At 45.2% G+C, this 115,343-nt stretch carries 115 protein-coding genes, 3 tRNA genes, 1 riboswitch and 1 other annotated feature (2 of these 120 running past the window's edge); of the genes, 21 read left to right on the top strand and 97 right to left on the bottom strand.

The window, feature by feature from the left end; genetic code table 11:
* Positions 1 to 81: the 5' portion of a YolD-like family protein gene (locus tag ACESLK_RS05415; protein WP_372663256.1), read on the bottom strand. Its footprint begins 243 nt before the window's first position; only the first 81 of its 324 coding nucleotides appear in the window; it begins with the start codon at positions 79 to 81; the stop codon falls past the left edge of the window.
* Positions 78 to 272 (bottom strand): hypothetical protein, encoded by a 195-nt coding sequence (locus ACESLK_RS05410; protein WP_372663254.1) that lies wholly within the window; start codon positions 270 to 272, stop codon positions 78 to 80. The genes ACESLK_RS05415 and ACESLK_RS05410 overlap by 4 nt, the downstream gene beginning before the upstream one ends.
* Before the next feature lie 127 nt (positions 273 to 399).
* Between ACESLK_RS05410 and ACESLK_RS05405 the strand changes: the two genes are divergently transcribed.
* On the top strand, positions 400 to 1,335 hold the full coding sequence (locus ACESLK_RS05405) for an ATP-dependent DNA ligase (RefSeq protein ID WP_372663252.1): 936 nt from the start codon (positions 400 to 402) through the stop codon (positions 1,333 to 1,335).
* Between the two features lie 48 nt (positions 1,336 to 1,383).
* On the opposite strand, the gene ACESLK_RS05400 is transcribed toward ACESLK_RS05405, so the two are convergent.
* On the bottom strand, positions 1,384 to 1,644 hold the full coding sequence (locus tag ACESLK_RS05400; protein ID WP_372663250.1) for a hypothetical protein: 261 nt from the start codon (positions 1,642 to 1,644) through the stop codon (positions 1,384 to 1,386).
* A 256-nt stretch (positions 1,645 to 1,900) separates the two neighbouring features.
* Between ACESLK_RS05400 and ACESLK_RS05395 the strand changes: the two genes are divergently transcribed.
* Positions 1,901 to 2,116: a hypothetical protein gene (locus ACESLK_RS05395; RefSeq protein ID WP_372663248.1), complete on the top strand. Its 216-nt coding sequence runs from the start codon at positions 1,901 to 1,903 to the stop codon at positions 2,114 to 2,116.
* A gap of 66 nt (positions 2,117 to 2,182) precedes the next feature.
* On the opposite strand, the gene ACESLK_RS05390 is transcribed toward ACESLK_RS05395, so the two are convergent.
* Positions 2,183 to 3,031: a glycoside hydrolase domain-containing protein gene (locus ACESLK_RS05390; protein ID WP_372663246.1), complete on the bottom strand. Its 849-nt coding sequence runs from the start codon at positions 3,029 to 3,031 to the stop codon at positions 2,183 to 2,185.
* Positions 3,032 to 3,548: 517 nt separating this feature from the next.
* Between ACESLK_RS05390 and ACESLK_RS05385 the strand changes: the two genes are divergently transcribed.
* The 4 genes from ACESLK_RS05385 (at position 3,549) to ACESLK_RS05370 (ending at position 5,802) form a co-directional block, all read left to right on the top strand.
* Complete coding sequence (locus ACESLK_RS05385; protein WP_372663244.1) at positions 3,549 to 3,689, top strand: hypothetical protein; 141 nt, start codon at positions 3,549 to 3,551, stop codon at positions 3,687 to 3,689.
* A gap of 170 nt (positions 3,690 to 3,859) precedes the next feature.
* A riboswitch (cyclic di-GMP riboswitch) is annotated at positions 3,860 to 3,950 on the top strand.
* 74 nt (positions 3,951 to 4,024) lie between these two features.
* On the top strand, positions 4,025 to 4,486 hold the full coding sequence (locus ACESLK_RS05380) for a chemotaxis protein CheX (RefSeq protein ID WP_372663242.1): 462 nt from the start codon (positions 4,025 to 4,027) through the stop codon (positions 4,484 to 4,486).
* Between the two features lie 343 nt (positions 4,487 to 4,829).
* On the top strand, positions 4,830 to 5,180 hold the full coding sequence (locus ACESLK_RS05375) for a hypothetical protein (RefSeq protein ID WP_372663241.1): 351 nt from the start codon (positions 4,830 to 4,832) through the stop codon (positions 5,178 to 5,180).
* A 208-nt stretch (positions 5,181 to 5,388) separates the two neighbouring features.
* Positions 5,389 to 5,802, top strand: a complete 414-nt coding sequence (locus ACESLK_RS05370) for a hypothetical protein (RefSeq protein WP_372663239.1) — start codon at positions 5,389 to 5,391, stop codon at positions 5,800 to 5,802.
* A 140-nt stretch (positions 5,803 to 5,942) separates the two neighbouring features.
* On the opposite strand, the gene ACESLK_RS05365 is transcribed toward ACESLK_RS05370, so the two are convergent.
* Positions 5,943 to 6,116, bottom strand: coding sequence for a hypothetical protein (locus ACESLK_RS05365; RefSeq protein WP_372663237.1), 174 nt, complete (start codon positions 6,114 to 6,116; stop codon positions 5,943 to 5,945).
* A gap of 42 nt (positions 6,117 to 6,158) precedes the next feature.
* On the opposite strand from ACESLK_RS05365, the gene ACESLK_RS05360 reads away from it, so the two are divergent.
* Both ACESLK_RS05360 and ACESLK_RS05355 read left to right on the top strand, forming a co-directional pair.
* Positions 6,159 to 7,031: a chemotaxis protein gene (locus tag ACESLK_RS05360; RefSeq protein WP_372663235.1), complete on the top strand. Its 873-nt coding sequence runs from the start codon at positions 6,159 to 6,161 to the stop codon at positions 7,029 to 7,031.
* 802 nt (positions 7,032 to 7,833) lie between these two features.
* Positions 7,834 to 7,989 carry a hypothetical protein gene (locus ACESLK_RS05355; protein ID WP_372663233.1) on the top strand — a complete coding sequence of 52 codons (156 nt, stop codon included), beginning with the start codon at positions 7,834 to 7,836 and terminating at the stop codon, positions 7,987 to 7,989.
* A 51-nt stretch (positions 7,990 to 8,040) separates the two neighbouring features.
* On the opposite strand, the gene ACESLK_RS05350 is transcribed toward ACESLK_RS05355, so the two are convergent.
* On the bottom strand, positions 8,041 to 8,592 hold the full coding sequence (locus tag ACESLK_RS05350; RefSeq protein WP_372663231.1) for a hypothetical protein: 552 nt from the start codon (positions 8,590 to 8,592) through the stop codon (positions 8,041 to 8,043).
* Positions 8,593 to 8,838: 246 nt separating this feature from the next.
* Between ACESLK_RS05350 and ACESLK_RS05345 the strand changes: the two genes are divergently transcribed.
* Positions 8,839 to 9,045 (top strand): hypothetical protein, encoded by a 207-nt coding sequence (locus ACESLK_RS05345; RefSeq protein ID WP_372663229.1) that lies wholly within the window; start codon positions 8,839 to 8,841, stop codon positions 9,043 to 9,045.
* A 74-nt stretch (positions 9,046 to 9,119) separates the two neighbouring features.
* Here the strand turns inward: ACESLK_RS05345 and ACESLK_RS05340 are convergent, their stop codons facing one another.
* Positions 9,120 to 9,293, bottom strand: coding sequence for a hypothetical protein (locus tag ACESLK_RS05340; protein WP_372663227.1), 174 nt, complete (start codon positions 9,291 to 9,293; stop codon positions 9,120 to 9,122).
* 170 nt (positions 9,294 to 9,463) lie between these two features.
* On the opposite strand from ACESLK_RS05340, the gene ACESLK_RS05335 reads away from it, so the two are divergent.
* Positions 9,464 to 9,760, top strand: a complete 297-nt coding sequence (locus ACESLK_RS05335) for a hypothetical protein (protein ID WP_372663225.1) — start codon at positions 9,464 to 9,466, stop codon at positions 9,758 to 9,760.
* A 28-nt stretch (positions 9,761 to 9,788) separates the two neighbouring features.
* Positions 9,789 to 9,938, top strand: coding sequence for a hypothetical protein (locus tag ACESLK_RS05330; protein ID WP_372663223.1), 150 nt, complete (start codon positions 9,789 to 9,791; stop codon positions 9,936 to 9,938).
* A gap of 244 nt (positions 9,939 to 10,182) precedes the next feature.
* Here ACESLK_RS05330 and ACESLK_RS05325 read toward each other — a convergent pair whose 3' ends face one another.
* The 6 genes from ACESLK_RS05325 to ACESLK_RS05300 all read right to left on the bottom strand — a co-directional run bounded on the left by ACESLK_RS05325 (position 10,183) and on the right by ACESLK_RS05300 (position 17,872).
* The gene (locus ACESLK_RS05325) at positions 10,183 to 11,802 is read right to left on the bottom strand and encodes a glycoside hydrolase family 5 protein (protein ID WP_372663221.1); all 1,620 of its coding nucleotides are present in this window, start codon (positions 11,800 to 11,802) and stop codon (positions 10,183 to 10,185) included.
* A 17-nt stretch (positions 11,803 to 11,819) separates the two neighbouring features.
* Positions 11,820 to 12,677 (bottom strand): carbohydrate ABC transporter permease, encoded by an 858-nt coding sequence (locus ACESLK_RS05320; RefSeq protein ID WP_372663219.1) that lies wholly within the window; start codon positions 12,675 to 12,677, stop codon positions 11,820 to 11,822.
* Complete coding sequence (locus ACESLK_RS05315; protein WP_372663321.1) at positions 12,674 to 13,555, bottom strand: carbohydrate ABC transporter permease; 882 nt, start codon at positions 13,553 to 13,555, stop codon at positions 12,674 to 12,676. The genes ACESLK_RS05320 and ACESLK_RS05315 overlap by 4 nt, the downstream gene beginning before the upstream one ends.
* Before the next feature lie 41 nt (positions 13,556 to 13,596).
* Positions 13,597 to 14,916, bottom strand: a complete 1,320-nt coding sequence (locus tag ACESLK_RS05310) for an ABC transporter substrate-binding protein (protein WP_372663217.1) — start codon at positions 14,914 to 14,916, stop codon at positions 13,597 to 13,599.
* A gap of 108 nt (positions 14,917 to 15,024) precedes the next feature.
* On the bottom strand, positions 15,025 to 16,107 hold the full coding sequence (locus tag ACESLK_RS05305; protein ID WP_372663215.1) for a response regulator transcription factor: 1,083 nt from the start codon (positions 16,105 to 16,107) through the stop codon (positions 15,025 to 15,027).
* Positions 16,100 to 17,872 carry a sensor histidine kinase gene (locus ACESLK_RS05300; protein ID WP_372663213.1) on the bottom strand — a complete coding sequence of 591 codons (1,773 nt, stop codon included), beginning with the start codon at positions 17,870 to 17,872 and terminating at the stop codon, positions 16,100 to 16,102. The genes ACESLK_RS05305 and ACESLK_RS05300 overlap by 8 nt, the downstream gene beginning before the upstream one ends.
* Before the next feature lie 226 nt (positions 17,873 to 18,098).
* Here ACESLK_RS05300 and ACESLK_RS05295 point away from each other — a divergent pair, with 226 nt between their 5' ends.
* From ACESLK_RS05295 to ACESLK_RS05285, 3 genes are all read left to right on the top strand, one after another.
* Positions 18,099 to 18,194 (top strand): sporulation protein YjcZ, encoded by a 96-nt coding sequence (locus ACESLK_RS05295; RefSeq protein WP_372663211.1) that lies wholly within the window; start codon positions 18,099 to 18,101, stop codon positions 18,192 to 18,194.
* Positions 18,195 to 18,386: 192 nt separating this feature from the next.
* Positions 18,387 to 18,491, top strand: a complete 105-nt coding sequence (locus ACESLK_RS05290) for a sporulation protein YjcZ (RefSeq protein ID WP_372663209.1) — start codon at positions 18,387 to 18,389, stop codon at positions 18,489 to 18,491.
* 177 nt (positions 18,492 to 18,668) lie between these two features.
* Positions 18,669 to 19,562 carry an S-layer homology domain-containing protein gene (locus ACESLK_RS05285; protein WP_372663207.1) on the top strand — a complete coding sequence of 298 codons (894 nt, stop codon included), beginning with the start codon at positions 18,669 to 18,671 and terminating at the stop codon, positions 19,560 to 19,562.
* Between the two features lie 31 nt (positions 19,563 to 19,593).
* Here the strand turns inward: ACESLK_RS05285 and ACESLK_RS05280 are convergent, their stop codons facing one another.
* Positions 19,594 to 20,397: an SPL family radical SAM protein gene (locus ACESLK_RS05280; RefSeq protein WP_372663205.1), complete on the bottom strand. Its 804-nt coding sequence runs from the start codon at positions 20,395 to 20,397 to the stop codon at positions 19,594 to 19,596.
* The gene (locus ACESLK_RS05275; protein ID WP_372663203.1) at positions 20,394 to 21,098 is read right to left on the bottom strand and encodes a uracil-DNA glycosylase; all 705 of its coding nucleotides are present in this window, start codon (positions 21,096 to 21,098) and stop codon (positions 20,394 to 20,396) included. The genes ACESLK_RS05280 and ACESLK_RS05275 overlap by 4 nt, the downstream gene beginning before the upstream one ends.
* 189 nt (positions 21,099 to 21,287) lie before the next feature.
* Here ACESLK_RS05275 and ACESLK_RS05270 point away from each other — a divergent pair, with 189 nt between their 5' ends.
* A complete protein-coding gene (locus tag ACESLK_RS05270) occupies positions 21,288 to 21,374 on the top strand; it encodes a putative holin-like toxin (protein WP_372663319.1) in 87 nt (28 codons plus the stop codon).
* 612 nt (positions 21,375 to 21,986) lie between these two features.
* On the opposite strand, the gene ACESLK_RS05265 is transcribed toward ACESLK_RS05270, so the two are convergent.
* Together ACESLK_RS05265 and ACESLK_RS05260 are read right to left on the bottom strand one after the other, a co-directional pair.
* A tRNA-Leu gene (locus ACESLK_RS05265) sits at positions 21,987 to 22,075 on the bottom strand.
* A 145-nt stretch (positions 22,076 to 22,220) separates the two neighbouring features.
* Positions 22,221 to 22,604 carry a YhjD family protein gene (locus ACESLK_RS05260; protein WP_372663201.1) on the bottom strand — a complete coding sequence of 128 codons (384 nt, stop codon included), beginning with the start codon at positions 22,602 to 22,604 and terminating at the stop codon, positions 22,221 to 22,223.
* Positions 22,605 to 22,731: 127 nt separating this feature from the next.
* On the opposite strand from ACESLK_RS05260, the gene ku reads away from it, so the two are divergent.
* A complete protein-coding gene (gene ku, locus ACESLK_RS05255; RefSeq protein WP_372663199.1) occupies positions 22,732 to 23,583 on the top strand; it encodes a non-homologous end joining protein Ku in 852 nt (283 codons plus the stop codon).
* 191 nt (positions 23,584 to 23,774) lie between these two features.
* Entirely contained in the window at positions 23,775 to 24,146 is a 372-nt protein-coding gene (locus ACESLK_RS05250) for a 4-fold beta flower protein (protein ID WP_372663197.1), read from the top strand.
* Positions 24,147 to 24,270: 124 nt separating this feature from the next.
* Here the strand turns inward: ACESLK_RS05250 and ACESLK_RS05245 are convergent.
* The 10 genes from ACESLK_RS05245 to ACESLK_RS05200 all read right to left on the bottom strand — a co-directional run bounded on the left by ACESLK_RS05245 (position 24,271) and on the right by ACESLK_RS05200 (position 32,605).
* Positions 24,271 to 24,347: transfer RNA gene (locus ACESLK_RS05245), tRNA-Ile, on the bottom strand.
* A 23-nt stretch (positions 24,348 to 24,370) separates the two neighbouring features.
* A tRNA-Met gene (locus ACESLK_RS05240) sits at positions 24,371 to 24,447 on the bottom strand.
* A 73-nt stretch (positions 24,448 to 24,520) separates the two neighbouring features.
* Positions 24,521 to 24,676 carry a YycC family protein gene (locus tag ACESLK_RS05235; RefSeq protein ID WP_372663195.1) on the bottom strand — a complete coding sequence of 52 codons (156 nt, stop codon included), beginning with the start codon at positions 24,674 to 24,676 and terminating at the stop codon, positions 24,521 to 24,523.
* A 74-nt stretch (positions 24,677 to 24,750) separates the two neighbouring features.
* Complete coding sequence (locus ACESLK_RS05230; protein ID WP_372663193.1) at positions 24,751 to 24,915, bottom strand: hypothetical protein; 165 nt, start codon at positions 24,913 to 24,915, stop codon at positions 24,751 to 24,753.
* Positions 24,916 to 25,035: 120 nt separating this feature from the next.
* Positions 25,036 to 25,308 carry a hypothetical protein gene (locus ACESLK_RS05225; protein ID WP_372663191.1) on the bottom strand — a complete coding sequence of 91 codons (273 nt, stop codon included), beginning with the start codon at positions 25,306 to 25,308 and terminating at the stop codon, positions 25,036 to 25,038.
* 147 nt (positions 25,309 to 25,455) lie between these two features.
* Complete coding sequence (locus tag ACESLK_RS05220; RefSeq protein WP_372663189.1) at positions 25,456 to 27,030, bottom strand: ABC transporter substrate-binding protein; 1,575 nt, start codon at positions 27,028 to 27,030, stop codon at positions 25,456 to 25,458.
* Positions 27,027 to 27,917, bottom strand: a complete 891-nt coding sequence (locus ACESLK_RS05215; protein ID WP_372663187.1) for an ATP-binding cassette domain-containing protein — start codon at positions 27,915 to 27,917, stop codon at positions 27,027 to 27,029. The genes ACESLK_RS05220 and ACESLK_RS05215 overlap by 4 nt, the downstream gene beginning before the upstream one ends.
* A gap of 4 nt (positions 27,918 to 27,921) precedes the next feature.
* Positions 27,922 to 30,780, bottom strand: a complete 2,859-nt coding sequence (locus tag ACESLK_RS05210; RefSeq protein WP_372663185.1) for an ABC transporter permease — start codon at positions 30,778 to 30,780, stop codon at positions 27,922 to 27,924.
* Between the two features lie 3 nt (positions 30,781 to 30,783).
* A complete protein-coding gene (locus ACESLK_RS05205) occupies positions 30,784 to 31,869 on the bottom strand; it encodes an efflux RND transporter periplasmic adaptor subunit (RefSeq protein WP_372663183.1) in 1,086 nt (361 codons plus the stop codon).
* Entirely contained in the window at positions 31,829 to 32,605 is a 777-nt protein-coding gene (locus tag ACESLK_RS05200; RefSeq protein WP_372663182.1) for an ABC transporter ATP-binding protein, read from the bottom strand. The genes ACESLK_RS05205 and ACESLK_RS05200 overlap by 41 nt, the downstream gene beginning before the upstream one ends.
* 233 nt (positions 32,606 to 32,838) lie before the next feature.
* On the opposite strand from ACESLK_RS05200, the gene ACESLK_RS05195 reads away from it, so the two are divergent.
* On the top strand, positions 32,839 to 34,485 hold the full coding sequence (locus ACESLK_RS05195) for a glutamine--tRNA ligase/YqeY domain fusion protein (protein ID WP_372663180.1): 1,647 nt from the start codon (positions 32,839 to 32,841) through the stop codon (positions 34,483 to 34,485).
* Positions 34,486 to 34,494: 9 nt separating this feature from the next.
* Here ACESLK_RS05195 and ACESLK_RS05190 read toward each other — a convergent pair whose 3' ends face one another.
* Together ACESLK_RS05190 and ACESLK_RS05185 are read right to left on the bottom strand one after the other, a co-directional pair.
* The gene (locus ACESLK_RS05190; protein WP_372663178.1) at positions 34,495 to 34,803 is read right to left on the bottom strand and encodes a hypothetical protein; all 309 of its coding nucleotides are present in this window, start codon (positions 34,801 to 34,803) and stop codon (positions 34,495 to 34,497) included.
* Between the two features lie 200 nt (positions 34,804 to 35,003).
* Positions 35,004 to 35,237, bottom strand: coding sequence for a hypothetical protein (locus ACESLK_RS05185; RefSeq protein WP_372663176.1), 234 nt, complete (start codon positions 35,235 to 35,237; stop codon positions 35,004 to 35,006).
* Here ACESLK_RS05185 and nagZ point away from each other — a divergent pair.
* Complete coding sequence (gene nagZ, locus ACESLK_RS05180; RefSeq protein ID WP_372663174.1) at positions 35,236 to 36,306, top strand: beta-N-acetylhexosaminidase; 1,071 nt, start codon at positions 35,236 to 35,238, stop codon at positions 36,304 to 36,306. The two genes, ACESLK_RS05185 and nagZ, sit on opposite strands and share 2 nt — an antisense overlap.
* Positions 36,307 to 36,795: 489 nt before the next feature.
* On the opposite strand, the gene ACESLK_RS05175 is transcribed toward nagZ, so the two are convergent.
* From ACESLK_RS05175 to lspA, 52 genes are all read right to left on the bottom strand, one after another.
* The gene (locus tag ACESLK_RS05175) at positions 36,796 to 39,039 is read right to left on the bottom strand and encodes an NHL repeat-containing protein (RefSeq protein WP_372663173.1); all 2,244 of its coding nucleotides are present in this window, start codon (positions 39,037 to 39,039) and stop codon (positions 36,796 to 36,798) included.
* Positions 39,040 to 39,091: 52 nt separating this feature from the next.
* Positions 39,092 to 40,357, bottom strand: a complete 1,266-nt coding sequence (locus ACESLK_RS05170) for a Gfo/Idh/MocA family protein (protein WP_372663171.1) — start codon at positions 40,355 to 40,357, stop codon at positions 39,092 to 39,094.
* Positions 40,358 to 40,371: 14 nt separating this feature from the next.
* Positions 40,372 to 41,481: a hypothetical protein gene (locus ACESLK_RS05165; RefSeq protein ID WP_372663169.1), complete on the bottom strand. Its 1,110-nt coding sequence runs from the start codon at positions 41,479 to 41,481 to the stop codon at positions 40,372 to 40,374.
* Positions 41,478 to 42,260 carry a creatininase family protein gene (locus tag ACESLK_RS05160; protein ID WP_372663167.1) on the bottom strand — a complete coding sequence of 261 codons (783 nt, stop codon included), beginning with the start codon at positions 42,258 to 42,260 and terminating at the stop codon, positions 41,478 to 41,480. The genes ACESLK_RS05165 and ACESLK_RS05160 overlap by 4 nt, the downstream gene beginning before the upstream one ends.
* The gene (locus tag ACESLK_RS05155) at positions 42,257 to 43,009 is read right to left on the bottom strand and encodes an SDR family NAD(P)-dependent oxidoreductase (protein WP_372663165.1); all 753 of its coding nucleotides are present in this window, start codon (positions 43,007 to 43,009) and stop codon (positions 42,257 to 42,259) included. The genes ACESLK_RS05160 and ACESLK_RS05155 overlap by 4 nt, the downstream gene beginning before the upstream one ends.
* 26 nt (positions 43,010 to 43,035) lie before the next feature.
* Entirely contained in the window at positions 43,036 to 45,327 is a 2,292-nt protein-coding gene (locus ACESLK_RS05150; RefSeq protein WP_372663163.1) for an FAD-dependent oxidoreductase, read from the bottom strand.
* 28 nt (positions 45,328 to 45,355) lie between these two features.
* A complete protein-coding gene (locus ACESLK_RS05145; RefSeq protein WP_372663161.1) occupies positions 45,356 to 46,897 on the bottom strand; it encodes an extracellular solute-binding protein in 1,542 nt (513 codons plus the stop codon).
* Between the two features lie 29 nt (positions 46,898 to 46,926).
* Positions 46,927 to 47,793: a carbohydrate ABC transporter permease gene (locus tag ACESLK_RS05140; RefSeq protein WP_372663159.1), complete on the bottom strand. Its 867-nt coding sequence runs from the start codon at positions 47,791 to 47,793 to the stop codon at positions 46,927 to 46,929.
* Complete coding sequence (locus ACESLK_RS05135) at positions 47,787 to 48,734, bottom strand: ABC transporter permease (RefSeq protein ID WP_372663157.1); 948 nt, start codon at positions 48,732 to 48,734, stop codon at positions 47,787 to 47,789. Before ACESLK_RS05135 ends, ACESLK_RS05140 begins: the two co-directional genes overlap by 7 nt.
* A 498-nt stretch (positions 48,735 to 49,232) precedes the next feature.
* Positions 49,233 to 50,963: a cache domain-containing sensor histidine kinase gene (locus ACESLK_RS05130; RefSeq protein ID WP_372663155.1), complete on the bottom strand. Its 1,731-nt coding sequence runs from the start codon at positions 50,961 to 50,963 to the stop codon at positions 49,233 to 49,235.
* A 22-nt stretch (positions 50,964 to 50,985) separates the two neighbouring features.
* Positions 50,986 to 51,708 carry a response regulator transcription factor gene (locus ACESLK_RS05125; RefSeq protein ID WP_372663153.1) on the bottom strand — a complete coding sequence of 241 codons (723 nt, stop codon included), beginning with the start codon at positions 51,706 to 51,708 and terminating at the stop codon, positions 50,986 to 50,988.
* A 206-nt stretch (positions 51,709 to 51,914) separates the two neighbouring features.
* Positions 51,915 to 52,913 (bottom strand): Rpn family recombination-promoting nuclease/putative transposase, encoded by a 999-nt coding sequence (locus ACESLK_RS05120; RefSeq protein ID WP_372663151.1) that lies wholly within the window; start codon positions 52,911 to 52,913, stop codon positions 51,915 to 51,917.
* Positions 52,914 to 52,989: 76 nt separating this feature from the next.
* Complete coding sequence (locus tag ACESLK_RS05115; RefSeq protein ID WP_372663149.1) at positions 52,990 to 54,108, bottom strand: ABC transporter permease; 1,119 nt, start codon at positions 54,106 to 54,108, stop codon at positions 52,990 to 52,992.
* Between the two features lies 1 nt (position 54,109).
* The gene (locus ACESLK_RS05110) at positions 54,110 to 55,039 is read right to left on the bottom strand and encodes an ABC transporter ATP-binding protein (RefSeq protein ID WP_372663147.1); all 930 of its coding nucleotides are present in this window, start codon (positions 55,037 to 55,039) and stop codon (positions 54,110 to 54,112) included.
* 184 nt (positions 55,040 to 55,223) lie between these two features.
* Entirely contained in the window at positions 55,224 to 55,868 is a 645-nt protein-coding gene (locus ACESLK_RS05105; protein WP_372663145.1) for a hypothetical protein, read from the bottom strand.
* Positions 55,840 to 56,082: a hypothetical protein gene (locus ACESLK_RS05100; RefSeq protein ID WP_372663143.1), complete on the bottom strand. Its 243-nt coding sequence runs from the start codon at positions 56,080 to 56,082 to the stop codon at positions 55,840 to 55,842. Before ACESLK_RS05100 ends, ACESLK_RS05105 begins: the two co-directional genes overlap by 29 nt.
* 213 nt (positions 56,083 to 56,295) lie before the next feature.
* Positions 56,296 to 57,462, bottom strand: coding sequence for a nucleotide sugar dehydrogenase (locus ACESLK_RS05095; RefSeq protein ID WP_372663317.1), 1,167 nt, complete (start codon positions 57,460 to 57,462; stop codon positions 56,296 to 56,298).
* Positions 57,463 to 57,467: 5 nt separating this feature from the next.
* Positions 57,468 to 57,872 carry a hypothetical protein gene (locus ACESLK_RS05090; RefSeq protein WP_372663141.1) on the bottom strand — a complete coding sequence of 135 codons (405 nt, stop codon included), beginning with the start codon at positions 57,870 to 57,872 and terminating at the stop codon, positions 57,468 to 57,470.
* Positions 57,873 to 57,964: 92 nt separating this feature from the next.
* Entirely contained in the window at positions 57,965 to 58,969 is a 1,005-nt protein-coding gene (locus ACESLK_RS05085) for a stalk domain-containing protein (RefSeq protein ID WP_372663139.1), read from the bottom strand.
* Positions 58,970 to 58,990: 21 nt separating this feature from the next.
* Entirely contained in the window at positions 58,991 to 59,731 is a 741-nt protein-coding gene (locus ACESLK_RS05080; protein ID WP_372663137.1) for a hypothetical protein, read from the bottom strand.
* Entirely contained in the window at positions 59,691 to 60,341 is a 651-nt protein-coding gene (locus tag ACESLK_RS05075) for a hypothetical protein (RefSeq protein WP_372663135.1), read from the bottom strand. The genes ACESLK_RS05080 and ACESLK_RS05075 overlap by 41 nt, the downstream gene beginning before the upstream one ends.
* 100 nt (positions 60,342 to 60,441) lie before the next feature.
* A complete protein-coding gene (locus tag ACESLK_RS05070) occupies positions 60,442 to 60,945 on the bottom strand; it encodes a VanZ family protein (RefSeq protein ID WP_372663133.1) in 504 nt (167 codons plus the stop codon).
* A 291-nt stretch (positions 60,946 to 61,236) separates the two neighbouring features.
* On the bottom strand, positions 61,237 to 62,217 hold the full coding sequence (locus tag ACESLK_RS05065) for a GDP-mannose 4,6-dehydratase (protein WP_372663131.1): 981 nt from the start codon (positions 62,215 to 62,217) through the stop codon (positions 61,237 to 61,239).
* A gap of 205 nt (positions 62,218 to 62,422) precedes the next feature.
* Positions 62,423 to 63,883: a lipopolysaccharide biosynthesis protein gene (locus ACESLK_RS05060; protein WP_372663129.1), complete on the bottom strand. Its 1,461-nt coding sequence runs from the start codon at positions 63,881 to 63,883 to the stop codon at positions 62,423 to 62,425.
* Positions 63,876 to 65,003 (bottom strand): CapA family protein, encoded by a 1,128-nt coding sequence (locus ACESLK_RS05055; protein ID WP_372663127.1) that lies wholly within the window; start codon positions 65,001 to 65,003, stop codon positions 63,876 to 63,878. The genes ACESLK_RS05060 and ACESLK_RS05055 overlap by 8 nt, the downstream gene beginning before the upstream one ends.
* A 169-nt stretch (positions 65,004 to 65,172) precedes the next feature.
* Positions 65,173 to 66,003, bottom strand: coding sequence for an ATP-grasp fold amidoligase family protein (locus tag ACESLK_RS05050; RefSeq protein ID WP_372663125.1), 831 nt, complete (start codon positions 66,001 to 66,003; stop codon positions 65,173 to 65,175).
* An 80-nt stretch (positions 66,004 to 66,083) separates the two neighbouring features.
* The gene (locus ACESLK_RS05045) at positions 66,084 to 67,070 is read right to left on the bottom strand and encodes an O-antigen ligase family protein (RefSeq protein WP_372663123.1); all 987 of its coding nucleotides are present in this window, start codon (positions 67,068 to 67,070) and stop codon (positions 66,084 to 66,086) included.
* Between the two features lie 208 nt (positions 67,071 to 67,278).
* Positions 67,279 to 68,400, bottom strand: a complete 1,122-nt coding sequence (locus ACESLK_RS05040; RefSeq protein WP_372663121.1) for a glycosyltransferase family 4 protein — start codon at positions 68,398 to 68,400, stop codon at positions 67,279 to 67,281.
* A gap of 159 nt (positions 68,401 to 68,559) precedes the next feature.
* Positions 68,560 to 69,522 (bottom strand): glycosyltransferase, encoded by a 963-nt coding sequence (locus ACESLK_RS05035; protein ID WP_372663315.1) that lies wholly within the window; start codon positions 69,520 to 69,522, stop codon positions 68,560 to 68,562.
* A gap of 56 nt (positions 69,523 to 69,578) precedes the next feature.
* Positions 69,579 to 70,124 carry an acyltransferase gene (locus ACESLK_RS05030; RefSeq protein ID WP_372663119.1) on the bottom strand — a complete coding sequence of 182 codons (546 nt, stop codon included), beginning with the start codon at positions 70,122 to 70,124 and terminating at the stop codon, positions 69,579 to 69,581.
* Between the two features lie 20 nt (positions 70,125 to 70,144).
* Positions 70,145 to 71,275, bottom strand: coding sequence for a glycosyltransferase family 4 protein (locus tag ACESLK_RS05025; protein ID WP_372663117.1), 1,131 nt, complete (start codon positions 71,273 to 71,275; stop codon positions 70,145 to 70,147).
* A gap of 157 nt (positions 71,276 to 71,432) precedes the next feature.
* Entirely contained in the window at positions 71,433 to 72,563 is a 1,131-nt protein-coding gene (wecB, locus tag ACESLK_RS05020) for a non-hydrolyzing UDP-N-acetylglucosamine 2-epimerase (protein WP_372663116.1), read from the bottom strand.
* A gap of 5 nt (positions 72,564 to 72,568) precedes the next feature.
* Positions 72,569 to 73,678 (bottom strand): capsular polysaccharide biosynthesis protein CapF, encoded by a 1,110-nt coding sequence (locus ACESLK_RS05015; protein ID WP_372663114.1) that lies wholly within the window; start codon positions 73,676 to 73,678, stop codon positions 72,569 to 72,571.
* Positions 73,678 to 74,697 carry a polysaccharide biosynthesis protein gene (locus tag ACESLK_RS05010; protein ID WP_372663113.1) on the bottom strand — a complete coding sequence of 340 codons (1,020 nt, stop codon included), beginning with the start codon at positions 74,695 to 74,697 and terminating at the stop codon, positions 73,678 to 73,680. The genes ACESLK_RS05015 and ACESLK_RS05010 overlap by 1 nt, the downstream gene beginning before the upstream one ends.
* Before the next feature lie 18 nt (positions 74,698 to 74,715).
* On the bottom strand, positions 74,716 to 75,912 hold the full coding sequence (locus ACESLK_RS05005; protein ID WP_372663111.1) for a glycosyltransferase family 4 protein: 1,197 nt from the start codon (positions 75,910 to 75,912) through the stop codon (positions 74,716 to 74,718).
* Positions 75,913 to 75,958: 46 nt separating this feature from the next.
* Entirely contained in the window at positions 75,959 to 76,690 is a 732-nt protein-coding gene (locus tag ACESLK_RS05000) for a GNAT family N-acetyltransferase (RefSeq protein WP_372663109.1), read from the bottom strand.
* 15 nt (positions 76,691 to 76,705) lie between these two features.
* Entirely contained in the window at positions 76,706 to 77,323 is a 618-nt protein-coding gene (locus tag ACESLK_RS04995; protein WP_372663107.1) for a sugar transferase, read from the bottom strand.
* Between the two features lie 4 nt (positions 77,324 to 77,327).
* Positions 77,328 to 78,578: a DegT/DnrJ/EryC1/StrS family aminotransferase gene (locus ACESLK_RS04990; protein ID WP_372663105.1), complete on the bottom strand. Its 1,251-nt coding sequence runs from the start codon at positions 78,576 to 78,578 to the stop codon at positions 77,328 to 77,330.
* A 43-nt stretch (positions 78,579 to 78,621) separates the two neighbouring features.
* The gene (gene tuaD, locus ACESLK_RS04985) at positions 78,622 to 79,938 is read right to left on the bottom strand and encodes a UDP-glucose 6-dehydrogenase TuaD (protein WP_372663103.1); all 1,317 of its coding nucleotides are present in this window, start codon (positions 79,936 to 79,938) and stop codon (positions 78,622 to 78,624) included.
* 76 nt (positions 79,939 to 80,014) lie between these two features.
* Positions 80,015 to 81,856: a polysaccharide biosynthesis protein gene (locus tag ACESLK_RS04980; protein ID WP_372663101.1), complete on the bottom strand. Its 1,842-nt coding sequence runs from the start codon at positions 81,854 to 81,856 to the stop codon at positions 80,015 to 80,017.
* A 20-nt stretch (positions 81,857 to 81,876) separates the two neighbouring features.
* Entirely contained in the window at positions 81,877 to 82,572 is a 696-nt protein-coding gene (locus ACESLK_RS04975) for a CpsD/CapB family tyrosine-protein kinase (RefSeq protein WP_372663099.1), read from the bottom strand.
* On the bottom strand, positions 82,553 to 83,311 hold the full coding sequence (locus tag ACESLK_RS04970) for a YveK family protein (RefSeq protein ID WP_372663097.1): 759 nt from the start codon (positions 83,309 to 83,311) through the stop codon (positions 82,553 to 82,555). The genes ACESLK_RS04975 and ACESLK_RS04970 overlap by 20 nt, the downstream gene beginning before the upstream one ends.
* Before the next feature lie 102 nt (positions 83,312 to 83,413).
* Positions 83,414 to 85,561 carry an S-layer homology domain-containing protein gene (locus ACESLK_RS04965; protein ID WP_372663095.1) on the bottom strand — a complete coding sequence of 716 codons (2,148 nt, stop codon included), beginning with the start codon at positions 85,559 to 85,561 and terminating at the stop codon, positions 83,414 to 83,416.
* A gap of 259 nt (positions 85,562 to 85,820) precedes the next feature.
* The gene (pyrE, locus tag ACESLK_RS04960; RefSeq protein WP_372663093.1) at positions 85,821 to 86,468 is read right to left on the bottom strand and encodes an orotate phosphoribosyltransferase; all 648 of its coding nucleotides are present in this window, start codon (positions 86,466 to 86,468) and stop codon (positions 85,821 to 85,823) included.
* On the bottom strand, positions 86,465 to 87,205 hold the full coding sequence (gene pyrF, locus ACESLK_RS04955) for an orotidine-5'-phosphate decarboxylase (RefSeq protein ID WP_372663092.1): 741 nt from the start codon (positions 87,203 to 87,205) through the stop codon (positions 86,465 to 86,467). Before pyrF ends, pyrE begins: the two co-directional genes overlap by 4 nt.
* A gap of 91 nt (positions 87,206 to 87,296) precedes the next feature.
* A complete protein-coding gene (gene carB / locus ACESLK_RS04950) occupies positions 87,297 to 90,515 on the bottom strand; it encodes a carbamoyl-phosphate synthase large subunit (RefSeq protein WP_372663090.1) in 3,219 nt (1,072 codons plus the stop codon).
* Positions 90,502 to 91,650 (bottom strand): glutamine-hydrolyzing carbamoyl-phosphate synthase small subunit, encoded by a 1,149-nt coding sequence (gene carA, locus ACESLK_RS04945; RefSeq protein WP_372663088.1) that lies wholly within the window; start codon positions 91,648 to 91,650, stop codon positions 90,502 to 90,504. Before carA ends, carB begins: the two co-directional genes overlap by 14 nt.
* Positions 91,651 to 91,662: 12 nt before the next feature.
* Positions 91,663 to 92,967 (bottom strand): dihydroorotase, encoded by a 1,305-nt coding sequence (locus tag ACESLK_RS04940; RefSeq protein WP_372663313.1) that lies wholly within the window; start codon positions 92,965 to 92,967, stop codon positions 91,663 to 91,665.
* Positions 92,968 to 93,016: 49 nt separating this feature from the next.
* Positions 93,017 to 93,577, bottom strand: a complete 561-nt coding sequence (gene pyrR, locus ACESLK_RS04935; protein ID WP_372663086.1) for a bifunctional pyr operon transcriptional regulator/uracil phosphoribosyltransferase PyrR — start codon at positions 93,575 to 93,577, stop codon at positions 93,017 to 93,019.
* 634 nt (positions 93,578 to 94,211) lie between these two features.
* Entirely contained in the window at positions 94,212 to 95,465 is a 1,254-nt protein-coding gene (locus tag ACESLK_RS04930; protein ID WP_372663084.1) for an LL-diaminopimelate aminotransferase, read from the bottom strand.
* A gap of 112 nt (positions 95,466 to 95,577) precedes the next feature.
* Positions 95,578 to 96,570, bottom strand: coding sequence for an RluA family pseudouridine synthase (locus tag ACESLK_RS04925; RefSeq protein ID WP_372663311.1), 993 nt, complete (start codon positions 96,568 to 96,570; stop codon positions 95,578 to 95,580).
* On the bottom strand, positions 96,536 to 97,066 hold the full coding sequence (lspA, locus tag ACESLK_RS04920) for a signal peptidase II (protein ID WP_372663082.1): 531 nt from the start codon (positions 97,064 to 97,066) through the stop codon (positions 96,536 to 96,538). Before lspA ends, ACESLK_RS04925 begins: the two co-directional genes overlap by 35 nt.
* A 184-nt stretch (positions 97,067 to 97,250) precedes the next feature.
* On the opposite strand from lspA, the gene ACESLK_RS04915 reads away from it, so the two are divergent.
* Positions 97,251 to 97,976, top strand: a complete 726-nt coding sequence (locus ACESLK_RS04915) for a TraR/DksA C4-type zinc finger protein (protein WP_372663080.1) — start codon at positions 97,251 to 97,253, stop codon at positions 97,974 to 97,976.
* Positions 97,977 to 98,058: 82 nt separating this feature from the next.
* Here the strand turns inward: ACESLK_RS04915 and ACESLK_RS04910 are convergent, their stop codons facing one another.
* The 9 genes from ACESLK_RS04910 to ACESLK_RS04870 form a co-directional block, all read right to left on the bottom strand.
* The gene (locus ACESLK_RS04910) at positions 98,059 to 98,322 is read right to left on the bottom strand and encodes a DUF5665 domain-containing protein (protein WP_372663309.1); all 264 of its coding nucleotides are present in this window, start codon (positions 98,320 to 98,322) and stop codon (positions 98,059 to 98,061) included.
* Between the two features lie 277 nt (positions 98,323 to 98,599).
* Positions 98,600 to 101,692: an isoleucine--tRNA ligase gene (ileS, locus tag ACESLK_RS04905; protein WP_372663078.1), complete on the bottom strand. Its 3,093-nt coding sequence runs from the start codon at positions 101,690 to 101,692 to the stop codon at positions 98,600 to 98,602.
* 49 nt (positions 101,693 to 101,741) lie between these two features.
* Positions 101,742 to 102,042: a binding site (T-box leader), on the bottom strand.
* A gap of 132 nt (positions 102,043 to 102,174) precedes the next feature.
* Positions 102,175 to 102,660, bottom strand: a complete 486-nt coding sequence (locus ACESLK_RS04900; protein WP_372663076.1) for a DivIVA domain-containing protein — start codon at positions 102,658 to 102,660, stop codon at positions 102,175 to 102,177.
* A gap of 83 nt (positions 102,661 to 102,743) precedes the next feature.
* Positions 102,744 to 103,529 (bottom strand): YlmH family RNA-binding protein, encoded by a 786-nt coding sequence (locus ACESLK_RS04895; RefSeq protein WP_372663075.1) that lies wholly within the window; start codon positions 103,527 to 103,529, stop codon positions 102,744 to 102,746.
* 14 nt (positions 103,530 to 103,543) lie between these two features.
* Entirely contained in the window at positions 103,544 to 103,813 is a 270-nt protein-coding gene (locus ACESLK_RS04890) for a YggT family protein (protein ID WP_372663073.1), read from the bottom strand.
* Between the two features lie 7 nt (positions 103,814 to 103,820).
* Complete coding sequence (locus ACESLK_RS04885) at positions 103,821 to 104,273, bottom strand: cell division protein SepF (RefSeq protein ID WP_372663071.1); 453 nt, start codon at positions 104,271 to 104,273, stop codon at positions 103,821 to 103,823.
* A gap of 2 nt (positions 104,274 to 104,275) precedes the next feature.
* Positions 104,276 to 104,974 carry a YggS family pyridoxal phosphate-dependent enzyme gene (locus ACESLK_RS04880; RefSeq protein WP_372663069.1) on the bottom strand — a complete coding sequence of 233 codons (699 nt, stop codon included), beginning with the start codon at positions 104,972 to 104,974 and terminating at the stop codon, positions 104,276 to 104,278.
* A gap of 7 nt (positions 104,975 to 104,981) precedes the next feature.
* A complete protein-coding gene (pgeF, locus tag ACESLK_RS04875; RefSeq protein WP_372663067.1) occupies positions 104,982 to 105,812 on the bottom strand; it encodes a peptidoglycan editing factor PgeF in 831 nt (276 codons plus the stop codon).
* 70 nt (positions 105,813 to 105,882) lie between these two features.
* A complete protein-coding gene (locus tag ACESLK_RS04870) occupies positions 105,883 to 106,158 on the bottom strand; it encodes a YlmC/YmxH family sporulation protein (protein ID WP_372663065.1) in 276 nt (91 codons plus the stop codon).
* Positions 106,159 to 106,662: 504 nt separating this feature from the next.
* Here ACESLK_RS04870 and ACESLK_RS04865 point away from each other — a divergent pair.
* A complete protein-coding gene (locus ACESLK_RS04865; RefSeq protein ID WP_372663064.1) occupies positions 106,663 to 107,589 on the top strand; it encodes a transposase in 927 nt (308 codons plus the stop codon).
* Between the two features lie 462 nt (positions 107,590 to 108,051).
* On the opposite strand, the gene sigG is transcribed toward ACESLK_RS04865, so the two are convergent.
* The 7 genes from sigG to murA all read right to left on the bottom strand — a co-directional run.
* The gene (gene sigG, locus ACESLK_RS04860; RefSeq protein ID WP_372663062.1) at positions 108,052 to 108,834 is read right to left on the bottom strand and encodes an RNA polymerase sporulation sigma factor SigG; all 783 of its coding nucleotides are present in this window, start codon (positions 108,832 to 108,834) and stop codon (positions 108,052 to 108,054) included.
* A 124-nt stretch (positions 108,835 to 108,958) separates the two neighbouring features.
* Positions 108,959 to 109,681 (bottom strand): RNA polymerase sporulation sigma factor SigE, encoded by a 723-nt coding sequence (sigE, locus tag ACESLK_RS04855; protein ID WP_372663060.1) that lies wholly within the window; start codon positions 109,679 to 109,681, stop codon positions 108,959 to 108,961.
* Between the two features lie 16 nt (positions 109,682 to 109,697).
* On the bottom strand, positions 109,698 to 110,660 hold the full coding sequence (gene spoIIGA / locus ACESLK_RS04850) for a sigma-E processing peptidase SpoIIGA (RefSeq protein WP_372663058.1): 963 nt from the start codon (positions 110,658 to 110,660) through the stop codon (positions 109,698 to 109,700).
* A gap of 231 nt (positions 110,661 to 110,891) precedes the next feature.
* Positions 110,892 to 112,025 carry a cell division protein FtsZ gene (ftsZ, locus tag ACESLK_RS04845; protein WP_372663056.1) on the bottom strand — a complete coding sequence of 378 codons (1,134 nt, stop codon included), beginning with the start codon at positions 112,023 to 112,025 and terminating at the stop codon, positions 110,892 to 110,894.
* A 52-nt stretch (positions 112,026 to 112,077) separates the two neighbouring features.
* Complete coding sequence (gene ftsA, locus ACESLK_RS04840) at positions 112,078 to 113,322, bottom strand: cell division protein FtsA (protein ID WP_372663054.1); 1,245 nt, start codon at positions 113,320 to 113,322, stop codon at positions 112,078 to 112,080.
* Positions 113,323 to 113,510: 188 nt separating this feature from the next.
* Positions 113,511 to 114,293: a cell division protein FtsQ/DivIB gene (locus ACESLK_RS04835; protein ID WP_372663052.1), complete on the bottom strand. Its 783-nt coding sequence runs from the start codon at positions 114,291 to 114,293 to the stop codon at positions 113,511 to 113,513.
* 106 nt (positions 114,294 to 114,399) lie between these two features.
* Positions 114,400 to 115,343: the 3' portion of a UDP-N-acetylglucosamine 1-carboxyvinyltransferase gene (gene murA, locus ACESLK_RS04830; RefSeq protein WP_372663050.1), read on the bottom strand. 331 nt of this gene lie beyond the right edge of the window; the window shows 944 of its 1,275 coding nt (coding positions 332-1,275); its start codon lies off the right edge, out of view — the gene reads right to left on this strand; the stop codon is at positions 114,400 to 114,402.

Below are 115,343 nucleotides of genomic sequence, written 5' to 3'. Positions count from 1 at the left end.
ATAGATGATTCTTTCTTTGTGTTCAGGCAGCATCATCCGGCTGCTCTCCCATAGTCCATTGCCCTCAAGTTTCTTTCTCATGCTGTCCTCCCTACCGGCTTCAGTGCCAGTATTCGATCAATCATAAAGGGGCGGGGAGCTTGCTTGTCAAAGTCGTAAGCCAAAACCTTACCGTCAACAATCCTCCGGACTCGGATCGTACGCTGCGTGATCTGTCCTTTTGCATCCTGGTATATGATCTGAACGACTTGACCGATGTACTTCTCTGGCATTGTCCCCGCCTCCAATGGAACGTTTGTTCCCTTATTATATGGCGAACATTCGTTCTTATGCAAGAGGTAAAAAATTGGGGTTACAGGGCTGGAATTTTATTAACAAGGCTGTGGATATACTAAATCTATGGAACCAATCTTACCTTTCGAGCCAATCCGAGCCACAACTGTCCCCGAAGGCAACCAATGGGTTTATCAAGTCAAATGGGATGGCGTACGGATCCTCACATATAATGATGCTTCGTCCGTCACACTCTTTAACCGTAAAAAGAACGAGAGGACTCATCAATTCCCGGAACTGACAAACCCTTCTTATTCCACAGCCCAATCGTTTATTCTGGATGGCGAAGTGATCGCCCTAGCAGCAGACGGCAAACCCTCTTTTCATGAGGTCATGCGCCGAGACGGAATCAGAAGAATGGGTCGTATCCCTCAAGCGAAAAAGGAGATACCCATCACCTATATGATTTTCGATATCGTTTATTTGAATGGCGAATGGATGAATAAGCTGCCCCTTCATGAGCGGCAGCGGATACTAACAGAGATCATCGTTCCGAACGAGCATATCCAGCTGGTTACATCACATACTGACGGTCACGGACTACTTGCCGCGATTCGGGATAGGGATATGGAAGGAATAGTCGCTAAGGATCTGAACAGCACATACACAATTGAAGGGAAAGATGATCGCTGGATCAAGGTAAAAAATTACGGCGATGTGATTGCAGTGATCGGGGGCTTCACGCTTAGTGGAGGAATTGTCAATGCAGTATTGACCGGGCTTTATCACGAGGAGAAACTTTATTTTATCGGCAAGGTCGGAACAGGTAAACTGACTTCCTCCGACTGGCGGGATCTGACGGTGAAATTGATGAAGATGGAGATCGCACAATGCCCCTTTGCTGAGCAGCATCCGGAATTTAAAGGGGCACATTGGGTCAGTCCATTGATGACGGCCAAGATCCAGTATTCGGAGTGGCGGATACATGAGGGCCGGACCATGCGGCAGCCGAGCATACAGGCGTTTGTGGAAGTTCCTCCGGAAGAATGTATTTTTGAGTAAACAGCATAAAAAGAGCAGTTAGGTAATTCCTCCTGCTCTTCATTATTTTTAGTTGCGGATTTGTTGGAGAGCTTCTTGTGCAATTTTTTCTTTATGAAGAACAGATTCATTACTAATTGATCCTGGCATTTCAACAGAAATTTTTTCTAACGCCTTCTCTGCTATCTGGAGCTTATATATGAGGTCTGCAACATCATCCGCTATGTTCGTGAAGTCATTACCTTCATATATTCCATCGGAAAGTTTTTTCTTTATCTCATCTATCCTAGACATTGTTATCTCTCCTGCTCTTTTGTTTTTTTCTCCCATTCACAACAATACATAATATTCCCTTTTATGACAACATACGAAATCGGATTACGGCTTAAACAACGGGACATACTTTTTATGGCAGCCATTGGTTGTAAGGAACATCCAGAAGGGAGCACACATCATGTCTCGTCAAAAGACAAATAACAAAGGTAAAAAATCGCAACCCGGAAACAATCACGATTCCGCAGTCCCGGGTTCAACCAACAAAAAATAGTTGGGGAATTACCAAAAATTGTTGACGGAGGTGATAACTATGCCATCAAACCGGAATCAGCAAGGGGCGCATGGAATCGGACAAGTTGAAGAGCAATTGAATCAGCAGGCAAATGCGTTGGTTGCCGTCCAAGGTGAAAGAGAAACAGATCGCGAAATTTCTAATGAGGCGAACCGCGATGCGCATACTTCGCTAGACGAGATTATCGATAGCAAAGAACGTCTCATAGACGGTAATGGAGTTGCTAGGGAATAATTGATGGTTAGATACTAAAATCCCCGATCGGCTATTCAGCTGCTCGGGGATTTATTTTTATGATAATCATTTATCAATTCTAGCCGTATGAGTATCAGGATCCCAACTCACCTTACCGCCAATTGCATTACTTACCTCGCGGAGCGGCAACATTGTAACCCCGTCTATAAGCTTAGCGCCTTCGATCTTTTTCCCAAAGACGATAGCCGTCACTTTATTCTCCTCCACAGGTTTCACTCTCTCTTCTTTCCAGAATATATCCTCAGTGTAAGCCTCATTTAAGTCAACACTAACCCCGCCGAGCTTCGTGTTGTTTTTGTATTGGTATAGGTGTGCACGCTCACTCTTTTTGCCACCGCTCCAAGCATATGTCTGCCAGAAGAATTTGCATGCACCACGTAAAGCCATTTCCTCGATCACGCCATAATGGCCGTATACGCCAACGTGGTATCCGAATAACTCCGCCTGAGCGGCCCGAAGATATGCCTCAATCGCATCGTAATCCTTTGGCTGAGCATCATAATCAACTGCGAGGAAGATTGCAGATCCCACAAGTTGCCCGATCGCTATTGCCTCAAGATGTGCCGCTTTACCGTCTGCTTTGCCATTGGCTTCGCCGCCAGCGGGCCTGTCCGTGCCGAGTTGGAATACGGATGCAAGCTTCATACCTGCTCCAACTATCGTATCCGCTTCCGAGCGTGTGAGTCGTTTCCAAGCATAGGACTGCGGTACAAGATATCGGACGGCAAACTTTGCGCCTTCAGCTGCAACCGCCTTTGCAGTGGCTTCTGTAAAAGGTATCGCACAATCGATTCCAAATATTGTTTTCTTAGATGGGAATAATTCCGTTTTTTTCACCTCCAATACAATCGCATGATGTACCTTTCGTGGCGATGAGCTAACATAATTAAGCATAACCGCTTCTAACTCTTTGAGGTATAGGCCTATGTCACAACTACCGCGTCCATCTACGGGCTACAATTAACAGCCTCCCAGCAGCAGAAATTGTCTGCATTGTTCCTTATGTTCAAACATATAAATAGAAAGTGCTTTTTTTACAAAATCCATAAGATTGCGGGTGATGTGAAATGGCGGGGAAATTTTGTTCAAAATGTAATGAGAAATTCAATGACGGTGTTTTATTTTGCAAATTTTGCGGTCTTCCAACAATCCGATTTGAGGATGAAATCACTCAGGTTGAGAATAAAAAATCGAGGAATGTTGTCCTACCCATTGTTCTAGCACTAATAGCCATTGTAATAATTGCGCTTTTTATGATAATTGAAATGTAAGTGCTGGAGCAGCTTAGGCTGCTCCTTTTTCAACGGGCTGATTTTCTTGGACCACACGACTCCTATTTAGCAACTGAATAAAAAATGCTACTTTAGATAATAACTATTTGGAAATCAAATCCACTAAAGGAGACTTTCCAATGAGCGACTATAATCAAGATGAGCGAGAGCAAGAAAATCAGACTTATGATGCACAAGTAGCAGAGCTTGCCGCTGACATGTCCGAAGACGATACTACCCTTGATGAGTTCAATGAGATTGAACAAAATGAGGGGTGTTAACCCCCGAACGAATCGAATCGGCCCAAAAAAACTCGATCAAAGGGGAGGGAAACTTATCCCTCCTTTTTTTGTTATCCATCCAACTATATCTTTCAACCTAAGTAATTGACATATTATTCAAAGAGTAGTATTGTCGAACTATTGGCACTCATGTCGAAATACCTATTCAAAAACAGAAAAGGCACACCTATTGAAAAATGGGGTCGCAAAGCTAAAGGGGCTACAACGCATTGTTATGCGTCATGCCAGCCAGTTGCCGAAATAAGAAGGTAATTTTAAACCTCCTATTCGGGAGGTTTTTTTATGTCTAATAAATAGAAACGGGTGAAAATCATTTGAAAGCCATTTACATTAATCCTTTTCTCAAATCCGCCTCCTACGTATTCGAACAATTCCAATTGCCTTGCCAGGTCGGAAATCCTACTATTAAGAGTTCGCCGTTTTCCGGGCTGGAAGTGTTAACAGTCGTTGGTATAACAGGAGACATTCGCGGTCAAATGTATTTTGGAGGTTCAATATCAAGCATTCTACAAATTGTTTCAACAATGATGGGGGGAGCTCCAGTCTTAACCTTGGGTTCGTTAGAACAAAGCGCTATTTCTGAATTGGCGAATATGATTTGCGGCAATGCGATGAGTTTTTTTTCTCAAGAAGGAATCTCATTAGATATTACTCCGCCAACGTTAATCATGGGCAGGCAGATCGAGATTTCTGCAGTTAAAATGCGTGTATTATCTATACCTATTAACATTAATCTGAACAACCAGCTTGAAATGAATATCGTATTTGAAGGCTAACAAAGGAGATTACCCCTATGTCATTGAGTAACTGTGTCCGCTGCGGAAAATTGTTTGCTCAAATTAGAATTTCCGATATGGCTTGCAATGATTGTTTTAACTTGCATGAAACAGAATTTCATCTCTGCAAGGATTATTTGATAGATCACCCTGCAGCGACATTAAATGAGTTATCAGTAAATACGGGAATACCCATGCAAAGAATATCGAGTTGGATTAGAGAAGGGCGAATTCAGATTTCGTGATAATACTTTCATTTCATTCCCAATTGCTGAATAAAATTCCGTTCATGACACCACCATAATCAAGTCTGAATTATGACTACATGGAGGTAATGGATTAAGTGAACCCAAACACGCAGAATACACAACAAGTTGCTAAGAACGTCCAACAGCAAGCACAGCAAGTTGTCCAGCAGGCACAACAAGTTACTCAACAAGTGACCCAGCAAGCGACCCAAGCATTTCAGCAGGCGCAACAGGCAGAGCAAGCAGCCCAAACTGCTCAACAATTAGCCCAGCAAGCCCAGCAGGTACAAACACAAAGCAATCAGCAACTTCAAGCGGCTCAGCAGCAAATCCAGCAAGCTGAAAATACGGTGAATCAATTGCAGGGGCAGAATACAAATACTCCGCAAGCGGTAAGTAGCGCAAATGTGGTTCAAGCAAATACAACCGACTCGAATTTAGTTTAATAACGATTCTTCCACCCCGTTGGCAGAGACCAGCGGGGTGATTTGCATAAGAGAAAAAACATTCACTAACCCCCTAACCCCTGGCATATGCCCAATTAATCCGGGGCAAGTATCACGCATGAAAAAAATGAATAGGCTATCTCATTAAATCGCTGGAGGTTAGCTTATGTTTATAAATCCAAGCATGTATCCGTATGGTTATATCCGTGTGAATCATCCGTATTTCCAAACTTATCAGTATCAATACCCACAAGCGTACTACCCTGGACTCCATCACTATATGAATTATCCGGGCGCACATGGCATTGGTTTTAATGCCGAAGGCACTTTCGGAAATTACGGTGCTGGTGTTCACGCAAACGGACATATAGGAGGCGGTCATGGGCTTGGTATCCATGCCGGTACTAACATCGGCGGTCATAATGGTGTTGGCTTCCAAGCCGATGGTGTAATAGGCGGCAGTAATGTGATCGACGCAAAGGCTGGCGGATACATCGGAGGCAGTCACGGCGTTGGTATCCAGGCCGGCGGACACCTAGGCTTTCATGGTGTCGGTGCCCATGCGGGAGGAAATATAGGCAGTCATAATATAGGTGTCAAAACTGACTACCACTGGGGCTAGAACATCGGGGACAGCCCGTACAAGTTGGGAAAATAATGAATAGAATATATTCTCAAAACTCAACTTCAGGAGGAGATCGCCATGTATAGCCCTAATTTCTTGATTCAATTAGCGGTGCTTATTATACTTGTTATATCTGCCTACAGGACTTTCAGCTTCATAAAAACTAAATCTTGGCCGGATATTTTATATAACGCCTCTGTCGCATTCTTGTCCCTTTCCTTCTTATTCTGATTGAACCTCTTCTGATAGATTCCCCGCCAGCCATACGGCCAAGCGGGATTTTTTTCATGAAGGATTCCTTTAGACGGCATATAATCTTTTATAGTAGTTACTTTTGGGGAGGGCAATAGGTTATGAAAATTGCTGTTGGATTCGTGCACGGTATCGGAAAAAACCATCCTGACTTCTATAGAGGAATGGCTGCTGCGTTAGAAGGACGTTTAGCAGAGGTTTGTCCTGATGGCGAGCTTGTGTCGGAAGGAGTTTACTGGGCGGATATAACCGATAATCTCGAAAAAAAGCTTCAGGAAAAGCTCGCACCTTACAATTTAAGATGGGATAATATCATTGATGCACGGGGTTTCATGATTAATTTCGTAGGAGATGCTATCGCTTATCAGCCACTTCCTAAAGAATGTGACCCGGAACAAAATAAATACATTTATGCCGACATTCATGAACGTTTTGCTCAAACACTTCAATCGTTGGCTCAACAAGCAGGCCCGGAAGCCCCGCTTTGTCTAATATCCCATAGTCTTGGAACGATCATTACAAGCAATTACTTGTATGATCTACAAAACGACAAATCACCTCCTTGCATTCAGGGAATTATTGATAAAGGCAACACTCCGTTAGAAAGAGGGGAAACTTTTACCCATCTGTATACAATGGGAAGCCCCATTGCGCTGTGGACCTTGCGGTGTAATGATTTTGGCGAACCCATTTCTGTTCCAGCACCTAACCTTCGTGGTCAAGAAATCGGGGAATGGGTTAATTTTTATGATAAAGATGATGTCATTGCTTATCCAATCAAAAACCTGAGCGAAAAATATGCTGAAGTCGTCAAGGAAGATATCGAAGTACGGAATCCTGGTTTATTAAGCGGGACACCTCTAGGATCACATGGAGGATATTATCGTTCAGATGAAGTTATTGAGCGTATTGTTCAATCACTCGCAGAGATGAGCAATAAAATCACAACTCAACAAGAAAGTGCTGCTAGTTAAAGACTGCGGGAAGTTATAAGAAAATCACAATTATTTAACACTGGTCATATACACAATCCATAATAATTCCCTGGCATAAGCTGACTGGGTGATGTGACATCTCAGCAGACTTCTTGATTATGAGAATCAAATAGGCGGTGAGTTTATGCGTATTTCTATTGCAGCTCTATTTGTACTCGTTATCTTCATCCTTTTGGTCTTTATACTTATCAGCAGAGTCTTTATGGAAAATTCTTCGTGGCATAATAGAGGGACATCAGGAAAAGTTTCCTTACTTTGAATCCGAAGCCCGGGAGCTAATGCCCCCGGGTCGCACTGCTTTGGATAGAGCATCGCTTAGTCTACGCACTCATTGCTGCATTTTGAGCCTGTCGATTAACAGTTCATAACTTCGGAAATCTGCGGGAGACCACAAAATGTATGCGAAAAATCATACAAAATGAGCGTCACACACATCGAATCAGTCGATTCTATACGAAATTTCATACAAAAAATTTGATTTGAGCCCGGATTCTGTAAATGTATGCGAAAAATCATATACATTCTCTGCATGTGTATGTTCATGTTAAAACTGTCCACAATTAATCGACAGCTCATTTTGCGACAATGGTGGCACGGCATCTTGGTTTCGTCCGCGAACGAGCGAGCTTGAGATGCAGTTCGCGTCCAGCATAGATGCAGCGTCGGCAAATAATAGAGAAATGCAGTCGCCTCCGAAAATTTATATAAATCCACGAATAAAGAGTATTCATTAAGATAATGATTATTCAGTAATCAAATCCATCGAAAAGGAGATTTAATAATGTCTGAATATAATCAAACAGAGGATGCTCAAGAAAATCAAAATATAATAGAAAAAATCGCTGCGTTTGCCGGTGAAATGTCAGGTGACCATGACACCAGCGATGAAATTGAAGAGATAAAACAAAATCAAGGCTATACTTCAAGTACCGAGTAATGTCAGGCATCGAGGAAATGAATATCTAGTGCCACCTTAGCTTTGGCGTGCCTAGAGAAAGCTTTTTAACTCCTCGATGCTTTTAGCTGCTCTAAGATTTAACGATTTTTTGTCTTTCAAATTGTATGATTCAAGTTCATGTCCAGGGTCTATAATCAACGGTTTTGAAATAATATCATCCAAAATTAATTTTGTCGTTTTTAAGGTCTCGTACAATAATTCTTTTGTGATTTCTCCTTTTATCGACTTAAGAATAGCAAGTATGCCTTCTGCATACATGAGCTTTACAATACTATCAGCGCTCATGATATGCCTTGATGCGAAGCTCACTACATTTCTTAGTATTCGAATATCCTTAAAGTCTCTCGCAATAGAACCTAAACAGTACACTGCTTCCCAACCCCAAATAGAGAGTTCATCCGTATATATATCAATCATTTCTTGAACCCATTTTGCTTCAGTGTTTTCCGAAACGTTATAGGATTTGTATTCTTCATAATCTCCTTCTCGATACATATGAAAAGTGCTGCCTCGGTAAAAAGTAAATAATTGTTTAGCCCTCACACAAATCCTCCTTTCGACTGGGTGATGAAGAATTTTCATGATAGCGCCTCCCTGAATATTCAAGCTTGTGATTGCATTTTAACAAAACGCATTCTATATTTCCATTATTCGGTTACAATCGAACATTAGAACTGTTTCAGCTCCTCCAGCGCTTTCGGTGTCCCGCGACGGCTAGCGCTCTCGTATGAGGCAATGACTCAATAAGTTTATATACGATCTGAATAAGAAGTGCTTCTTAAGATAATGATTACTTGATAACGAAATTCATCAAAAGGAGACTTACCAATGACCGACAACAAGCAAAAGGATGAAGCAAAAGATACGATACTAGAGAATCAATTCCTTGATCCTCCGATTAGCCCTCATTATAGAAGAGATGAGCCGGAACAAACTGCAAAGGTTGTCGCTGAGATGCCCGATGATGAAGAAATGCGCAATGATATTCATGAGACAAAACAGAATGACGGGTATAAATCAATTTGCCGGGAATAACCAGCGAAATATAGAGCTCCAGGGCAGAGAATGCCTGGAGTTTTTTTTATACAAAAAAAAGCACCCGCAGGTGCTTAGTCCCCATGTTTTTGGTTTGCAGGCCTTTCATCATACTTTCCTGTGGTTGGAGTGACGGGGGGATCAATTTGCACGGGTTCATCCGTTTTTCTCGTTTTATGAAGATCCGTTGCCCCCGCCTGATGAGTGTACAGATCTCTTAGTTCCGCATTCGTATCAGACTGATCCATAAGTCATCTCCTTCATACTTTTTACCAATCGCCTGCCTTATTTTGCCTCAGCAGGACTTAATTATTCTTGAAGAATCGCACCTTCCCTCAACACATTAAAGTCTTTAAGTCCGAATTTTTTTAAAGTTATAGGAAAAGCTGATGTAAGCAGCTACTAAGGGGGGAGCCAAATGTCCAAAGAAGGATTTATGGAGGAGCAACGGACGAAAAATGTCGATCTTGCCACCGTTGAATCACAGCGCAATGATCTTATCGCCGAAGAATTTCCGGAAGGACCATACGGTTCGCCCATGATCACCGAATCGTTGGGGAAAACTACGCCTTGGCGCATCGATCAGCGGCCTCCCAACCGATTTGACTACGAAAATCGTGAACTTCACGCAGGTCTGGAGCGCGACTATCCTGGCGATCAAGATGAAGGAAATGCAGCGCTGAACGTATTCGATAGTTCGAATAAAGATGAATAATCACATTTCCCAAGGAGCGTGGCATTAGATGAGCGAGAAAAAAAATCATGAACCAACGATCGCTCCCAGCATGGATACCCATAACACTCTTGAAGCGGAGCCAACCGAAAAAGAAAAGGAAAACGGCGATACTACTGAAGTCACGCGCCTTTACCTTGATCGGACACCACAGGATTAAAATAATAAGTTTTAAATACAAAAAAGAGGAGTCACTTAGTGACTCCCAAGGAGTAAAAGGTTATGAAGAAAAGTGCAAACAACCGTTTGCAGTTCTCTCTATACCCAATGATATATGAATTGTATAGATAATTCATTAGTGCAATAGTGGTAGACATGTATGATATAAGACAACTTAGGGAGCATCATACGCGGTTACCATAATTAGGCTTCCATGCTCCCTGTCTTAGAGTGCATCCACTTACTCAACAGGGTGCAATTGACAGCCATTTAATAGCAACCGGCTGATCTACGGCTTGGATCTTCAGCCGCTTCAACCCCTCACTAGCTTCCAAAGGTTCAGGCAGCCGAATGATTTGCCACCCGTTTCCATTGGCGGCTTCAGCACCGATGATTACTTCATCCAGATAAACGAGCAGAGTTCCCCCTGAAGATCGGATACAAAAATCAAGCATATAAAGAGAATAAGACTTATCAGCAGGAATCGAGTATTCATATGCCAACCAATCGTATGAAGAAAGTTGGACATACAACCATTCATCCGCTAACCATTCTTCGCCTTTCATGTGTTGGAAGTTCGGTGTTGCTCTCTGCCCTTCCTGGAAACAAATTTCAGTACCATCGCCATCCCGAAAGCCGATGCTTTGTTTCGCCTTTTGCTTGATTCCGAAGCTTTCGCCTTCTCCGCGATAGCCGTAGAAGATCGCCGGAATTCGAACAAGCGGTCTGCGAAACAATGCATTCACGACCTGTGGTTGATAGTCGCAGTTATTTAGCTTCAGATTATCAAGGTATTGCCATAAAATTCGCTCTGCCGTCTCATGATCCGGCTTCTGGCCGCCTTCCAAATAATCGACGAGAAGCTGCCAGCCGTCAGGCATTCTAATCGAGTACGGAGAGTTCGTGCAGTCGAGCTTCTTCCAAGTCCAGAAATTCCACGAAATGTCGTGATCCTCATACAATCGGAATACGCCTGCGAACCAATCGCAATTATTCTCGCCGCCCTCTCCCATGAAGATCGGCACATCCCACTCCTCCCGCTTGTCCAAGAACGGCTGAATACTCTCGGTATCCGGATTGTTCCAGTACTTATGGAATTGCAGCATAAGGTTATCGTCAACCTTCTCCTTGAAGATCGACCAATCCGTCGCCCAGTGTACACCCTCTAATATAATCATATGGCGGTCATCCACTTCGCGGATCGCTTCTACGATCTCTTTGTACAGCGGCATGACTTGATCGTTATACTCCGAGAACCATTCGGGAAGCGGTTCATTAAGCAGATCGTATCCCGCCACGATCCATTCCTCTTTATAACGTTCGGCCAGCATGCGCCATAAGGCAATGGTAACTTGTTTATTCTTCTCCTCGGTAAACAATTCCGGCCTGTCACGCTCGGAGTCGTCGATATTTGTCCCTGTCTGGCCGCCCGGAGCGCCGTGAAGATCTAGGATGACGTATAACGAATAGTTGCGGCACCAATCGATCACCCGGTCAATAATCTCAAGATGCCGCATGTTCATACGCAGAGGTTGTTCATTTTCAATCAACAGCCTGGCATTAATCGGTATGCGAACCGAGTTGAATCCATCGGCATCAATCGCCCGAATATCCTCTTCCATAATGTAGTGCTCATGATAAAGCTCCCAGAATCGGTTTGCTTTGTCGGGACCGATAAGCTCCTCAACCATCCGTTCAATTTTGCGCGGACGATCGCCCCCTTCGGGAAACCGCCACATGTAGCCTTCCGGAAGCAACCAGCTGCCGAAGCCGACGCCGCGGAGCAATACTTCTTGACCATGGCCGTTGACCACTTTCTTCCCGGAAGCTCTAAGGAAACCTTTCACTTCATTCAGGCGCTGCACTGTTTTAACTGCCCCCTTCAACCTTTAATCGCACCCTCCGCAATCCCGCTTAAAATATATTTTTGCAGAAGCAGATACAGCACAATGACAGGCAGCATAGTCAACACCAAGGATGCCAGAATAGCCGACCAATCATTGTTATATTCTCCGAATAACATATTCGTGGAGATCAGAAGCGTATAGTAGTCGTTATCCGTGAGCATAAGCAACGGAAGCAGGAAGTCGTTCCACATCCAAAGTGCGTTCAGAATAGCAACTGTTGCGGTAATGGGGAGCAGAAGCGGCAGGATTACGGAAAAAAAGAGACGAAATTCCCCGCAGCCATCGATGACTGCCGCTTCATCCAGATCACGCGGAATGGATTTAACAAAGCCATGGTAAAGAAAGATAGCGAGCGCGACACCAAGACCAATGTAAATCAAACCCAGACCATAGGTGGTTCCTTGTACCTTTAACTCCTTGGATATCTTAACAAGACTAATAACAATGGAATGGAACGGAATCAAAGACGACATTACGAATAATCCAAACAAGAGCCCGCTCAGCTTGCCGGGTGTCCGTGACATCTTATAACCGGCCATAGCTGCAAACAACACGATTCCTATTACACCGATCACGGTTACAACGATTGTATTCCAGAAGCTGTTCATGAAATCAATTTTTCGATAAGCGTCTGCATAATTAGCGAACTCTAGTTTGTTAGGAATGGACAAAATATGAGTAAGCATATCGCCATCCGTCTTCAGTGAGTTCAGCAGAGCCATATAAATCGGAAACAGGGTGAAAATAGCGGCGCAAACCAGACAGAATAGACTGAGGGCATCCCCGGCTCTCCGACTGAATGAGCTGTTTCCAGACTGCCTTCCTGCCGTCATGCCTCCACCTCTCTTCGTTTCATGATCCATAATTGAACCAACGTAATAAGGAGAACAATGACAAATAGAATAATGGCCTTGGCACTAGCGTAGCCATATCGCTGCTGGAATCTAAAGGCTTCTTCTACAATGTTTATCGCAATGACTTGCGTCGATCGGCCAGGACCTCCGCCCGTCAAAGCGAACACGGCATCAAATACTTTAAATGACGAGCTCAAGGTAAGGAAAACCCCGATAGTCATCGCCGGATAAATCATTGGAAGTGTAATATGACGGAAAATCTGTCCAGCATGCGCACCGTCAATAGCTGCCGCTTCCCGTAAATGCTCCGGTACTCCTTGCAGGGCAGCAATATAGATGACCATCAAATAACCGACACCGCCCCAAAGAGACAGGATGAGAATTGCATAGAACGAGCGGGACGGGTCACCGATCCAGGATTGATCGAGAAATGGGAGTCCTGTTGTATCCGCAAGCGAGGGCAGAACTCTCGTAAAAATAAAAACCCACATAAAACCGCCTATGATCAAGCTAAGCATGTTGGGCATGAAAAATATCGTTCGGAACCAAACCCTGCTTCTGCGTCTCGACTCCACGAGCACTGCCAGCAGTAAAGCGATCACATTCTGAAATACGACCATATAGAGGACATATTTCAGTGTAAACCAGATCGAATCAACGAAATAAGGATCATCCCTTAGCGCTTCGATATAATTGGATAAGCCCACCATGTCATATGTGGGATTCAATCCGTTCCAGTTTGTCAAGCTGTACCATACGCCCCCGAATGCGGGGGCGATGGTGAACACAGCGTAGAGTAATAATGCCGGAAATACGAAGGCAAGAAGGCTGACCGTTTGCTTACGCTTTTTTGTCATGATGTGCATAATGAGTCACTCCCGGTCTCGTTTACCTTCCCTTATTGCGCGGCCTTGACCGCAGCAGCCCAAGTTTTATCCATCGTTTTGATAAAGTCTTCTTTGGTTACTTCTTTAACATAATAGCTCTGCAGCAGCTTCGCTTGCTCATCCGTAACGCCGTTCGGAAGCTTCAGATCTTGATAAGCTTTTCCTTGAGCCACATATTCGGACGCTTCGTTGACCCACGGGTAAACTTCATATTGATGAACGCTCGAAACCGGATTGAACTTCAGCTCTTGGAATAGGGCAGAGGAATCCTTGTCGTCCAAGATATAGTTGATCAGGTCGAGAGCAACCTCTTTATTCTTGCTAGTCGGCGAAACCGCAAGCGTAGTTGAAGTAGACAAGTTGATCATGGTTCCGGCCGGGTTATTGCTGACCGGCAGCGGAGCAACGCCGAACTCCATCTCCGGATTGACCTTCAGAATCGTTTCGGCATTCCAGGGTCCCTGCAGCCACATAGCTGCTTTGCCGTTCGCGAAATCTGTTGAACCTGCTTCGTTGCCGACTTCAAAAGCCTTTTCCGAACCATTGGCCATGATCAGGTCTATAATGTTGAAAATACCTTGTACGTCTGCATATGAAGCCTCGCCCTTGTTCATCTTCTCAATCCAGTCCGGATTTTCCGATGAAACCAGACCTCCAAGAGAAAGTGCTGTCATCAGCTGCGGAACCCAAGACTCTTGGAAAGCCAACAGGAATGGCGTTACTTTATTCGCCTTCAGCTTCTCAATTACCGCTTTCATTTCATCAAGCGTCTGCGGAGGCGTGATTCCGTTATCCGCAAATATTTTCTTGTTGTAAAGGTAACCCCATGACAAGCTTTCTATAGGCAAAGCGACAACCTTGCCATCAAGCGTAACCGTTTTCTTAACACTATCGAATAATGTAGCCACAGAAGGCTGGGCCGTAAGATCCTCTAAGTAACCGGCCTTCTGATAGATCGGAAGATCGTTCGCATGAACGTCGAAAATATCTGGTGCGTCGTTCGATGCCAGGCGAGCTTGAAGCACTTGCTTGGCCTGATCCGGGTTTGGCATTTCAAGCTCGATCGTAACGTCGATATTTTTCTCCGCCAGCTCTTTCGCTTTGAATTGGTCGAAATACTTCTCGAATTGTTCCTTGAAGCGCGGTTGACCCAGCATCAGCTTCAGCTCAACTTTCTGAGCAGGCTCCGCGGCCTTCGGTTCGGTTGTTGTCGTCTGGTTTTCGCTTGTTGGCTGTGTAACGGCATTCCCTGTAATGTTGTTGGAACCGCAAGCAGCCAGCAGCGTCATTAGCAAAATCGAAGCTAAAGTGAGATAAAGCGCTTTCTTCATGAATGATAACCCCCTCGAATGATTACTGCTCCTTCAGTATAGAAGAGCTTTATGTCAGAATCATTCCATACGATTAGCCATTTTTATTGCACTTTATTGATATCGCTTTCAATGTAACGCTTTACTTTTATACTCGCCCGGTGTCACGCCAACATGTTTTTTGAAAACCCTATGGAAATAGGCAAGCTCCGGGTAACCTGCCATCTGCGCTGCATGCTTTATAGACATATCAGGAATAGAAAGCAATTCTTTCGCTTTGTCCATACGTTTTCGAATAATATAATCCGTGATATTCTCGCCTGTAGTTAGCTTAAATGCCCTGCTTAAATGCTCCTTACTTACAAAAATAAGCTGAGCGATCGTCTCCAAGGAGATAGGATCCGCGTAATGCCTATCGATATAACTCACCACTTCAGAAAGAACAAGACGAGTTTTTCCTTTACGCAGTCCTTCGATCTTTTCAATGGCTTCCGCATAAATAAGGGATAGGAAGCGCAGCGGATTGTTTTTCCCTTCTGCGCCGACGGCAGGACTAGGGTCAGAATGAATATAGGTATCCTGATTCTCTGTCATGAACTCTTGCAGGAGCTGGACAAAATCGTCCTTGATTTTATCCGACATCGCCATGTCGATGCCTTCCGGATAAACCGTATCCAGAAACTCGGCCAGCTTCTCATAAGCCTGAAGCACTCCCGGTTTGTTCAGCTCGAACAAGGCACCGAACACGCGCTGCCGAAGCATCAGATAACGATCCATAAGGTTTCTCGAAGGAAAAACTAACGGAGATTTCCACGACGTGTTTACCAGCTGTTTCTGATCCTCAAGCTCCTTCATGCATTTCAGGAGAGCTTCATTCAAATCCGATGGATCTAATGGCTTAAGCAAATAATCTACCGCACGGGATCGGATAGACTGCTTTAAATACACAAAATCATCATAGCCGCTCATGACAATGATTTTGAGAGATGGAAATTGAGAATTTATCTGCTGCAAGAGCTCAACTCCGTCAACGCCCGGCATACGCATATCCGTTATGACAATATGAGGCTTGAGTATAGATATCAACCTCAGTCCCTCTCTCCCGTCCTCTGCCTCGCCAATGACCCGCAGCTGTAGACGCTCCCACTCTCCAAGCGATTTCACGACCTCTCTTGCCCACGGTTCATCGTCAATAATTAATACTCTATTCATGGTCAGCACCCTCTCTGTGCAAAGGGAGTTTAACAACGATCAGAGTTCCCCTGCCCGGCTTGCTGAAAATCTGTAAGCATGAACCGCCATAATGCAGCTTCAAACGGGAATCCACATTCATTAAGCCGATTCCTTTTTGTTTTCTTGGCTTGTGGTTTTGATCATCCTTTTTGACTATTTTTGAAGGAATTCCTTCCAGCAACTCGTTACGAAGCGTATATAAGGGCACTAGCTCCATACCTATTCCGTTATCTTTAATCATAATTCCGATACGACTGCCAATCGACTTTATTCGAATCTCGATTTGCCATGCTCCTTCCTTCGGCTGCAGCCCATGCTCGAAGGCATTTTCAACCAATGGTTGAAGCGTAAATCTTGGGAGCAGTATGCGGGGAACGGGCTCATCAGCCGAGATCTGTACGGTACAGCGTCCCATGAACCGCTGCTCTTGAATGAAAAGATAATTCCTTACATGCTTAAGTTCGTCTTCCAGAGCAGCTAACTCTTCGCCGGAGCTAATAGAGTATCGGAGCAGATCGCCAATCCCTTTGGTAATTTTATAAATTTCCGGCACCCCTTTGGATAATGCCATGCCACCGATCAAATTCAAGGTATTGTTCAGAAAGTGAGGATTGATCTGCGCTTGCAAAGCCATCAGCTGTGCATTCTTGACTTCGATTTCCCGCTGGTATTCATTCTCGATTAGTTCCTTTATCCTCAGCATCATCGAATTGTAACCATGCTCAAGAAGGCCGATTTCATCTCGGCTTTGCACGGATTTCATCTCAAATTGATGAATAGGCGTCATTCTCATCGTTCTTGCAAGACTCACAATCGGCCTGCTTATTCGAAGAGAAACAACGATGGATACGAGAATGGAGAGCGCTGCGAACAAGAAACCCGCCAAGAACCCTGCTTTGACCGTATCGTTAGCACTTTCCGTAACAGACGTCAGCGGAACCGCTTTCAGCAAGGTTAAAGCGCCATCGTCAACCTTTTGCGAGAAAAGGATATACTTCTCTGTTATACGAACTTCCGACGATCGATCCTGCAGACCTTCAGAGTAAAGTTTCAAGAGCTCATCATACTCTTCGGTCGCCGAGGAGCCCGACAGCAGCTCATCTTCATCATTAAGGAGAAAGACAGGACTGTCCGGCTCGGATCTAAGAATATCGCCCAGCTGTTTCCAAACCTTTTCATTAATCCTGACGGATAAGCCACCTAGCAAGCTGCGGTTCTCAAATTGATTCACACTATGAAACGCATAAATATGGTTGCCTGACTGCTTAAAGTAAAGGCTGACCGGATCATGCTGCATCCGACTCCAAAGTCCCTTGCGAATGTCCAGCGAATATATTAAACCGCTCGTAGTAAAGTTGACCGCATATACACGCTGGTTTTGATGAGTATAAAGCGATAACTCATTAACCTTTCTCGAATTGGCATAAAAAGCGGTTGTTAAGGTTTCCTGAATGTACCGTTGCGTCCGAAACTGTGATCCTTCGTTTTGGCTTTCCAACGTTTTTAGTCCATCCATTAAATCTTGATTGATCTGAAGGGAGTAGAACAGAACATCAATCTGCTGGACCAGCTCATCTAGATATTGTTCCGCCCATATCATACGCGATGCATTGGCCTCAATGATCTCTTTCTCTACCGAATTGCGTGTATTATTCGTAGCAATCCAAGTTACGATTAACACCGGCAAAGTCGTCAGACAAATCATTAGTATCATCAATCGATAACGAATACTCGTGTGTAGCATATCAGTCCCTCCCTTCATACTCAGAACGAATCTATTATAGTTTAAATAATCTAAAAAGAACTATCATTCGAACATATTAGCATGTTTTATTGGACAATATTGATATCCTAGGCATTCGCGGATTATTAGAAAATCTGTGCGAATGAACAGACAGTATATTTATCCCCTACATAAGCTAAGCGGGTAATAACAATCACAGTAAACTAAATCAGGTGGTGATTCCCCAATGAGTGCAGGAGTAGGTTATGGTGGTGTGCAAGCAGCCGCATTTGTTCTTGTTCTTTTCATTCTGTTAGTCATTATCTTACGTGCAGGTTATTAATTAACTGTTGATTTACCCCGTCATTTCATGAGGGAGTGGCGGGTCTTTTTCTGATCCATTTCGCCCGCAGCCGCGATTTCTGTGCGTGAGCGGATTTATAGATTGATCTGTACGTTTGTACTGTCCCTATGTTTGCCCTGACATAAGCTAATGGGTGATGATAAATCACAATACACTTCTGGTGGTGATTGTATGAGTTATCCTGTTGCTGGTGCGGTACACCACGGCGGAATGGGTACTGCGGCGTTTGCTCTTGTTCTCTTCATATTGTTGGTTATTATCTTGAAAGCATGCTGAATGTAAAACCTTCTTACCCTCTTTGCCATTCCTAACAACTAACCCCGGATATCATCCGGGGTTAGTTGTTTTTCGGTTGTCACAAATTAAACTTCGAACGCTTTGCAACATTTTTGAAACCTCTCGCGTCTAGGGAGTACCAATTGGCATTTGACATCAGATTTAGGAGGAATAATCATGGGCAAGATTATTAAAAAGCCGTTTATGCTACTTATGCTTATCGCGATTTTCAGTATGGCTTTGAGTGGTGCCGTATTTGCGAAGGATCAGTCTAACAAAACTCAAGACAAGAAATACGACAGATATCATGCCAAATTCAACATTGACGCGGCTACAGCCGTAGCCTTGATTGTTAAAGGATTGAATTTGAATATTGATCACATTCGCTTCATTAAAGCACCGAAGGCAAGCGATTATTTCACAAAGGTCAAAGATAACGCCTGGTACGCAGAACACTTTATCATTGCCCAGCATACAGGACTTGGATTACCCCAGTATATTAATCCTTCCGCCAAAGTGACCAAAGAGCAGTTCTCCCAGTGGTTGTTCGGCGCTTTGAGCAACAAAGGTGAATTTACATGGATTGAGATCTATATGGAAATTGCGGATGCAGATCAAGTGACGAAAGGCTACATGTACAGCATTCAAAAGCTGTTAATCGCTAAGATCGCCACGCTTGACAGCAAGCAGAAGTTCTATCCGAAGGAAAATATTACACGCGGGGAAGCTCTTGCCATGATTGGGAAGACGAAGTCGTTCATTAAGAATGCAACACCGGTAATCCAGCCTGAAACGCCTGTTGTCACAGACGTTAAGCTAACTCCCGATAAGTTATCCGACGATGTTACACGCGTAACCTTAACTGCAATGGCTCCGCATCCAGGCTACGGATTTGAAGTATCCTCTATCGCATTCGCGAATGGCGAAGCCATTATCAACTATCGTGTGATTGAACCGGATCCGGATAAATTCTATGCTCAAGTCATCACCGAGCTGAAGCTTGTTACCTATATCTCTAGTCAATATAAACCTGTATTAGGAAGCTCAGAGACTGTCCCTTTTACGAAATAAGTATCGAACGTTTTTCAGTCATTCAAGCAACCTACATCGGAGGAGCAAACCCTTCAGCATGAACCCCAATGTCCTTTGCGGGCAAATATTCTCGGAGGTCCATGACAAATCGTTCTAACGCGGATGGATCGTACCATGAGATCCATCCGTTTTCGTTGTAAAGCTGCCGCATACCGAGATGCTCGCTTCGGCGTCCCCCGCTCCCGTCTCCGTGGAAGTAGTCGTCCACGACAACACGTGAAGCCGACTCTGCCACCGCTTTCGCAAACCCGGGAGTATGAGGTAACAGAGGGGATACCGCTGCTTGCGTATCGATACCGGCATTCCTTAATTGAATCAGCGCATTCAACCGCGCCGCGAGCGGAGGGGCCGAAGGAGTAATGACGCGCCTAACTTCCTCCCGATCCGTTTCAATGGTCATACTGACTCTAAGCTTACCTTGCAGTTGTTGGAATAGATCGATATCACGGATTACGAGCGGGCTCCTGGTCTGCACCAGAACAAAGTCAGGCGGTTCATTCACCATACCCATTAGCAGAGACCGCGTGACCTTCTCGCGCACTTCCAACGGCTGATAGGGATCCGTAGCTGAAGAGAAGAATATGGCGACGAAGCCTTTACTCTTAGCTTTGGCCAGCTCCCCCTGAAATTTCAGCGGATCAGCTTTTTTGATGTCAACCCAGCTTCCCCAAGGCTCGCCTCTGAAGATACCGATCGGTAATCGGCGAACATAGCAATACGAGCACCCGAACGTACATCCGACATAAGGGTTCAAGGTATGCGTATAACCTTGCAAATACCCGCTAGCCGGAGTCAGCCATCGCGCGTTGCTCATTGCTGGTTCTCCTCCAATTCTGGAATTTGCCAGTCTATCGCGGGTAACCCTTGCCTTTCTAAGAAAGCATTACACTGAGAGAAGGGCTTACTCCCCCAGAATCCCCCGTAAGCAGACAGCGGGCTTGGATGCACCGAATTCAAAACCAGGTGTTTCGCCTTATCGATATGACGTCCCTTCTCCTGTGCAGGCTTGCCCCACAGCACGAACGCGATAGGCTTCTCTCTAGCGCTCAAAAGGTCGATAAGCCTGTCCGTGAAAGTTGCCCAACCAAGCTTGCGATGAGAGTTCGGCAAGCTCTCCCGCACCGTCAGCACATTGTTTAACAGGAGCACCCCCTGCTTGGCCCAGTGCTCCAAGAATCCGTGACTCGGAATACTGCAGCCGATATCCTCCTGCAGCTCCTTGAATATATTCTTTAATGAGGGCGGCAGCTTTATACCCGGCAATACCGAGAAGCTTAGGCCATGTGCTTGATTCGGTCCGTGATATGGATCCTGACCTAGGATAACCACCTTCACCTCTTCATAAGAGGTCAATTGCAAGGCTCTATAGATATGATGCTGCGGCGGGTAAACGGCGTGCGCTTCATATTGCTCCTTCAAGCGTTTAATAAGATCTTTGAAGTAGGGTTTCTCCTGCTCTTCCTTAAGCAGCGCTCCCCAGTCATTTTGCAGCTCTGCAAGTGTACTTGTCCCCATATTTCCACCTCAACGAATATCGCAATAAGATCAATTATTATTATAGCATTGATAATAAGTATAAGAAGGTGTCGAAAAATAGGGAATAAATAGTTCTGAATCACGTTCCAATAATAACCATATAAATATATATTTATAATATAACTTGTAATATGGTGGACAGCTCTCCCTTGAAAGGAGGAGTCTGTAATGGATTTATTTCAAACTCTTTCAGTCCTCTTCGCCTTTGCTGTTTTCCTCATTACATTGTTAAATTATATTGAAAAGAGGAAATAAGCCAGTTGGTTCTTATCTAGTGTGATACCAAACTGAGAAAAGAGCCACCAATTACAAGTTGCGGAGTTAGATCAAATGATCTAACTCTACTTTTTTGTGCGGCAGCGCAATCATCTAACAGTATTTCCCTGGTCATCGTACCGCTATTGTCGCGATATGAGGCTGTCTATTAATTATCGACAGTTTTAACATGAACGTACACATACAGAGAATGTATATGATTTTTCGCATACATTTCCAGAATCCGGGCTCAAATCAATTTTTTTGTATGAAATTTCGTATAGAATCGACTGATTCGATGTGTGTGACGCTCATTTTGTATGATTTTTCGCATACATTTTGTGGTCTCCCGCAGATTTCCGAAGTTATGAACTGTTAATCGACAAGCTCAAAACGCAACAATGAGAGCACCTCGCAAGCGATGTAACTCCGCCAAAAGCATGCTATATAGCCGACTACAAAACAGCTAGAAGGGTTAAATTTGTTGATTGTGAGCCGTAGTTTTTTTGTGTAATCCTGTGTATACAGAAAAAAGTCCTATGCGGTAATGTACCACACGGGACTCCTTATGTATTTAGGGCAGATACTAGCTGTTAAAGCAGTAAAAAAAAGTGGTGCCGAGGACGGGGGTCGAACCCGTACGGTAGTCACCTACCGCAGGATTTTAAGTCCTGTGCGTCTGCCAATTCCGCCACCCCGGCATGAAAACCTTGATAATACAGGGTTTTTGGCTGAACCCTATAGTTATATTCCTTCGTCAGCTGTAAGTGACGACAAGAAACAATATATCATGATTGACTAGTCGATGCAAGACTTATTTATTGTATATTTTTAACCATATGAGTTTCAGCTTGTGCTCACTAATCTGATTCCGGTATACAAACTCGCCTTGCGAAGAACTTCGGTCCTGATCATTCCCCAGAGCAGTGAGATTCGGTGCTCATAACCGCGGCAAAGGAATTGTGCATCTATTCCTGCGCGAGTACGCTGCTGACTGTATACCTTAATCCCCGATTTCTTCAACGCCATCCGAATACCGAAGTGTTCATTGAGAATGTCTTCCTGCACTTTCTTAAGCGCGTTAATGAGAATTAAGTCTGTTTTGAGTCCTGCGCTTTGGATGACCGATATATCTTCCTGGATGTAATCCAGCATTACGGGAATGATCAGATGATCCTTAACCTTCTGGTGCTCTTGAGGTGTAATGTTCATTGGCAGCTTCGTACTCATGGTGTCTTCCCTACCCCCTTTTAGCGGATCTATAGTACTTATTATAGCGGGAACAGGTGTTCTTATTCAAGCGTTTAATTTTTTTCTAAGCTGGGAATAATTTAATCAAACAAAAGGAGCGTGACTCATGCACACAGTTTGGAAAGGCGCGATTAGCTTCGGGCTTGTCCATGTTCCCGTTAAGATGTTTACAGCTACGGAGGATAAGGATGTGCATTTTCGAAGCATTCACAAGGAGTGCGGAACTCCCGTGACCAACGTTCGGACTTGCGCACATTGCAATAAAGAAGTCCGGCTTGATGAGATTTCTAAAGGGTTTGAATATGAAAAGGGAAAATTCGTTCTATTCAACGAGGAAGAACTTGAAGCCATTAAACCCGAAGCAGCCAAAACGATACAAATTCTTGATTTTGTTGATCTGACCGACATTGACCCGCTATATTTCCAGAAGGCCTATTACCTTTCCCCCGATCAATCTGGTGCGGGCGCCTACAGTCTCCTATTAGAGGCCATTAAGCAAACAGGTAAAATCGGGATCGCCAAAATTTCAATACGAAGCAAGAGCAGCCTCGCAGCCATAAGAGTGGTCGAAAATTGCTTGTGCATGGAAACCATGCATTATCCGGATGAGATTCGCTCGCTCACACTAGTGCCGAATCTGCCGGGACAAGTAAATGTAAATGAAAAGGAATTGCAAATGGCCAAAATGCTGATTGATCAGCTATCCGAAAAGTTTGAGCCTGAGAAATACACGGATGATTACCGTATTGCGATGCTCGAGGCTATCCAGCATAAGGTTGCTGGCGAAAGTGTAGATGTCGTAACCTCACCGGTTGCTGCCCGTACGAATGTAATTGACCTCATGTCGGCTCTCCAAGCTAGCTTAGAAGCAGCCAAAGCACCAGCAGCCGCAGCTCCAAACACAGGCAGAGGCAAACGAAAGACTCCTGCTAAGAAGGCTAAGGAAACCGTCTCCTAACCCAAGGTCATCCCAACAATAATAGCTATAGAGAGCAGCGAGGATACTTCTCCTGCTCTTTATTGCGAGAAAAATCAGCTTGTCCAGGTCATTATTAATTTATCTTTATTAAAAAAAGATTTATAATATATTTGATTTGTCGTAGATATCGGTTATTCTTATTTTTATAATATAACTGGAGGGCACACTTTATGCTTCAACCTCTTTTCGACCGATATTGCAATCATGTTGCCTATATCGACAATGGGCGTTTTCTGTTCGATACCGAGATGAACTGGGTTGCTTTTGTTCATAATAAACAGGCTTGGTCAAAAGATAACTTGCAATGGCTTGGACCCATTAACGGGATTGTATGTATGGACAAAGAAGGAAAAGTGATTACGTGGGGAATTGGTCAATCGATCATGGGTGATCTTTCGCTGCATCGAAAACCAAAAATCGTTCCTGAATTACCGCAGAAACCAACCTCTCCAATGCGACCGATGCTTCAAAGTCCGCCCTTCCCGAGAACACCGCTTTCTGGTTGGTCTAATTTAAGCTTCGACAATTGGATCAAAGGATAACCCTAAGCCCCGCGATTGGGGTTTTTATTTTTTTGTTTGGAATGATAAAGAGCCGTCCCATACCTATAAGGTATAGAGACGACTCTCGGTTTAAACTATGTAGTTCGTTCATTGCATTTGTACTTGGTGGGCCTTGAGGGACTCGAACCCCCGACCAATCGGTTATGAGCCGACCGCTCTAACCAACTGAGCTAAAGGCCCCCGTCTCGGTCCAGAGAAAAGGTTGGTTGCGGGGGCAGGATTTGAACCTGCGGCCTTCGGGTTATGAGCCCGACGAGCTACCGGGCTGCTCCACCCCGCGTCATTATTATAAGGTCACGTTTATTGGCGACAAATAATAATATACTACATCGTAATACTAATCGTCAAGAACTTTATTTGCTTTTTTCATTATTTGCTTCTGTTTTGGCCATTTCAGCCAGCTTCTGCAGCAGGATGTGCTGTGGCATATGCATTAGATGCTCCAGCGGCACCTTCATATATAACGCAAGCTTCTGAGCGGTTTCCGCCGATAGGGGCATTCTCCTCATCGCTATACCTCCTTCATCCTGTTATTCCTAGGAATCAGCTTAGCATAGGTGAACCTCCCTTGCCAACAAATGAGTTAAGGCATGAAGCGTACTCCATATCGGCCTTTTTTCGAACGGAATACCTCGATTTCCTGAGGAACCTCTACTCCAAACACCCAGCTGTCATGCTCCATGCGCTGGACCAGACAACCTGCTTGAAACTTACTGTCATATAATCTCGACCAATAAATCCATTTCATCGCGTTCCCTCCGGATTCTGGATTCGCTCTACCTGCTCCTAGCTTGTGCGGCTTTTACGATTTTAAATCCTTAATGGGCTGAATATGAAGGTTAATAGTAAATTTGATGTAAAAGCGCAGCTAAATTCTCGAGTCCGCCCATGTGTGGAGATTTAGCTTCAATAGCACCTCTAATTCGTCGTCTACAACCCAAGTAACTTTAGCAGTAGAATCTACAGTTACAGCACTCAATCGACGCACACGAGTAACATTAGCTGTAGAATCTACAGCTACAGCACTCAATCGACGTACACGAGCAACATTAGCCGTAGAATCTACAGCTACAGCACTCAATCGACGTACACGAGCAACTTTAGCCGTAGAATCTACAGCTACAGAACTCAATGGACGCACTCGAGCAAGTTTTCAAAGCAAGGCATTACGGGGTTACTTGCGAATGGGGAGGTATATCTAAATCCCAGCATGAGTCTAATCGGCAATATGGAAAAAAAGGGACTGCTCAAAAGTTAAATCACTTTTGAGTCAGCCCCTCAGTATAAATTACTCTACAACTTCAACAGCCTCGACCGTTTCCCCAGCTGCTTCCATCACCGCTCTTTTCTCAAACGGAATCATGCCATCGCCGCCATTAACGTCATCGAAGATCCCTTCTATCTCTCCCTTAGGGTTCGTCTTGATTTTCTGCAGAAGGTCATTTCCTTTGGTCTCCCACTCCTGCAGAGCCTCTTTAACGGTCTTCTTCCCTTCGATGACTTGACTATACGCTCTCGTTCCAAGCTCAAACACCAGGCGCAGGTTTGGTTTCTCGTTGTACAATTCCTGTTCCTTAATTGAAGATTGTGGAAACGGAGAAGGCTTCATCTTCGTGAACGCTTCTACATTGTAGCTCATGCCGTCACGCGGCTTCACAAATTCCTTACGAGCCGACATCTCATAGGTGCTGCGAGATTTCAGCTTTGCCCACTCTTTGCCGTTCATGAATTTAACGAACTCCCAAGCATCCTCCGGGTTAGGGGCTGTTGCATTAATTCCGGATAGTTGATTGAAGGAGATGTTGAAGCCGATCCCTTCTTTACCGCTGTGGGAAGGCAATGCAACAACATCCCAATCCAGTGGTTCCATCTTAAGCTTATCGGCATTCGCATTCATTTGAGTGATTTCATTAATCAGGTTATAATCCCCAACTGCCATGGCTACTCTTCCGCTCAGGAACAGCCTGCCTTGGTAAGGGTTGTATCTGCCTGATTCATCCATAGGCTGATCGTACTGCATATCATCCTGATGAGGAACGACATGGTCTTTGTAGAGATCCGTAGCGGTTTTCCATAATGCTTCCCATTGCGGAGTATTCACGGTCATAAGCTCAGCTTTGTCATCGTACATTTTCAATTGAAGCGGGGCTGCAAAGTTCTGTATATCCCAGTAATTCTCCCCAGCACCCCATTGGTTAAATGTAAATCCGAATATAGCATCTTTACCCGTACCTGATTTTAAGCGTCTGGCTGTATTAAACACATCATCCCAGATCATCCCGTCTACAGGGAAATCAATTGCAGCATTTGTGAAAAGCTTCTTGTTGTAATAAAGCGCAGAAGGGGTGAACATTGGCGTAAGGGCGTACAAGAAGCCGTTACCCTGCTCTTTGATTCCGTCGATAACCGTAGGAACGAATTCCGTAGTGTCGATTTCATCTTCCTTGAGCATAGGATCCAACTGCTTAAGCAGATTCTCGTTGACAAGCTGACTGAGGATATTCATATCGAAGATCATAACATCGACAGGATTTGTTCCAGTCATAATAGCCTTCACTTTCTCGAGCTGGTTAACAGGCTCCTGTTGCTTCGATTGATCCTCGAATTGCATCTCCGAGTAGTCGATAGCCGGTACAACTTCAATATCAATGTTATCATGGCTGAATTCAAACATATCGGTAAATTGCTGACGGAAATAATACTCATCCTGCTTGCTGCCATACATAGTGCCGATTCGGAGAGTACGCCTGGTATCGCCATCATCCTTATTGCTAAGTGCACATGCCGCCAGCAACGGAAAAAGCAGTGAAAGTGCAACACCTGTCAGAATCCATTTACGAACACGACTTTGCGGTTTATTCATGCCGATTGATCCCCCTCTAATGACTTTGGTTTAGTAATGACAATTTTGTCACCGTCGAACTCCATGCTTGCTTTGTCTCCAATCGATAACGCCTGTAAATATTCCTTCGGAATTTGCAATCGGCCGACTCGATCCACGACGATATAGGCTTCATGTACCTCATCAAGTGAATTCCCATCTGATAAGGACAAGGACAGATCGAGGTTGGGGTTGCGTTTAATAAACTCTGTGCTCGTTAAGCCGTCACGAATCGCAACAACCCGATCCACCTTGCCAGCGAGTGAAAGATCATGAGTGACGATCACAATAGTAAGACCCAGCTCGCGATTGAAGCGGCGGAAAATATCCATGATGACATCGGAGGTACGGGTATCTACTGAACCCGTCGGTTCATCGGCGAGCAAGAGCTGAGGCCTATTCGCCAGTGAAATCGCAATCGCGACCCGCTGTTGTTCACCGCCCGAGAGCTGCTGAAGCTTGTTGTGCATGCGATCCTTAAGGCCGACCCACTCCAGCAGCTGCATCGCATAAGCCCGATCCAGCTTCCCGGCGAACATCATCGGCATCTCCACATTTTCGAGGGCTGACAGGAAAGGAAGCAGGTTCCGGGCATTATTCTGCCAGATGAAGCCTACCGTATCGCGCTTGTACTTCACTAGGTCCTCGTCTTCGACTTTGAGCAGATTCCACGGACCGACCTGTACCTGGCCTGCGGAAGGGCGATCAAGCCCTCCGAGTATATTCAAGAGCGTCGATTTCCCGCTTCCGCTGTTGCCGATAATGGCCATCATCTCTCCCTGCTTGACGTTCAAATTCAGCCCCTGGAGGGCAACGACCTCCAAGTCGTCAGCCTTGTAAATCTTGACCAGACCTTCGCATTGAATCATGGATTTATCGCTCCTCTCCCAGCTTCACAGCTTGATGGACCTTTAATCGTCTGATATGAGTGATGAGCAATACGACACCGATAATCATCATAATGGCGACCACGACGTACAGCTTCAGGGTATCGTTCGCTTCGAACACAACCCGGAACGGCGGAATCTGGTTAACGGAATTATCCGTCGTTTGAAGGAAAGGAAGGAATAGAATACTCGTCAGCTTCCCGATTCCAATTCCAAGACCAATGGATAATCCGGCCGTGAAGATTTGCTCGAGCAGCAGCATTCCGGTTAACTGTTTACGAGAGAGTCCCATCGCACGTAAAATCCCGATTTGTACGACACGCCTAGAAAGGTTGAAAAACCAGAATAGAACGTAACCCGACAAAGAGACGATGATCGTCACGAGAAAACCAAGGCTTAATATACCGAACACTCCGCCACGGGCGGGATGCTTGCTCTGCGTAACCATCTCGCTGCGCATATCATCGATGGAGGCGAGTTCTACTCCATTTCCCTGCAGCACTGGAATGATCGGAGCCGTCAATGCGTCATCATCCATTTTCAGCCAAACGTCATATGGAATAAGCGGAACCTGGTCATAAATATAGTCCAAATTCGCGATCAGAAAAGGCGCCTGATCCGGATACTGGCTAGGCCAGTAAGGAATAAAATCCAATATAATGAACTCAATCGTCTGTTCCTGCAATACCGTCTTAACTGTGTCTCCACGCTTCAGATCGAATTTCTTGGCTACATTAGAGGAGATAAGCGCCCCCTCCGGCACCTGGCCAAGCCATGCGAGATATTGATAAGGGCTGGTTGGATACATATCCTTGCGAAACCAGGCTACGCGAGCGAAATCCACATTGTCTATCCCCATTATTGTGGATTGACCAGCCGTCTTGCCCGAGATGGTTAAGCTGCTCTTCGTTTGAAGCACTCGTGCTGCATGTTCGACACCCGGCAAGGTGCGAAACACCTCGAAAGGCGGTTCGTTATAATTAATGCGGGTTGGCGTCGGCCGATCTTGACCACCGCTTCCTCCGCCGCCAGAACCGCCGCCACCGTTGCCTCCGCCCTGTTGCGGCTCGGCGGGCTTATATTCCGCCTGCCCCTCCCATACGCTTTTTACGACTACGTCCGATCCATATTTGTACATAATCCGTTCCTCGGAGTTGAGCCCGATCGTACGAGCGGCCGATGAATTATATACGCCAAGACCGAGTGTGAGAATGAGCAAAATCATGAGCGGATAATAAGATCTCGCGGAACGGGAAAGCTGGGTTAGCGTTAAATAAAAGGATACCGGCAAGATCTTCTTCCAAATGAGATTAAACAGCTTAAGCAAAAGCGGAAATAATCTTAGAAACAACAGTCCTGCAGCGAAAATGCAGATAGCCGGTACGAAGAATAGGAAAGGCTGCACATTCAACTGATCCGTTGTCGCCCCGGTCGTGAAAGAAACCATTTGCCGTTCATTAAACAGATACCAGCCGTAAGCTGCAACTCCTAGCAGGACGACGTCCAAATACCATTTCTGCCAGAACGGCTTCTGATCGCCACGCGCAAGCTTACGCTTATAATCGACGATGGAGGTTCTAGTGAACACTAGGGCAGGTATGACCGCAGCACCAATTGCTACGATTACAGCCGCTACCCCCGCCAGAACGCCGTCGGACGAGAAGCCGACCGGAATCGCCTTGCGGTCCACGAATTCCAAGAATCCGCTGGCTGAACCGATGCTCTTGGCCATAAACCACCCGAAGAAGGGACCAATCAGCAAAGCGATAATCCCCAATATAGCTCCTTCAAGCAAGAATAGGAAAAAGACCTGTCTAGTACTTGCTCCGCGACTTCGCAACACGGAGATATCAGAGCGTTGCTTCTCCAGCGCCTGCTGCGAATTCATCGTAATGAAGTAGAAAACCATAGCAATCATCGGCGAAGCCAGTGTGAACAGCAAGGTCTGAAGCTGAATGCTTTCTCGCCTGAAATCGCTCAGCATCTCAGCGAACGAGATTTCGAGATGCGTATCCTGCAGCCTCTTATTCACTTCGATATCGATGCGATTGAGCTTACTGGACAAGGGGGAAAGCTGACTCGTCTTGATTTCTCGCAGATCGTAAGCGGAATACCAGCCTGCCAGTTGAATCGGAATTTTCTGCTTCTCTGCCAGATCCTGCAAGAATGCCGAATCCGAGATATACAGATTGTTCATCAGACCTTCGAACCCTTGATACCAATAAGCGCTCCCCTCGTCCGCTGCCTTGAACGAACCGACGATTTGGACTCTAAGCGTCAGATTTAATCCGCCGGATACCGGATAGAGCAATACATCACCTACATGCAAATCGTTGCGGAACATCGCCTCTTCCAGCATGACCGCCTGCAGCGTGCCGTCAGATTCCGCCCGTTCAGCGAACCACTTGCCGCCCGCCTGCACCGACTGCTCCTTCAGACCGCTGAATGCGGCAATCGTAAGCTTCCGTGTTCGGCTCGCATCCACCGTCTTGGGATCCTCCGGTGAAACCTCGCTGCTGCGCAGCGTTAAGCTGCGCTGGCTAACCTCTACCGGAAATCCGATTTGCGAAGTCACGTCCTCCCGAACATAGCTGTCAACGTTATTAAAGCCGGCCATATCGGTTTTGCCATCTGTAGATTGATAACGAACCAATAACGATCCAGCGGGTAAACCTTTGCTATTATCCTGCAGCGATTGGGAAACCACGCGCTTGAGTGCACCGTCCGCGTACATCGGAATGCTCGTCGTAAACGCAACGGCTACGAATAATCCTGCGAGCGTGCTTAGCGTCAACCAACGGGTATTCCACATTTTGCGAAAGAGAAATCGGATCAGTGCGTTCATGGATTACCGCCCTACGACTTTCTGTCCTAGTGTTAAGCCTTGCAGGATTTCCACATCCGTTGAGGTTTGCTGTCCGGCCTCGACATCCACTTCCCGTTTGCTTCCATCCGCTTCGACTACTTGCACGTAAGTGCGAGCTCCGATTGTACGCAATGCGGCTAGCGGGATAACCAGCGCATTTTCCTTGCGGTTGACGATAACAGAAACGGATAACGGCGTTCCTCTAGTCGCTGTCTTCGGCAAGTCCTTCACCTCGACGAGCAAATACTGATCTAAGCGGAGCGGTTGATTCCCCTGATTCGGATCTACCGGCTGGGGAAGCTGCTTGACTTTACCGGTCAATTTGCCCGCATTATTGATGTCAACCTGAGCTTCCATCCCCATGGCTACCTTATTCAAATCGTCCCTCGAGAGAGTGGCCGCCACAACCAGGCGGCTCGGATCCGCCACGACAGCGATTGTATCGTAGGCTTTAATTGACGCGCCTTCTTGTACGGCAACCGATACGACCGTACCGGAGAATGGAGCGGTCAGGACCGCCTTGTTAATATCCTCCTGCAGGTCGGTCAGCGCTTGACGCGATTCCTCGAAGCCGAGCATGCGCTGCTCGAAGTCCACAGGATCCATCTCATCCCGAGTACGCAGCAGCTCCTTCATCTCCAGCTCCGTTTTCTTGAATGCAAGCGATTGGTTTCGGAGTGATTTCTTTATATCGTCGACATCCAGCTCGGCAATGGGCTGCCCTTCTTCTACGACGTCACCGGACTGTATGTATAATTTCTTAAGCCTCTTGCCTTCCAAGGTGAAATAAAGCGTTTTTTCTTGCGTCGATAAAATTCTGCCGGACCCGGACACCTTTGTTTCCAGCGTCTTGGTTTGGACATCGTATTTGGGCTTCTCAGAAATCTTGGGCAGCTGAATGGCCGACAAATCTTCCTCTGCCGGTTCCTCCGGAAGCAAGCCGCACCCGCCGATGGCGACTGACAGCGCTAATACAGCCAATAGTCCAGCACTTTTGCGGCTTCTTCTTTGTATGAGCGTTACTTGATCATTTCGCGATGAATACGCCATCCACCATTTCGAAGACATGGTCTGCTACCTCCATTATTGTAGGATCGTGTGTCGTCATACAGATCGTTACATTCTCGCTAGTTACGATTTCCCGGAATACCTGCATGACCTGGGCTGCCATCTGGCTGTCCAGCTCCGCGGTCGGTTCATCCGCTAGGATCAAGCTTGGCTTATGAGCAATCGCTTTGGCAATCGCAACCCTCTGCTGTTCGCCACCCGATAACTCGAAAGGCCTATGATGCATCCGTTTAGACAAGCCCACTAGCTCCATGCATGAGGTCACTCTCGATTTCCATTCGCCGCGCGGAACATTCGCCATTCTAAGCGATAGTTCGACATTCTCATAAGCGGATAATAAAGGCATCAAAGCATACGCTTGAAAAATAAATCCAATATCCTGGCGGCGCACCTCTGTACGCTTGTCGTCATCCCATTTGTGGAACGGGCGCCCCTTGAAGTAAATTTCACCTTCAGTGGGTGTATCCAGCCCCCCCATCAAGTTCATCAGCGTTGTCTTTCCAGAGCCTGAACGCCCCCTGAGCATAACTAGCTGCTGTGGATACAAATTTAAGTTAATGCCTTTCAATACGCGGATCTTCTGGCTGCCGGCATCGAAAGATCGTTCCACATTACGGACGGTTAGCAGCGGCGCTTGCACTGATTGGGTATTTCCTGCATCCGTCGCCTGCGCCTCGGTTTTCTCATCTTCGCTTGCTATAACCGGCGTGGAACTACCGCTCATCCAAGACAGCATGACATTTCCTCCCTTTCCAATCTCTTCAACATGTATAACGAGCATTTTACCTGAAAAGTTACTGAAAAATTAAAACTTTATCATTCTTTTAGGTAAAAATGTTAAATTACGCGAAAAAGAGGCTCTGACAATATACGACATTTCACTAATTTTTCATTGAGCCCTTTATAAGCAATGCCTTTTTTGTGTATTATTAAAGGATATACTTGCTACTGTGAGGAAGGTTGGTCAGATTGGAGCCTAAGACGCCGTCATCGAATTTCATCAAAAACATTGTGATCGAGGATCTAGAATCCGGCAAAGTCAAAGAGGTCGTTACTCGCTTCCCGCCGGAGCCGAACGGATACCTCCATATCGGGCACGCCAAATCCATTTGTCTTAATTTTGAGCTCGCGGATGAGTTCAAAGGCAGAACAAACTTAAGGTTTGACGATACGAATCCGGTTAAGGAAGACGTTGAATATGTAGAATCCATTAAAGAAGACGTGAAGTGGCTGGGATTCGAATGGGACGGCTTATTCTTTGCATCGGATTATTTCGGTGAAATGTACGAGCGTGCCGTTGTCCTCATTCGCAAAGGACTAGCCTTCGTTGATGATCAGACAGCGGACCAAATTCGCGAAACTCGGGGAACGCTTACGGCTCCCGGTCAAGAAAGCCCTTATCGGAACCGTTCGGTGGAAGAGAATCTGGATTTGTTCAACCGGATGAAGAACGGGGAGTTCGGGAACGGAGAGAAAGTACTGCGGGCGAAGATTGACATGACATCCGGGAACATTAATATGAGGGATCCCGTCATTTACAGGGTTCTTCATGCTCATCACCACAATACAGGGGATAAATGGTGTATTTACCCCATGTACTCCTATGCCCATCCTTTGGAGGATGCGATCGAGGGTGTTACCCATTCGATTTGTACGCTGGAATTCGAAGATCAACGGCCCTTGTACGATTGGGTCATCAGAGAATGCGAGATGAAGTGGGTTCCCCGTCAATATGAATTCGGACGCCTGAACCTGACGAACACCGTTATGAGCAAGCGGAAGCTGAAGCAGCTAGTCGATGAGAAAGCAGTCGATGGCTGGGATGATCCCCGTATGCCGACGATTTCCGGGCTGCGCCGCAAAGGGTATACACCGGAAGCGATCCGCGCTTTCTGCCGTGAGATCGGAGTATCTAGAGGCTCGGGTGTTGTCGATGAACGGACGCTTGAGCATTTCATTCGGGAAGACCTCAAGCTTAAAGCATTACGGACGATGGCTGTGGCACATCCCCTTAAGGTGGTCATCACAAACTATCCCGAAGGTCAAACGGAATGGCTGGAGGCGGAGAACAATTCCGAGAACGAGGAGATGGGCAGTCGCCAGATCCCATTCTCCAGAGAAATCTACATTGAGCAGGATGATTTCATGGAGAATCCGCCGCCGAAGTATTTCCGTTTGTTCCCTGGCAACGAAGTGCGCTTGAAGCATGCCTACTTCATTAAGTGCGAGGAAGCGATCAAGGATGAAGAAGGCAACGTGGTTGAACTGCGCTGCACCTACGACGTCGAGACGAAGAGCGGCTCCGGCTTTACCGGCCGCAAGGTCAAAGGTACCATTCATTGGGTGGAAGCTACCCACGCTGTGCCTGCTGAATTCCGACTATACGAGCCGCTTATTACGGAGGAGGAAGAAGAGGAAGGGCAGTCGTTCTTGGATCACCTGAATCCGAACTCTCTAGCCGTTCTTGAAGGCTTCGTTGAGCCGAATATGAAGGAATCCCAAGGCGGAGATAAGTTTCAATTTTTCCGTCACGGGTACTTTAATGTGGATTCTAAGGATTCCGTGCCCGGCCGTCCCGTCTTCAACCGGATCGTATCCTTGAAGAGCTCGTTCTAAATGTGTTGGTTAACTCCTGCAGCCCTTACCGGGAAGTGCGGGAGTTTCTTGTTTAGGATGAGTTCCAGCAACATTAGCCGTAGAATCTACAGCTGCAGCACACAACCGACGCACTTGAGCAACATTAGCCGCAGAATCTACAGCTGCAGCACCCAGCCGACACACTTGAGCAACATTAGCTGTAGAATTTACAGCTGCAGCACCCAACCGACGCACCCGAGCAATAATAGCCGTAGAATCCACAGCTGCAGCACCCAGCCGACACACCCAAGCAACATTAGCCGTAGAATCCACAGCTGCAGCACACAACCGACGCACCCGGGCAACATTAGCTGTAGCAATTTATACGAAAGTGTGACAACAACGGATAGTTAGTCGAAAATTCGAGTAATTTATGTACATTAGACGCAGAGCAACAATTGAGCGGAACACAGCCTTTGATCAACAAATTGGGAACCATTGTACATAACGCCGTTTCACTCGGGAGGGAGGGCTATTATGAATAATAAACTTAATAGTTATATAGGCAGTGTGGGAATATGCTTAACCCTATTGCTAATCGTAGGTTGTGGATGGTGGGGTAATGGAAACTCTGCACAATCATCACCAGTAAATTCGATCATACCGACAAACACTCCATCCGGTAATTCCTCGCCGCCTGCTTCCACTACCGAATCCCCGACGCCTGCATCCCCTTCCTCCAGCCCTTCGCCAACGGAAGAGGATGTGATCTCCCAGCTCCTTAGCAGCATGACCTTGGAGCAGAAAATCGGACAAATGATACTCGCTGGAATCGACGGAACTTCGATCGACCAAGCGACCCGAACGATAATCGCAAAGCAGCATATAGGCGGAATTATTCTGTACAAGGATAATTTCTCCGATTTGAGCGGCTCGGTTAAGTTGGTCAATGAGCTTAAGAAAGCGAATAAAGGCAATCCCGCCCCCCTATTTATCAGCGTTGACCAAGAAGGCGGTAAGGTTAGCCGGTTACCCAAGGATTTCGTTGCTATCCCGGACAACGCCAAGGTCGGCCGCACAGACGATGCGGACCTTGCCAAAGAGATGGGCGCTTTGCTCGCGCAAGAAGTTAGGATTATGGGGTTCAACGTAGATTTCGCGCCTGTTCTCGACATTAACAGCAATCCGAAAAATCCGGTGATAGGCACCCGCTCTTTCGGCAATAACGCCAAGCTCGTAACGAAGATGGGGATAGCTGAGATGAACGGTCTGCGCGAGGGGGGCACGATTTCCGTTGTCAAACATTTTCCCGGCCATGGAGATACATCCGTCGATTCCCATCTGGATTTGCCCATCGTCCGCAAAACAACCGAGCAGCTCGAGCAGCTGGAATGGATCCCGTTCCGAGCCGCAATCAAGGAAAACGCCGATGCCGTCATGGTGGCGCACATTCTGTTCCCGCTTATCGATCCTGACGCCCCCGCCTCACTCTCCAAAGTTATCATCGGGCAACAGCTTCGAGGTACGCTTGGTTACGACGGCGTTGTCATTACGGACGACATGACGATGGGCGCCATTGCCAAAAATTACGGAATCGAAGATGCCGCAATTCGATCCGTTGAGGCAGGAAGCGACATTCTCCTCATTGCCCACGGCTACGATACGGAGAAGAAGGTTTACAATAAGCTGCTTCAGAGCGTTAAGTCCGGTCAAATGCGGGAGTCCCGGATTGACGAAAGCGTTTATCGAATTCTCTCGTTGAAACGTAAATATGAATTGTCTGATCAGCCTGTACCTATTCCTAGCTCCATTGATGCGCTTAACGATGATATTCGTAACTGGATAGATCTATTAAAGTAAGGACCGCAAACGTAAAAGCTAAAACCCGCAAAAAAACTACAACAGCATAATCGACAAACATTCACGCATCCCTCTGGTTTTCTAGGTTTTTCAAGTGTCCCACCATTGTCGCAAAATGAGCCTGTCGATTAATTTTGGACAGTTTTAATGTGAACGTACACATGCTGAGAATGTATATGATTTCTCGCATACATATACAGAATCCGGGCTCAAATCGCGTTTTATGTATGAAATTTCGCATAGAATCGACTGATTCGATGTGTGTGCTGCTCATTTTGTATGATTTTTCGCATACATTTTGTGGTCTCCCGCAGATTTCCGAAGTTATGAACTATTAATCGACAGCCACATAATTCAGCAATGAGCGCGCCTAAACCAATGAGCATCCCTTCATTGTCGCAAAATAAGACCTGCATCTGTGAGTTAGTTGATTGTACTGTCGTAGAAAAAAAAGCTGAGGCCTAAAAAATTCATTGGGAAGCCTCAGCTTCACGGAAACGCAACACCCTTATACCGGACGACACACCCGTACTCTTCTCCCGAGGCCACGTACAGATAATCATCTTCCTCAACATACGCCAAGCATGAGATGTAATGGATGTTAGCCCATTCCGTTTCCATGTCATATAGCTGGGCGTTGTCCTTAATCACCCTAGGTCTCCCCAAATCGACAAACCCTCTTTCCTGCGAGAAGTAAAATACGTGCCCCGCATCCTTCACTCCGCCGTAAACACCTAAAATCGCATTTTCACCCACCGTAATAAAATTCCTAAGCTGACCGCTTGAATATAACCTTCCGTAAGACGTCACTTTCTGCAAGTCGGCAGACAGACTAAACAACATCCCATCGGCCGTCCCTCCCACTACGGTTCCATCCGCAAGAACGGCTCCTCCCGTCATTGTCGCCCGGAATGCTCTACCTTTAATAGAAGAACATCTAACGTCCAATGTCTGACTACACTTATTAACGAGGTCATAGACGAACATTTCGTCATAACTTCCGGATAACAGAATTCGCTTATCGTCCAACCGAATAATGTGAGCTTCGTCCATGGAGACTCGAATGTTTTCCTGCTTGTGCAGTTCGCCGTTTCCGGAATCCCAAATAAATAACGCGCCATCGCGATCGGTTGCCAATAATATACCCTCATCGAGAGAACTGTGAAGCTTTACAAGGTCAACTTCAACCGGTAACGCAACGACGGTTAAGACGTTTCCGCTAACCAAATCGAACCTCACAATCTTCCTGTCCGTTGTAAGTACTATAACCGTGCCATCAACGCCATCCAAGCATGACAAAGGACCGCCGCCGTCGTAAACCGCCTCGATACGTTCAGCTTTGCCACCGCTGCAATCGGATTCGATCACAATCACGTTATGTTGTCCGCTTATGCAATATCCTTTGCCGCCCGCCGTACTCACATGTTTGACAGCGGTATCTCTCCAGTTCATATATTGGTGCAGAGGCAATGTGCGGACGGACTTGGAATCGATTTGCACTAACGTTGCCGAAACATCGCTCATGTACATATCGGGCTCGGTAAAAGGAATGATCTCTGCCGGGGGTGCGTCTGCTCCGGGCGGCTGCAGCATCTTAACATCGACAGCCAGAATAAACGGAGAGTATCTCCCGCATACGTCAACCAAATGGAGCCAACCATCGCGATCGAAGATCATCTCGCATATATACTCGGACTGCTTGCCGTTAACCGTGATAAGTCCGAGATTCTCGGGCTCTCCCCCATTCAAGATATCCCATCTGACCAGCCGAATCGGTTCCTCTTCACCGACGATTTTCAGTCCGTAATACAGGACGAAGTTATCGTCTGCGGCCAATCCCCCGATCAAATACGGCTTGTTCGGTTGTTCATGCCGAAGGTGGATGTGTCCGTGTCTCGTAACCTCCAGCGTTTCCGGGTGTAACTCTATGATTTCCCCATCGAGGTTATTGGCCAGAAACAGCGTTCCTTTCGGAGATTGCAGCGTGAAAATGAGCGCCCTGCGATACTTCGTTCCGTTAGGGGATTCAAAGCTCACCTTTAAGTCCTTTATCTCGTCGGAATCGGGCTCGTATCTCCATAAGGCTCCCGTATAGCTGCTTCCATAAATCCGGCCCCTATCGTCTTTCACCAGTCTGCAGGAGGAGAATTCGGACACCTTGCCGTAATCTCTGACCTCGTTCGTTTCAAGATTTAGTCGATAGAAATGTCCTCTCATATACCCGAGAAAATAATAATAGCGAGGATCATTGCCCAAGATACCTCCATAGATGCTCTCCCTAGGTACGGGAATGCCTCTGACAAACACCTCATTCGTATCGGGATTGACAATCATCACGATGGAGCCGGGATAACCTTCCCACGGATGCTCATAGTGCTGCTCATATAGCCACTGCTTATGGCCTGGAGCAGGGGCTGTGTTATGAGTCGCCATAATCAGCCTTCCATCCTGAAGAAAATCGATGCTCGTATGGATTTTGCTTGGGGGCATCTGCTCAGAATCAACGATCCAAATTTTCTCTACATCTAAGATAAGTCTTAATTCACCAGTTGCCGGAAAATACTCATACAATAACGCAGATAACGGCTTCTCATTCTCGCCGCATACGCTGATATAGAACCGGTCATCCGGGGAACGCACAAAATCCCAGACCGCATTATGTCCCTTCTCGTTAGGCAGCTGTACGAACCTCGTATGTTGTGCGGGTATCGCCGAAAGCAGATTGCTATCCATCCTTCTTCCTCCAGTGGCGCAGTTTCATTTGTATTCCCCTTCCTCTTTCCGGCTACTGAAAGGATTGTGCCGTAAATTGATCCCGCAACGTTGGCACATGTATAGTTTTATTAGAGAGACGAGCCTCTTCAGCGGCGAACGCCATGAGGTGGCTTTGCAGCGAATTCTCCGCAGAGGTAAGCCCTTTTCCTTGGCCGCCCGCTTGGACAAGCTTGATGAAATCGCGGATGAGTCCCAAGTCTCCGCCACCGTGTCCGGCACCGCCGACAGTATCAATTAGCTCGGGCTCATGGTTGCCGAAGCGAATCCATTCCACTTCGTTTTTCTCCATTGCGCCGCGTATTTCACCCTTCGTTCCCATCAGCTTAATCGTACGGGTAATGTCTTTCGTGAAGGCAGTCAAGGAGAACATGGCGGTCACTTCATTCGCGAATTCCATACAAACCACCTGATGATCCACAACATCGTTATCGCAATGGTATACGCAGCGACCGTAAGGTCCCTCTTGCAATGCTCTCAGCCTTGCGTCATAGCTGTGATCGTCGCTGATCGCCATTGCCAACCAACTTGGTTCTTCCGTCAAATAAATATCCGGGGCAAAATAATGGCACTCATCGGCAACGGGACAGCCATCCGTGCACCGCTTCGGGGCACCGGCCGGAGCTTGCTCGGCTTTAAAGTGGGAAAGTCTACCGAACGAAGAGATTTGAATGCATTCGGATCCGACCAGCCATTGAAGGATATCCATGTCATGGCACGATTTCGATAATATCATCGGACTCGACTCCGCCGAATTCCGCCAATTGCCTCGAACAAAGCTATGCGCTTGGTGATAATATCCGACATTCTCATTGTGCTGTATGGACATCAACCGACCAATGGCGCCTTCATCCAACAAACGCTTAATTGTCCCAAAGAAATTCGTATAACGCAGCACATGGCAGATGGAGAATACTTTCCCGTGCTGACGAGCCAAAGCCTCCATCACTATGCATTCCCGCGGATCGGGAGACATGGGCTTTTCTAGCAGCACATGATAACCTGCCTCCATAGCTTTCACCGTCGGCTCGAAATGCAGCTTATCCTGCGTGCAGATGAATACCGTATCCGCAAGCTTAGGCTGAGCCAACAATTCATCCCAATCGGAATAACACATTGACTCTTCCAAGCGATGAGCAAGCTTCATTTTATTTCTGCGATTTTCGTTGGGGTCGGCTACTGCGATGATTTGCATTTCCTCAGGATGGCGTATGGCGTAGTCGGCGTAGGCTTGACCTCTCATTCCGGCGCCAATCAATGCAACCTTGACTTGATTCATCGCAAATCCAACTCCTAATAAGCAAAATGAAGCTCCGGGGTTTCAAGCTTCTTGCCATAATATAATGAATCCACCGCGTAACCGATCAACCCTGTTGTTAGCAAAGTTCTTTCCATTGGAAAAGGCGGCTGCCGCGAAATGAAGAAGTCTTCGATCAATTGGGTCAAACGTTCAAAATGCCTAAACGGCCGGTCCAAGTCGCTGTCGCATCGGGAAGACACAATTCCTTGACTATGCCGGAATGCAAAACCCCACTGCTCAACTAACGCTTCGAATTGAACAACGTAACCCTTCGTCCCATCCGTGTATTCGATCATGAATAGAGTCGGATTTGGCTCCAGCTCCCTTGGGTGCAGGGAGGGAATATTCGGATACGCAGACAATGCGTGCAACAGTAAATCCTCGGGCCATCCTTTTCGATCCATCAAATCCCATACCGCGAGGCCTTGAGCAACCTCAACCGATTGAACTCCGCTCTCTCCGCCTTCCCTTTTCTCCGCGAGCGATTGCAGCACTTCTACTGCATGAAAGCCATAGGCTTCGATTAAGGTTGAATGACTGATCACGAGAATCTCGCTGACTGTTAATAGACTCGAAAGATTATAGCCGGGTATGGGATCGGTGTGCGGGATAGATGAGCCGCCCATGAATGGGATTCCACGTGCTTTCAAGCTGTTATACATCCATAATGCATCCTGCCAATCATAAGATAGATGCTTATCGGAGAAAATCGGAACGTTCAGACTTTCTTCATCGAGTGCTAGAAGCGTTTCCTCGAGAAACCGCCGCCTGGGGTACAGGGTTTGCCCTTTGGCATTATTCGGATAGTCTCCATGTTCCCCGATAATAAGGACGCCTTCGATGGGGCTTGAGCTTTGTTCGGCACGGATCGTTTCCCGGATCGTAGGATAGATAGGAATGCCATGATGTGCTGCGGCACCCCGGCTCATATCGTTAGCCGGTACTTGATCGGTGTACAGCGAAATGATTTCTACTCGCGGCGTATAGCCGAAATCACCTAGTAATCGACCGAGGATAACGTCCGCGTGCGAATTGCAGCGATATTCAGTCACAATCGCCGCCACTCTCTTGATCTTCGCTCCGGGAAATGGGGGAAGGCTCATAGAGTCCTTTCCCCCATTTCCATAGCGTTCATCGTGCGAACCAGCCATTCCGAGACACTCTCAATAATTGCGTTCAGATAGAGCTTCCCTTTTTCCGGAGTTGCCAAGCCCGCAGCGTCGGTGAACCCGTCGAAGCCCGTAAGCTCCATGTGCCTGCCGATAAAGGTTTCCGGCACGCTGGAAGGAATCCAACTCCTGCTCTCATGGGTTGAGCGAATTCTATCAACCCATACCAGTTCAGGCATTATCGCCATCACAACCGATGTTTCGAATCCTCCCGCATGCCCCGGGACCATTCCGACTTCATTTGCGTTAACGGCATGAAGCGCTTCCCGGGCAATGCTCCAATAAGATGCGCTGGCCGTCCAGATCGGATGCTGTACGGCAAGATCGTTAGCAGTCTGGTGCATAAGGGGAGCGTTGCCGCCGTGGGCGTTTAGAAAGAGGATCTTCCGGAATCCGGATGTAACCAGGCTTTCCCCAATCTCGCGAAGTACCCGCATATAAGTTTCGGATGACAGCGATATTGTTCCTCCGAAAGCCAGGTGATGATTTGAGCATCCGACCTGAAGCACCTGCGTCATGAGAAGCGCTGCTTTCTCCGAAGCTTTTTCTACAGCCCCAAACGCGATCTGCCGGCAAATCAGACTATCCGTTCCGACCGGCAGATGAGGACCGTGCTGTTCCGTTGCGGCAAGAGGGATAACGATGGCAAAGCCCTCAGCCGCCATCTCCGTAATCTCTTCGCGGGTGTGATCCTGCAGGAAAACCCGCTTCATAAGTGAAATCCCCCGTCAACGGTATAGAGTGCGCCTGTTACATAAGAGGCGGAATCCGACAATAGAAACGCCGCCACCTCGTTGATTTCATCAGCCCTTCCACTTCGACCGAGCCGCGTGCAGGACCGCATCATATCTTTATCTCGCTCTGATTGATTCGCGAGAATCTCGTCAGGCTTGAAATCACCGGGCACAAGCACATTGGCTCTAATACCGCAGTGCGCATAATCGGCCGCCAGCACCCGCGTCAATTGGTTCATTCCTGCTTTGGCTGCAGCGTAGTCCAGACAGCCTGCTTGGGGAATTTGCCCCAATATCGATGAAGTATTAACGATGGATCCCCCTCCCGACTCGATCAGCAAGGGCAGGGCGTATTTGCATACCAAGAACGTACTGGTAAGCGTACCGCGGAGCGTATCCTCCCATTCCTGCAAGGAAAGGAGCAGAGCAGGCTTCCAGACGCTAGAGTACACATTATGATAAGTGCCATGCAGCTTCCCGAAATGAGCTTTGATCTCGGCAATGACCGCAATGACTTGATCCTCGCTGGTCATGTCGGCTTGCCTGAATACAAACCTGTCTTCACCGTACTGATCAGCTAACCGAACGATTTCAGGATAGTCCTCAAGCGGGATAAGGTCACATGCAAACAACACAGCTCCTCTGTCCAGAAACATGCGGATAGCCGATCGGCCCAAGGTTCCCAAACAGCCGGTAATGAGCACTACCTTGCCCTGCAGCGAGCTCACCGGACTCACCTTCTTCCTCTCTCATACTATCCGTTCGTATAACACCGAACTTCATAGATTGCCGCGGAAGGATCGCCATTCGTAGCTAGAACTGTTATGCGGAGCCGAACCGTATGAATCGGTCGCACCGCTATGACAGTCCGTTTACGCTGGTAATTATCTTTCAACGATCCAATTTCCACCCAACGTCCCTCGACATAAGCTTCTGCTTTAAGATCCTTCGGACACTGGGGGTCCCGGTACAAAGCAGGGTAAGAGCGATAATCGCGAAACAAATGACCCGGGAACGTCAATTCAATCCGGCCGATAACGACAGCCTGTTCCCAGTACAATTCCAAGTATTGCGGCATAGGCTGCGAGGGGTCGGAACGCCAAACATTGGGGTAACGGTAAGGGCGGGTCACGCCGCTGAGTACATTACTTGCCCCGTAACAAGCTTGCCCGGGAGCGATGCGGAAGCTCATTGTTAATCCGGAACCAAACCGCCGCATCTGGCCGTTGCCGAGATCATATGCGCTGACGTGAGCGGGTTCTACATTTTCAGCGGTATGCCAACGAATGTGAGGCTGCTTGAGGAGATCGAGCCTGACATATTTCCCCTTTAAATCAGATACATCAAGCCCGATTGGCCACTCCACCCATTGCTTCATGCCAGGCTCCACAGCAAGAACTGCTTTCTCTAATGCCTGCCCGGGTTCAACCCGATAGTCCCAAATATGATCAACTGCATATAATCTGGCTTCCACAGCTTGAACGAGATTCGTCTCATTTCCAAGGCAGACTGTTAGTGTATCTAAACTTTCGCCGCCGATGGCTATCCACTGTCCGCGCCTTTGCTCGAGGGTCTCGCCGACCTTCGGCCTCATGTCTGCGGAGCTCGTTTCGGACGGACTCATTTCTATGAGCTTCGCTTCACTACTCGCGCTAACGGATGCCATTCTCGCGAGATCATTCGGGTCCTCGTTGACGACGTTCGGCAGGAAACATCCGTCGCGGAGCAGTGCCTGCTGAACCTCGCGAATACCCTGAGCCGTCGGGATATCCCGAACAGGAATTCCTTCGCGGACAGCCACCGCCGCTGCCGTTCCCGCAGCCTGCCCCATCAGCGCCGTCGTTCCCATGACCCGGATCGTACCGAGCGCGGCATGCGTTACGCTAACGTTACGTCCGGCCATCATCAGATTGCTCATGTTTTTGGCGATTAAGATTCTTAATGGAATACCGTAGGGTCCCACGTAGCTCTTCGCCGTATAGGAGCTTTGATGCCCTTCGATTGCAGATCGCTCGCTGAAAGGAGCGAGCAATCCCCCCGGTTCATGGAGATCAACGAACCAACCCCCATAAGCGACTTCATCCGGAAAGACCGTGCGATTAAGAGGATCGTACTCCGTCATTAGGTATTGACCTATAATTCGCCGGCTTTCCCGCTTCCCCGGCACTTGCCCGATCCAATCGATCACATAGTTCGCTGCGGGTCCCTTCAGCTCCGGGTCCCGGTTCTTGATCCAATCCCAAATGCCGAGCACATGCCGGGTTAATTCGTGGCGAAGACGTTCATTATCGTAAATCGTATGCCAAGGCACGGACAATTCGATCCACCAATATCCGCTCCTCAGTTCGCCGGGCCACCTGCCTTGCTTGTAGAAAAAATCGGGATTGTTATAGCTAACGGCCCATTCCGGGGCTTTAAAAGGGATAGGACGTCCCATATCTTTAGCCTTGAAGTGAATGGAATTTCCCATAACCGCATGGCTTGCCGCTTCCGGAGCATGTGGCTCTCCGAATTCGTCCCGACCCTCCGTCCCCATGCGCCACTCGCAGCCAGCGAGATCAGCCACAATTCCATCTCCAGTGCAGTCGATAAACGTGCTCGCCCGCAGCGTGAGCACCGTCTCGGCATGATTGACTCGACCGATGACAGCCTCAACCGTCCTCTCATCCTTCATCATTACATCCGTAATGATAGTGTTCAGATGAAAGGAAAGATTCGGCGTCGTCACGGCCATATCGTATAGCACCATGTCCCACACACTGTTGATCCAGCCGTTATCATGAGTCGGCTCCTCATGATTCCGAGCGCGTTCCTCGATCAGCAGCTCCGAGATGATGCCCGTCTCCCGCGCATAAGCATGAAAGCTCGCAGCCCCCTGCGGCGGTACCCTTATTTCCGACGAGCTGTTTCCCCCGAATACCGGTCGATCCTGCACCAGACATACTCTCGCCCCACCGCGGGCCGCGGAGACGGCGGCACAGAATCCCGCCAATCCCCCGCCGCACACGACAATATCGTATTGCTCATCCACCGCGCGAATGCTCATGTCTTACGCTCCCGAAGCTCCCGTACGTTCACTTCACGTATCCCAAAGCCTTGAGCTCGCTTTCCGCTTTCTCCGTGCGCTCCGGCAGATAGAACGTTGAGTTCAGCTTCTCGACGTATTGATCGAATTCATCAAGCGATCGTTTACTGTACATGAATTTAATCAATTCCTCGTATTCGTAACGCTCATCCGCTATGACTTGCTCAGGAAGCGATACGAAGGAGCTGTAAACATGGATGCGAGGCTGATCCTTGGCGAAGTCAATTGCAGCCGCTTGATTCGGAAATTTCGCCTTCAAATATTCAAGCTCATCGCGTCCCGTCAGCTGCACCTGCCACGCATAAGCCATCTCCGACATCGCGGGCAGCGGTTTGACTTGGCTGTCTACGACCTCATAGTGCGTGCCTTCGATTCCATAGTTGACAATCAGCTGCCCCTTGCCCGGATCGGTAATGTAGTTCAGATATTCGAGTACCTTATCCAGCTTTTCCGGCTCTTTCTCGAGCTGTTTGGATAACACGATCATAGAGGGGTTGCTGCCGACATCCCAGATGCCTTGATATTTGCCGCCAGGTCCGGTTAATGCGTCCAGTTGTACCCACTCGGCGTTCGGATTGATTTCCTTATACGTTTTGATTTGCGCGTCCGTGGCGATGGCGGACCAGTTGACGGAGATTACGCCGGCCTGCCCCTTGAAGGCTTTATCCATAGGGTTCTGGTTCGTGATCAGTTCCGGATCTACAACGCCTTTACGAATCAGATCGGAAATAAAGACAAGAGCTTCCTTCGTAATCGGATCTGTCGTCGTATAGACCACCTTGTTGTCCCGAATCATCCAGTGTCCGGGAGGAGCAATCCCGAATGCCGTGTAGATTCCATTGAATGCGGGTATATCTGCACCTGTTAAGCCGTACGTGTCCTTCTTATTGTTTCCATCCGGATCGTCCTCCGTGAAGGCTACGAGAACGTCACTGAATTCCTCGATCGTCTTCGGCATTTCCAAGTTGAGCTTCTTTAGCCAATCAGCGCGAATCCAGTAAGTGTCCATTGGAATGGATGGTCGTCTCGCCAAAGCAACCAATTTTCCGTTTAACCTGCCCTTGTTCAGATCATTCTCGCTATATGAGGCCACGATGTTAGGCAGCTTGTCGAGGTAGGGCTCCAGGTCCAGGATAAGATCCTGTTCAACGAATGTTTTCAATGTGTGCTTGGTTACGCCGAATACGTCGGGTGGAGTGCCTCCGGCAATACGGGATGTAAGAACTTGATGATACTCCGTCGTGCTGATGTTAAAGTCCATTTCCATGTTCAAATCCTTGTTCAATTGCAGAATAATCGGGTCTTTGTCTTGTGGAGGATTACCGCCGCCGCCCGCAATCAACACGCTGAATTTCACCGGAGCCTTAGGTTCTTCGCTTTGCGCCGGGGTCTCGGATGCTTTTTCCGACATCGATGGAGAAGGACTTGAGCTTGGGGATGCGTTCTTCTCATTATTGCCGCCCGAACATCCTGCGAGCACCACCCCGATGCTCAGCAACAGTACCGTAACAACTGTAATCCCTTTTCTCAAAATGACCGCCTCTTCCCATTGGTTTTTGGTTAACCTTTGACTGATCCTAGCAGCACTCCTTTTGTAAAATACTGCTGGATAAAGGGATAGACACAGATAATCGGCAGAGCTGTGATCACGACTGCGGCCATCTGCAGAGATACCGTCGGCAGCGTTTCTTCGACATTCAATTGTTCTGGGTTCTGAGTAGACCGCAGTATGGTTTGCAGGATCACCTGCAAAGGATGCAGCTCGCGATCGCTAATGTAGATAATCGCCGCGAAGAACTCATTCCAGTGACCGACCGCATAGAAAAGTCCGACAGTCGCCATAATCGGCAAAGACAAGGGGAGCACGATACGCACCAAGATGCTTGTTTCTCCTGCACCGTCGATGCGGGCGGCTTCATCCAAGCTTTCCGGCAAATTCTCGAAGAAGGCTTTCATCACTAACAGGTTAAAAGATCCTATTGCTGCGGGAATAATCATGGCCCATACCGTATCCAGCAGGCCTGTTGCCTTAACGATAAGATAAGTCGGGATCATGCCTCCTCCGAACAAGGTGGTAAACACGATCAACAGCAGGAATACATTTCTTCCGGGCAAATATCTCTTCGTTAGCGGATAGGCCATCATCGACGTCAGCAATAAATTGATGAAGGTACCGACCACGGTAATAAAGACGGTAACCGAGAAAGCATGCGGGATCATGCCGTCGTTCAGAAAGGCTTTGTACGCCGACAATGTAATTTCCCTCGGGAAGATCAGAAATCCTCCATGCTTCAAGACTTGGCTGTAAGGGGTAAGCGAGACGCTGATGACATACAAGAGAGGAAAGATGACGACGATGCATAGACCAATGAGGGTGGAATAAATCACGACCAAAGAAAACTTATCCTTCCAGCCGGCGATTACCATATGGATCCATCCCAACGTCTGGCCAGTTTATTAGCACCGACGATCAAGATGATGCCGATAATCGTTTTGAATAACCCTACGGCGGTCGCCAAGCTGAAATCCATCTGCACAAGACCGACGCGGTATACCCAGGTGTCAATAATATCGGCGACGGGATAGACGTGCACATTGTAGAAAATATAGATCTGCTCGAAGCCGGCATCCAAGACGTGGCCGAGCCTCAGCACCAGAAGCAGAAGGATAACGTTACGAATGCCGGGAAGCGTAATATGCCACATCATGTGCAGCCGACCAGCTCCATCACATCGCGCGGCTTCATAAAGCGACGGGTCAATCCCGGCGATCGCGGCTAAATAGATGATCGCGCTCCAACCAACGTGCTGCCAGATCCCCGAGGATACCAGCAGACTGCGGAACCATTCCGTCGAAGTGAGGAAACCAATCGGGGTGCCTCCAAACCCTTTGATCCATTGATTGATCAATCCATCCGACTGCGATAACAGGGCGATCAATAAGCCGTATATGATAACCGTGGATAAGAAATGGGGCAGATAACTGATCGTTTGGACGATCCGTTTGAATCTGTTGTGCCGAACCTCGTTGAGCAGGATGGCTAGAATAATACCCGGAGGCATGCCCCAAACCAGCTTATACAAGCTTATGAGCAGCGTGTTCCTTAGAATTTGCCAGAAGTAGGGGGAATCATAGAACGCTTTGAAATGTCGGTACCACGGATCCGCCCATGGACTTGCCGTTATTCCTTTCAGAAAGTTGTAATCCTTAAAAGCAATAATGACCCCGTACATTGGTCCGTATACGTAAATGGCGTAATAGAGAAAACCCGGAATCAACAATACGTATAGCGCACGGTAATGCCATATTTTCTTCCACCGCTTTGGGCGCGGTAAAGGAAATGCCTTGGTAACCGTAGACGTCTGCACTTTAACCGACCTCCCCCCTTGCTCGCCAAATTCTTATTTAGCCTTATTATAACGAGGTCGAGTGAGCGAAAATATACAGCGCTTCCATGAAAATGTCAGATTATTAACGAGTTTTTGCAAAAAAAATAAAGCTGTTCCATAAGGATGATCTTATGGAACAGCCCACGACCCCACAACCCCAAAACCCTGCAACCACGTTTCCTAGTTTCCACGTTTCTCGGAATAATCATGATAGAAGATACAAAGTTGTGAACTAGTAGCATAGCTACCACTAAATCAATTCCACTATCGCAGTTTGAGGTAATTACCAATCATTGTGCCTCTAATAATCTCCGTTTTCACCGAATTAGAGTTTTGATAACGAAATAGTGGTATGAATGGCAGTAAGTCATTATTTCTCGATTGAACTCGTAAATTTAGTAGCACTTTTGCTTTAAATCTTCTTATGTACTGTCACGTGTAGCTGATAGCCCTCTTTGAGGATTTCAAGATAAATCCCTAGTCATCCAGAGGAAGAGAAACAATGACCTCCGTCCAGCTTCCCGGTTCGGAGCGGATATTCAAGCCATACTCAGGCCCGTAATGGATACGAATACGCTCCCTTAAATTGGAAAGGCCGATTCCATGGGTTTTGCCGCCGGATAGGCTGCTGCTGGTGTTCGCGTCTCGAGCGGCAACAAAGTGCCCCCCGAGCAGCTCTTTAATTTGCGCGTCCGACATGCCTTTTCCGTCATCCCAAACCTTAATCCGAAGCTTCCCGTCCTCCATGCAGGCGCGAACTCTTACATTACCTGAGCCTCTCTCGGCCAGACCATGGAAAATCGCATTTTCAAGAAGCGGCTGCAGAATTAGCTTCGGCAAGAGCACTTGAGAAAGCTCGGGATCCATATTCGCCGCGTAGTTGAACGCTTCTCCGTATCTTACCTTCTGTATCTGCACATAGGAGCGTAAGGATAAAAGCTCTTCCTCCAGGGTGACATATTCGCTTTTACCTAAGCTGTAGGACAGCAGTTGAATAAGGGAGCGGATAGTCTCTTCCACTTCCTCCACCCGGTGTTGCTTCGCCAAGCTTCCTATACAGGCAAGCGTATTATATAGAAAATGGGGGCGGATTTGATTGATCAACAGCTGCAGCTCAATTTCTTTCTTCCGTTCCTCATTATCCTTAACGGTTTGCAGCAGCTCCTGAATGCGCCCCATCATCGTATAGAAGCTAAGGGAAAGCTTTCCGACTTCATCCCTGCGTTCAATAGGCTCGATAGGCACGGAAACCCGTTCGCTCCGAACCCTGTCCATTTGCAGCGTTAGCCGCTTAATTGGCGTAGTGAAATGACGACTGATCGCGAGCGTTAGAATAATGAGCAAAGAAAACCAAAGCGCGCCTATAGTAAGAAATCGGACGACCAAGCTCTGTCCTGCTTCGTTAAATTTACTCTCGTCCGTCAGTGTAACCAGAAACCAGCCGAGCTCGTACCGCTCGCTCTTCACCGCCATTAAATGACCATTTGCTCCTTCGATCCGGCTGACCCCTTCCGGAAGCTTGGTTAAGGCTTGCGAGAAATGATCATCCATCTCAGGAGGCAGCGTCCCTGGCTTGTAAGGAACGATTTGGCTATAGGGGTCATACGAGACGATGTTTCCCCGTTCGGTGTAAAGAGTGAAGCCTTGTCCCGAACGATACAGCAGCTCGTTGAGCCGTCTAGTCAATTGTGAAGTGTTGATTTCGGCCAGAACTACTCCGGAGCCGTCCTTCAAGGCCATCGCGAATGCGATTGTCCGATGAACCTGCAGCGGCGAATAATAGGGCTCGCTCCAATTGACCAAACCGGGATTCTTGTATGCGATGTTAAAGATATCGGTCAATTCCGGATGACCGACCACATCGTAGAACAATTGGTCGCTTGCTACGACCGATCCATCCCGGAGCAGAACGAATAAATGAGAGATGAGACCGCTGTTACGCTCGATTTGACTTCGCAAAATCCGCTCCAAATTCGCGGAATCAGCCAGAAGCGAATCATCCAAATCACTAGATACATGAATTAAGATATTCCGAATATTCTGCAGGTACAGGTCCAAATATTGTCCGGTCCGTTCGATGAACAGAGCCATGTCTTCTGATTTCTGCTTACTTAACACTTCCCGGGAGTTACTGATTGCGCTGTTCAGCAAGCCTAAGAAGACAACAAGACTAGCTAGAGCAAGAGTTAGAAATAGCTTGACGAGCATGCTGGAGAATAGCACACGTGGTTTAACCATGTTCTACCCGATATTCACGCGGGGTTAGCCCGTATTGCTTGTAGAAAACATCGGTGAAATAACGGTAATTCGCAAAACCGGTTTTGATTGCCACCTCGTATACCTTCATATTGCTGCCGCATAATAATTGCGCAGCCTTCTCCAGCCGCTCGCGCTTCACGTAGTCATGGAAGCTGTACGCTGTTTCCTTTCGAAACAACGAACCGAAATAATTGGGACTTAACCCTACATGATCCGCTACGGACTGCATACTGAACGGCTCATTTAGGTGCTCCCGGATATAAGCCATTGCCATTCTGATTTCATAACGCTTGTCCGAATCCACCTGTCCCTTATCGGGGAGACGGCTTTTCGCTTTTATTAATGCCCCGAGCAAGTCTTCATCGCGATACGTTCCTTTCAGCAAATAATCGCAAGCCCCCAGCACCAAAGCCTCCCGGGCAAAATCAAACTCGCTGTGGCAGGTCAGCATAATAATCTGAATGTCCTGCCTCCATTCCTTCAACTTTCGGGTCAATTGTAGTCCGTCCATGACCGGCATCATGATGTCCGTTACGATAATATCGGGCAGTCTGCTATGGCACATTTCCAAAGCTTCTTGGCCGTGCCTTGCTTCGCCTACCAGCTCGAAATCATGAAGACTCCAGGAAAACAAACGCAAGTTCTCGCGGATAGGTACTTCATCATCTACGACGATCACCTTGATGCGGCTCATGGCTTTCCCCCCATCACATTAAACCCCAGGTTATTGTGAGTATATGCTGAGCGATCGATTATCGCACTTCAACTTTTCCTTTACGGAAAATCATAGCCCCGATGCGCACACCGTTCAGATGCCAAAGAAGCTGCCCTGAGCCTCGTAATAGCTCGAAACAGCTTCAATCAAATCCAAGGTTAAGATGATAATAGCCCTACTTACGTTTACTGTTGAATCAGTCTTCGGGTAGCAGCCACAGATAAATCCATGGTGTCCGCTACTTCCTCTATGGAAAAACCTCTGTTGAGCAGTTTACGGATAATATGTTGTTGAGCCTCTACCTTACCCTTCTCGATTCCTTGTTCGATTCCTTGTTCGATGCCTTCCTCAATACCTTCTTCATAACCCCATCGTTTCCATGCAGGCATTAATTCCATAAGAGTTCCCCCTTCCTCTGGGTATTGTTCTCTTAATTCAAGCAACATCTCTTCATCTTGCTCTATATTAGGCTCGAAATATAAATCGGCCACCGACATGATAAGCGCCAGACGCGCGTCATCCAATTTCTTTCTCAATCGTAAAATCATTCGCAAGTATGCAAATCGCAGCTCCCGCTTTTCTCTTTGATTATATCCCATCTTGGCCAGTAATGCAGCTGCTACCGGATTGTCAGAATCGATAAAACGCCGCCAATCCTGCTTCTTCAACTCTACCTTCAGAAATTGAAACCGCATAATATCATGACCTGGAATCGCCATTGAGAGGGTATCTGGTTCATCCCGTACACTGTCCGAAGTAAAGATAGCAATTGGAATAATTAACTTGTGCTCTTTGCGGTGCCGCTCGAACAAACGACTATAATAGATAAACATCCGTTCATTAAACTCAGCATCTGGATACGACTGCGGCTCCAAGTGTACTAGCACGTACGCATCTGACATTTTGTACCGGGTTTCCAGCAGCAAGTCTAAGCTTCTTGCTTCTTCCCCGACGATATCGACGAGTAGCTCCTGCATTAGAAACCGCGTATGGGTATGATCTAGTAATTCATCTACATCCGGGAAAAACAATTCAATAAATTCAGCGATAAATGTTTGTAATAGCTTCTTGAAAGCTTCGTCGTGCGGAATTGCCGCTTTCTGATGCGAATAACGCGACTGCTCTTCCTTGATTACACCTGTGTACCAGGACAATGAAGGTCTCACCTTCGCATGGATCAACATAACGACTAACCTCCAACTATCACAACCTATTTTTTTAAATTATACCACACATATGTTCGCATTTCTAACGATAACCCTAACGCACTTCCACTTTTCCTTTACGGAAAATCATAGCCCCGACGGCAAAAGCAATCGCTCCCCAGATGGCTAATATGCCGATACCCATCCAGAACTCGCCGGTTGCAATACCGCTGCCATATACCATGCCGTCCCTCATCCCGTTTACGAAATAAGTTAAGGGGATCACATCCGTAACCGACTTCAACCATTCGGGCAATCCGCTTGTGGGAAAAAATATTCCGCTTAAGAACATCATTAGGAAGCTAGCGATGTTCGCCATTCCCATGTAAGCCTCGATAGACTTACTGAAGGAGGAGAACAAATAGCCGATTGCGTTAAAAGCAAGTGCACCGATGAAGAACGCAACGACTAACGTTGGCAAATCCAGATGCAGATTAGCTCCGAACCCGAATACTCCGACGGCCGCAAGAATGATGATCTGCACGATACCAAGAACGAACCGCACCATCATACCGCCGAGCCCGAACAGCCCCATTTTCACCGGTGTCATCCTCAGCCGCTTCAGAAGTCCCTTACGTCGCATATCAACCATGTCAACCATCCCGAACAAGCCGCCTTGGGCAACAGATAATGCAATCATGCCGGTCAGGAGAAAATCAACATAGCTCAAGTCCTCGCTTCCATTAGATACAGAACTCATATCTAGCTTGTAGGTAGGCTGAACACCTGCGACATCCCAGTTCGTTTGCTGAATGAATTGGTCTAGAATACCCGAGATGGCTTGCGAAGAGGCATTCTTCTCATTCTCCTTATTGACGACCAGCTCCAATGCCTTGGAATCCTGTGACTGTGGAAGAATGATGACCGCATCAACGTCTTTGTCCTTAATCCAGATATCCGCTTGTTCGCTGCTGACCGGCTGCTCCGATTTCCATTCGAATACAGGTATTTGACGAAGCTTCTCTTCCAGCATATTGGAGGTTTCATTCGCTTGGGGTTTTACAACGGCAATCTTTGCACTGAACTCCGAGCTCCCGTTGCCTCCGAATATAACCATGAACAATACCATAAGGATGATTGGGAAAAAAAGATTCCAAAACCATACCTGCTTCTCGCGGAACATCATCTTGATTTGCGCGCCGAATAGCTTGTTTAATTGTTTACCGTTACTCACCTTAGTCCCTCCACTCTTTCCCTGTAAAAGCGATGAATACGTCCTCTAAGCTCATCTCGCGAATAGACACCTGTTCCACCCGATACCCTCGCTCCTTGGTGAAGCCGAACAAGCCATATAATGTTTCCTCCGGCTGTACCGACCATAACTTCAGAGATGAGCCATCCCGTGCGGTTCGAACGACCGTCGGCTGCATCGTCGCGAGTGATTCGGTCTGTATAGCTGCCTCTTCCCCATCAAGGAAGGATAATCGGACTTCCCGTTCTTTTGTCAGTCGCTCAATAAGCGCTGCCGGCGTGTCTAACGTTACAATGCGGCCTTGGTCTACGATACATACCCGGTCGCTCAGCTTTTCCGCTTCCTCCATGTAATGCGTGGTCAGAATCGTTGTTTTGCCAAGCTCCTTGAGCTTTAAGATAATATCCCAGATGTTGCGGCGCGCTTGCGGATCGAGTCCTGTCGTCGGTTCGTCGAGGAAAATAATCTGCGGATCGCTTATCATCGCAAGTCCGATCGCGAGACGCTGCCTTTGCCCTCCAGAGAGCGACTTCACTCTCTTATCGCGATGGTCAGTCAAATTAATCATCTCCAGCACTTCGGCCGCTTGCTTAGGATGTGGATAGAAGGATGCGAACAATTCCAGATTTTCTTCTACCGTCAGCAATTCGAACAACGCGCTGGACTGCGGTTGAACACCAATTCTATACTTGATTTTCTCCTCATCTTTATCCCAGGTTAGACCGTCTATGATGATCGTTCCGGAATCAGGCGGCAGCAAGCCTTCGATCATTTCTAGTGTCGTAGTTTTACCGGCTCCGTTCGGTCCGATAATCGTGAACACCTCTCCTGCATCCACTGTAAAACTGATCTCTTCCACTGCCTTTACATTTCCGAATGATTTACGAAGGCCCTTCACTTCCAAGATAGACATTTGTTTCTCTCCTTCATTTTCCAGTTATGCTGAATATAGCTATATTGTAACTTAAGCTGTCAAGAGTGCTCGACGGTCTCAGGCATGCCTTTGTTATCGGTCTTGAGACCGATAAGAAGATTTGTCGGCACAAAAAAACTACCCTGACAGAATGCTTCGACTGTCGGGATAGTCCTAGGATCATTTACAATAACCGCATGCCTTTGTGTTTTGTTACAGATAACTCTTCACGCATTTCTTTATATAACTTCCTAGTGCGTTTTACTTCTCTTTGCAATCTTTCTACAACTTCTAGGAATCCCCGTTTGTGTGCTTCTTTATGTAGGTAAGACCACTCCAAATATTCATAAGTCGCAGTCATTAATCTTAATGCCCATTCTTTGCTATTCTCATCGTTCGTTGAAACGAAGGAAGATGTTCTGTCGAGTATTAAATCTTCTAAACTTATTAAATATGTCGGCAGTCCTGTGGAACCCACCTCATATTTAAATATCCGCTCTTCTGAACCATCTAGATCACCTGAGGGAAATTCAATAAGAGAATCTAACGCAACATTGTAACAGTCCTTACCGACTCTCTTATACCCTAACATCGAGACAACTTCGTATTCCAGACCATCAAAATTTGCTATAAAATCGGTATCGTGAGTTCCGTACTCCCCAGCAGTGTAAGCAGCAACAGCAGCCCCACCCACCATAATTGGAGGTGGCAGGTTATTTTCTATAAAGGCTTCAGTTATTATACTCGCTATAGCCAATCGTTTTTCCAAATTGTCTTGGATGGATTGACACATAGACAATTTATTCAATAAGTCTCCAGACACCTTCATCAGATTTCACCCCCAACGGCTTACCGGTGGTTATATTTACAAATTTAGATGGATCAAATTTCTTGTGTATAGCAGCAGCTTCAATGGCTAGAACCATTCTACGTTTGGACATATTTCTAACCTTAGTAGATGGCATCTTAGGAATTAGAACACTGCTAAAAGCCATTGTGGCATTTTTCTTTTGAGCTTCCAAAAGCTGTTTTCTCGTTATCACAATAGGTCACTCCTAATGGATTCTAATAGCGCTCCTTATGATACTTTCAATTATATCATGTGGCAGGGGTGGCAAGCTATGCGAACTGTTAGATAAGATTCGGCAGCAATAAGAAAAACTACCCTGACAGCATAGCTTAACTGTCGGGATAGCCTTTTCAACTACTAGTTGCTGCGCAAAGCCAAGAATCGACGCTTATTTGGTTCCATCGACTTAATCCCTACTAAACAAATCTCTCGTATACACCTTATCCGCTACATCTCTAAGATCGTCTGATAATCTATTTGCCACGATCACATCACTTGCCTTCTTAAATACTTCTAAGTCATTTATCACTCTAGAATTAAAGAAATAGTCTTCATTTAGGGCAGGCTCGTAAACTACTACTTCAATGCCTTTAGCCTTTATCCGCTTCATAACACCTTGAATAGCTGATTGTCTAAAGTTATCCGAATCCATTTTCATTGTAAGTCTATAAATCCCTACAATCTTAGGGCTCTTTTTAATAATCATATCTGCTATATGATCTTTTCTTGTCCTGTTAGCGTCAACAATTGCTGCCATTATATTGTTTGGTACCTTTTCATAGTTAGCTAAAAGCTGCTTCGTATCTTTAGGAAGACAGTATCCGCCATAACCAAAAGAAGGATTGTTATACTGATTGCCTATTCTAGGATCTAACCCTACACCTTCAATAATTTGTTTTGAATCCAAGCCTCTTACCTCTGCATATGAATCTAACTCATTAAAAAAAGCTACTCTCATCGCTAGGTATGTATTGGCAAATAGTTTAATAGATTCCGCTTCTGTTGAATTGGTGAACAGAACATCTATATTTTCTTTTAAAGCACCTTCCACTAATAAGTCAGCAAAAACTTTTGCTCTTTGAGACCGCTCTCCCACAACAATTCTTGTAGGATACAAATTATCATATAAAGCCTTACCTTCTCTTAAAAACTCAGGGGAAAAAATAATATTATCAGTTTCAAACTTTTCTTTAACTTTTTCTGTATAGCCTACCGGTACTGTTGATTTAATAACCATTACCGCATCCGGTTTAATTGACAAAACGTTAGCAATAACTGCTTCAACTGTTCTTGTATTGAAATAATTCATTTGCGGATCATAGTTGGTTGGTGTAGAAATGATGACATATTCCGCATCTTTGAAAGCTTTATAGCTATCCGTTGTTGCAGTTAAATTTAAATCTTTTGTTGCCATAAATTCTTCAATCTCATTATCCGCGATTGGAGATCTTTTATTATTTATCATATCCACTTTTTCTTGAATAATATCAAGAGCTATAACTTCATTATGCTGAGCTAATAATACAGCATTGGATAAGCCTACGTAGCCTGTTCCTGCGATTGTTATCTTAATAGATCTCATCCTTTGGCTATGTAGTTGCTGGCGTTGCGTAATCTCTCTTTCATCGCTCTTTCCCGTTCAAGCGCGATGGTAATATCATCCTTAATTTTGTTCGAACAAGAATAACATAGATGGCCGCTGCGTATGGAAGAAGAACAAAGATCGCATTGATCTGTAAGGTTGGGATATTCGTAAACTCTGATTCTACCTTGCCTGATCCAGGAACGTATTTGTTGTGGTGGCAATGAAACGGCTTCAGCGGTTTGCTCAGTAGTTGCTAGACGGTTCCGTAGTAAAAAACGTTCAATTGAAAGCATTTGCTCATCGGCTACGGAAGAACATGCTGAGCAAAGATTACGAGCATTTTTCTGGAAGACGTTCCCACATCCGGGACAATGTGCAACTCGTAGTTCAATCGGCATATTCAACCCTCATTTATATGGTTCTAATGAACCAATATTAACATAGGTCTTGGAAAATTTCATCAGAAATTTGTCGAGTTTAGAGGATAAATTTAACTGTTCAATCCTTCCAATAGCGCTCTTCCAGCATCCATTTCGTCTTGAAACGCTTTACGATAATCCGCAATGATAGAGGTGCTATATCCACCCGCGGTCAACTTTATCTCCACGTCAGCCACAGCTTGGTTGAACTGCACTGTACATTGATCAATGATGCCATTCATTTGGTTGATCAGTTGCTGCTTGGCATTGGAATCCGTTGCGATGATCAGTTGCAAACCCAAAGGCATTAATTGATTCTCGCAGCTAGCTTTTAGTGCATATAGAGTCGATTCCGCATTGGCTGTAATGGATTCGTAAGTTGTGACACCTCCGGCTCCTCCACCACCAGCTCCGCCAACTCCTCCGGTTCCTGTACCTGCTTCCTGCTTTGTATCAGTGACCGGAACTGTTCCCTCTTCTTTAACGTCTTCCGTGTTTTCTTTGGCTTTCTCTGCTTTATAGGCGGTGGATTCTCCCGTAATTCGGCCTGTCGTCTTATCCCAATTAATCTGTGTTCCGACAGATTGCGACATGAAACGAATAGGCACATAGATCGAGCCATTCAGAGAGTATCCGGATTGCCCTTGCGGAAGAGCTTTGCTGTCCCCATCGAACATAAACTTCGCCTGAATGGGCTTCACAGCAATAGAAGTACCCCCCTTGGAGGATTCCTCGCCCGCTTGTCCGGTTGCATTCAACAGATATTCCTGAAGCATAACGGCTTGCTGTTTGGTAGGATTGGTGACGGACACAGTATTCGTCTTAGAGTCCCATGCCACATTCTTCTGTAGAGCGTAGGAGAAGAACCGTAGCGGCACATAAGTAGATCCCTTGATGACGAAAATGTATTGGCCTTGCGGAATTACTAATGTCTTGCCGTCGAACTCTAGACCAACTGCCTCGGATTTCACTTTCACCCCTGCACTAGCCGCTGCCGCTGGCTGAACGGTGAACACGAGGAAGAATGCCATTAACATCATGATTAAATACAATTGTCTCCATTGAAGATTGTACATAAGTTTAGTTCTCCTTAATCCTTATTTTTTGAACGCTGCTACCAGCTTACTAATCGCTGAGATTCGCACTGCTGCCTTCTCTTTGTTGTACTGGCTGTTCCATGATGGCATCGCGGATTCGGGTATACCGGCTTCCTGATAGTCCGAAGATGCTTGACCCAGCAGATCTTGGAAGCCGCTGTCACAACTCGCCTCTGCCTTCGACAATTGTCCGATAAACTTGGTTTGCAGCGACACAATCGTCGCCTCTTCATTGCTCTTCACTTCATTGATCATGCTCTGCAGCAGATGACTACTCTTAGCCTTGCATTCGCTTCTTAAGCTGCTAATCTTGATCTCAATTCGATTGTCGATTGATGTTTTCGCTGCAATCTGTTCTTCCGACAAAGCGATCTCTTCTTCGGTGTGTTCATCGATCTGTTCGACAATAGTCTTAGAGGGTTCTGAAGATTGTTGAGGTTGATCATCAGGATCCTCCTCAGATGACCCTTCAGAGGCTACTACAGGTTGACCTTGTTGTGACCGCGCTGTAGATTCTACCGGTTGTTCTGTTGGAAAAGGATTAGCGGGATGGTCAACTTGAGGTGTCGGTTCTACCGTAGATGTGCTTGACTGATCTATTGCAGGTTGAAATTGTTCTGACTTGTTTCCGGTAGATTGATAGAGATATGTAGAGGTAATTATTACAGCTACAACTAAAAAACAAGAAATAAGAAAAAGCCTACTTCGCGGCATTGGCTTCTTCTTTCTCGACTTGATCATAGGTTTTCCCCTGACTAACTCCGTATTTCTTGGCAATTTGAGATAGTATGTTGTATTCTTCAGGCGTTAGCTTGTCCAATAGAAGCTTACGAGCTTCGCGCTTCTCATCTACCGTCATTCCTCCACTGGCCATTTGCTGAAATAGCTTAAGATCCAAAAGACTAAGGTTTCCCATAAGTATCGAAGTAACGTCAGCTTTCTCTGATATCGTCACATTCTCTTTAATCGCTAATGCTTTGTCAGTAGATACCTCTGGGGCATAGACACCTACTTTGTCTTTCTCATTGACTTTGACTTCAACCATCGAAGGCTGCTTAGTATTGGTATTATCCTCTGCATTCGTGGTTTCCGGTATCGGTTTATCTACAGTTGTCTCAGTATCGTCCCCTTGGCTGGACTCAGAGACTGTCTCTTTATTTGTATTCACAGTTGCATTACTGGAGAATTCCAGCTCAGATTCCAATTCCGCTTCCAAACTATTCGCCATGGAGTCTATCACTTTGTTTACAGCATAATTCGCAGCGAATAAACCGGATACTCCTACCACGAGGACAACAGCTAGAGACCATAGGATGAATCTCTTAAATTTGAATTTTTTCTTGTTCTGCATACCGTCACCTTTATCCTTACAATTATATACTCCAAGATATTCCGAAACGATAGTTTGATCTTACCATTTAAACGCAATTAAATAGCAATTTGTTTCGACATTATTTGGAACTCACTCTATACTTTCTAACTATCCTATCAGCAACTCTATATAACCCAATACCTATGAATGCTCCACAACTATCAATAAAAACATCCATCACTTGGGCACCCCTACCCGCTACAGATAGTTGATGTATCTCATCGCTTACTGCATAAAGTATAGAAAACAATAGAGAAAAGACCAAGGCCTTAAATCCCCTGACGCCACTTCTGCTAAATACATTCATCACTAATATTCCAAGGACAAAGAACACTCCTCCATGAGCATACTTCCTCACAATATGATTTAACTTTTCTACTAAATCCATTGCTTGATTTTCACCTGTATCTAAATGAGATATCTTATCTACTGTATTTATGATTACCTTTGTCACCTTTTTACTTAGTCTATCGGACTGGGCAGCTGGTTGAGCTGATAGATTGAAGATTATGATCATCCATAGTAATAAAGCCAACAAAGAAGTTATGATAACAAATGGTGATGCTCCTTTATGCTTATACATGCAGATACCCTTTTCTTATATTTCTAGAGTAATTTGGCTTTCGAAATATAAAACGGATGTCATACGCTTTGCAAGCCGTAAAACAACCGCCTTCATAAAAGTTTTTTATTACTTCTGTTCTGGAGCCGACATCTGTTTTTTATCTCCTATTTGAAATATTTGTTTTTTATAGTCATCTTTCCTCATAATTGAATATTCGACATAATAGAACATTGTCCTTCAGTATGCTTCAAATAAGGCATCCTTGTTTATAGAAATAGACATTCCAATCACTAAAGTATAAATCTATCGTCACCCTTTAAACCACTCCACAAACTTACTAATCCCATCTTCAAAATGCCATTTCGGATTATAACCTAGGTCCTGTTTTGCTTTACTAACATCTGCGAAGGTCCGGTTCACATCTCCAGGTTGCATAGGCATTCTATTAATTTCAGCTTTTTTTCCTACTTCATGCTCTATAGCTTCCACCATTCTGTTCAAGCTAATCGTGTTCGACTCGCCTAAGTTGAATACTTCATATTTCCCTTCACCTTCTCCTGCCCATTGTATAGCCTTGGTGACCCCATCAATGATATCCTCTATGTACGTATAATCTCTTTCCGTAGAACCATCTCCGTAATAAGGGATGGGAAGTCCTTCAGATATGAGCTTCGTAAACTTATATATAGCAAGATCAGGCCTCTGCCTAGGTCCATATACAGTAAAGAACCTCAAACAAGCCATATTAATCTCATATAAGCTGTGATAGGTATGACACAAGAGTTCTCCGGCTTTTTTGGTAGCAGCATAAGGTGAAATTGGAAAATCAACAACATCACCCTCGGCAAAAGGAACTTTGGAGTTGTTCCCGTAAACTGAAGAAGAAGAGGCAAAGACAAAGCTTTTTATATTATACTTCTTGCTAATCTCGAGAAGGTTTACCGTTCCGTTAATGTTAACATCGGTATAGAGGACAGGATTGTGAATGGAAGGTCTTACACCAGCAGAAGCTGCAAGATGTACAATCGTATCAACTTCATTCTCTTCGAATACTCTATTCAAGAATTCGAAGTCCCGAATGTCCCCTTCTTGTACCAAATAGCGATCACTTGGAATAGCATTTGTCTCTACAAAATCTTGTGTTTCCTTCACGTTATTTCTTTTAATCATCGGTTCATAATAGTCATTAAAGCTATCAATATTAATAATTTTGTTTCCTTTCAGCAATAAAGCTTCACATAGGTGTGACCCGATAAAGCCAGCCCCTCCTGTGACAACAATGGTACTCATTCTCCCCCACCCCTTCATATACAAACCCTAATAACTCAAAATGCATTTCTCTTATTTGCATTTCTAATATCAAAGATACCTTTGCATTGGCAACATGTTGAAGATCTTCATTGATATAATTACATAAGTGGAGTCAGACTATAAGTAGGCACATTAATCAAATTAATAAACCTTATACAATCAGATCTCAAACATTGTTCAGTTACTATCGTATTTTTTTTAATTGTCCTATCATCGATACAATCTCTTTCCTAATACCAGGAAACAGATAAAGTAGACCAAAATAGAAAATAGCACATGTCGCAATTGAGACCAAGCTCCACACTATCCCGTCATATATTTGTTGCAAGAAATACCCTGCAAATCCCATAGCAATCGCAGAGATTGCAGTTGGAAATGTGTTTCGAATAACGTTAGAGATGGGAATACCGATAGAAAACTTCATAATAAGAAAATGAACTAAAACAAATTGAATTCGAATCCAAGAGCGTGCAAATACAAGCATCCAAAACCCATGATTGGCACTATAAATACAAACGGGTACTAAAACTATCAAATGAAGTACCTGCGCTAAAAAAGATAACTTAGGACGTCCCTTTGCTCGATATACTTCGCTACAATACTGTCCAAAAACTATCATTATGGCACTGGTTAATGCCCATTGTCCTATTACTCCACTTGCTTCGCTCCACTGGCTACCCAAAAGTATCTGTGTTGCTAAATCGCTATACAAGTACAGACCAACACCTATTGGAAAGACCAATATGGAAACGGCTCTCTGCGTCTTATAGAACATATTGTTGAATTGCTCACTGTTATTCTGCAATCGAGATAATGCCGAAAACAAAACCGGAACAGTTGCAGCTGTAATTATTGCCGTAATTAAATTTACCATTGTTATAGAAGTTTTATACAGCCCCAAATAATATGTACTTAATATACTTCCTATAATCAATGCATCTACCCAAGTTGTAAGCCATATTGAGATTGCCTCAATCAACGACCAAATACTAAATGACAACATTACCTTTAATTTAGCTACGCTATAGTTAAGCTTAGGCTTCCATTTAGATTTAACTGTCAATATGATTGTGTTAGAAAGCTGAATACAAATGGTTCCTATTATAAGAGACCAATAGCTAAAGCCTAAAAAGGCCAGTGGAATCGATATAACAAATGGTATAAATACTGACACGATACGTACCAAGAATAGCGTCTTAAAATCAAAATCACGTCTGTACAATGCCATTTGTATGCTTGAAAACGATGAAAGTGGTAATTGCACACAAGCAATTATTAATACCATTCCTAATCCTGGATTCCCCACAAAAGTTGCTATTGGTTCACAAAACAGGGCAATTAGCCCCCAAAGAAATAAAGCTATTCCAAGATTAGTCCAAAATGCGACATTCGCATTCTGATATTTTTCTTCACTATTTTTAAATTCATTTTGTACCAAATATTTTTGAAAACCTGCATCAGTAAACATCTCTGCAAAACTGATTATCATAATAACGGTTGCCACTACACCAAAAGCTTCTGGTACCATTAGTCTGGCCAAAACCATGTTTGTAATAGGACTGATAATCTTTGCAGCAATTTCAGTTATAGTTGACCATTTTGCTGCGTTTAACATCTTTTCTCTTAATTCTTCTGAATTATCCAATTTTTTCGCCTCGAGACAAACTATTTAATAAAAGTTCTCTATGTGCTTCACATTCTATAATATTTCGAACCCAACGAAGAGATTTGTGTGAATATAATATTCTAGTCAATTTTCTTCGACATATTTTGTTCAAAATTCTAAACACTAAATTCCCACCATGTAACCCTAATAAATAGCCCTCGAACATCTGTTTTGAAAATAAATCATATCTATTCTGAATAAATCCATCTTCCTGTATTTCTTCTGAACGATGGTTCAAACCATTTAATATCTCTTCTCCCTGCTTATTACTTGCTAACCGGATAGTATTATCGACTTTTACAATTGGAATATACTCCACTTTAATCCTATCTGTTATATTTAGTTGTAATAGTAAACTTGTCTTCCAATACTCGCTCTCAGAATGGTCAAACAAAAAGTTACCCTGACCATAAACGATAGTTGAGCCATGATACTCCTCAACACATCCTATACAATGACTGTGTTGGCAAACTACTAGATCTGCACCCTTCTCCACCATTTTTCTACATGCTTTCTGTAAATACGGTGAAGGATACCGATAATGCTCCTTTCCACCATGATATAGAACTATTACATAATCACATTTTGATTTAAGTTTTTGTATATGGTCCAAGCTTTCAAAAGGATCGAATGGATTAACACCTGCTGAATGCGTCGTTGCAATGGTAAATTCATGCTCTGCACAAGCATATACACCTATTTTTTTCCCAGCACGTTCTAATATGTAAGGTTCACTTGCTTCCGATATATTACTCCCAATTCCAACGAACGGAATTTCATTATCGGATAATATTTGCTTTGTTGATTTGAGCCCTTGCTCTCCATGGTCAAGAATGTGATTATTAGCCAAAGTGATTAACGTTGGGTTAAGTGCTTTTATCCCTTTCGCTGTATTCGTAGGAGCTATGAGGTTAGGACCGCACTTAGCGATTGGATCAACTTTATCAGTGAGAGGAACTTCCAAATTGAAAATACGCATATCTGCAGAATTCCATAATAAATACAACTCCTCACCCAATAATGATATGGCATCACCTTCTGAGAAGAAGTTAATATTTGATTGTGTTGGTACTAAATCACCTCCTATTATTAACTGCATTTTCCCACCCCTTTATTTGTATCGTCATCTTTTTATAACAATTTTTCAGAAAATCTTATACGATCTCAAACAGCACATCATAATTAGAGAAGCCGTTCCACTGCGTGATTTTCTCATTTTTATATGTCCACTCTATTGACTGAGGTACATTATAACAAATCTCCAATTTTTAAAATTGTTTTGTTGGTAATTCAATCCAACTACCTAGCAGATAATCAAATGATTCTGGCTTAAACTTTTCATATCCAGAACCAGGGTAAAAGGTCAACTCACCAAAAAATAAATTACCATTGATCTCATAAAAATCTACTCTAACAAATGGAATGTTTTTAGAAAGCTTCTCTGCAAATTCTACCATTTTTTTGAAATTTTTAGGTTTATTAATAATAGATTTACTATTTAAATAATGCCGTTCAAATGGCATAGGATTCCAATCCATATCATAAAAATCCACATTTAGTCCGTTGGGAGAATTTCTATTTAAGCAAACAAATAAGCATTTTGCTTCTCCGTTAAAACACATGAACTTATAGTCCTTAAGCTCTGTGCTTGACTCATCTAACTTGAATTCCTCACATATGATTCTCGGCTCAACATTTTTATAAGGCCACTCTCTACTATTAAAATAAAAGTTTCGTTTTAACCACCTATTAAATTTCACTTTTGCTTCTTCTAGATCTAATGACTTTTTGTCTTTGCAAATTAAAAGCCCACCAGAATCATGCGTACATTTCAACACAAAAGCTTCCGGTAATTTTTCGATATCGATTTCATCGAAATCATTATAAACTCCTAATAATGGAATCAAATATTTTTCACCTATAACATTAGTTATATACCTCCTCACCTCATATTTATCAACTAATTGAGTATATATTGGATTTCTATCATATAGTTTTAACCACTGAAGTTTCTCGTTAAAGCTTTTGGGCTTATTTAGGTTTAATCTTTTCCCAATCCTGACCCAATACATGAACTGAAGGTGTATTTCGTCGTTCATCCATCTAAGATAACCCTTGCTCTCCAAGTACATCAGTAACTTACTGGGAATCTTTAATGAATTAAGGAAATAATTATTTTTCACTTAGTAATACCACCTTTAATAGCGACCATTCTTTTTTTAGTTGGATCAACAATCCGTATTATAACGAACGCCAACGCTATTACTAGTTGATTAGTTGTCGAATAATATGAAACCAATCCAATTTCCATAATAACCAACGTAAAAAAAATTGACATCGCAAATGCTATCAGGTCTTTATCCATTTTACGGATAACAATCAACTTTCTGGCTATAAACCAATACATAGAATAGTAAGCTAGAAAGCCTATTATTCCTACACCAACCAGTAATTCTATATAATTATTATGTGAATATGTCTCCATCCCAATCGTTCTAGCTAACATTACCTCATAATTCCCAACACCGTGACCTATTATTGGATTATATTTAAACCACTCGATACCATATCTTATCATCATTATTCTATTTCCATCTGACTCATCAATTTTTTTATTGAAAATCGTATCCTTCAATGCATCTATTCGACTACCTATTATTCTGTAAAAGAAGTCAACATTGAATGACAAATACATTATCAAGCCAACAAAGGCACACACAAGTATTATATTTAAATACACTTTTTTCTTTCTTTTTTCTCTAAATAATAGATATAGAGCAATGCCAAATACTAATGAAAATATAGCTTTTTTTGATCCAGTTAAAAGTATCACAACTGAAAAGACAGCAATCAACACTAAATAACTATTTTTTTTATTCTTGAAATATAAATATGTAGCACTGATACTTGATATTGCCAAGAAAATTCCCACTGCATTGGAATTATAATACTCTAGAACCAGCCTGTATTTAATCTGTAATAGATTATCAAACCCAACTTCATATAAGAGATATCCGATAAATATGATACCTGCAATAACATTGCCTTTAATTATCACTTCTACTTTATCTTTACTACTTGCATAACTCACAAGTGCAGTCACAACAAATAAATTTATTCCCATTTCTAATATAATTCTATATTGGGGTTCGTCAGACCATAACATTGAGGTAATATAAAAAGACAACACAATTATCATCCAAATTGTATGATAAGAAATCTCGAACTTTTTAGTATGTATCAATTTATTAAAAAGTATTATTACAAAAAAAAGAATATAAGATACTCTATATACTAGATTAAAGTCGGGGTTAGTTGCGAATATATATGTTGAAATAATAAAAATCACTGCAGTAATATCGAGAAATTTCCCATTACCTCTTTCGCGAGAATCTACCATTATCTGTTCCTTTCTCATAAAGCTTTAAAAACGTTTCCCATTGAGTATACACCTTGTCTGGCTTTAAATTCTCAATTATTTTATTTGCATTCATTCCCAATTTTTTCGATAATCCCTCATCTGACAAAAGCTTAAACATTGCTTCTGCTAATTTTTCTTCGTTACCCACAGGAACTAATAAGCCGTTTATACCATCATTAATCAAGAAACTTGAACCACCACAAGGACAATCAGTAGAGATAACTGGTAAACCTACTGCCATAGCTTCCATTAGAGCATTCGATATACCTTCATAATCTGAGGATAAAACAAAAAGGGATGCTCTATATGTATAGTCAAATATATTATCCTTAATGCCGGGCAAATAAACCCTTTTTTCAAGCTCCAAGTCTCTTATTAACCCTTCTAATTCAACCCTTAAATCCCCTTCTCCGTATATCATTAGGTTGAAGTCAGGAAAATTATCAGCAATTCGCTTAAACGCTTTTACTAATAATTTATGATTTTTCTGAGGAAATAACTTTCCTACTGCAACAATCACCTTATCTCTTTCGCCTTTATATCGAGATACTAAAAAATTTTCATTTAATGGATTTGGTATAATTGTACTCTTATTATTATTTAACTTCGTTTCAAAAAACTTTTTTGCTTCAGCAGTTTGAAAGACAACTCCGTCAGCATTGCGTATTAAATACTTTATAGCAAGCTTTTTCAATTTTGATTGGTAGTCCACATTAGGATCATTTCTAAAAGATACAATGATAGGTACATTAATAAATCTTCTTACACTAAGTATTCTATATATTTCTCTATCTAGAAAAGTAACAACCACATCCGGGTTGTACGAATTAATAAATTTAATAATTTTCCTATTTCTACGTATATTCTTGATAATTACATTATCATTTACATCTTGATATGAAGCATCTAAACACACGTGTTTAACTGATGTTTTCAGTTCATATTTACTCTGACAATACGCCGTTGTTACAATTGTAACCTCGTACTTGCATGAAAGAAAGTTACTCAAGTTTGTTATAACTCTCTGGGCACCGCCTTTATATAAATCAGAAATATAAAATATGATCTTTTTCATTCTTTACTCCTCGTATAATAGTTTGTAAGTTCAGCTCAAGTAAATTCTATTTAATCAGGAAAGCTAGATAAAAGCTTAAAGAATTATCAGTCACATGATATGGTTGTTGGTGTGGTCGAACCGTCCGCAGCCCGAAAAGATATATGTCGTTGTTTTAATTTAATGAACATACTGAATGTATATACTCATTATTTTACGATGGATAATATTGATTGCTAATAATCTCCTATCTTTATGTAAACACATAGACTTGATTAATTTCCAATATCCTCTAATAAATTTGTGAGTCTCTATATCTTCTTTCGCAATAACATACAAATTGCAACACTTTTCATATTTCCTTTTATATTCCACATTAAAGTATCCATGCTCTTCTAAGTATGCTTTCATATCTTCCTCACTAAAGGGATCAATATTTTTTTTATTCTTTCTGAATTTATAAAGTTGTTTCACATATTGGGTACTCAAATGCTGCCCAAATTTATCACTGCGTAATATTCCATTTGCTCTTAATCTATAACTTATTAGTGGTCTATTTATTATCCCAATTTTATAACCTGAGGTAAGTAATCGAAGCCATAAGTCATAATCCTCTGCTGACTTTATGCTTCTATAACCATTAAATGATTTTATTACCTCTGATTTAATCATCACAGTGGAATGTACTATACAGTTACTATATCTCAGAATTCTTTTCACTGTATCAGTGCTTGCGTATGAGATTTTATCCGCCAACACCTTATTTTCTTCATTTATTAATTCAATATCCGTAGCAACCATGTCAAATCCGTTTTCACACAAAAACTTGAGTTCATTTTCGATTCTATCTGGAAACGAAATATCATCTGCATCCATTCGTGCAATATATTCACCCTTCACCTCGTCCAAGCATCTATTCAAACTCATAGCTAGCCCCAGATTTTCTTTATTATTAAGAATAATCACACGGGAATCTTTGTTTTTATATTCGTGTAATATTCTGGAGATATCTACATTGGTTGGATTGTCTATAGCAATAATAAATTCTAATGTTCGATATGTTTGATTCAATATAGAATCTATTGCTTTTCTTAATTCATCTTCTGTTTCATTATAGGTACTCATAACAACACTTACTAACATGTCCACTCATTTAACACTCCTTCTTTATTATAATAAAGAGTGACAGTTCGATACGTTTAGACCTTTATTGTTTTAACTTTAATAGCTGGATTACCGACATACAAACAATTCTTTTCAACATCTCTTGTAACAACACTCCCAGCCCCAATAATCGCATTGTCACCAATCGTAACACCTTTTAGTATCACACAATTGGCTCCAATCCAGACATTTTTCCCAATTTCAATCGCTTTACAGATATATTTTTCCTTGGTAATATTGTAAAAGTTATGGTCATGATCATATATCATTACTCCAGGAGCTATTGTAGTATTTGATCCTATAAAAATTTTCTTCATAGATACTATCATACAATTTTTATTTATGAAAACGTTATCTTCAAATACTATTGTTCCGTTGCATGCTTCGATTTCAGAATTGTTTCTTATATATACTCTGTTTCCAATTACAACTTTTGAATTTTTTCCAAATAAACGAATAGTGGCACTCGGGTGGATAAGCGTAAACCAATTTATATGTATCCCGCGTCCATATATAGCACCCATAAACATTTTTCTGATAAGACTACATATCACAAGCATTATATAGTTTAACTTTTCCATGAGTTCCCTCTCATTCTAAATTACAATATGCTACATACCTTATCTAGAAAAGTATATATGGAAAACTGGTTTGATACTGCAAAATTTTTTTCCATGTGATGTTTTATTATTGTTCTATCTTTATTTAATTTAATTATTGAAGAGCTTAATTCTTTGTTATCTCCTGGTATAATTATTACACCATTTTCTTCTTTTAATATTTCCGTTATGGCTCCTACATTTGTTGTAATTATTGAACAGCCCGCAGCCATTGCTTCTAATATAACAATAGGCATTCCTTCTCCAAATGATGGTAACAATAATACATCCGTCTCAAGAAGAATATTTAGTTTTTCTTGACCAGAAACGTATCCATGCCTTATAATTTCACCGCTTTGGCTATTAACCAATTCATTAAAATCATTTACAATATTTGGGTTACCTATAGTGCCACAAATATTGAATTTGTAGCCAAAATCACATTCCTTAAAAGCCATCAAGCAATCTAATATTCCCTTTCTTTTATCAATTGAACCCATGAATGTAAAATTAATACGCTCGCTATGAATAATATTACTGATCTTATTATTTACAGAGATATCATCCAGATTAACAGTATGGAAATTATAAATGCAAGAAGTTCTTTCGAGCGATAATCCATGATTAACAAACGTCTCTTTTGTTCTATCCGATAGGAATATAACTTTATTAACATGCTTATTTAATATTGTTATTATAGAATCATTAACCGTTCTATTAGAAAACATTATCTTACTGTACTCTGCAAAATGAATATGTAATACTACTTTTAATTGTTTGTTTTTTTTCTTGAGAGAACGAATTATTAATAAATCTTTCAAAAGCGCCCACTTTATAGATGAGTGGTAATATAGTGTATCGTATTCAGTGGCTTTTATTTTTTCTTTGATTCCTTTTCTCAACTTTAAGTAATTACGTATATTTTCGACACTTAATTGCCCACCAACACTTTTGCTACGTTTGATCACACAAGTATCATAAGTTTCAATCTCGATGTTTTTGTTTTCTATATACTCCTTTTCAGTAATGATAGAATCTACAATATATTTTATTCCACCTTTAAATCTCCCTTTGGTATCAAATGGCGCTACCATTAGAACTTTTTTCACCATTTTAAACACCGCATTTCCCATGTAATATATTCACACTAATTGTTTTGTGAAACATTTTTAAAAAACCACTATTTATCACTTGTGTTATGCTTGAATTATGGACTAGAAAACCACTTGAAATTGCATATACCTTAATTGCGAATATGAACATCCTTTCATAAATAATATGTATTTTTTTTCACACCACATTACCCCAAATAATTTTATTTATTATCTTGGTGTAACTTTGTATTATTTTCACAACTTTAATAGATACATTTTCATCTTTATAATCATTTGCTAATACATTTGACTCGTCAAATCTCCAAGCTCCATGAGTTAAATCAACAGCTTGCATTATATCTTTTTCTAAAATACCACCAACTATTACCGTACCTTTGTCTAGAACTTCAGGTCGTTCTGTTGAAGTTCTAATAAGCACCCCAGGAAAACCGAGAATTGCTGCTTCCTCAGATAATGTACCACTATCCGATAATACACAGAACGAATGTGACTGGAGTTTATTATAATCAAAAAAACCAAATGGTTTAAGTTGTCTAATCAATGGATGAAACTTAAAACCTCTTTCCTCAATTTTCTTCCAACTTCTAGGATGCGCTGAATAAATGATTGGTAGTTGATAATTCTCAGCAATACGATTAAGAGCATTCATTAAGGAAAGGAAGTTCTCCTCATCATCGATATTCTCTTCCCTATGAGCAGACACGACTATATACTTTCTTGCTTCTAATCCTAATTCTTCTAGCACTTTACTCCCCTCTATCTTGCCCAAATTCTTTTGCAACACTTCTGTCATAGGGGAACCTGTTACGAATATATGCTCTTGTCGTATACCCTCAGATAATAAGTACCTTCTACTATGTTCTGTGTAGGGTAAGTTAATATCGGATATATGATCTACTATCTTTCGATTGATCTCCTCTGGTACGTTCTGATCAAAGCATCTATTACCGGCTTCCATATGGAATATAGGAATCTTTAACCTCTTGGCAGAAATAGCACACAGTGCAGAGTTTGTATCTCCAAGAATTAATAATGCATCTGGGTTTTCTTGTGATAATACCTCATACGACTTAGCAATAATATTGCCCATTGTCTCTCCTAGATGCTCACCTACTACATTCAAATAATGATTCGGTTCTCTTAAATTAAGTTCATCGAAGAATACTTGATTTAACGAATAATCCCAGTTCTGTCCCGTGTGTACTAATATATGATCGAAATATCTATCACAAGCCTTTATTGTCTCTGATAACCTAATAATTTCAGGTCTCGTTCCTACAATTGTCATTAATTTCATTTTTGCCATTCGTACTAAACCTCCATAAAATATGTATCTGGTTTGGTAGGGTCAAAAACTTCAGAAGCCCAAAAAAGGGTGATGACATCTTGTTTCCCAAAATTCGTAATGGAATGAGTGTAACCTACAGGTATATCGACTACCTCTGGTATTTCTCCATTTACATTATACTCAAGAACTTCATCAGAACTAATTTTTCTAAACTTAATAACCGCTTCTCCTTGGATGACAAGAAATTTCTCTACCTTTGTATGATGCCAATGGTTACCTCTAGTAATACCCGGTTTTGTCTTCGATATAAAGATTTGTCCCATGTTGTCTGATTTAATAAATTCAGCTAACCAACCTCTGTTATCAACATTCTTCTTTAATTTATACGAGAAGTTATCTTCTTCTAGAAAAGATAAGTATGTGCCATAGAGAGCTTTATCCAATTGGCTCTTTAAGGAAGGCATAATCAACGTCTCCCTATTATTTCTAAAGGAATATAATTTATCTGCTAATTCCCCAACTTTAATATTGTAAGTGACAGAAACATAACTGAAGGTACCATCTCTATTTTCTTTTCCTTCTAGAGCTCTAATAAACTCAGCTACAACATCATCTATATAACTCAACACAATTCGAGCACTAGCATCGTTGATCTGAACATCTAAATTCCTCGCTATGTTATGACAGAAAGTCGCTACAACAGAATTGTAGTTTGGCTTACTCCATTTCCCAAATAAGTTAGGCAGTCTATATACGATAGACTTAACTCCTGTTTCTTCGCTATATTGGAATAACAGATCCTCTCCAGCCTTCTTGCTCATACCATACGGATTATCCTTCTCAGCTTGGATGGAGGAAGTAATAAGTACTGGTGCCTTATTGTTGTGTTTTTTTAGAAGGTCTAGAAGTTCAGACGTAAATCCAAAATTCCCCTCCATGAATTCTCTTTCATCTTGAGGTCTATTCACCCCAGCAAGATGGAATACGAATTCACATTTTTGTGTGAATTCATTCAGTAAGGCTCTATCCGTTGCCCTGGTAAACTCTAATATATCTGAATAGCCCTTATTTTTTAGTTCTGCTATCAGGTTTTTACCTACAAAACCATTGGCACCTGTAACAAGTATTTTCACTATTTATTCCAGCCTCTCAGCTCTTCTTGAACATATTCTAATGTAAGGAGCTTATCCTTAATTTGTTCTATATTAAGTCGCTGTGTATTATGGGAGTTATATTCATCCTCTAATGCTAACTGTTCATCACCTTCAACGAAGTACTTATCATAGTTAAGGTCCCTTTTATCAGAAGGAACTCTGAAGAAATTTCCAAAATCTTCTGCTACAACATGCTCTTCTCTTGTAAGTAATGTTTCGTACAGCTTTTCTCCATGACGAGTACCGATTACTACTATTTCATTATTAGCATTGAATAACTCCTTAATTGCTTGTGCTAGATCACCAATAGTCGATGCAGGTGCTTTTTGTACCATGATATCTCCAGCTTCAGCGTTATCGAATGCAAATACTACAAGTTCCACGGCCTCCTCAAGACTCATCAAGAACCTAGTCATATTGGGATCTGTAACCGTTAAGGGTAGTCCATTTTTAATTTGTTCAATAAATAGTGGAATTACAGAACCTCTAGAGGCCATCACATTTCCGTAGCGTGTACCGCAAATGAGAGTCCTATCTGGATCTACTGTTTTTGCCTTAGCAACAAACACCTTTTCCATCATGGCTTTGGAGATTCCCATTGCATTAATAGGGTACGCTGCTTTATCCGTAGACAAACAAATGACTTTGTCTACTCCACTTTCGATTGCGCCAATTAGAACGTTTTCCGTCCCTAATACATTTGTTTTAACGGCTTCTAAAGGAAAGAACTCACACGATGGAACTTGCTTAAGTGCTGCTGCATGAAAAATGTAATCAACACCATGCAAAGCATTCTTGACGCTTCCTAAGTCCCTTACATCACCTATGTAAAACTTCAATTTGTCATTTTTATAAAGCTTTCTCATATCATCCTGCTTCTTCTCATCTCGAGAGAATATGCGAATTTCTTTTATATCCGTCTCTATGATTTTCTTCATGACAGCATTTCCAAAGGAACCTGTACCACCTGTAATTAGTAAGGTTTTATTTTTGAACATGTTATGACCTCTTTCAACTTATTTAAAATGCTTCTCTAAAATATCAACCGAGTTCTTAACATTAAAATTATCTTCAATGTATTTTCGACCGTTTATTCCTATCGTTGATAGTTCCTTGCTAGCAGCCATCTCTTTAACCCTAGTCACAAATGCATCAGTATCACCTGACCATACCCATTCACCGCACTGAGCTTCTTCAATTAAATCTTTAAGATCAGTAACCTTATCTGTTGCTGCCAGTATCGGTTTTGCATACTCCATATATGATAAAATTCGTGATGGATAGTTAGGAATTGTAAATCGTGGATCAAGTACAATTAATCCTACATCACACTCTCTTGTTATTTGTTCGTATTCATCTCTTGGTAGGTTTTCAATTACTAGAGCATTTTTTATGTCCTTTTCTCTTATTGTCTGCTCTAACTTATATCTATCTGTTCCCCTACCAACAAAGAGAAAGTATATTTCATTATCATCTTTACATTCCTTAACTGCCTTACATAATAGCTCTATATACTGAGGTCTTCCCATATTGCCTCCAAAAAGAAACACACAAGCTTCATTGGGAATACCGTAGCGTTCTCGTATAGGAGATTCATTGGATTCAATATTATCAATGAGTTTTTTAGTATTCGGAAATATTTCTACCTTTTTTGGATCCAACCAGGGGTTGTGTTCTGCTACGTAGTTTTTATTAGCAGAAGACATACAACCAATAAAATCTGCTGTTTTATATAACTTTTTTTCTTTTGTCGTAAAATATCTAAATAATAAACTATTACATTTCATAATGCCTAAGTCTACTGCATTCTGTGGAAATATGTCTTTGAGCATTAAATAAGCCCGGCAATTGAATTTCTTCTTAGCCCATGCAACCAAACCAACATTCGTCACGGGAGGTGCCTCAAATAGAATCATATCGAATTTTCTATGCCCTAGGTGTTTGGTTATGCCTTTTCGCATCAATACCGGAATTTTTAATGTAGTTATACCTTTTTCAATTAGCCCTACATCATAGTAATTGCCAGTGACTATACGAAGCACATCAAAATTACGTTCTTTTTTTAATTCTGTGGATTTCTTATTCCTTGATTGCTCAGAAACAGCCACTGTTATCTCATAACCAGCTTCATATAGTGCCTCCGCTAAATCTGTATATATTGTTGCTCCTTTATTTGGTTCTGGAAATGAAGTAGCAATATATAATACTCTCAATTGTTCTCAGTCTCCTTATTTTTTTTAAGCACCCCTATTATGTCATTTACAAATTCCAGATATGATAGATTTGATGACATTCTACTTGTTTACATCCAACTTTCTGATAGAAGTTAATTGCCCCTATATTTCGCACCTGAGTCCCAACTCTTATTTCATTACAACCACGTAGATGAGCTGCATACTCTACTGCTCTAAATAGTCTTGTGCCAATCCCACCATTAGCCGTATTTTGTGACACTGCAATAAGTTCTACAATACAGGAATTATCTGAATAAGAGTGTAATAGGAATCCATCAATTTCACCATTTGCATTCTCATACAAAGCATAATACTTATCTGTTTTCTCAAATGAATTTATCAGCCACTGCCGGTAAACTTGATTACCGCCTCGATTAACTAACTCAGGATCCTCTGTAAACTTAGAAAACTGGAATACTGTCATTTCAATAATTCGTTCGTTTCGCTTTAGCGCTTGATGAATCTGAATATTCTCCGTTCTATGATACGGACCTACTAATTGTTTCTTAAACTGTATATTTACATCAGCTAAAAACGCTGAAGATTCTTTTCCTATCATTTGAGCATTAATAGGTTCTGAGTTGCGATTCTCTATTGAAATAAATTGATATACCTTAAATCGTTCTCTTAATTCTTTCCAATCAACTAACATTAGTGGTTTATGTAGAATAGCTTTGGCGCAATTCACGCCAAAAAAATCGGTATCCCACTTTAAGTCGTAGAAGGTAACTGCATTTTCTATGCTTTTATCTTTCACTAGTAACCCTACCTCCTACATCCCCACGCCTGTCTTTTTACTTTTTCCAACTACATATATATCCTCACTTTTCAAAACTGACACTGCCGTTTTTAAGAATATCTTAATATCAAGCCATAAAGATAGGTGATCAATATAATAAATATCGTGCTGAATTCTTTCTTTCCAAGACACTGTATTTCTATAATAAGCTTGGTTAAAGCCAGTAACACCTGGTCTAACCTCCAATTTACGTTCCTCATTACCCTTGTATAGCTCACGGTGCACTGGTAAGTCTGGTCTTGGACCTATAATACTCATATCACCTTTGATAATATTTAGAAGTTGTGGCGTCTCATCTAGACTTGTCTTACGAATAAACTTCCCTATCTTAGTTAGCCTTGGATCATCTTCTGAGTTAAAGGTTGATCCGTCTTCATTTCTTATGTCCGGGGCGTTCATTTTCATGGATCGGAATTTATACATTTTAAATATTTTTCCTTCCTTACCAAGACGCGGGGCATTATAAAACATTGACCCATTGTCTTGAAAATAAATAATTGGTCCAATAATAATCAATATAATAAACCAGAAAGGTAGAGCGAGTATCGATATAATCAGATCAAATATTCTTTTGAGATAATTTTTATACATTTCCTCACCCCATCTGTGATTCACTAGCATCTTTATTTAAAACTTTTTCCATTGCGATCTTCAGACTTAAACACACATACTTCACATCTTCATCATTCAACAAGGTATGCAACGGAAGTGTGATTTCATTAGCATACTGCTTATAAGCATTGGGATAATTTTTAATGTCGAACCCTAATTCCTTATATGCCGTAAACATAGGCAATGGCTTATAGTGAACATTACATGCAACACCTGCATCTGCCATATTGATTATTATTTCGTTCCTCTCAGCTTCTCCAATTCCAGGTATTCGCACCAAATAGAGATGACCTGCTGACGCAAAGCCCTCATCATAATGTTGCAAACTCCGAATATCCAACGTCTGCATCTCTCTATCATACATTTCAATGATCTCCCGCCGTCTTTTCAAGAGCCTGTCATATCTGCTTAACTGTATCAAGCCAATCCCTGCCGTAATGTCAGTCATATTGCTTTTATATGCTGGATGGATAATGTCGTAATCCCACGCGCCTATTTGAGTTTTGGCTAATGCATCTTTCGACTGACCGTGGAGGGAATACAACATAAATTGGTTGTAAAGCCAATCATCGTCTAATCCAATATCGCCTCGCCAAACAACAGCACCTCCTTCAGCAGTTGTTAAATTCTTTACGGCGTGGAATGAAAAACAGGTGAAATCGGCTACTTGACCGCATTTGTCCCCGTTCCACTCAGCCCCAAACGCATGAGCGGAATCGGCCATCACTATTATTCTATTATATAGCCTTTGCAGCTTATTGTTAGATTTAAACAACCCTCGCTTGCTCTCCACCGCTTGATATATTGCATCGTAATTACACATCTTCCCAGCTATATCCACCGGGATGATAGCCTTGGTTTTATCAGTTATCACGTCAGCAAGCTTCGAATAATCCATCTCAAACGAGTCTGGTGCCACATCGACTAGCACGATCTTAGCTCCTACATGATCTATTACAGCAGCAGTCGCCGTATATGTATAAGCTGTGGTGATTACCTCATCACCAACACCGATACCTAAAATACGGAGTGTAAGCTCCATTGCAGCAGTTGCAGAATTGAGACATACGGCTTTTTTTCCACCAACATATTCAGCAATTCTTTTCTCGAAGAGCTTTGTCCTCGGCCCAGTTGTGATCCATCCGGATTTCATAACTTGTATGACTTCCTCAATCTCCTCATCTGAGATATCTGGTGGGGAGAATCGAATATTTCTGAATACATTTACACTCATAGGATATACCTCACTTGTATCTTCATTGATGTATCCATTCCTTCTAATTTACAGATACACTAGGTCGCCCAATGGACGAATAAGTGAAACCTCTTTCCTTCATCAACACCGGGTCAAAACAGTTCCTGCCATCTACAATAAAGGGCTGTTTCAACAATCGCTTTACCTGATTGAGGTCCATCGTTCTAAACTGTTCCCATTCGGTTAAGATTAAACAAACGTCACAATTCATTAACGTTTCGTAAGGGTCATTCCCATAACTGATTTTGTCCCCGAAATGAATTCTCGCTTCTTTGGAAGCAATCGGATCATAAGCTTTAATCTTTGCACCTTGTTGCAGCAATTTGGGAATAATCGATAGAGAAGGAGCATCACGCATATCATTCGTGTTCGGCTTGAAGGCCAATCCGAGAACACCGATTGTCTTCCCTTTGATGTCCCCTACCAGCTCCTTAATCTTGTGTATTACGACAATTCGCTGTTGCTCATTCGTTTCAATAACTGATTTCATGAGCTTGAAGTCGTATCCTGCACTCTCTGCAATATGCACCAATGCGTGGGTATCCTTCGGGAAACAAGAACCGCCGTAACCGATACCCGCCTGCAGAAATTTGGACCCTATTCTAGAATCCAGCCCCATACCGGCGGCCACTTGAGTCACATCGGCTCCGACACGTTCACTGATATTGGCGATTGCATTAATGAAGGAAATCTTAGAGGCAAGAAATGCATTGGAAGCGTATTTGATCATCTCCGCGCTTTCCAGATCTGTCACGAAGATATTCGTTTTAAATGGTTCATGTAACTCTGTAATGATCTTCGCTGCCCGTTCACTATTCGAGCCAATAACGGCTCGTTCCATATTCATGCAGTCCGCAATTGCCGAGCCTTCTCTAAGGAATTCCGGATTGGAAACCACATCGAATGTTAATTCTTCATTCTGAAGATTTTCTTTAATGATTCTCTCCACTAGTCTACCGGTTCCTACCGGAACTGTGCTTTTGTTCACGATAACTTTGTATTGATTCAGATGGGTTCCAATGGTTTGGGCAACTGAGGTGACATAACGCATATCTGCTTCTCCAGTAATCGACATCGGAGTTCCCACAGCAATATAGATGATATCTGCTGATTGAATAGAGGAGGGAATGTCTGTCGTGAACGAAAGGCGGCCTTTCGCTACATTTGCTTGAACCATGTCTTCAAGACCCGGTTCATAGATTGGGATAATCCCATTCTTTAGATTGTTAATCTTCTGCTGATCAATATCGCAACAGATTACTTCGTTGCCTATCTGTGCGAAACAGGTTCCTGAAACTAGACCCACATAGCCCGTACCCATGACAGCAATTCTCTTCATCTACAGATAACCTCCAAGGTATTCTAGTTGTCACCGGGCAAATTTAATCCTCAGAAAAAACTCAACCCCTGATTTCTCAGGGGGAACTAACCAACTCTAAAGAAACTCTTCTATGAGGAGAAGGAACCATTTCCTCAAGAACTCCCTTAACCATATGTCGGTCCTCAGCCAACACCTTCTCTAATCGTCTAAACTCAAGCTCCAGCTCGAAACGATTGATTTGACCAGGATGGCCGATGAAGATACGGTCATGCTGAGTGGCTGTTATTCCTTCGTCCATGGACAGCAATTCCTCGAATAACTTCTCTCCGTTACGTATACCTGTGAATTCAATAGGAATATCATGATAAGGCTCGAATCCGGACAGTCGGATAAGATCTTCAGCCAATTCGATAATTCGGACAGGCTTGCCCATATCAAGGACGTAAATCTCTCCCCCGTCGGATAATGCGCCTGCTTGAATAACGAGCTGAACAGCCTCAGGGATTGTCATGAAGTACCGCACCATCTCAGGATGAGTTACGGTAACGGGACCACCCCTGGCAATCTGATCTTTAAACAAAGGGATTACGCTGCCGCGGCTGCCTAATACGTTCCCGAATCGTACCGCTGCAAACTTAGTGCTGCTGCTATTGTTCAAGCTCTGTATGTACATCTCTGCGATTCGTTTGGTTGTTCCCATAACGCTGGATGGGTTTACAGCTTTGTCTGATGATACAAGTACGAATCGTTCCGCTTCGAATTCATCGGCACAATCAGCCACATTCTTCGTGCCGAACACGTTGTTCTTAACGGCTTCCGAAGGATTGCGTTCCATCAACGGAACATGCTTATGCGCAGCGGCGTGGAACACGACATTCGGCCTATACTCGCAGAACACTTCTTTCATCTTATCGCGGTCTTGAATATCTGCAATAAGGGCTTCAATACGAAGATCCGGGAAGTTCCTTCGCAGCTCCAACTCGATCGTATAGATGCTGTTCTCACCGTGTCCGAGAATGAGCAGATTACCCGGCGAGAAGGTCGCGATCTGTCTGCAGAGCTCCGATCCGATAGAACCTCCAGCTCCGGTAACAAGTACAACTTTATCCCTGACATAATTAGAGATCCCCTTGAGATCTGTCTGGATCGGATCACGTCCTAGTAGATCTTCTACCTGCACATCGCGGATCGTATTTAAGGTGACTTTCCCTTGAATGATATCCTGCAAGGGAGGAATAATTTTCAGCTTTGCTTTCGTTGTTTTACAAATATCGATAATATCTGAAATTTCTTTCTTAGAGACGGATGGGATTGCAATGATGATTACCTCGATCTGTTGTTGATCAACTATGGCCGGTATATCATTACGACTTCCGATTACTGGAAGCCCGTATACCTGAAGGCTCGTTTTTCTAAAATCATCATCGATGAATGCAACCGGATAAACCGTAGATTTCTTGTTAAACTTTATTTCCTTAGCAATCAGCATGCCGCATTCGCCTGCTCCGACGATCAGGGCTTTTTTCAATTCTGTATTTTGCTTATAGTTATCCCGGTATACTCTCCATAGAAACCGCGACCCTCCAAGCAATAAAAGAATCGTTTCTAGATTTCGAGCAAAGATGGATAACGGTACAGTGTTACCGTACACGAAATAAGTAGCCGCATAGGCTAGAATACAGCTGCTGATAACAGCTTTACTGATTGAGACTAGTTCACCGATACTGGCATATCTCCATATACGATTATACAGCTTGAAGTAAAACATGCTTGCAGCACAAAACACGCTTGAGATAACACCAAATACGATGCCTTGCTGTATGTAATGATACGGGACGGCTCCATCAAATCGGAAGTAGTAGGAGGAAACTATGCTTATCCATACCATCAGAATGTCAATTAGGATCAAGAATGAAAGTCTAATAGGATATCTCATTTTTTCTCCTCCTACTATTATTACTCTGCGGACCCATAATAATAGTAATAATCATCTTGATTGCTTCGCTTCAAGTTGTTCATTACAACACCTAGCAATCTAGCATTCACGTGAACAAGCTTTTCCTTGGCCTTCTGGGCTTGGGTAATCTTAACTCTGCCCGAATCGACGACCAATACGATTCCATCGCTGATCGATGCGATAATCTGTGAGTCCGTTACAGCAAGCGTAGGAGGAGTATCCAGAATGATAATGTCGAATTCATCCTTTAATTGCTCTAGCAAGACCTTCATCTTGTTGGAAGCCAACAATTCGGCTGGGTTAGGAGGAATCATTCCTGAAGGCAGGAGATAGAGATTCGGCACGAATGTCTCTACCACGACTTCCTTCACCCCGCATTGATTCGTAAGCACATTGGTTAAACCATAACGATTAGAGCATAGAAAGGTATGATGTGCGGTAGGCTTGCGAAGATCCGCATCGATGAGCAGCACCTTCTGCTCAGCTTGCGCGTATGTAGCGGCTAGATTGCTTGCTGTCGTCGACTTGCCTTCACCGGGACTGGCAGATGTGACCATGATCGTCTGTATACGGCTATCGATAGATGAGAACTGGATGTTCGTTCTTAAGCTGCGATATGCCTCTGAGACCGGAGATTTGGGATTATTGTGTACGATGATGTGACGTTTCTTAGCTTTAGGAATGGACTTTGACATTCTGTTCTCTCCCCCGGCTTAAGGAAGCCTCATTTCTTGATGTTCTAACCTCATCATCCTTCAGCTTGGGGATCATCCCAATGGTCGGCACACCTAAGTACTGCTCAACATCCTGCTCGGTTCGAATGGTATCATCCAAGTACTCGAGAAGAAAACATGCTCCAACTGCAAGCATAAGTGAAACGATAAAGGCAATCGCTGTATTCAGCACAGGCTGAGGCTTTACTGGGGCAGGTGTCTTGGACGGATTAGCTGGAGCTAGCAGCGATACGTTGTCCACCTTCATTATTGAAGGAATTTCCTTGATAAACACGAGCGATATCGCATTTACGATTTCAGTTGCTACCTTATAGGAAGGATTCTCAACGGACAAGGTCATCACTTGCGTATTGTTAACGGAGCTGACCTTCACTTGAGCTGTCAGTTGTTCCGATGTAAGTCCGAGTTGCGGGTAATCTTGAACGACTTTATCCATGATTACGGGAGTCTTGATAATTTCCTTGTAAGTATCAATGAGTCTAATGTTCAGATTGACAGAGTTAATATCCACTTGTCCCACATTCACATTCTCATTCGTCTTGTTTACGATCAATTTAGTAGAGGCTTGATAGACGGGCTGTAGCCACATGAAGCTGGCCATTGCCGTGACTATACTTACAACAAAAACAAAAACCAATATGAGCCAAATTCTCTTGCGGATAATACGAATATAATCCTTCAAATCTAATTCCACTGACACATTATTAGCCCCCCATGATGCCTGATTCAGGTTGTTTAAGAAAAAATGGTGCATCCCCCCCTTCAATCATGAGGGGGATGCACATTTCAATTCATTTATTTCTTACTCAGCAAAGTTGAAAGTACGATAGAGCATAACAGCCGCTTCTGCACGAGTGGCATTGTCATTCGGTCTGAACTTGCCAGCATCGCCGAATACTAGATTATGACTAGCAGCGAAGGCGACTCCCGCCTTCAGCGACGGATGAATCTTGCTAGCATCGGAGAAAGACGCAACTGCTGCATCCGGATTCGCAACATCATCAAGCTCTTGCGTTGCTTTGAGTGTGCGAGTGATCATCGTTGCCATCTCAGCGCGAGTGATCTTCGCGTTCGGAGCGAACTGATCCGCTGTACGTCCATAGATGATTCCGTGCTTCATTGCTGCTGCAACATAAGAAGCAAACCAATCCGTGGATTTAACATCCTTGAATACGGATGTTGCATTAGCATCCTCCAGACTCATTGCACTTATGAGCATCTTCGCGAACTCTGCGCGAGTCACTTGATCTTGAGGTGCGAATACACCTTCTGATTTACCTGCGATGGCCCCTTTGGCAGCCATAACCTGGATTTGACGCCCTGCCCAAGCCTTCACTTTGTCGGTGTCGGTAAATTCGACTTTGTTCTCAACGACAACATACGAGGAGAAGCTTGAACGCTGCCCTTGAAAATATTTGCCACTGGTATTATATTTGCCGCCGTAATACTCAAGCTTGCCGTTTATAATCTTGGCTAAGGCCAGAAGATCTGTATCAACATTAGAAACGTCGACAATCGGGAGTTTGAGGGTCACCGGTTTTGTGAACGCTGTGACATGTTGTTCTTTAACAGAAAATTCAAAATCGTACACCTCAGAAGCAAGCGGTTTGTTCGTTACTTTAGTTGCAGTTGACTTGTCGGCCTTACCCACAGTAAGTGTGACGTCTTCTGAAAATTCGCTGACCGACGATGTGACTGTAACTCCGTTCATAACAACAGACAATTCACTAAACCCAAGCTTCTCCGCTTCCAGTATAATGTCCTTGGACACAGTCACTTCGCCTGTGGTCGTAGTCGTTTGTCCGAGATCAATCGTCAGCGTCAGCTTCAATTCCGGAGCATTTACTCCAAGGTCTTTCAACTGGGCATTGAGTTCTTTGGCAGAAGTTTGGAGGCTTGTCATTTGCTTCTTGATATCATCCGTATTCAATTGTGCAGTGGATTTCGTTCCTTCCACCTTCAATGTCTTTGATGCATCAACAGTACCTGTAGTCTGAATGGCATTCTGGGCATTCTTCAACGCTTCGCCTAGAAGTTTGGCTTTCTCAGCTGGAGTAGCCGTCTCGAGCGTCTTCACGAGATCCACGAGTTGCTTCTTCGTTTGATCAATGGCCGCAGGCGCTGCTGGCGGTGTAATGATAACAGTGGAAGCTGGAGCAGAAGTGCTTAGAGCCTTGTAGCTATAATAAGCTAGAGCTAGCTTCACGAAAGCGTTCCGGGAGACCGTTGTACCAGCCTGTACATCAATCGCATCCTGAAGTGCAAACAATACATTAGTTACATCGGTCGAAGTAATGGAGTGATCACTCAAATACTTACCTACACCTGCAGAATGGTCAAGCATGACATTTGTTAGAACTGTGTTCATGAATGATTTTCTTGCGGCATTGCTGCTATCGGAAGCTGCGGCAAGATTTAATCTTGCAGACCAGTCCATTCCATTCAGCGTGGACAATGCTTGTGTCTCGGTTGCTAGAATAAAAGCTTCTATTGAAGTAACCGACAAACTATTAGATGTATCACTCGCCAGCAGGGCTTGAACGCTTGAATCCATTCGCAAAGTTTCCAAAGCGGCCAGGTTAGGATCATAGATGGCGGTTGCAGCCGCTTTGAATAGATTGAAAATAATTGCAATGTCGGCAGCATTAGCTGAACGATCATAACCGAGCTTATCCGTAATTGGATAAATCAGCGAGACATCCGACACTCCAGTGATTGCAGCCTGCAGAGCATCTACAGCTGCTGTTCCTCCGGAAATAAAGTTTAATGAAGTATGTATTGCCTGAAGCTTTGTCTTCAACGACGGAGCATCTAAGCCCGAAGCATAGGACGTATTACTCAAACCTATCTTCTCTATCAAACCTTTGTTGCTGAGCGGGAATCCCCCGAATGAAGCTGCTACCATACTTGCCGCAAGGGTCGTTACAGCCATTTTCCTCTTAAAAGACACTAGTTCATCCACCTCTTCTATAGTTATATTTGTCTAATTATAGCAGGACTTTCGACATGTATAAAGGCAATAATTACTATTTAAACATAAAAATTCGAAAAATAAGGTCGATTTCGCAAGAAATCTATCAAAATTAGGGAAAATTTAGGACGTTTAGCCTTAGTTAAAGCGGTTCAAAAGTTACAGAAAATGAGAGATTGATTAGCGAGCACAAAAAAAAGCCCGCCCAGTATTGGCGCAGGCCATTCATGTATTCGCATTATTTCCCAAAAGCTTGCGGGTTCTCCCGCCAGGATTGCAATAGTGTCACGTCCGAGTCGCTGATCGAACCCCTTTGGCGAGCTACCTCAACCAAAGCCGTATAGTTAGACAGGGTCTGAAGCTCAACCCCCTCATCGCGGAAAGCTTGCTCAGCTTGCGCAAACTCATAAGTGAAGATCGCCAGCACGCTCTGTACGTCCCCGCCCGCTTCGACTACGGCAAGGGCCGCCTTCAAGGAGCTTCCTCCGGTAGAGATTAAATCCTCGATGACGATAACCTTCTGGCCTTCTTTAATAAGTCCTTCGATCTGGTTCTGCTTGCCGTGGCCTTTCGCCTTATCGCGTATGTAAGCCATAGGCAAATTCAATTTCTGCGCGACCCATGCCGCGTGCGGGATACCCGCCGTTGCTGTGCCTGCGATCACTTCTGTATCCGGGTACTGAGCGCGGATCAATGCGGCGAAACCCTCGGCAATCGAATCCCGAATTGCGGGATAACTCATCGTTAAGCGATTATCGCAATAGATTGGCGAGATGATTCCCGATGTCCAGGTAAAAGGCTCGTTAGGCTTGAGGCTGACCGCCCCAATCTCTAGAAGATTTCCAGCTATCGTTGCCGGTAATTGCTCCAAATTTACATTACTCATCCTTCAGTCATCTCCTTGAGAATGTTATCCAATGCTTGAGCTGGGTTTGGCGCTGCGGTAATCGGTCGGCCAATGACCATAAAGTCTGTACCGCCGGCCACGGCATCATAAGGCGTTGTAATGCGTGACTGATCTCCCGCGTCGGCGCCGCTTGGCCGAATCCCTGGAGTAACGGTAATAAAATCCGTTCCGCAAGCTGCTTTAATTGCAGCAACCTCGATGGGCGATGCGACAACTCCCTGCAGTCCAGCATCGCGGGCAAGTCGTGCGTAACGCACTACCGCATCCTCGACTGTTCCTGCAATCCCGATCTCATGATTAAGAACGGATTGACTGGTGCTCGTCAGCTGTGTGACAGCAATGACAATCGGAGCTTGCACAGCATCCCCGGCATCCACTGCATCCCTTACTCCCTCGATTGCTGCGCTCATCATGGCAATGCCGCCTGCGCCGTGCACATTAAAGAGGTCTACGCCCAATCGAGTGATGCTTCGAGCACCTCCGCGTACGGTATTAGGAATGTCATGCATCTTCAAATCGAGAAAGACGCGAAAGCCTCTCGACTTCAGCTCTCGAACGACAGCAGGGCCTGCAGCGTAGAAGAGCTCCATCCCCACCTTCATCCAACAGCCTTTTCCTTGCAGCTCCTCTGCCAGCGCTAATGCCGCTGCCGCGTCTGGTTTATCCAGCGCCACCATGACTTTGCTTGCCGCTTCCGCTAGTGTCAACGATGCCATTGTTTCTTCAGCCTCCCCCTCAACGAATCACTGTTCATACAGAAGCCCGATCCCCTCGCCTTTTAGCGGGAAACCGGGCGTAATTCTGGATTTAAGCTTGGAACGCAGGCATAGCCTCGCTAGAGAAGCGGAGTGATTGCAGCATATTGAGCAGAGCACTCACGGTATCTAGTGAAGTTAAGCAGACAATGCCGTTCTCGACAGCCTCGCGCCGAATTCGGAAGCCGTCACGCTCAGGCGCTTTGCCTTTGGTCAGCGTATTGACGACGAATTGCGCCTGACCTGTCCGGATCAGATCGACGATGTTCGGCGATCCTTCGGATAACTTGTTCACGCGGCGGACCTTGAGACCTGCCGCTTCGATCGCATCAGCCGTTCCGCCCGTTGCGATAAGCTTGTAGCCGAGATGGTAGAAGCCCTTAAGAATCTCGATAGCCTCCGCCTTATCCTTATCGGAAATCGTAGCAATAATGGAGCCCGAGGTCGGGATCTTCATACCGGAGCCGATTAGGCCTTTATACAGTGCTTTCGCATAATTGCGATCACGCCCCATGACCTCGCCCGTCGATTTCATCTCCGGAGTCAGCGTAGGGTCAACGCGGCGAAGCTTAGCGAACGAGAATACCGGTACTTTAACGGATACGAAATCGTCCTCCGGCCACAAGCCTTCCTGGTAGCCTAGATCGGTCAACTTCTTGCCAAGGATCGCTTGCGTTGCAAGATTAGCCATCGGTATCCGGGTTACCTTACTTAGGAAAGGCACTGTACGGGATGAACGCGGATTTACCTCGATTACGTATACCTTCTCTTGCCAGACCACGAATTGGATATTCACGAGACCGATTGTTTTCAGTTCCTTGGCGATTTTGATCGTGATATCGATGGCTTGCTGTTTAATATCCTCCGAGAGAGACTGTGGAGGGTATACCGCGATAGAGTCGCCGGAGTGAACGCCTGCACGCTCTACGTGCTCCATAATACCTGGTATGAGAACCGTTTCTCCGTCGCAAATCGCGTCTACTTCGATCTCCTTGCCCAACATGTAGCGGTCAATCAGCACCGGATGCTCCGGATTTATTTTGACGGCTATTTGCATGTAAGAGAGCAATTCTTCATCTGAGTAGACGATTTCCATTGCACGTCCGCCTAAGACATACGAAGGACGAACCAACACAGGATAACCAAGCTCCTGGGCTGTGCCAATGGCTTCATCGACAGAAGTAACAGTTTTACCTTTAGGCTGAAGAATATTCAGCTTGCTCAGCAGAGCTTCGAATTTTTTGCGGTTTTCCGCTTCATCAATGCTCTCCAAAGAGGTGCCAAGAATGCGTACGCCTTCTTTGGATAAGGGTGCTGCCAAGTTGATTGCCGTTTGACCGCCGAATTGAACGATAACGCCGATTGGCTTCTCTTGCTCAATGACATTCATGACGTCTTCGAAAAATAAAGGCTCGAAATAGAGTCTGTCGGAGGTGCTGAAGTCGGTTGACACGGTTTCTGGATTATTATTGATGATTACCGCTTCATAACCCGCATTCCGAATGGCCCATACGGCATGAACGGTAGAGTAATCGAATTCAATGCCTTGGCCGATCCGGATCGGCCCGGAGCCAAGCACGATGATTTTCTCCTTAGCGCTCGGGAGCACCTCGTTCTCTGTCTCATAAGTGGAGTAGTAATAAGGTGTGACCGCCTCAAACTCCGCAGCGCAGGTATCGACCATTTTGTAAACGGGCTTGATTCCTTGCCCGAGTCGGTGAGTCCGCACGTCCGCTTCCTTTGTTAAAGTGCTGCCCGGATGACCTTCGCTCCGAAGCTCCGCGATCGCGCGATCCGTGAAGCCGTTCCGCTTGGCTGCAAGCAGCGTCTGAGGGGTAAGTACCGGCTCGCGGCGGATAACGTCTTCGAACAGAACGATACGTTCCACCTTATCAAGGAACCACCAGTCGATATTCGTCAGATCCTGAATATGCTGAAGTGTCCATCCGCGACGGAAGGCTTCGGCGACGAGGAACAGTCGTTCATCATCCGCTTTCACCAGACGATTCGTAAGAACTTCGTCCGCGAGCTCTCCAGCGTCCTTCAGGAATAGGCGATGAACGCCGATTTCAAGTGAACGCACGGCTTTCTGGATCGACTCCTCGAAGGTGCGGCCGATCGCCATCACTTCGCCGGTCGCTTTCATCTGCGTACCCAGCTTGCGGTTCGCAGAAGTAAACTTATCGAAAGGCCAACGCGGAATCTTCGTCACGATATAATCAAGCGTCGGCTCGAAGCAAGCATAAGTTTGCCCCGTTACCGGATTTATTAGCTCATCCAAGGTGTAACCGATGGCAATCTTGCCCGCCATCTTAGCAATCGGGTAACCGGTCGCTTTGGAAGCCAGGGCCGAGGAACGGCTTACACGCGGATTTACTTCGATTACGTAATATTGATAGCTTTGCGGGTCTAGCGCGTACTGAACGTTACATCCGCCCTCGATGTTAAGAGCACGAATGATTTTCAACGAAGCTGAACGAAGCATTTGATATTCGCGGTCTGACAACGTCTGGCTTGGTGCCACAACGATGCTGTCTCCCGTATGGACGCCAACCGGATCGAAGTTCTCCATGTTGCACACCACGATGCAGTTGTCGTTCGCGTCGCGCATGACTTCATATTCGACTTCCTTCATGCCGGCGATCGACTTCTCGATCAGACATTGGCCGATCGGGCTGTAACGTATTCCGTTCGTAACCGTCTCGCGCAGCTCCTCTTCGTTCGCCGCAATACCGCCGCCCGTGCCTCCCAGCGTATAAGCGGGACGTACGATAACGGGATATCCGAGTCCATTAGCGAAATCAACCGCAGCCTCCACCGTTGTTACAATAACGCTCTCCGGCACCGGCTGCTCTAATTCCCGCATAAGCTCGCGGAACAAGTCGCGGTCTTCAGCGCGCTCAATCGCATTCAATTGCGTTCCCAGCAGCTTTACATTCTCTTGCTCTAGAACGCCTGCGCGGGCAAGCTCTACCGCCATGTTCAGGCCGGTTTGTCCGCCGAGTGTCGGCAGCAATCCATCCGGACGCTCCTGACGAATGATTTGGGAGACGAACTCCAACGTAATCGGCTCGATATATACTTTGTCTGCAATATTCGTATCCGTCATGATCGTAGCCGGATTGCTGTTGATCAGGATAACTTCGATTCCTTCTTCTTTCAGTGCTTGGCAAGCTTGAGTGCCGGCATAATCGAATTCTGCCGCTTGACCGATGACGATTGGACCGGAGCCGATAACGAGAATTTTCTTGAGGTCTTTATTTAAGGGCATATTGCAGCTCTCCTCTCAGCGTTTCTGACAGATGCGCCTGTCGCGACCGTACAGGGTTAGCGATCTTATTGTCCCGAATCATTTCCAAGAACCGGTCGAATAAGTAGCTGGAGTCATAAGGTCCCGGCGCCGCCTCCGGATGGTACTGTACCGAGAAAGCAGGGAAACGCTTATGCTTCAGCCCTTCAATGGTTTTATCGTTGTTGTTGATATGCGTTACTTCCAGCTCGGTTCCGCCAATCGTATCTTCCTTAACCGTATATCCATGGTTCTGCGACGTAATGAAGCAGCGTCCGGATTCGAGCTCTTTAACCGGATGATTACCGCCACGGTGTCCGAACTTCAGCTTATCGGTATCTGCCCCGCAAGCAAGCGCGAATAGCTGATGACCCAGGCAGATGCCGAAAATCGGATATTCGCCGAGCAGCTGGCGGATGGTTTCTACCGCGTGAGGAACATCCTTCGGATCCCCGGGGCCGTTAGAAAGCTGGATGCCGTCCGGATGCAGGCGACGAATATCATCAGCCGTTGTATTTTGAGGGACTACGATCACATCACAACCGCGTTTGGTCAATTCACGCAATATCCCGCTTTTCGCACCGTAGTCGACAAGGACGATACGCTCCTTATCTCCAGGGCTCGAGAATACGCTTTTCGTCGAGGTAAGCTCTACTTGGTTACGAAGGAAAGGCGTACTGCCAAGTCTCTCATGGAGCTCCTCAACCCGCTCGTTGCCCGTGGTCAGAATACCCTTCATCGTCCCATGCTGGCGAAGGATCCGCGTGAGCATGCGAGTATCGATGTCGCTGATCCCGATAATGCCGTATTCCTTCAGTAATTGATCAACTGTATATTGTGCCCTCCAGTTGCTTGGCACGGTTTCGTGGCGGCGAACCACAAAGCCATGAATATGGGGGCTGATGCTTTCAAAGTCATCACGGCTAATGCCATAGTTCCCGATAAGCGGAAAAGTCATCGTTACGATTTGGCCGCAGTAAGATGGATCGGACATCACCTCTTGATAGCCTGTAATTCCGGTGTTGAATACCACTTCTCCGACAGATTTGCCCTCGGCGCCAAACCCCTGCCCTGTAAATAAGGTTCCGTCTTCCAACAATAATCTCGCTTGTTGCATCCCAATCACTCCTTAGCGGTTGATGCCGTTCTCTTGTGTCCAAACAACCTTACCGTTAACCATCGTCAAAGCCGGCCAGCCCGTTAATTTCCATCCTGTAAAAGGGGTATTGCGCCCTTTGGTAAGAAACTCTGCGGGATCAACTTCCCGTTCGTTCTCCAAATCGATAAGTATGAGGTCAGCCGGTGCGCCTACATCCATTGTCCCGTAAGGGAGTCTGAACAGTCGTGCCGGATCGCTTGTCATACGGCGAAGAAGGAAATCCAAGCTCCATCGTCCAGTGCGAACAAACTTCGTATATAGCAGCGGGAAGGCTGTCTCGAACCCGACGATACCGAACGGCGCTCGTTCCATGCCTCTGGATTTTTCCTCTTCGCTATGTGGAGCGTGATCGGTAACAATGATATCGATCGTTCCGTCCTCAAGCCCTTGAATGCAGGCTTCTACGTCTTTAGGCGTACGCAGAGGCGGGTTCATTTTCCAATTGGCATCCATGTTGTCAGGAATGTCTTCGTCCGAGAGCAGGAGGTGATGCGGACATACCTCCGAGCTAACCTTCACTCCGACCGATTTACCCAATCGAATGAGTCTTACCGATTGCTCCGTGCTGACATGACAGATGTGGTAATGTACGCCAGTGGCTTCGGATAAGAGAATGTCCCGCCCAACATGAATCGCTTCGGATTCATTCGGGATACCTTTAAGCCCGTGCTTACGAGCGAACGCGCCCTCTGACACTGCTGCGCCTTCGACCAGAGTGTCATCTTCGCAGTGAGCGATGATCGGCATATCCAGAGAGGCGGCCAGCGCCATTGCGTTTTTCATCATTTGCGCATTTTGTACGCCTACGCCGTCATCCGTAAAACCGATTGCTCCGGCTTCCTTCAAGCCCGCGAAATCCGTCAGCTCTCTTCCGAGCTCGTTTTTCGTGATGGCTGCATAGGGCAGCACTCTGACAACGCCTTCCGTCGCCGCCTTATCGAGAACAAACCGGATCGTCTCGGGAGTGTCCATCACCGGACGCGTGTTAGGCATAGGAGCGATGACCGTAAAGCCGCCTTTGGCTGCGGACTCCGTACCGCTCGCGATCGTTTCCTTATACTCGAAGCCCGGCTCGCGCAAGTGCACATGCATATCGATCAAACCCGGAGAGAGAAGCTTGCCTCCGGCATCGATCACTGTCGCTCCTGCAGTATCAGGTGTGGCTGAGCCATCCTGCCACTGAGCGATCAATCCGTTTTCTATACAAACATGTTTATTTTCGATTTCACCCGATAAGAGGTTAAGCGTCTTTGCATTCATAATCCAAGTTGTCATTGTCGTTGTCATGTCGTTTGCCTCCTCTACTGTTGCGGGTCACTTGAGGTTATCGTAAGGTTTCCGCTTCCCGCGGATGCAGGATCGTCACACAATCGTTATCATCGACTTCGCTTAACGACACATCGATCTCTTCATGCCGGGAGGTCGGGACGTTCTTGCCGACGTAGTCAGGACGGATCGGCAGCTCCCGGTGTCCCCTGTCGACTAGAACCGCTAGCTGGATGGATTGAGGTCTTCCGCAATCCATTAGAGCATCTAAGGCCGCACGTATCGTTCGCCCTGTGTAGAGCACATCATCGAAAAGGATAATCCTCTTATCCTTTACCAAAAGCGATAATTCACTATCCGGAACGATTCGATTCGTTTCAGCCGAGAACGGACGATCGTCTCGGTAGCCAGTAATATCCAGCTCGCCGATCGCTACCGGATGGCCTTCAATCTCTAGGATCCGCTCCGCAACCCTGCGAGCAAGGTATACCCCTCTTGTGCGGATGCCGATGAGCACGCAGCCTTCGATTCCTTTGTTCTTCTCAACCATTTCATGCGCAATCCGAGTAAGTGCCCGTCGGATAGCGGATTCATCCATGATGACGCGGGAGTCGTGCATATTATCGACACCTCCTTCACACGGTGATGGCACAATAAAAACCTCCTTGCGTCAGACGCAAGGAGGTTTCGTAGAGATGAGAATATCCGCAGCTTAGTAGAACCTGTCCGCCTGCAGAAAACCTGCAAAGCCAGTTCGGTTGTACACCAGGGATATGTGTCAATTCTGCGCCACCTTGCCAGTCTCACGGGACTGAATTAAAGGTACCCATTCATTAACAACGATTATCCCATGTTCGACAGGAAGTGTCAAGGCACTTGCGTGACTGGGAACCGGGTGACTCAGACTTATAGCCGTAGAATGTACTGTTACAATACCCAAAAGACTTACCTAGTCACCAATAGCCATAGAAAGTACTGCTATAGCACCCAAAAGACCCGCCTAGTCACCAATAGCCGTAGAATGTACTGCCATAGCACCCAAAAGACCCGCCTAGTCACCAATAGCCGTAGAATGTACTGCTACAGCACCCATTAGCTTACTTTGGTCGGGGTATGACGCTCTAGAATCCTTTGCAGCGTGTGGGCGGGAACGTTTCAGCCCCGCCTGAGCGAGAGGGATAATGGCCATAAGGAGAAAAAAATGACCAACACCCGAGCGAGCGGGCATTGGCCATTATAATGGTTAGAATGACTTAGAACTCAAACTGCACGTCCGTCAGACGGCGTTTGATTTCATCGATTACGCGCGCTTCCTCGGCTTCGCCTTGCGCAATGAACGTAACGGAGAAACGAACGAATTTACCTGCATCTTCCCAAGGTACGGTCGAGATGAGCTTCTCACGAATCAAATACTGCGAGAAATCCTCAGCCGAATCAAATCGTTGCCCATTTACAATACCTTTAGGAGCTTCTACATAAAGGAAGAAAGAACCTTTCGGCTTCTCAGCGCGGAAGCCAATTTCGTTAAGCGCTGCAACGAGCATATTGTGACGGCGAGAATATTTCGCAGAGATCGCTTCGGTAATTTCTGGATGATCAAGACCGTAAGCGGCAGCTTTCTGGATTGCAATGAACTGACCGGAGTCGCTGTTGTCCTTTACATCCCCGAATGCTTTAACGATTAGCGGGTTACCCGCGATGAAGCCGATCCGCCAGCCAGTCATATTGAAGGACTTGGACAAGGAGTGAAGCTCGACTCCAACATCCTTCGCTCCCGGTACGGATAAGAAACTCAAAGGCTTTACGCCGTCATAGGTAAGCGCAGCATAAGGCGCATCATGAACGACTACGACATTGTATTTCTTCGCCCAAGCGATGACCTTCTCGAAGAAGGCAACCGTTGCGGCGCCGCCCGTCGGATTGTTCGGGTAGTTAAGGTATAGAAGCTTCGCGCGTCTAGCGATCTCCTCAGGAATGGCGTCAATGTCAGGCAGGAAGTTATTTTCCTTCGTAAGCTTGATATTGTACACTTCTCCGCCGAGATATTTCGTATGCGTTCCCATCACCGGATATCCAGGTACAGTCATGATGGTGATATCACCTGGATTAATAAATACAGTCGGCAGCATAGCTAGCGCCGGTTTCGCGCCAATCGTATGCAGAACCTCAGTCTCAGCATCGATACCGTCAACGGAAAACACGTTTTTCAGGTATCTTGCCGCAGCGCTCTTAAACTCAGGAATACCGTTATCCGCGTAACCCCGGTTTTCAGGCTTGGCCGCTTCTTCAGCCAGCTTGGCAACGATGCCGGCATCCGCCATCTCGTCCGGCTCGCCAACACCCATATCAATTAATTCCACGTTAGGATGCGCTTGTTTCGCCGCAGCCTTCGCTCTTTTGATTTTCTCGAATTTGTAGATGTTCGTATCCTTACCATAGTCAGCGCCGCCAATGCGGCTAGCGAATTGCTCTTGAATAAAAGTCGATTGGTATTGTTCTACGCTCACGTCAATACACCCCTTAAATCAATAATTAACCTTACTATGACTGATGAAGAAATTATTCGCCATGGACTTTTTCGTCGATCATTTGCAGAAACTTGCAAGCGAAAAAAATGAGTTAAAGAGTTCGCAGAATCGTAAGCGAATGCTCCATGTCCTCAGGGATTGGAACCGTAAACTCCAGGTACTCTCCTGTGCGCGGATGATTGAAGCCTAGTACGCCTGCATGCAGCGCTTGCCCCGTCATCCCTAACGTGCGCCCGCTCTTCCCGCCGTACACGGGATCTCCTACCAATGGAAAACCAATATATTTCATGTGAACACGAATTTGATGTGTCCGGCCTGTCTCCAGCTTCAGCTCAAGCAGTGTATATTCTTCAAATCGCTCCAGCACGGCAAAATGCGTAACGGAGTGCTTGCTATTTTTATCGGTCACAACGTATAGCTTGCGGTCATGATTAGCCCGTCCGATAGGTGCGTCAATCGTTCCCTTATCGTGCTGCATGACTCCGTATACGAGAGCAGAGTAACGGCGATTAACCGTATGCTCCTTCAATTGCTCTGCTAAGGAAGCATGTGCGAGATCGTTCTTTGCCACCATGAGGAGGCCGGAAGTGTCTTTATCGATCCGGTGTACGATACCCGGTCTCATCACGCCATTAATTCCGGACAAATCCTTGCAATGATACAGTAATGCATTAACAACTGTACCATTAGGATGGCCAACCGCCGGATGAACGACCATTCCCCGCGGCTTGTTAATAACGACAACATCGGTATCCTCGTACACAATAGCAAGCGGGATATTCTCAGGCTGTGCTTCGAGCGGTTCCGGCTCAGGAACGGATACGACGATATAATCTTCAGCCGCAAGCTTGGCGTTAGGCTTGACCTGCTGGCCATTGACGCTGATCGCTCCGATCCGAATCCATTCTTGTACCTGAGAACGGGACACGGACTTGTCTGCCATCATTTCGGCGATATGCTTGTCCACCCGCTCTCTGGCGTTGTGATTCTCAACCTTCCACTCCACACGGTTTTCTGTTTCGCTTTCTTCAATTCCTGATTCCCATTCTTCAGACGGTTTGCTGCTCTTGGGGTTGTTCTCCATTGTCATTCGGTTTATTCTCCTGTTTCATGGTCAGCAGCGCATCCAAGATAACCAGCCCGACGCCGCCAACGATAGCGGAATCCGCGAGATTAAATATCGGAAATGTATACTCACCGAAGTTAAATTGTAGAAAATCAACGACTTCGCCATACAAAGCGCGATCCAAGAAATTCCCGACCGCTCCGCCCAGAATCATCGCCAAGGCGAACATCAGTATAACACTGCCGGAACGATAAGAACGATGCAGGTACCACACAATTCCGATGACAACTACAAGAGTAATCAATAGAAAAAACCAACGTCCTCCCTGCAGCATCCCAAAAGCCGCTCCACTGTTACGGATATGAGTGATGATGAAGAAATCTCCCAGCACAGGAATTGATTCCGTATTGAGTTCTACCGTTCGATCAATTATTTTTTTGCTTACATAATCAATCAGGAATACGATAACTGCTACTGCATAATATGCCCAAACCGGCCAAATACGACGTTGCATTGGCTTAAACCGCCCCTCATTCGATTCTCTTGCGTGTTGATTTTATCACACTGCGACAAGGGGAGTCCATGTAGAGCAAGTAAAAATCGACAGAAGCTCCAGAGATGCCCGCATTTTTTTGTTTGTAAAATCAATCCCGGCAGAGAAAACTAAAAGCAGTCAAAAGGCGGGAGGAGTGAACATCTTGAGTAATGCTTTAGATCAGGAAAGGGTTCAGGCATTAAGACGTCGTCTTCTAAAGGAGCGGGATGATCTTACAAGCCGGGTGAACGATAACGGCCATTTCGGGCTTTCTGCGTCTTTTCGCGATTCGACGGGTGAGCTCTCCAGCTATGATAACCATCCCGGTGATGCGGGCACGGAGACATATGAGAGAAGTAAGGACCTTGCGCTATTGGAAAGGGAAGCCTTCCGACTAGAACGTGTTGAGGCTGCATTAGAGCGAATGGACACTGGAGAGTATGGACACTGTGCAGCTTGCGGTAAGTTTATTCCAACAGAACGTCTTGAGGCTCTTCCTACAGCCATTTATTGTATAGAGCACGAGCCAATGCAAGAGACTTCGAACACCCGTCCAGTAGAGGAAGTATTTCTGTACCCAGGCTTTGGTCGTTCTAGCGTGGACGAGCGCGACGAGACTGGATTCGACGGCGAGGATGCCTGGCAGATCGTGGAATCCTGGGGAGACTCCAGCAGCCCAGCCTATGCAGAAGGTAACAACATCGAGGATTATGACCATATGGGCATTGAAGCCGGCGAGAATGATGGATTCGTTGAGACGCTTGAAAGCTTCCTTGCTACCGATATCACAGGAAATAACTTAACTGTTGTCCGGAACCGCGCATACCACCATTACATGGCATCGAATGAGGGCGAACATTTTCTCGAGCCCGATGAGCTGTTTGAATGAATTTGAATGTAATGTCGGCCTTTCGAAGGGGCTCTCCAATAAGTATTTGTGGGCAGCCCCCCTTTTTTGCCCTACAGCTCCCCTAATACGGGTTAATCTCAAGCTGTCGCTGAACAATCCTGACAATGTCCGCGATATAATCCCCCACAATAGGTAAATTGAGCGCTCCGAGAAACTTCAGTAAATAAACAATCGTCGCCGCGAAGAAAGTAAACCCGATTGCAATCCCGACTCCCCTTGCCAATCCCGATATTAAATTTTTCCAGATCAGCTGCCAAGGACGATGCATCAGATTCACATATTCCTTTAGCTGCGCCTTCTCCATGTCAATCGATAAGCGTTCCAGCTTCTCCGAAAGGAACCCTAACGTCCCCCGCAGCTCCTTAGCTTCTTCCGCCAAATGCTCCGTTGAGTTCTGCGAGGCAGAGGTCTTTACCTTTATCTGATTCGGTTTCCCTGCCTTAGAATGCTCACTAATTGCCGTCAGCCCCTCTCGACGTCATCTACTCTCCGCGTCGAATACAAAACGAGCCCTCCTCGCGGCAGCAACGAAAAAGTTGAACCGCGGAGAGAGGAGCTCGCCTCTGGTATTCCTTATTATGTTTAGCTTGCAACTCAAATATTTATGCTTCCGTTACAATCGCAAGCCCGATGGATTTCTCGCCCGCCTGCACCGTTTCCATCCCTGCCGCTTGCCCGAATGTAACCTGATTAACGAGTACGTTTTCCTTCAAGACGTTATCAAAAGCACGAAGCGCCGCTTCCAGCTCAGCATCGACATGAAGGACGAGATCGACTCGCTTCTCAATCGGCAGGTCTAGCTTTTTACGAGTATCCTGCACTGCGCGAATGACCTCGCGTACCCAGCCCTCCTGCTCCAGCTCAGGCGTGATATCGGTATTTAACGCCACCGTTAAACCGCCGCCGGAAGCAGAGGCAAAGCCTGTTTTGGCTTCCTTTTCCACAAGAAGCTCATCTAGAGTAACCGAAAGCGTCCCATCTTCTGGGGAAATGAAAACAAATTCACCCGATTGGACTACGTTTCGCGTCTCTTCATTCGATAACCCTTTTAGCGCACTTTGGAGCGGACCGACGTTTTTGCCGTATTTTTTCCCGGCGACCTTAAGATTCAGCTTGAGATTGAAATTAACGAACCCGCTGTCATCGTTTACGATCGTAATGGCTTTGACATTGATCTCGTCCTTGATGATATCCTCGTATCCTGCAAGATCGAAGTCTCCGCTTAGGGATACCAGCAGCTCAGACAACGGCTGTCGCGTCTTAAGGTTGGATTCATTGCGGATATTACGCGCAAGCTCAACCATGTTGCGAGCAACCGCCATATCCCGCTCCAATTCCAAATCGATAGCCGCTTGGTTGGCGACCGGATAATCCGCAAGGTGAACGCTGCCGTCTCCGCCTAAATTACCGTAAATATCCTCGGAGACGAATGGCGCGTATGGCGCAATTAATCTAGACAAAGTCACAAGCACATCGCCTAACGTCTGATAAGCGGTAAGCTTAACCTCCGTCAGCCCGCTGCCCCAGAAACGGTCGCGCGAACGTCTAACGTACCAGTTGGACAGCTCATCTACGAACTGCTCGATCCCCTTGGCTGGATTTAGGAAATCATTGATTTCTAAACCTTTAACGACATCGCCGATCAATGAGTTCAAGCGAGACAAGATCCAGCGATCCAGCTTGTTCTCCGACTTGATTCTCGGATGCTCCGAAGGATTGTAACCGTCAATGGAAGCATATAACGCGTAGAAAGCATGCGTATTAACAAGAGTATCTACCACTTTGGACTTAGCTTCCGCGACGATACCTTTAGAAAACCGTTTGCTGTTCCATGGCGCGCTATCGGCAAGCAATGCCCAACGGAATGCATCTGTGCCGAATTCCTCGATGATCTCCCAAGGATCGATGACATTACCCTTGGATTTACTCATCTTCTGTCCGCTCTCATCCAGCACGTGTCCGGTAGAAATAACAGACTTGTAAGGCGCTTTCCCATTGTATAGCGTGGAGACGGCCAGCAAGCTGAAAAACCAGCCGCGCGTCTGATCAATTCCTTCACAGATAAAGTCTGCCGGATATTGCTCAGCGAATTTCGACTCATCCCCGAATGGATGGAAATATTGCGCGAATGGCATCGAGCCGCTGTCGAACCATACGTCAATAACCTCGGAGGCTCGATTCATCACTCCCCCGCAGCCGCATTGCAGCTGAACGGCATCCACATAGGGCTTATGCAGCTCTATATCCTCTGAAATCTCTTGGATGGCGAGTGAACGGAGCTCAGATCGGCTATGAGGCGCTTTCTCCGTACCGCACGACTCGCAAGTCCACACGTTAAGCGGCGTTCCCCAATAGCGATTCCGGCTGATGTTCCAATCGACGAGGTCCTCTAGAAACTTGCCGAACCTTCCGTCGCGCAGATGCTCCGGGTACCACTGAATCGTCTTGTTGTTCTCGATTAGCTGCTCTTTAACCGCCGTTGTCTTGATGAACCAGCTTTCCGTAGCGTAATAGAGAAGCGGCGTTTTGCAGCGCCAGCAGAACGGATAGCTGTGCTCAACTCTCTCCTTGTGATATAACAAGCCGCGTTCGGATAACATCTTAACGATATCGATGTCGCAATCCTTCACGAAACGGCCAGCCAGATCTGTCACTTCATCGATATAACGCCCCGCATTGTTCACGACCATCAGCATCGGAATATCATGCTGCTTGGCTACGCGGTAATCGTCCTCTCCATGAGCAGGGGAAATGTGAACGATACCCGTACCGCTTGAATCGGTTACATAATCGGCATCAATGACCCGATACGCATTGTCTACCTTCACGTAAGGGAACAACGGCTCATAGGTCAGACCAACGAGGTCTTTCCCTTTGACGGTGCCCAGCGTTTCATACTCGCCTCTCATGACTTTCTCTGCAAGCGCCGCAGCTACGATATACACTCCATCAGCTTGGCGTACGCGCACATAATCAAGCTGCGGGTTTACGGCGAGCGCAACGTTAGCAGGAAGAGTCCATGGCGTTGTTGTCCACGCAAGGACATACTCTCCGCTAGCCTGAAGCTTAAATTTCGCGGTAGCGGTCAGATCCTTGACGTCCTCATAACCCTGAGCAACCTCGTGCGAGCTGAGAGTTGTCTGGCAATCCGGGCAGTATGGGCTGACCCGATGTCCGCGGTATAACAAGCCTTTCTCGTGGATCGTCGCTAGGACATGCCATACGCTTTGGATATAGTTATTGTCTAGAGTGATATAAGGATCATCTAAGTCCGTCCAGTAAGCGATCGCTTCAGTCAATTCACGCCATTGGCGCTCATACTCGAACACGCTTTCCTTGCATTTCTTGATAAAAGGCTCTACGCCGTATTTCTCAATCTCAAGCTTGCCCGAAATGCCGAGCTGCTTCTCCACGCCAAGCTCTACCGGTAATCCGTGCGTATCCCAGCCGGCTTTGCGAATAACTCGGTAGCCTGCCATTGTCTTATGGCGGCTGACGAAGTCTTTAATGACTCGGCCGAGCACATGACCGATATGGGGCTTTCCATTCGCAGTCGGAGGTCCCTCATAAAATACAAAATTAGGCTTACCCGCCCGATTGTCAACCGATTTACGGAACGTGTCCTCTTCCTTCCACTGCTTTAGGACTCGTTCTTCGCGGGCTCTTGCCCGCTCTTTCACATCAACTCGACGCATGAATCCTCATCCTTTCGCTCCTAAAAAATAAATAAAAACCCCATCCCTGGAAAGGGACGAGGTTATCTCGCGTTACCACCCTTGTTTCGCTTACGCTTCCAGAATCGGAAACGAAGGCGACAACTTGTAACGAACATTTTGCCTAGACAAGCAGCCTAAACATTAAATGTGCGTGTTCCCTTTAACGGTGGACCTCCGGCTTAGCTTATTGTTCGCTGAATTAATATTCGGCGAAGTTCGGCTAAGCATCTCGGGGATGATATTCGGCATGCTCCTAACATTGGCTCGCAGCAACCGCCAACTTTCTGGAATTCGGATACACGCTTACTGATTCCCGTCTTCGATGTTGCTATAGATGAATCATATATTCTTGTTATACTTTCTGTCGAAGCATTTGTCAAACGGCGATTAGATTATGCCATTTGACCAAACAAAAAAGATCCCTAAGGATCTTTAGCTGTCTTTCCCTTAAACCGATGTCGTTAGGCTTCGATTCCTCTTGGCTCACGACTGTCGAGCGACTCCCAGCCGTCCTGTGTGAGGAGCTCCATCTGGGTTTCGATTAATGCGCGGAACCGAGCGCGGTAGATCGTCGCCTGCTTCTTCAATTCTTCGACCTCCAAGGCTACCTTACGGGACTTGGACAGCGCATCATTGATAATGCGATCGGCGTTTTTCTCCGCTTCCTTAACGATAAGCTGGGCTTCCTTCTTGGCATTGCTTCTCAGCTCGTCTGCAGCTTCCTGCGCGACAATAATCGTTTTGCTGAGTGTTTCCTCGATGTTGGAGAAATGTCCCAGCTTGTCCTGCGTGGCTGCAACTTGATTCTGCAGCTCCTTGTTCTCGCGAATCATCGCTTCATAATCCTTAATGATTTGGTCGAGAAATTCGTTTACCTGATCTTCATCGTATCCGCGCAATCTGCGGCCGAATTCTTTGTTATGAATGTCCAATGGAGTAAGTGGCATCGGCGCACCTCCTAGATTCTGATTTCCACATAGCTTCTACTCTGACTGAATTCGACGAAAGCAGTGAAAATCCTGCTATACTCTTACACAAATTTACCGACCCTCACGCGAATTCTCCCGCTTTTTGATACGCCTTCCGCTTCCAGCACCTTAAAACGGCCAAAACCCTTCATCGATACAACGTCTCCCGCTCCTAGGTGATAGGAGGGGTCCTCGATGGGCTTCCAATTTACTCGGCAACGTCCGGCTTTGATCGGCGCCATGATTTTTGTCCGGCTTAGCCTGAAGACATCGCTTGCCACGCCATCTAGGCGCATTGAAGCGACCGAGAGCACCTGCTCCTCTAATTCAGCCGTTACTTCGCGAAGCTCAAGCAGCGGCCTTACGGACACGCTCACATCCACGCGATGCGCTTGTTTCATGTGACCGATTAGAAAGTCTCCGATATCCGTAGTTATCAAAGCATGGCAGCCTTGCTCGCTTACATGCAAATCGCCGATCTTATCACGCTTAATTCCTAGACCTAGCAGAGCGCCTAAGTAGTCTCCATGATCGAGGTCGGAAATACGGCGATCATCCGAAACAATCTCCAATACGACGATGCCAAACTCTTCACTGTCCAGCACCTTGTAGTCGGGAGCTATTATCGCCCTTTGTCGTTCGGATCGCGCGCTTCCGCCGTTAAGTACGACTTGTGCATCCGGATGGCGATTAGCCAGAGTAAATAAAATATGCGCCTGGCGCGGGTCGAGAAAATCCGTCCGCTTCGTCTCGTGACGTTCAGCGGCGCGTTCGACCCATTCCCAGGCGCGATCCACAAAGCTTTTCTCATCCGGATGAAAATGCTCGTAAATTTCTCGTTGTACCATAGGTATGAACCCTTCTATCCGATAAAGAAGTTTAACACGGTAATCAGGCCAAAGGCGACGAATCTCAATGAGATCAAGGCGACAATCGGCGAAATATCAAGCACTCCGCCTATAGGCGGAATAAAACGTCGGAAAGGACGCAGGTACGGTTCTACCATTCGACCTAGAAACTCTCCAACAAAGCTTTCCTTAACGGAAGGCAACCAAGACATCAATACATAAATCAATATCATGTAGAAATAAATATCTTGGAGAAGTATGATGTAGCCTGCTATCTGATCCAACTTGGGGTCACCTCATTTTAGGGTAGTCAGCTTCCTCCGACATCATCTCTGTTATCGTCCCTGATACTTCCACTGAATCCGGCGTGCATAGGAAAATATCCGGTCCAAGCTTCGAGATATGACCGCCAAGCGCATAGACAGTGCCGCTTAGAAAGTCAACGATTCGAATGGCTTGATCTCTTCTTACACGTTGCAAATTAACGATGACTGAACGTCGCGATTTGAGTTGATCCGCGATTTCCTGAGCCTCGTCATAAGTGCGCGGTTCAGTCAAGACGAACTTGGCATTCTTCTGGGAGTGAAGGCTTACAACATTATTCTTTCCAGATTGTTTACGTGTATCGAACGCCGGGGTTTCAATTTCTTGTTCCTCGCTTGCGTTCGCTCGATCGTGGTCACGATCCATCTCTTGTTCTTCTTGTAATCCTAAATAGTTCAAGAAACGATTCATAACACTCATGATTATCCCTCCTCTATCTCTTCTTTCCCGACCAATACCGTTCCCAACCGCACGTGTGTTGCGCCTTCTTCCACAGCGACCTCGAAATCATTGGACATCCCCATCGACAGCTCGGTTAAAGGCTCCCCTAAGATTTCTAGCTTGTTGAGTTCATCGCGCAGCTCTCTCAGCTTACGGAAGATCGGTCTAGTATCCTCCGGTCGGCTCTCGAACGGGGCCATAGTCATCAATCCGATGGGGCGAATTCGATCATAGGCTTGCAGTTGTCGGATAAACACTTCCGCTTGCTCTGGAGATAAGCCCTGCTTGGATTGCTCTCCCGATACGTTTACCTGGAGGAAGCAGGCCACCTGAATATCCAGCAGCTGTGCTCGGTTATGAATAGCTTCGGCGAGAGAAAGACGATCTAGGGAATGAATGTAATCAAATTTGCCGACAACATCCTTGACCTTATTCGTCTGAAGTGAGCCTATGTAATGAAAAACAGCTTGTCCCTTCAGCTTCTCCCATTTCGCTTTGGCATTCGGCCATCGGTTTTCACCAATATGGGTCATACCTGCGTTTACGGCAGCTTCAGCCGTATTCACCGATACATACTTGGTAACTGCGATAATCTGTATGTTATCGCGCTGCCTTCCGCTTCTTTGGCACGCTTGCTCCAGCCGATTTTCCACGTCTCGAAGACGGCTCTGCAACGTCACGAAACGATCACCTCGATTTCCTGCCCATCCAACTCATCATGCGTCCTGTCACACCGTTTTCCTTGCGATGGGAAAAGAAAATGTCCGTACGACATGAAGTGCACCATGATGAGATTTCGATGTTGCTCGGCAAAATTCCTGCTTTTATCATAAGATGTCGGTTTAAATGTTTCAAGTCTAGAAAAGCACGATTATTCGATTCATACTGTTGAATGATATTCACACCCTCCAGAAAATCATTCCCCAGAGGTGTACCTTCCAATAACGGCCTTACATGCTGAAGGACGAATTCATCTACCTCGTAACAACAGCTGCCGATCGAAGGACCGATTGCTCCGATGATATTTTCTGGTTTCGCCCCATAGGTTTCGCTCAATTTCTCAACTGTGCGTATGGCAACTTCGGATACCGTCCCCTTCCAGCCGGCATGAGCAAGTCCCATGCTTTTCGTCACCGGGTCGTAAAAGTATAAGGGCACGCAATCAGCGAAAAACATAACAAGCATCAGGTCCGTTTCGTTCGTTATCATAGCATCAGTGCTTTGTATCGCATCTTGGCGAACTTCTCGGCCTTTCCCTGCATCCTCGCGTGTAACGACATGGACATGATTTCCATGCACCTGCTCCGCGCAAGTGAAGGCTCCAAAAGGCCATCCTAGCTGATCTGTGATCCGTCTGCGATTGTTTATTACAGTATCATGCTCGTCTCCTACGTGAAGAGCCGTATTCCCGGCTTGTCTTGCTGTAAAGCCGGCGGTTAATCCATCGGACTCGCACCAAGACTGCAGCAGCAATAGGGCGTTATCCACCGGCACTGTGCGCAACTGAAACGGTTCCATAAATGAATGCCACCCCCGATCCCAGTTTACCATAGCTCATCTGCAATCGGAAGAAAGGCGCCGAGGCGCGCTATCTTCCCGAATGTTCACCATCCTCAAGCCTGTAAACCTTTGCCTCGTCTAATCGCACGAGCACGACGTCCGTACCGATTTTTACAATGTTCCTCCATGGAATCACGACGTCCGTTCCCCCGCCGAACATTCCAAACAGCCGCGTTGAAGTCGGTACCACAATAGAATCAATTCGTCCCTGCCTTAAATCCAGCTCCAGATCACTCACTTGGCCTAGTTTTTTCCCGTCCACAATGTTAATGACATCCTTCGTTTGGAAATCGGATATTTTCATATCCCTCGCCCCCCGTCGCCTGGGCATTCGTACCCTATTACTAACTATATGAGCCAGTCTGGAAAAATGTACGGTAGCCCGCGAACAATATTCTCGGGTGATCCCTCGCTTTCTATCGCTTATGTCCACTATCCCCCTCGCTCAGTTCTGAACAGTCCCCCGAATCCTATACTCTTCAAGGTTATCCCTCACTTTCTATCGCTTATGTTCACTATCCCTTTCGCTCAGGTCCGAATAGTCCCCGAATCTTCTACTCATCGAGGTTATCCCTCACTTTCTATCGCTTATGTTCACTATCCCTTTCGCTCAGGTCCGAATAGTCCCCGAATCTTCTACTCATCGAGGTTATCCCTCACTTTCTATCGCTTATGTTCACTATCCCCTTCGCTCAGACCGGTTGAAAATTCAAGTCTCCTTTTACTTTTTTTCTAAAATCACCTTGAAATAAATGTATATTTTTAGTACAATTAAAATAGGAACATACGTTCTACATTGGAGGGAATAATGATGCATGAAACCCTGACATTTGAACAATTCTGCCAACAATTTGAAAAGGAAGAGGATTGTGTACAGGCTCTTTTTGCCGCCAGATGGCCGGGTGGATTTTCCTGCCCTCGTTGCACACATCAACATTTTTATGAAATCCGTTCCCGTAAAATGCCCCTATATGAATGCCGTTCATGTCATACCCAGACCTCACTTATTGCTGGCACAATTATGGCAGGAAGTCGAACGCCTCTAAAGCTTTGGTTCCTAGCGATGTTCCTTCATGCTCAACCCGAGGGTCTCAGCGCTACGCATTTGACCTCAATTATTGGCACGACCTATAAAACCTCCTGGCTCATATGCCACAAAATCCGCCACGCCATGTCCCATGCAGACTCGCATGAGCTGCTTAGCGGGCTTGTACGAGTGAATTGGGGAAACTACGGCAATCCATATAATCCAACTGTTTTCCGCCATCACCAAGAGCAACCCCTACTTGTTGGAGCGTCTTTGGGCGCCAATGGGGAATTCACTCAGCTCAAAATCAAACAAGTCCTTGATGAGCATCTACAAGACAACCATATCTCCACTTATGCCGGCCATGTCTTTAAGGGTCAACATGTTGATCCAGATGCGTTAGAGGTTATTATAGTTAATCAGAAATTTAGCATGAATAGATTCAGACCATTAATTAAAATATGCCTCCAAGCCTCACAATGGATCAACGAAATCTTCAAAGGCATTGGTCCTAAGCATTTACAATCATACTTAGATCAGTTTTGTTTTGGCTATACCAGAACCAAAAGAAGCAATAACTTGTTCGCTGTACTTCTACAGCAATGTTCGATCACGCCGGTACTAACTTACCCGCATCTGATCATGCGCGAGAACAATTCGTCCCAATACAAAAATCGCTATTTATATCAACTAAGTAAGGTTAGTTAAAATTCCTTGAATTTTGTATTTCTGCTAACACTCTTTGAGCCTAGCTCTAACTACTCTCTGAACCCCGCCCTGAGCGAGCGGGATAACGGACATAGGGCGTGGAGGGTGCGGACACGAGATGCGACTGCGAAATGTGGACTGCGGAAAACGAGGATAGCGACAGCCTCCTGAGTGAGGGGGATAATGGACATAGGGGATACAGGGTGCGACTACGAGGATGGGAGCCCTGAGCGAGCGGGATAATGGACATAGGGGATATAGGGTGCGACTACGAGGATGGGAGCCCTGAGCGAGCGGGATAACGGACATAGGGGATACAGGGAGCGTACTACGAAGTGAGGACTGCGAAATGTGGACTGCGGACTACGAGGATGGCGACAGCCTCCTGAGTGAGCGGGATAGCGGACATTAGGCGGGAATAGAAAAGAGGGCAAAGACAAGCTTTACCCTCCTGCAGCTAATTTAAGTTTTAACGTGCTTCTGCATTTGTTGAATGGCAGACTTCTCTAAGCGAGAGACCTGGGCTTGTGAGATTCCGATTTCATCCGCGACTTCCATCTGGGTTTTACCCTCGAAGAAACGCATTGACAGTATCATCTTCTCCCGATCATTTAGCTTTCTCATCGCTTCACGAAGCGCGATCTCTTCGATCCATTGGGCGTCCTTGTTCCGCTCATCGCTGATTTGATCCATGACGAAAATCGGATCACCGCCATCGTGATAGATCGGCTCGAACAAAGAAACCGGATCTTGAATCGCATCAAGAGCGAATACAATATCTTCTTTAGGTACATTCAGTACTTCTGATATTTCTAAAATGGTCGGCTCTCTGGAATGCATGTTCGTTAGCTGATCTCGAACCTGCAAAGCTTTGTAGGCGATATCGCGCAAGCTTCGGGAAACACGTATCGGGTTGTTATCACGCAAGTATCGGCGAATTTCCCCGATGATCATCGGTACCGCATAAGTTGAGAATCGTACATTCTGGCCCAAGTCGAAATTATCGATCGCTTTCATTAAACCGATACAACCGACCTGGAACAGGTCATCGACAAATTCCCCTCGGTTGTTGAAACGTTGTATAACACTTAAAACCAAACGCAGGTTACCATTAACTAATTTTTCCCTAGAGGCTAGTACCCCTTGGTTTTGCAGCGAAAGAAATAATTCCCTCATTTCGGCATTGGTTAGAACGGGCAGCTTTGAGGTGTCCACTCCACAAATCTCCACTTTATTGCGGGTCAAGGCAATTCCTCCCGGGGAGCAGCATTAATGTAAAGTATCTCCGGGAAGGTATTTTTTATTCCGTAAAATGAGACATCTGGATTTTCGCGGAAAAGGTTGAAATGTGTGAATTTTCTATTAATGATCAAACCATTTTGTTGAACTCCTTACGCAGCCGCTTAATAATGCGTTTTTCTAGCCGAGAAATATACGATTGTGATATGCCGAGTAAATCAGCGACATCTTTCTGAGTTTTTTCTTCCCCATCAGCCAAACCAAACCTGAGCTCCATAATGGTCCGCTCTCTCTCGTTCAGCTTATCTAACGCTTTGTGCAGCAGCTTACGATCCACTTGCTCCTCGATATTCCGATAAATCGTATCATTCTCCGTACCCAGAACATCGGAGAGTAGAAGCTCATTCCCATCCCAATCAATATTCAAGGGTTCATCAAAAGAAACTTCAGTACGTGTTTTGCTATTCCGGCGTAAATACATCAAAATCTCGTTTTCGATACACCTGGATGCATAAGTGGCCAACTTTATTTTCTTATCGGGATCAAATGTGTTTACAGCTTTAATAAGGCCAATAGCACCGATGGATACAAGGTCTTCAATATGAATTCCTGTATTTTCGAATTTACGCGCAATGTAAACAACAAGCCTTAAATTCCTCTCGATCAGCATGGCACGTATTGCCGCATCTCCCGTTGATAACCGTCCAAGCAAATACTCTTCCTCTTCACGGCTAAGGGGGGGAGGCAGCGCTTCGCTGCCTCCGATGTAATAGACCTCTTCACTTTTCCAACCAAACCAGAATAACAGGCGATAAAACGATAATTGCGACCTTAGCTTCCAGTTCACGAACATTTCTGCAAACCTCCTGTCATGCAGGCTGAGATGGAACCGACGCCTTAGGGTCGGCTTGAGCCAAATCCGGATGGACGATAGCCCTATAATTACCTTCGGAGGACAACGTCCCACCGTCCAAACCAATAAGAACACGAGTGACTTCAATGGGGGGATGTCCTTCTCTTGACAGCAAGACAACATCCGGCTTAACAGCCAGCATCAGACGGGAATTTCCATTCACTGCACGATAGGGGATTAGGCGAAGCCGATTGCTCCAAGCGTAAGACTCAGATGTGGAGGCATCCATCTCTGAAATGAGCCTGTCAGGCGACTCATCCTTCAACCGTTCACACCAGCCTGGCGGTAAGTCCTCCTTCCAGATACTCGCTTCCATGATCATGACGGGAATACGCGTCAACGGATCATACAATCGATTGCCCGTATCCAGAAGCCCCCTTAACGGCCAGCTGCGTGCTTCCACCTTAATCTCGATATCCCAGAACAGCTGCTCCAGATCCTCACGTTTCCTGCGCGTTTCTGAGGTGCTTCGAAACAACCAAATCGACAACAAAAAGGTAGTAACAAATAACCCCAGCTGCAGCTGCCACTCTAGCAGAACGCCGCCATCCGCTGTATAGGACATCCCGCCCCATGGTGATCCTGAGGATTGCAGCAAGAAGCTGAGACCGATTACTCCTCCAAGCGTCGCAAAATTCACCAAGTAGAAGGCTCCGAAATTACGAACAAGCTGCAAAGGCCCGCCATAACCGAAGGAAAGCAGCACCATAATGAGGGAGATCAGCACCTTAACTACAAAGGAATATAAATACGGGATATTTGCCCAAAACATCGCAGCGGCGTATAAAGCTCCCAGAATAGCGGCAACGAACAAGCGGCTGCGCAATGGTCGAAGGTGACGTACTTTTGCTGTCGCAAGGAGAACAGTTCCGTCCACGGCAAGGTTAGTGAAAAATACCAAGTCCACATACACGGTCATAGAATCCCCCACCCTTTATTGCCCGGTAATATCATATGAATGTGCAGGCCGGGATGGATGAACCCAGTATAATCGCTTTCAAATCCGGTGTCTGTCTAATCTTGCCGACCCGCTAAACCTTTTTTTGTCGGAAATAATCTTTCATACAGTTGCAGAAAAAAATAAAAAAAGAGGCAGATCAGGAATAACAATTCCTGATCTGCCTCTTTGGTTACTAGTATTGAATTTTAATTAACGGTCGTTACGCGGGCGATTCCGCAAGAATGCAGGAATATCCAATTGATCCCCGGAAGTAGTTTGATTACCGAAAGGGCGTAATGTTCCTGCAGAACGAGCTTCACCGCTTGGGTTTGCCGTTTCCGTATGAATCTGAGGAGCTGCTGAAGCAGGTGTCGCACGACGAGTAGGCCCTTTGTGCTCAAATCCTGTCGCAATCACGGTAACTTTAATTTCTTCCTTCAAGTTGTCGTCAATGATCGCACCGAAAATCATATTCACATCCGGATCGGAAGCGGAAATAACGATTTCAGCTGCTTCATTCACTTCATATAGGGAAAGATTAGAGCCGCCGGTAATGTTCATGATCACACCGCGAGCGCCTTCAATTGAAGTCTCAAGAAGCGGGCTCATAATGGCTTTGCGAGCAGCTTCCATAGCACGGTTCTCACCGGATGCAATTCCGATTCCCATCAAGGCAGAACCACGTTCTGTCATAATGGTCTTCACATCAGCGAAATCTAGATTGATTAACCCAGGCACAGCAATCAGGTCAGATATACCCTGAACAGCTTGACGCAGGACATTATCGGCTTCACGGAAAGCTTCGAGCATTGGTGTTTTCTTGTCGACAATCTCAAGCAATCGATCGTTAGGAATAACGATAAGCGTGTCCACTTTTTCCTTAAGAGCTTCTATTCCCAGCTCCGCTTGCGCAGAACGCTTGCGGCCTTCGAAAGTGAATGGACGCGTAACTACTCCAACTGTAAGCGCTCCGCATTCCTTCGCAAGCTCAGCGATAACAGGTGCAGCACCCGTTCCTGTACCGCCACCCATTCCAGCTGTTACAAAAACCATATCAGCATCCTTAAGTGTATTGGTAATAAACTCGCGGGATTCCTCGGCTGCTTTCTTACCAACATCCGGATTAGCGCCAGCACCGAGTCCACGGGTAAGCTTGTCCCCGATTTGCAGCTTTTGTTCGGATTTCGTTAAGTGCAATGCTTGCGCATCTGTATTAACGGTAATAAATTCGACGCCCTTGACGCCGTTCTCAATCATCCGGTTTACAGCGTTACTGCCGCCGCCACCAACTCCGATAACTTTGATTTTCGCGAGTGGCTCCATTTCAAAATCAAACTCCAACATAGTTTGTTAACTCCTCCTCGCTTCGCTTGAATGGTTCCTCGTAAGCGGCGGCTTAAATAAATTCCTTGAACATGTTTTTGAACCATTCAACAATGCCAGGTTTGGATGCCGTGCTTCCGGACGATTTCGTTGTTTTAGACGGGCGTTTAGTTCCAACTGCACCGCGTGTTCGAACATATTTGGTTACGTATTGAATCATTCCGACTCCACTGCTGAAGGAAGGATCCCTTACGCCGATATAATCCGGCACCGCGATTCTTACACTGGATTCTAATTCATACTGAGCCAATGGAAGAACGCTAGGCAGAGAAACAGATCCGCCGGTTAAGACGTAACCGTTAATTTTGTCGTGGTAACCTAGTCGTTTCACTTCTTGACGGACCATCTGGAAAATTTCTTGCATACGAGGTTCAATGATATTGGCTAGATCCAATTGAGAGAATTCCTTCTCCATATTGCTCCCTACCCGCATCACCTTAAACTTCTGTTCCTCTGATGCATCTTCCGTACGGGCGCACCCATACTTCAGCTTGATTTTCTCAGCGTGCTCTGTCTGGGTTTTGAGGCCGTAGCAAATATCGCTTGTTACATAGTCCCCGCCAATAGGCAACGTAGACACAGCAGCAAGACTTCCTCCTTCGAAGATGGCAAGAGTCGTTGATCCCGCACCAATATCGGCCAGAACCGTACCCATTTGCTTCTCATCTTTGGTTAGCGCCATCATACCCGAGGCTAGAGACATAAGGATAATGCCGGAAATACGCAGACCTGCCTTCTCCACGCATCTCATCAGGTTATGTACCGCTGCTTTGGTACCTGTAATGATCGTGCATTCGACTTCGAGTCGAACGCCAATCATGCCGCGCGGATCCTGAATATCCGCCAGCCCATCAACTAAAAATTGCTTGGGAACTAGCCCGATGATTTCCCGTTCAGGTGGTAAGGCAACCACTTTGGCCGCTTGTAGCACACGTTCAATATCTTCTTCGCCTATTTCCCGATCTTCATTGGATACGGCGACGACTCCGTGATTGCTTTGCAATGCGATATGATTGCCGGATATCCCGACGTAAACCTCGCTTATTCCAATTCCGACCATGCGCTCGGCATGATCGACGGCATTACGGATGGATTGCACGGTTTGGTCAATATCTACAATGGCGCCTTTACGGATTCCATCGGAATCTGCAGATCCTACGCCAATGATGTTAATGGCCCCGTTGCTGATCTCCCCGATAATCACCCGGATTTTCGAAGTTCCAATATCCAGGCTGACGATGAGGTCGTTATTACTCAACCGGTGGCACCTCCCGTAGATCGATGAAAGTAGCTGCGTACAAGGGATGCTTCCTCTACTTATTCCACATCCTCGAGGTTTTCCCTCTTTTTTCTACAATTTTTTTAATTAGTCACTGAGGGTGGTGTTAACATACTCTGTTTGTATACCCGATTCACCCATAAATGAAATTCTAGCATTCTTTTTGTTTATTGAGTAGAGTCCTTTTCCTTAAGTTTATCGGCGTCCTGCGTTTCCTCGGTTACATATTCTGCTGAATATGGCAAATAAGTGTCTGCTTCCAACATTATTATTTTTCCCGGCTCCCGATTTTGTACGATATCGCTAAGGTATGAAATTTTGTCTGGCAATCTTTCTACCGTTGTTAAGACTTCGAATCGAGATCTTGTGAAGAGTTTTATCCGATTTGGATATGATGTCGAAGGATCCGGGTGAATTTCTGACAGATCCGCAAGGAGATAACTCGGCAACTCGCTAAGAACGAGGCAAAGCGCAACCAAATTCGGGTCCTCCGCCTTCCAACCGGAAAGAATCGGCTTATCCGGTAATCGGTCGCTTGGAAGAGGCAAGGAGAAACCATTGGATAAAACAGTAGACACTTTGCCATCCGCCGCAAGCTGAACCGCAACTTGAGAAAATTCCTTGATCTTAACTCGAAGAACGCCGGGAAACTTTTTAGTTATTATAACATTCTCAACCGGATTTAACGAGATAACCTTTTTTTTAAGTTTCTCAGCAGTTGGCACAAAAAAAGAATCACCCGTTGATACCTCAATGACCTTCAAGACTTCCTCTTCGCTGAGCAGTTCATTTCCTATGACTTGAATCTCCGAAAGCTCAGAGAGAGGGGATCGGAAAAACAGCACGACAAGAACGATAACAAAAAGTGCCATTAAGATTCTAAGCAGCTTTTTGCCGCGGCGAGGTCTAGGCGTATCAACCTTCTTTAGTGCGGGAATACGTTCTGCCATCGACCCTTCCCCTCCTTTCGGCGGACATGGCGAGCCTGTCCTTGTTAGTAACAAAAAAGCACCCCACTGCGGAAGAAGGCTTCTGCGGCGGGGGAAAGCTGCACCGTTAGCTGTAAACCTTACTCTTGTGGACCTCTCGGGTGATATTCCCGCCAATCTGACGGAACATATCCTCGATTCGATCGTATCCGCGATCAATATGATGCACTTGCTCGACTACAGTACGGCCCTGCGCCGCTAAGCCTGCAATGACAAGCGCTGCACCTGCACGCAAATCGGTCGCTTCAACCGTAGCACCATAGAGCTGAGTGACTCCACGAATAATAGCGTTATTCAAATCTACACGGATGTCTGCTCCCATGCGGCATAATTCTTCCACATGCTTGAAGCGCCCTTCAAAGATCGTTTCCTTCATTACGCTGACACCGTCTGAAAGGGCTAACAGCGTCATAACCTGAGCCTGCAAATCGGTCGGAAATGCTGGATAAGGCGAGGTCACGATACGGTCAACCGCCAAAGGGCGCTTGGATGCGCTAACCTTCATTATATCATTTCCAGCCTCAATTTGAACACCTGCACGTCTTAGCACATGAATGAGAGAGGTCAGGTGACCCGATTGTGTATTTTCCAGCGTCACTTCACCCCGTGTCGCAGCAGCGGCAACCATCACGGTCCCCGTAACGATGCGATCGGGAATAACCTCGAATTCACAACCGTTTAAGGAGCTTACTCCAACTATCGTAAGCATATCCGTTCCTGCGCCCTGCACTTGCGCTCCCATCCGGTTAAGAAACAGCTGCAAGTCCTGAATTTCCGGTTCTCTAGCAGCTCCTATGATTGTTGTCAGTCCTTCTGCAAGGACAGCTGCCATCATAATGTTTTCCGTCGCTCCAACGCTCGGGAAATCTAGGCTGATTTCGGCTCCTTTGAGTCGGCTTGCCGAGCAGACGATCCTGCTGCCTTTCTCTTCTATTCTCGCGCCTAGAGCCGCTAGACCGCGTAAATGTAAATCAATTTTTCTCTCGCCGATGGCGCATCCTCCTGGCTGGT

Source organism: Cohnella sp. (genome assembly GCF_041640265.1).
Lineage (GTDB): Bacteria > Bacillota > Bacilli > Paenibacillales > Paenibacillaceae > Cohnella.
This window is presented reverse-complemented; position numbering and strand designations above follow the sequence as displayed.

Bases quoted from the DNA above. Each gene is read 5' to 3' on its own strand.
- ACESLK_RS05160 (WP_372663167.1), bottom strand. From the start codon at position 42,260: ATGAAGCGGGTTTTCCTGCAGGATCACACCCGCGAAGAGATTACGGAG.
- ACESLK_RS05290 (WP_372663209.1), top strand. From the start codon at position 18,387: ATGAGTTATCCTGTTGCTGGTGCGGTACACCACGGCGGAATGGGTACT.
- ACESLK_RS05120 (WP_372663151.1), bottom strand. From the start codon at position 52,913: ATGTTGATCCATGCGAAGGTGAGACCTTCATTGTCCTGGTACACAGGT.
- spoIIGA (WP_372663058.1), bottom strand. From the start codon at position 110,660: ATGACCGTGTATGTGGACTTGGTATTTTTCACTAACCTTGCCGTGGAC.
- ACESLK_RS05045 (WP_372663123.1), bottom strand. From the start codon at position 67,070: ATGTTATGGTCTGACGAACCCCAATATAGAATTATATTAGAAATGGGA.
- ACESLK_RS05030 (WP_372663119.1), bottom strand. From the start codon at position 70,124: ATGGAAAAGTTAAACTATATAATGCTTGTGATATGTAGTCTTATCAGA.
- ACESLK_RS05010 (WP_372663113.1), bottom strand. From the start codon at position 74,697: ATGTTCAAAAATAAAACCTTACTAATTACAGGTGGTACAGGTTCCTTT.
- ACESLK_RS05320 (WP_372663219.1), bottom strand. From the start codon at position 12,677: ATGACGGCAGGAAGGCAGTCTGGAAACAGCTCATTCAGTCGGAGAGCC.
- ACESLK_RS04990 (WP_372663105.1), bottom strand. From the start codon at position 78,578: ATGAGTGTAAATGTATTCAGAAATATTCGATTCTCCCCACCAGATATC.
- ACESLK_RS05345 (WP_372663229.1), top strand. From the start codon at position 8,839: ATGACCGACAACAAGCAAAAGGATGAAGCAAAAGATACGATACTAGAG.
- ACESLK_RS05200 (WP_372663182.1), bottom strand. From the start codon at position 32,605: ATGCTGTCTTGGATGAGCGGTAGTTCCACGCCGGTTATAGCAAGCGAA.
- ACESLK_RS04975 (WP_372663099.1), bottom strand. From the start codon at position 82,572: ATGTCAAAGTCCATTCCTAAAGCTAAGAAACGTCACATCATCGTACAC.
- ACESLK_RS05230 (WP_372663193.1), bottom strand. From the start codon at position 24,915: ATGAAATGGATTTATTGGTCGAGATTATATGACAGTAAGTTTCAAGCA.
- ACESLK_RS05080 (WP_372663137.1), bottom strand. From the start codon at position 59,731: ATGATCAAGTCGAGAAAGAAGAAGCCAATGCCGCGAAGTAGGCTTTTT.
- pyrE (WP_372663093.1), bottom strand. From the start codon at position 86,468: ATGAGTAATGTAAATTTGGAGCAATTACCGGCAACGATAGCTGGAAAT.
- ACESLK_RS05105 (WP_372663145.1), bottom strand. From the start codon at position 55,868: ATGAAGGTGTCTGGAGACTTATTGAATAAATTGTCTATGTGTCAATCC.
- ACESLK_RS05085 (WP_372663139.1), bottom strand. From the start codon at position 58,969: ATGTACAATCTTCAATGGAGACAATTGTATTTAATCATGATGTTAATG.
- ACESLK_RS05270 (WP_372663319.1), top strand. From the start codon at position 21,288: ATGGATTTATTTCAAACTCTTTCAGTCCTCTTCGCCTTTGCTGTTTTC.
- ACESLK_RS05215 (WP_372663187.1), bottom strand. From the start codon at position 27,917: ATGATTCAATGCGAAGGTCTGGTCAAGATTTACAAGGCTGACGACTTG.
- carA (WP_372663088.1), bottom strand. From the start codon at position 91,650: ATGCAACAAGCGAGATTATTGTTGGAAGACGGAACCTTATTTACAGGG.
- ACESLK_RS05300 (WP_372663213.1), bottom strand. From the start codon at position 17,872: ATGCTACACACGAGTATTCGTTATCGATTGATGATACTAATGATTTGT.
- ftsZ (WP_372663056.1), bottom strand. From the start codon at position 112,025: ATGTTGGAGTTTGATTTTGAAATGGAGCCACTCGCGAAAATCAAAGTT.
- ACESLK_RS05360 (WP_372663235.1), top strand. From the start codon at position 6,159: ATGAAAATTGCTGTTGGATTCGTGCACGGTATCGGAAAAAACCATCCT.
- ACESLK_RS05285 (WP_372663207.1), top strand. From the start codon at position 18,669: ATGGGCAAGATTATTAAAAAGCCGTTTATGCTACTTATGCTTATCGCG.
- ACESLK_RS05390 (WP_372663246.1), bottom strand. From the start codon at position 3,031: ATGCTTAATTATGTTAGCTCATCGCCACGAAAGGTACATCATGCGATT.
- ACESLK_RS04870 (WP_372663065.1), bottom strand. From the start codon at position 106,158: ATGAAAATATCCGATTTCCAAACGAAGGATGTCATTAACATTGTGGAC.
- ACESLK_RS05125 (WP_372663153.1), bottom strand. From the start codon at position 51,708: ATGAGCCGCATCAAGGTGATCGTCGTAGATGATGAAGTACCTATCCGC.
- ACESLK_RS05040 (WP_372663121.1), bottom strand. From the start codon at position 68,400: ATGAAAAAGATCATATTTTATATTTCTGATTTATATAAAGGCGGTGCC.
- ACESLK_RS05385 (WP_372663244.1), top strand. From the start codon at position 3,549: ATGAGCGACTATAATCAAGATGAGCGAGAGCAAGAAAATCAGACTTAT.
- ACESLK_RS05340 (WP_372663227.1), bottom strand. From the start codon at position 9,293: ATGGATCAGTCTGATACGAATGCGGAACTAAGAGATCTGTACACTCAT.
- ACESLK_RS05035 (WP_372663315.1), bottom strand. From the start codon at position 69,522: ATGTTAGTAAGTGTTGTTATGAGTACCTATAATGAAACAGAAGATGAA.
- ACESLK_RS05075 (WP_372663135.1), bottom strand. From the start codon at position 60,341: ATGCAGAACAAGAAAAAATTCAAATTTAAGAGATTCATCCTATGGTCT.
- pyrR (WP_372663086.1), bottom strand. From the start codon at position 93,577: ATGCACGACTCCCGCGTCATCATGGATGAATCCGCTATCCGACGGGCA.
- lspA (WP_372663082.1), bottom strand. From the start codon at position 97,066: ATGCAACGTCGTATTTGGCCGGTTTGGGCATATTATGCAGTAGCAGTT.
- ACESLK_RS05235 (WP_372663195.1), bottom strand. From the start codon at position 24,676: ATGAGGAGAATGCCCCTATCGGCGGAAACCGCTCAGAAGCTTGCGTTA.
- wecB (WP_372663116.1), bottom strand. From the start codon at position 72,563: ATGGCAAAAATGAAATTAATGACAATTGTAGGAACGAGACCTGAAATT.
- ACESLK_RS05130 (WP_372663155.1), bottom strand. From the start codon at position 50,963: ATGCTCGTCAAGCTATTTCTAACTCTTGCTCTAGCTAGTCTTGTTGTC.
- ACESLK_RS05150 (WP_372663163.1), bottom strand. From the start codon at position 45,327: ATGAGCATTCGCGCGGTGGATGAGCAATACGATATTGTCGTGTGCGGC.
- ACESLK_RS05055 (WP_372663127.1), bottom strand. From the start codon at position 65,003: ATGCAGTTAATAATAGGAGGTGATTTAGTACCAACACAATCAAATATT.
- ACESLK_RS05355 (WP_372663233.1), top strand. From the start codon at position 7,834: ATGTCTGAATATAATCAAACAGAGGATGCTCAAGAAAATCAAAATATA.
- ACESLK_RS05330 (WP_372663223.1), top strand. From the start codon at position 9,789: ATGAGCGAGAAAAAAAATCATGAACCAACGATCGCTCCCAGCATGGAT.
- ACESLK_RS04900 (WP_372663076.1), bottom strand. From the start codon at position 102,660: ATGCCACTTACTCCATTGGACATTCATAACAAAGAATTCGGCCGCAGA.
- ACESLK_RS04885 (WP_372663071.1), bottom strand. From the start codon at position 104,273: ATGAGTGTTATGAATCGTTTCTTGAACTATTTAGGATTACAAGAAGAA.
- carB (WP_372663090.1), bottom strand. From the start codon at position 90,515: ATGCCCTTAAATAAAGACCTCAAGAAAATTCTCGTTATCGGCTCCGGT.
- pgeF (WP_372663067.1), bottom strand. From the start codon at position 105,812: ATGGAACCGTTTCAGTTGCGCACAGTGCCGGTGGATAACGCCCTATTG.
- sigE (WP_372663060.1), bottom strand. From the start codon at position 109,681: ATGTTCGTGAACTGGAAGCTAAGGTCGCAATTATCGTTTTATCGCCTG.
- ACESLK_RS04995 (WP_372663107.1), bottom strand. From the start codon at position 77,323: ATGTATAAAAATTATCTCAAAAGAATATTTGATCTGATTATATCGATA.
- nagZ (WP_372663174.1), top strand. From the start codon at position 35,236: ATGACCTTGGAGCAGAAAATCGGACAAATGATACTCGCTGGAATCGAC.
- ACESLK_RS05175 (WP_372663173.1), bottom strand. From the start codon at position 39,039: ATGGATAGCAATCTGCTTTCGGCGATACCCGCACAACATACGAGGTTC.
- ACESLK_RS05305 (WP_372663215.1), bottom strand. From the start codon at position 16,107: ATGAATAGAGTATTAATTATTGACGATGAACCGTGGGCAAGAGAGGTC.
- tuaD (WP_372663103.1), bottom strand. From the start codon at position 79,938: ATGAAGAGAATTGCTGTCATGGGTACGGGCTATGTGGGTCTAGTTTCA.
- ACESLK_RS04865 (WP_372663064.1), top strand. From the start codon at position 106,663: ATGATGCATGAAACCCTGACATTTGAACAATTCTGCCAACAATTTGAA.
- ACESLK_RS05400 (WP_372663250.1), bottom strand. From the start codon at position 1,644: ATGGGAGAAAAAAACAAAAGAGCAGGAGAGATAACAATGTCTAGGATA.
- ACESLK_RS05185 (WP_372663176.1), bottom strand. From the start codon at position 35,237: ATGCTGCTAAGGAGCTGGGAGATCACATCCTCTTCCGTTGGCGAAGGG.
- ACESLK_RS05315 (WP_372663321.1), bottom strand. From the start codon at position 13,555: ATGACAAAAAAGCGTAAGCAAACGGTCAGCCTTCTTGCCTTCGTATTT.
- ACESLK_RS04835 (WP_372663052.1), bottom strand. From the start codon at position 114,293: ATGGCAGAACGTATTCCCGCACTAAAGAAGGTTGATACGCCTAGACCT.
- ACESLK_RS04895 (WP_372663075.1), bottom strand. From the start codon at position 103,529: ATGGTACAACGAGAAATTTACGAGCATTTTCATCCGGATGAGAAAAGC.
- ACESLK_RS04925 (WP_372663311.1), bottom strand. From the start codon at position 96,570: ATGGAGAACAACCCCAAGAGCAGCAAACCGTCTGAAGAATGGGAATCA.
- ACESLK_RS05140 (WP_372663159.1), bottom strand. From the start codon at position 47,793: ATGGTAATCGCCGGCTGGAAGGATAAGTTTTCTTTGGTCGTGATTTAT.
- ACESLK_RS05210 (WP_372663185.1), bottom strand. From the start codon at position 30,780: ATGAACGCACTGATCCGATTTCTCTTTCGCAAAATGTGGAATACCCGT.
- ACESLK_RS05310 (WP_372663217.1), bottom strand. From the start codon at position 14,916: ATGAAGAAAGCGCTTTATCTCACTTTAGCTTCGATTTTGCTAATGACG.
- ACESLK_RS05025 (WP_372663117.1), bottom strand. From the start codon at position 71,275: ATGGGAAATGCGGTGTTTAAAATGGTGAAAAAAGTTCTAATGGTAGCG.
- ku (WP_372663199.1), top strand. From the start codon at position 22,732: ATGCACACAGTTTGGAAAGGCGCGATTAGCTTCGGGCTTGTCCATGTT.
- pyrF (WP_372663092.1), bottom strand. From the start codon at position 87,205: ATGGCATCGTTGACACTAGCGGAAGCGGCAAGCAAAGTCATGGTGGCG.
- ACESLK_RS05280 (WP_372663205.1), bottom strand. From the start codon at position 20,397: ATGAGCAACGCGCGATGGCTGACTCCGGCTAGCGGGTATTTGCAAGGT.
- ACESLK_RS05090 (WP_372663141.1), bottom strand. From the start codon at position 57,872: ATGCCGATTGAACTACGAGTTGCACATTGTCCCGGATGTGGGAACGTC.
- ACESLK_RS05275 (WP_372663203.1), bottom strand. From the start codon at position 21,098: ATGGGGACAAGTACACTTGCAGAGCTGCAAAATGACTGGGGAGCGCTG.
- ACESLK_RS04980 (WP_372663101.1), bottom strand. From the start codon at position 81,856: ATGAGATATCCTATTAGACTTTCATTCTTGATCCTAATTGACATTCTG.
- ACESLK_RS05365 (WP_372663237.1), bottom strand. From the start codon at position 6,116: ATGCCGTCTAAAGGAATCCTTCATGAAAAAAATCCCGCTTGGCCGTAT.
- ACESLK_RS05070 (WP_372663133.1), bottom strand. From the start codon at position 60,945: ATGTATAAGCATAAAGGAGCATCACCATTTGTTATCATAACTTCTTTG.
- ACESLK_RS05410 (WP_372663254.1), bottom strand. From the start codon at position 272: ATGCCAGAGAAGTACATCGGTCAAGTCGTTCAGATCATATACCAGGAT.
- ACESLK_RS05250 (WP_372663197.1), top strand. From the start codon at position 23,775: ATGCTTCAACCTCTTTTCGACCGATATTGCAATCATGTTGCCTATATC.
- ACESLK_RS04940 (WP_372663313.1), bottom strand. From the start codon at position 92,967: ATGACAACTTGGATTATGAATGCAAAGACGCTTAACCTCTTATCGGGT.
- ACESLK_RS05335 (WP_372663225.1), top strand. From the start codon at position 9,464: ATGTCCAAAGAAGGATTTATGGAGGAGCAACGGACGAAAAATGTCGAT.
- ileS (WP_372663078.1), bottom strand. From the start codon at position 101,692: ATGCGTCGAGTTGATGTGAAAGAGCGGGCAAGAGCCCGCGAAGAACGA.
- ACESLK_RS05170 (WP_372663171.1), bottom strand. From the start codon at position 40,357: ATGAATCAAGTCAAGGTTGCATTGATTGGCGCCGGAATGAGAGGTCAA.
- ACESLK_RS05220 (WP_372663189.1), bottom strand. From the start codon at position 27,030: ATGAATAAACCGCAAAGTCGTGTTCGTAAATGGATTCTGACAGGTGTT.
- ACESLK_RS05295 (WP_372663211.1), top strand. From the start codon at position 18,099: ATGAGTGCAGGAGTAGGTTATGGTGGTGTGCAAGCAGCCGCATTTGTT.
- ACESLK_RS05050 (WP_372663125.1), bottom strand. From the start codon at position 66,003: ATGAACGACGAAATACACCTTCAGTTCATGTATTGGGTCAGGATTGGG.
- ACESLK_RS05395 (WP_372663248.1), top strand. From the start codon at position 1,901: ATGCCATCAAACCGGAATCAGCAAGGGGCGCATGGAATCGGACAAGTT.
- ACESLK_RS05110 (WP_372663147.1), bottom strand. From the start codon at position 55,039: ATGTCTATCTTGGAAGTGAAGGGCCTTCGTAAATCATTCGGAAATGTA.
- ACESLK_RS05205 (WP_372663183.1), bottom strand. From the start codon at position 31,869: ATGTCTTCGAAATGGTGGATGGCGTATTCATCGCGAAATGATCAAGTA.
- ACESLK_RS05065 (WP_372663131.1), bottom strand. From the start codon at position 62,217: ATGAGTACCATTGTTGTCACAGGAGGGGCTGGCTTTATCGGGTCACAC.
- ACESLK_RS05260 (WP_372663201.1), bottom strand. From the start codon at position 22,604: ATGAGTACGAAGCTGCCAATGAACATTACACCTCAAGAGCACCAGAAG.
- ACESLK_RS05350 (WP_372663231.1), bottom strand. From the start codon at position 8,592: ATGAAAATTCTTCATCACCCAGTCGAAAGGAGGATTTGTGTGAGGGCT.
- ACESLK_RS05405 (WP_372663252.1), top strand. From the start codon at position 400: ATGGAACCAATCTTACCTTTCGAGCCAATCCGAGCCACAACTGTCCCC.
- ACESLK_RS05165 (WP_372663169.1), bottom strand. From the start codon at position 41,481: ATGAGCCTTCCCCCATTTCCCGGAGCGAAGATCAAGAGAGTGGCGGCG.